Consider the following 92,821-nt stretch of genomic DNA (forward strand, 5'->3'; position numbering starts at 1 on the left):
GTTGATGAACTTGATGAAGCTACGGAAAAACGCATGACAAAAGGATTTATTGCCTATGAAACTCAGCATGGTATTGACGTCAATTATCGACGTTTTTCAGTAACCATTTCTTCTGCCCAAGGGGAAGTTTTTGGTGTGATTAATGCCTTTACAGCCTTTTCAGAAATTTATGTGGATGATATTTGGGTAGACAGTACTCAACGTGGTAAAGGGTATGGCAAGCAGTTATTGCATGCTCTAGAACATCATTTCAAAGGCCAGGGCTTTAATAATATCAATTTAGTGACCAGTGCTTTTCAGGCCCCAGAGTTTTATAAGAAATGCGGCTTCATAGCCGAATTTACGAGAATCAATAAAAAAAATCCCAAGTTAAGCAAAACCTTTTTTGTTAAATTTTTTAATGAAGAGTCAGAGACACAAGGAATTCTTAAGGCGGCTCATAGTGAATAGAAGTCAACTAGAAACAATCTGTAAAAAATTAAAGATGAACCAATCTTGTGACTTGCCTCAAAGAGTCTATGGCGGTCTTTTACATAAAATGTGGTATCTGAAGTGCAATGGCTCACAATTTGCTGTAAAACAACTCAATAGCAGCATCCAATTGACTGAAGAAGTTAAATCCCAATATGAATTGACAGAAGAGATCGCCTTCCAATTTTCCCAGCGTACTATTCCCGCAGTTCATGCTTTAAAATTAGAAAATAATTACTTAATCCTTTCAGAAGATGAGGCTTTTCTTGTTTACCCTTGGATAACAGCAAAAGCATTGGATAAAGACGCTACCTCTGAGCCGCATGCACTTAAAATAGCCACTTTCTTGGCTAAAATTCATCACATTAATCTTAATGTTCCCCAGCTGAGCGCTCAAGAATTTGATATTCATCCTAATGAAAAAATTAGTGTGTTAATAGACCAGTCAGCAGGCAAAAACTTGGTGTTTAAGGAGCAATTAAAAAGTAATCACCGAGTAATCATTGAGCTTAACAATCTCTATCAAAAAGCAATACCTATTCTACAAAGTAGCAGTGTAGTAAGCCATGGTGATCTCGATCAGAAGAATGTTCTATGGGATAAAAATGATGCTCCGTTTCTCATCGATTGGGAATCTGCGCGAAAACTTAATCCCACTTATGAAATAATCAATTGTGCTTTTGATTGGAGTGGAATTACTACCCCATTGTTTCATAAATCTTTATTTATAAAAATGCTAAAAATATATGCATCATCTGGATTAACAATAAATCAGGATCATTTAGAATCTGCCTTTTATGGTGTTCTTGGTAATTGGATCAATTGGCTGGTGTATAATATAGAGCGTTCTTTTTGCTCTGATAAAGAGCAACAGGATATTGGTATTGAACAAGTTATTCAAGTTTTGCCTACTATTATTCAAGTCAAAGAGAGTATTAGAGAATTAACTCAATTAGTAACACATGAATTAAGAATAAGCTGTTAACTTTATTCAACTTTGATTACCATATCGCTCGAAATTCACTTAAGTTTCAAGGAATGCTTCATGATGAACATCAACAATAATAAAGCGGCATTAGTGACCGGAGCCAGCCATGGAATTGGTCTTGAACTCGCTAAAATTCTTTTAGGTGACGGCTGGGTTGTCTATGGAACAGGAAGAAATGTGAGCAGCTTAGAGGATACTAAAGCGCTATTTCCTCGTTTTGTTCCAATTCAATCGGATTTTACCCGCAATAGTGATATTGAACAGGTTGCAAAAATTATTAATGAATCTGGAATACCACTTCATCTTTTAGTTCAAAATGCCGGAATGAAAAGCCCTCCACGTCCATTAACTGAATATGATTGTGACAGTATTGATGAAGTGTTTCAGGTTAATTTATTAGCTCCAATGAAACTAACAGCACTTCTTGCGGTACGGATGCCTGAGAAGTCTCGGATTTTATTTGTTACATCAAGAGCAGCCACTTTGAAACTTAAAGAAAGTTCAACATACTGTGCCAGTAAAGCGGGTTTGGATGAAGTAACTGCTATTGTGAGAAAAGAGTTAGCCGAGAAAAATATCGGTGTGTCTTGTGTTATTCCAGGGGAAGTGGATACAAGAATTCAAAAAATTTTAAGAGAAACGACTTCATTTCATTTACATAAAATGTTTGATGAGGCTTATCAGTCCGGTCAATTAATAAGTCCAGAAACTTGCGCGGAATTCCTTAAATGGTTTCTTTGCGACTTATCTTTTGATGAATTTAAGCAAAGCAATATGCCCATTTCCATCTATGAAGAATGGCATCATCCATTCTGGCTTAGAGATAGGAATCAGCTACCTCCTTTTCCTTTCTAATTCATTTATGAATTTTTACGATCAGTGCCAATAAAAATTCAACTTTGCAGAATAGATGCTTCGTTTGTTCTGTTATATTTCAAGGCATAATTCTCTTATGGAGGATATGCCTTCGCTCTTTCTACAATTGTTTCCTCAAATAGATCCGATCATGCCCTTCTAAATAATTGTTAATTGTTCCTAAATGCTGATAGCCTTGTTTTAAATAAAATCCTTCTGCCTGAAAAGAAAAAGTATCTAATGTTGATGCTGGAATTCCTCGTTTAATTGCTTCGGCTTCAACGTTGCGTAATAGCTCAGCACCGATACCAAGACCACGGTATTCGTCATTAACCCAGAGGACGTCAACGTATATTGAACTTTTATGAGCATACACAATAGCTCCGCCAATAATAGTACCTTCGTTATCTTTCACATAGATTGAGTAACGCTCTGGTTTGGTTCCCGTAAAAGGAGCATTAAAATTTACTATCCCATCACGAATAATTTTATCTTGCTGTTCTAGTACCTTGGGGTCTATAACAAGCTCTAGTTGGTAATTCATTTGCGATTGATTCATGAGTTATATCTTTTAAATTAGTTTGAATACAATAAATCATTGACAACTTCCATAGTAATTTCGGGTAGTTTTTGCGTTTGATCAATACTCTCTTGAATGGTTATAACCGCTTTTCTAATTTCATTGGGTAACATCTCAGATGGTGCATTGTCGCCTGGCCAAGAAGCATCTCGAGTCGCTTTATCAGGCCAACGAGAATAAGCAAGCCACATACCATCGTTAGTTTTATGCAGACAAGAACCTAACGCACCGCGATATGTCACAAAATAGGAAGCGACCTGATGCCAAGCCTTTTGGTACTCTATCTCAAGCCCAGGTTTAATAAATGCTCGGTAAATAACAGCAAAACATTTTTTGGAAAGCAGCTTAAATTGTTCAAGCGCTTCTTCAGGTGTTATATCCTGGGTTCCCAAAACCTCTTCTGCTTTGAATATGTTTATCCCTTTGGGAATCGAAAATTGAGAAGTAAAATACATTTGATCAAGGCCTATTCCAAAAGCACAATGCTCATAGCCTAGAACACGAAAGTAATTAATTGGTTGTTGGTTTTCATTAGTTAAGACATAGTTTTTGAATTTGGGATTATAAAATCCATAAGTCATGTAATAATGAATACCTTGGCTTTCAAAATGTTGAATGATGTGAACCAAATTTTGATGCAGTTTTTCAGGCGAATAAAGTTCAATATACATCCCAGCTTTTTTAAACGTTGAGTGTTCATTCTCTGGATAAGGAGGATTCAGCGCCACAAAATCACCAGGTGCCGCACTAGAAATTACCTCCATAAAATCGCCACTTCTGAATGAAACCTGATTCGCATTAAGTAGATTAGATACTCGATCAATTTCACTCAAGAACATTTCCAACGACAAATTCGCATGTTCAAGAAATCGATTGGCGTTTTTTCCTTCAAATAATTCACCTTCGCGATAGATAATATTCAATTCCTTATCATAAAAAAGGATTCCGCCCCATGAATGATTGATGATAAAAGGAAGTATCAAAGATTTTTCTTCATGCTCAGTTGTTTGATTGTAATTCTCAATCACCTCAAGAAAAAAATCTTTCTTTGATATGGAAACATTATATTTTTCTATTAAAGCAGCATAAGAAGCTTTGATAAGAGCAGGATTGTCTCTAATTAATTGCAGTGTATGAATCAGAATTTTATTGCTGTCGTTGATAATATATTTTTCTGCAAGGCCAACTTCCATTGCAGCCATGCTCCAGGAAGCAGAACCTGCAAAAGGCTCAATGGCTTTCTTGTATTTTTGGCCCTTATTATTTGCCAATAATACAGAGAAATGTTCATTCAACCAGCTAGTATCAGGGGACATATGCCCTGTCAAATCAGGCAGAGTAAGGTACCTATTTCCGAGATAATGGAGCGGCCCTCCATGATTTTGAGTTAATTGAATAGCACTTGGATTCATAATGATCTCTATGTGGTAAATCTACTTATAAAGCTACACATCTTAACATGAAATAATAAATTTTTTATTCTATTGAGCAAGCATATCTTATTTTTTAATAATTGATGTGGCTCATTATTATGATATTAAAACATACTATTTGAATTAGCTGATTTTACCGGAATATCTTGTATCGCGTCCCAATGTTCTATGATTTTCCCGTTTTCTAATTTGAATAAATCAAAAATAGCTCTACCCCGAGTGCCAGGTTCACGAATAGAATGTACATGAAGAATAACATAGTCCCCATCAGTAAAAATTTTTTTAATTTCACTATGAGAATTAGGATAATATTCAATTAAATATTGAATAAACGCTTTTAAACCTTCAGGTCCATCAGCGGCAGCAGGATTATGTTGTTTATAATTTGTTCCCAGGTACTTTGATGCTGCTTCAAAATTTTTTTGATTAATTGCTTTATTATAAAACTCAGTAACTATTTGTTTATTCATTTTTTGTTGCTCATCAATAAATGCATAGCTATTGTTAATAATTGATAGAAGCAAACTTATAGCAAAGATTTTTAATTTATTAATAATCATAAAAACACCATTGGTTCATTTATTCTCAGGGTTTAGCTTGAGATAGCCATCAAAAAACTCGGGTAAATCGTTCAATGCTTGTGCTCTTGCTGCTTCATTAAAACCAATATGATAATGTTCTCCTTTTTCGTCAATGACTTCTTTTGAGACAGGAAACTCAAAGTTATCAAATCCATGCATTGCATTTGCATAAATTTGGATGGAAACATTTTGATTGCTACCAGTACTTTGCTCGACTAACTGAACGCAATCTTGGGTAGTTGCACGATCATCATTTTCCCCAATAAATAGTTTGGTGATTGCCCTTAGTTTTGTTCCTTCTTCAAGTCGATGACATACGCCATAAAAAGAAACCGCTGCTTTAAAAGAGAGCTTTTGGTAAGGTTTCGGATCTTGTTGTGATAACGCCATGATTTTCAATACATCAAAGCCTCCCATAGAGAATCCCAAAAGTCCTATTCGGTCAGGATCAACAGAAGGAAGCTGCTTAAGATATTCATAGGCAGGAACGATATCATCAAGTTGTGCTTGTGTTGCTCTTTCCCAGCCTACTGAGCGACGATCTTCCCAACCTCTGGGTTTAAAACTGTCTATCATATAGACTACGTATCCATGCTCTTTTAATCGGGTGGCCCAATCATAATTAACTTTTTCGATACCGGTACTCGCGTGCAATAATAAAATAGCAGGAGATCTCATCGTTGCATCAGGAATATAAAGACTGTGATGTGGATCATTGGGATCAAAGACATAATCTTCATTATGTGCTAGTACTTCAGTACACACGAATAAAATAAATAACATAAAAAGCATCTTGGGATGGAAAAACATAATTTTAATTCCTTAGTTTTAAACAGTTAGTTTTAGACTGGATGCCTCATTATTTTCTAGCTTTTCCATGTGTTCTTTTAGATTACAAATTTCATCAAAACGAGCACCTTCATGAATTCGAGTGAGGGCAGCCGCTTCTTTTTTCTTAATTTCTTCTGCTTTATTAATAGCATTAACTGCTTCTTCTTTATTCATGACAATAATGCCGTCTTCATCAGCAAATATCAGCTCACCAGGATTTACTTCAACCGAACCACAATTGATTGGTTTTCTTATACTGCCAATTTTATTTTTACTTCCTGATTTGGCGCATTGTCCCTTAGCAAAAAAAGGGATATTTGTTGTTCTGATTTCAGAAATATCTCGACAATTTCCATCAGTAATAATGCCACCAAAACCCTTCGTTTTCGCCACATCTGCACACATGCCACCTGCTACAGCAAGCTTGGTGCCGCAAGAAGCGATAACCAATAAAATGGGAACTCGGTCATCAGAACAACCAAGAGCAAGCATAAAATTAGGCAAGTCATCCAAAGCCTGCATGGTAGATAAAGAATCTTGAGCTGAGTTAACTGTATAAGCTCTTCCTACAATTCTTGTTTGTGGCGATGTGTTAAAAGAATGGATATCTGAATCCATGAGACGCACACTAGGTAAGGCATCACAGATTAAGGACGTTGACAGTTGAGATAACCGCTTACATATTTCAACATAGCCATGTTCAATCTTTAGTTTCATAAATAATCCTTAATATATGGATTCAGTTCTATCCAATTTGTATGAGGTTTTAGGGATAAAATAGGTGAAAATCTCCCTCATTTAATACAATTGTTATTTGTTGATAATCTAAAGTATTTGCTGTTTGAGAAGCATTTTGGAATTTCAATCCGATGACGGATGCCATTGCTGACCAGGAGGTTGGTTTAAAATTGTACTGTGTAACATAGCCTTTCTCATAAAGGTTTGTTGTTACAAAATAATCATAACCCCGAGCAATAGTATCAGGTTTCCAAAGTATTTCTTCACCAGGTGCTGGGGTAAGGATAATTTGGTTTGCTTCTGCTATCTCTTTTTCAAGATTGTAATTATCAATACCATAGGTAGATAACAATATTTTTATTTGATATTGATTGAGCAATTCCTGAGTCAGGCTTTTGAGTTTATCTTTCTGGGATTCAGTGTCTAGATAAACAATATCGGGATCATAAACTTGATTGTCAATTAAAAGTCCGCCGCTTTTGATAACTGTACTTTTCCAATATTCATATCCTCTTAGCATTTCACGCCCTTTAGGGCCATCACTCCCTGTCAATGGCAAAGCAACCCCCATGCGTAGTTTTTTTTGTGTCCTTGGGGTAAACTCAGGGACGAATGCTAAACCATTTGGTCCAGCATGGGTTGGAATAGAGATGAGTTCAAAACTATGCAGATCTATTTTAGATAAATGCTTGTCTGTTGCATTAGACACATACGCATATTGACCCTCTGGATCAATTAAAACGTTAATTGGATTTAATCCGGTGACTAATCGTTTTATCACTTGGCCTGAATTAACATCAATCACTGCAACTTGGTGATCAAAGGGCGCGGGTGCTAATACATAGTTTTGATTAGGCGTAATATCTGAGTAAAGAATCGGCCCTAGATTCAAATTAGTTAATTGTTTTTTAATGGCGAGGGTATCGGGATCAATAAAGACGATCTGATTGACAGCCGATACCATCAAGGAACGATTATCTGGCGTATATTTTAAACCCCGTACAGCTGAGGGCAATGTGAGGCTTCCAGTAATTACTCCTGAATCAGGATCGATTCGAATGACGCCATCTTTACCCGCCATTAACCACAAGGTTTTTCCATCATTAGAAAAAAACAGATTATGTGTATTAGGACTAACCGCAATTTTTTTGACGATGGTTTTGGTATCAACATCGAAGACGAGAATCTTTCCACCCTTTTCCACATTAACATAAAGTTGTTTTTCAAAAGGAGGTCTTAACTTAACACCATGAGGCGCGCTATCGATGTCTGAATAGTCGTTGTTTTCTAGTGATTCAAAAGTAAATAGTCGATATTTCTCGACTTGATTTAATAAATCGATAACGGAAATGGAAACACCGGGTACACCAGAGCCACTGTCGTAGTCTCTAATACCAAAATTGCTGACATAAGCCGTCTTTCCATCTTTTGTAACAGCAATCTCATGAGGAAGGAAGGCAAGTTTCAGACTACCTTTTCTTGTACCTGTATCGGGATTATAGAAACTGATACGATCGGCATTTTCTTCAACAACAGCTAACGTAGTGTTGATAGAAGAGGAATAAGTGAGGCCATTGAAAATCGATAGAGCAATGAATAGGCTGTAGCTTTTTTTGAACATCATTAAATCCCTTTATAAACACAAAAAGTGCAGCCATGATAGTAAGGGAATACGATATTGTCAATATATATAGTTGCCTATATAATAGCGAAAAAAGGAATTACCCATGACATTTAACTTGAATGAACATACTGGCGTCTTGATTAAAAAAGCAGCTCGCTTATTTGAACGTGTTTCAAATCTCAACCTTGAAGAACTTGGTGTGACCTATAGTCAGACTATTTTTCTGGTTCGCTTGTGGGAACGGGACGGCCAAACGCAAATGGAGCTCACAAAAAGCGCGGGACTGAAACAACCTACCGTAGCAGGTATACTTGATAAGATGGAAAGAGACCAGCTTATCATACGTGTTCGAAGTGAACAGGACAAACGCTGCTATCATTTTTTTCTTACTGAAAAAGCGAAACATGCTTGTCGTGAATTAGAAAAGCAAGGGATTTTGATGCAGAATTTGTCTGCTGGTAATTTACCCGATAAAGAAGTTAGCCAGTTAAATGAGAATCTATTATCAATTATAGAAAACCTAGAGCGTTTTATTGAAAACATTCAGGGGTAGACTTGATGGACCTATTTTCAGTCACATGAAATGTAGAAGCAAATTGATCCATGACCAAATCTACATCACGATAAACCATAAATGAAGAATGGGGCGTAGGAACAGGATGATTGTAATTTGCTACAGGCCCTATACAAACTAGATTTTCATGTACCTTTCCGTGTGTATCGATCACTTGATAATGATCCGTTAAATGGATGCCACCATAAGGCTTAGTGCTTATTAATCCGGTTTGTGCCAGCTTGTCTAATAACATGGGCTTGACACTATTGGGATCTGGTTTGTAACGATATCCAGTTGCATCAATAAGAGTTGCAGCATACAAGACTTCGCCTGATGTAAATAATAATTGGAACCTGTGATTTACTTCATCATAGCTTACAGAAGCCAAACCATGATGCTCAATAATTCTATTTTTCTCATAGAGATGGAGCATGATTCTAGCATTCACTGGTGTGATGCCAGTCAAATAAGCCATTAAAAGAGAATAGAAGTATTTTAGAAATTGTTCTTTGCCTTCAACATTCAAACTTTGCCACATGTGAGTATAACAACCACTAAAATAAAAAGTTTTAATAAATGCTCGTAGCTCATCAATATTACCCGGTATGGGATTATTTTCTGGCAGATGATCAAATTTATTCATTTGATAACGTAAAGTCTCAAGAGCACCACGGGGATGGGTAGGATCGACAGGATTTTTAGCATCATTTTGATAAGCATTCCAAAATAATGTTTTTGCTTCGGAAAAGGTTAAACTGTCAGGAAAGCGTTTTTGTAGACTATTTGATAATTCCTGTTGTTTCGTAGTGTCACAACTATCTATATTGCCTTTGGTTGTTAATATATTAGGATTTCGGGTGACACTGTGTATTTTTCCTGAGTACTGCTTTTTCATAGTTAACCAAAGTGCGGCATCAACAAATGCTGCCTGACCACCAATGATATAAACATCATCTGCTAAATCCCATGCATCTGGATTTCCTGTTGTGTTTTCAAAACGGAGAAAACCTGGTTGATTCTCGACAGTATGAAAAAAAGGATTTGTTAAATGTCCAGTTGTTATAAAAAGTCTATCAGCGATATAATTTTGATCCGTGCATGCTATCTGATAATTCCCTTCTTTTAGCGGACAAATATCAGAGATTGGCAAAAAAATTTCTTTGACTGTTATTCCTAGTGATTTAGCCAGTGTTTTATGCTTTTCATATTGAGCGCATAAATAATGACCCACTACCGCACGAGGAATATATTGTTTGTCGCTATGCGGATAATGATCTTGGAGCAAGTCTGGATTGGCATCTATCCATTCTGTTAGGATATCTGTAGTAGAAGTAAATTTGAAACCATCAGCTGGATTATTTAAAGTCCAGAATTCTGGGCTATCAATAGAATAAGCAAAGCCTGTAGCAAGGTATTGTGGATTTTGTTCAAAGACTAATAGGGTAATATCATTACCAGGATATTTTATTGTCGAAAACAAATGAATTAACCGACAGAAAATAGCGTTTCCACAAAGTCCCATTCCTGCAATGGCAATTATTTTTGGCATTATATCAAGACGATTGTTAAAGCAGGGAAAATTCTAGAACCTAACTTTAATACTGTCAATCAGCCAACCCCAGACTCCTATTAGTTACGTAGTTCTACGTATTGAGCTATTTTCAAACAATGCCATATAATTAATATATTCCGTTAATGCTGGAGTTAGTTATGAGCAATATTCACCGTGTTTTTATTATTGGTCATCATGGTGCTGGTAAAGGATTATTAGCAAAGTCTGTGGCTCAATCATTGGGATGGCAATTTGTCGATGCGGATTTGGGGTTAGAGTCTCATATTGGACGGCATTTATCTGAGATACTCGGAAAACAAGGAAGTGATTCTTTTTATGATTGTCAGTTCGATATATTAAAGTCCCTTTGCACCCAAGAGCACATTGTTGTGACAACCGATTCTTCTGTTGTTTTGTCTTTAAAAAATCGTCAATTATTACAAGATGAAATGACTGTCTTTTTGGATGTAAGTACCGAGGTTCAAATCGATCGTACTGCACGCAATACAGCAAATTTATTACCTATTCCCAGTTTGAGAGACTTTTTTGACCAATTACATGACGAACGCGATAATCTATATAAAGAAGTAGCTACACTGATTATTCATGGTGATGATGGCCAATTAGAAGATCATACCCGTTGTATTGTTCAGGCTATTATGGGAAATGATAAAATACCGCTCATAAAAAATCTAAAGTTGGCCTTGGAAATAAAAGATTTCATCCTATACCATAAAGAATTCCATACAAAAGTCGAGTTAACTGAACAACAAGCCATATACCTAAAATTGTTGGCGGAAGGAAAAACAGCTAAAGAAATTGCACGTGAAACTGATGTCTCTTATAGAACCGTTGAAGGTACTATAGCAAAAATAATGGAGTTGTTAGGGTGCTCTTCGAGTAAAGAGCTTATCACTTTATATCATAATCAACCTTAGGGTTATGCATGTTCTTAGAGAATATATCAACATCTTGTTTTGTTACTGATAGAGACTCCAACATCACCGTTACTGGATAACAGTTATGAGTCCTTTTCTAAAAATGCATTCCTTATTGCCTGATTCCATTGATCTGACTGCTCCAAATTAGATAAATGTCCAGCATTGGCTAAAACAACCAGTTGACTGTTTTTAGCGAACCTAAGCATCTCTTCACTTTGTTGTGGTGAAATAACTTTATCCTGTTCACTGGTGATAATTAGAACAGGTAATAGAGTACTTGCTAATAAATCTTGAGTTTGAAAACGTAGTGCCATCCCACGCAATGCAGAAGCTATGGCTTTTGGCTTTTGCTTGTTTAAAATATGAGACAGAAATGCTTTAATCTCTTCAGATGCATTAGTAGATACTGCTTTTTCCATAAAGGTATTTACAAATTTCTCAGAACCATTCTCCAATACATCAAGAGCAGTTTTTTCACGATTGACTTTTGCTTCATTGCTATCAGCGTTTGCTTGTGTATTGGATAATACTAATCCTTCTATACTGTTGGGATAACGCTCTAGAAAAGCAAGTGCAATATAACCTCCCATTGACTCACCACCAATAATTGCTTTCTTAATTTGCAAGTGGTCTAATAACTGTTTCACCTCTTCCGCATACTCAGACATGGTTACCGCGGTACCATCAACGTCAGAAGATTCACCAAATCCCCACAAATCCAAACTAATCACTCGAAACTGAGATTTAAGTCCTTCATGCTGTGGTTCCCATAAACGCTGATCCGTGGGAAATGCATGAATTAATACCAAAGGCCTGCCATGTCCTGTTTCAGTATAGGAAATAAATCGGTTATTTATACTAATAGTTGTAGCTAATGTAGCGCTATTTAGAAAAGCGCTTAAAATAAATAAAAGGATGGGGGCACTGATTTTTCTCATCATTAATTATCCTTAAAAATAGTCACTGCACTAATAAATTCTTTCAACCTACCACTAAGCTTTCCATGCCTCTGAACTAGCTTAAATCGTGTTGGCTCACAAGCTAGCCTCAACCTATATTGTGCTAGTGCCTCATAAATACACCACAACACCTGCGCCAATTTAAGTGCGTCTAATAAGCGTTCTTTGAAATCAAAGTTGATATAATTTCCAAGATAAGCATCTATAAGTTGTAAATACGCCTTATCTTTATCTGTTAGACCATGGTGAGTTGCCATCTGCCGTAACCAACCCACTAGCGAAAAGAATGGGTGGGAAATAACTATCTCGCCTAAATCAATAAATGTAATGTTTTGTGATTGCTCTTCTATCAGGGTGTTGTTGTCATGGAAGTCACATTGAACCAATGTTTCCTGAATAGCATAGTCAGATAATTGTTCACATAAACTGGAAACCTTTGGGAGTAGTTTCACTAATTCATCAATATCTGCTTCTAACAATCCATCAGCTAACAAGATCTCTTTTTGTGAAAGTAATTGCATGTATAAATTCGGTAATTTATCCAATCGCCAATCAGGAACTCCTATCTTCAGAAAAGTATCAACATGCTCTGCAACTACTATTTGAAGTAATGAAAATAGCCCCACAGCATGGCATAGCAAGTTGCCATCAAATGCTTTTTTTAATATTTCTCTTAGAGGCCTACCTACATCCTGCATCAAAAAGCAATGGAGTTGAGGATTATGTGCAATAACCTCTGGAACAGGGGCTTTAAACTGGGTATACAAAACCTGAGTAATAGGAGCCTCTAATGCAAGCTGTTCTGGTGTTTGCTTCAGATAAATAATGCCTTGATCTGTTATAAAGCGCGTGACACAAGACCAAGGGGTATCTTGTACCTTTTCTGGTACGCTACTTTTTAAAGTAAACCCAAGAGATACAAGGGTATTATAAGCCCATTTAATACTCTCTATATTTGGATGATGCTTGTTCAATTCAGCTGTCCTTTGTCTTGGGTTTCTGTTCTTGATGATCCTTCATAACCTCACTAATAACCCTTAACCATGCTTGTTTGTCTGTATTACTAGAAATCGCAATTCCTGAAACCAAAATTAATGCTTTCCATAATGCCCAAGCACGTCCTCTAGCTACTGTAGCTTCATCAAGATTTAAGGTTTTAAAAAATACTTCACGGCTTTTTCCCTCAAAAAACATCCAAGCAATAGCAAGATCGCAAGCTGGATCACCCACAGCCAATTGCCCAAAATCAATAACTGCGCTTAATTGACCGTTATTTACCAGGAGATTTCCTACACTAATATCACCATGTACCCATACTGGCTCAGCTTGCCACTTACTAGACAGAGCTATCTCCCATATTTCTGTCGCTAAAAAGGCATCAATATCATTTTTTAATAGTTCTATTGCTTGTCGTGTTTCAGCATCATAAACAGCAATATCACCGCCGCGATAAAAGCTTTGAGGGCCAGCAACTGGACCATTTGCTGCATCAACACCCTGTAACGCTTTAAGGAACTCTGCCAGTTGAACAGCAAATTGAAATAAATCATCAATTTCAGCAGTTGCAGCAGGATTTCCTGGAAGCCAAAGATTAATAGACCATTTCCATGGATAAGCATCCTCTGACTTTCCCAACGCAATTGGTGTAGGTATGGAGAGAGGAAGGTGCGGTGCAAGTTTAGGCAACCACATTTGTTCTTTTTCAGCTTGACCTTCATACTCCGCAGCACTTGGCATTCGAATAAGCATTTCAGTACCTAAATGAAATGTTCTATTATCCCAGCCACTGTTTTTTACCGGTTCAATAGGTAAATGGCTCCACTCAGGAAACTGCTTATCAATTAAATGGCGCGCTAATGCTTTATTGATAATGATTTTACTTGTCATTAATCCTTCCTTATTTCATAGGATTGGGATGCTCTCTCCATTGCGCCATTGAGCAAAAAAATGGATTGCACATATTCAAATGACTGCGTCCTATCTTCTGTATCCTCATCGGACAAAAAGATGTGTTCACAATATTCACCTATGTCCTCAATAATACGTACAAACCGATAGTAGGCAATGGCATCCTGATTGATAGCCACTGGACCATAGCCCTGGTAAAACAATGCTTGTTCTTCAAATGGTGTACGGCCAGTGTCTCCTATGCCTGCTCCAATGAACATCAAATCACGTTCCTTAGGGGCAAACAATAGCGTATCCCAGTCCACTATATACAAAGCTCCCTCTTCACTAGTTAACAAGTTCCATCCATGAATGTCTGCATGACATAAGACATAATCAAGTGGTTGGTTCTGTAGCTCGCAGGCAAGATGCTCAGTGCGCCTCAGCAGTTCAAGAATATCTTCTCTTTTGGATTTCAAGAACAATGCCATTTTAGCTGCAATAGGCTCATCAAAAGCCTCCTGCTCAATACGATTAAGGAAAGCCTTAACTATTTGTCGCCATTTAGAAGGAAAAGTTTCCTGTGGTATACCTTTTGTTATTGTGCTGGGAATAGTGGCGCTATGAAACTTTTTCATGGTTGCACCAAACTCAATCCACTGCTGATCTGATAAATTCACATCAATACCATTATTCCCATCCACATAATGATATAGAATTACATTGAAGGACGCCAATCTTGTCCAGAGTTCCCCTGACTTGTTTGTGAGAGGCGGAATCACTTGTTTGATGCCCAGATCGAACAGAAACTTTGGAACTAACACCGAAGCTTCATTAAACTTCCCGCGCCTTAACTTTAAGAAATAATCTGCAGCATTGTTTGTTGTAACGCGGTAAACAGCCGTATTAAAATCAGCACCAAGTGGAAGGAAAGTAATTCTTTCCACATGCAACCCATACGCATTCTGTAAACATTTAACGATTTCTTCGTCTTTAAGATCGGGTTTTATTAGCATCAGTGGACGCCTTTTTGGTAAACCATAAAATTAAATCATCATCTAAAGGATAAGATTGACCTGGCACAGTTGGCTTATAATCATAAGTTATTCCTAGCCCATCGGGAATGTAACCTCGATTAACATAAAGTCGCTGAGCTTGTCCATATCCTCCATCAGGACCGCCATATAACCCAACACCAATACCTACCTGCTCATGCTGGCTGAATGCTTTTTCTTCAGCAGCTGTCAGTAAAGCACTCCCTATCCCAAGCTTGCGAAAAGAAGGCAATACATTTAAGTCCATAATTTCTGAAATTCCTTGATTAGCAAAAGGTTCATAGTGCGATGTCCATTTTAAAGTAACATAACCCGCAATCTGGTCTTGAATATAAGCTACCCATATCACTCGCTCAGACTGCTGTTGTTCTTGGTGATATGCTTCAAACAGTGATTCAGGTTTTTGCCAATTTGCTTTTTGAAAAGCATCTACCAAAACGGGGATATCAGATAATTCCAATGCCTTAATTACAATTGAGTGTTGGTTTACTACTTGAGCCTCAAGAGGTTTCACCATATACACCATATTCCATTCATATCCTGCAGGTTTTAAATCTAAAAGAGGATTAAATCCTACTGATTGATAGAATAAATAGGTTTTAAGATAATTCTCTTCTGACTCAGAAGGACTTAGTGTTTCAACGGTTATTGTTTTAGCCCCTTGTGTTTCAGCAAAATGACAAGTTGCATCAATTAATTGCTTTCCTACGCCTTGACGATGGAAATTACGTTTTACAGCCATCCAATAAATATTGGCATTATTAGGATAAGGAAAATCAATTGAAACAAGGCCGATATAGTCATCCCCAGATTTCGCTGCAAAATTAGTGCGTGTTTTCACACCTATTGCGTAGTGCTCATTTGCCTCTGGTAAACCAAAGTATTCAGGTAAATCCTTTGTAATTATTCGGCACAATGATTGGGCCAGTTCACTCGTTATTTTTTCGATTTTAATCATGTGTTATTCCTACAACATCATTTGATGTTTTTAAAACTACTTTAATCAGTTGTTCTAATTGTTCAATATCGCTCATATTGTTCAGCACACTCTCATAGAGTTTTAATACATTTCCATCGTATTCTCTCAGGTATTCTAATGATTTTTTAGGTCCAAGATAACGTAAATGACGAAATGGAAAGTAGTCTTCAATCAATGTATGTACTATCCATACACGCCGGTACATGCCATCTACATCGCTTATTTTTGCTCTCATCAACATTTTTTCATACCAAACTTGTCTCACCTGAAGCTCATACTCCGCTAACTGAGGTGGAATAAGAACCATAGCGTTGATTTGTTTTAATAAAGAAGTACCAAATTGTTCTTTTTCTTTAAGAACAATACCATCATGCATAATCAAATGCTCTTCTTGAATAGAATGAAATGTTGATTCGGGATAAATAAATAGATCAATAAACACTTGGTGCGTAGGATCAAATCTTGATATACGCGACATCTCACCTTCTTTACAAATTCCAGCAAGATCATAATCACTGGTTGAAGTAGCTTTCCCAATAGCTCGGGATCCGTACAGGATGATTGTATGACAGCTGTACTGGTTTGAGAGTTCATCATAAAGTACTTTGATTACTGGATCATCCAATTTAGTGTATTCATTTTGGCTCATCAAATGACTCCAATAATTTCTATTAATTGAGGTAATATATTAATATATTATAAACGCTGAGTGCATATCCTATCCAAGTGGCTCTGAATTAAAAACTGCAATTTATCCTTATCAAAATTAGGGCAATATCGTGGATAAACTCGGTCCAATCCATAAGACCATTTTTCTAGCAAAGCATGATCGTACTCAATCATTTCTTCCATATAATAGTTTTCTCCGTAATCACTGTCTCGATGAATACCAATACCTCCATCATAGAGTTCACCAGTAGGTAAACGCAGTGCAATATGCCAACACTCTTCATGCGACTTCATTAAGATAAATACAATATGAACCTTATCTGTAAAACGCTTATTCCAGGCATTAAAAAATAATTTAGCAAAAACTCCACACGGACCATAATTAATCCTTGGAGTGTTTTCATAAACACCTAACCATTGGTTGATCTCATTTTTTAAATCAGCCAATACGATTTGAGTTAGTATTTTTAAGATAAAATTGACCCGCCCCTCAACGGGCAAAAGGGGCACTTCGATTAAAGTATAACCACAGTGCTGATAGCCCTCTTTAAGAGCCATGTAGGTTTGCATGGCCTCCCTAAAGTCCTGTTGTCGTTCCCTATCATTGGTGTAAATTTCTTCCCAGGGCGGAAATAGAAAGACTGTTTGACAATATCTGTACTGCTCCACGGCATGATTCACTTGGTTATTCTCTTTATGACAAAAGGCTTTTGCATAACTGTACAAATCCGGTATTCCTCTATCAAAAAACACGCTGGTTCGTTCTTGCTGCATCTGCTGATAATCTTCAAGAGAATAACGCAACATCAACTCTAAAAATGCATCTCTATCCCCTATATGGATTGCATTCCCAGCTATGAGTTGCTGTTCTTTAATAATCTTTCGCCCAACTTCTGGTACTGTTAAAAATCCTTTTTGAGCCAAAGCAGTTAAAACAGAAGTTTTTCCGGAACCAGGGCCGCCTGTTAAAATAAAAAAATTAGGTTTAATCGTCACATTACTCATAGATTAATGTCCATGACGTTCACATCATGACCTTTAAATTTATCCATCCCGATTTTGTTCCATCCTAGCTTTGAATAATAATTAGGTAAGGTAGGATCAAAAGCAAATAGATATAAATGGCTAAAACCTAACTGTTTCGCTTTTAGCTTAATAGCATTGATAAGCTTGATCGCAATCCCTTCCCTCTGGTAATCAGGATGAACAACAAGAGAACCTAGCCATGGTGCTAAATCAGGACGAATACCATCATTGTCTCGTAAACTACACATCCCTACAGGCTTACCATCACAAAATGCCACAAACGTTAATGGTAATTTGTTTTCATTTAAGTGTTCTTGAAAACGCGCTACAACACGCTCAACAGGAATATCAGGAACCCATATACTACCTAATATCTGATGCCAAATTGCGGCCAATTCTGGAATGGTATTAGGATGATTTTTAAGTAAGTCTATTTTTATCGGTCGGCTATCTAAACGTTTTTCCATAAGAAAGTTAGTTAATTTAACGCCACCAGGGCGTGGCTTATTTTGTTCTTTAACAACAAGGTATCCCATGCGTTCAAAAAAAGGTTTGGCCGTAATACTCGCTTCTGTAGTTATTTTCTTTACTCCTTGCAAGAACAGGTGTGACTCCAGTTTTTTAACAAGCTGAGAGGCAATACCTTGGCGTTGATAATCCTTGTGAACAAATAACCTATCCAGATAGCCTTCTATAGTGATATCTGCAAATCCAACAATCACATCATCAATCTCCACCAAATAGGCGATATTATCTAACAAACTTTTCCATCGATTATCGCTATGGTGTATGTGATGTGGAGCCCAAACCAATAATTGTTCTGAGGTATAGTCTTTAGCATTGACGTGATGAACTGTTTCTTTGAACAGATTAACAATAACCTCTAAATCTTCAGCCTTAATTTCTCTAATACGTATATGAGCCTCTTTATACATTTAAAAATCCTCTCTTCAAGGCGATAATCGTCTTTGTATGGTTGTATTATTATCAATTAAATACTCCCAAACATCAGATAACTCATCCAAGCGGTAGCTATAAAAAACAAATCGTTTAGGCTTAATTGCAATACCGCAATAATCAGACGAACAAGGTAAAACAGTATCTTTAGAGGACTGTTCCAAATTTCGCCTCTTATCTTCTAATAGTTGCTTATTATCAATCGGCTCCCCTGATGTTGGGGCATAACTGCAAAAGCGTATTTGAGCCCATTGGGGATAGGAATCCCAATAATGCGCATTTTGCTCTTCTGATAGAAGGTTTGCTTCCCCTTCCACAATGACTTCTCGTGCATAACGCTCAAACCAAAAGGTAAGGGCTACCTGATTATTATTCTTTATCTCAAGTACTTTTCTCGTTCTTTTTTGGGTAAAAAATAAAACCCAGTCGTTTGTTATTTCACGGATGGCTACGATGCGGCCATGAGGTGCACCATCTAATCCATGTGATGACAATACGGCATGTTGTGCGTATTGAGCACCCATGGATTTTTCTTCTTCAATCCAAGTGTTTAATAATTCAATCGGACTTAGCTGCATTATTAAACTCCTTAATTAAAAAATATAACGTTGAATGATGTTCATACCCATCACGTTGAAACTCAACTTGATATCCTAGTTTTTGATAAAAACCTAAAGCCTCCCATCCATAGTGTTAATGGTAGAAAAACGACATTTTTTTTCTTTTCCCAAACACTCACTCGCTTCAATCAATTGCTTTCCTATTCCTTGTTTCCTGTAACGTTCATCCACCCATAATTGATCAATGTAGAGACAGCCATAATACATACTGCCATTACATCCACCAATAATAAGCTCATCTGTATCGCGCATAAAAAAAGCAAAGGCTTCTATAGGCTGCTGCCCTTTTTTTAAATAAGCGTACTCAGAAATACCTTGACTTAAAAAATCGATATCTTCTGGTCTTGGCTCAGATTCATAGGTTAACTTCATCTTATCTCTCGTAAGTCACTTGAGTTAAATCATCATTTATTCTGTGAAACGTACAAAAATCCAATCATCCGAAGGTTTTCCAGATAAAGAATCCACACAATAATTTTTAAGTGTCGCCTCTAAAATAAATCCACATTTTTCAGCAACTCGCCGACTGGCCTCATTACCTACCTGTGTCACAATTTGAACACGAGCCGCTTTGAACGATTCAAATGCAAAACGGGTCAATGCGTGTACCATTTCTGTAGCAAGTCCTTGACCTGTAAACGCAGTCTCTAACCAATAACCAATTTCAAATAGAGGTACTTCTGGTTTAGAGCGATCATTAAAACCACTGGCTCCAATAATGTGTTGTGATTCTTTATGAATAATCACCATTGGAAAATCACGAGGAACATCCAATCCCCAGCTGGTAATACCCTCCTTAACATAACGAATAGTTGGCTGCATACTTGGATCGTTTGCCCATGGCATCCACCGCTGTAGTTCAGGTAATGAGCGATTAATTGCTTGGTTAAGTGGCTTTTCATCTCCAAGCTTTGGAGCTCTTAAAATCAACCGTTCTGTTTCTATTTCTGGTAACATCTGTTTTCCAAATTAAATTAATGTATACAATCTTTCGGCATAAGCCGTGAGCTGACCCGCTTTTTCAAGCATAGTATCCTCAACATACCAACAAACACATAAAATGGCTTGAATAATACACCAGCTTAAGACTCGTTCCCGATTAAATGCGGTCAAATCAATTACCCAATCCAGGTTGCGTGCTAGTTCTTTGGTTTCAAGCGGATCTTCAACTACGCAGAACGGATTTCTTAAAAAAGCACCTATCTCAAACTCCCTTTCGCCAATAATCCCTTTAGGATCGATAGCCAACCATTCTGATTGGTGCTGTAAAATGTTGTAGTGATGCAGATCACCATGCAACAGAACTGGCTCACCTGGATTTGATAAAAGTTCTTTTGCACGACTGATCACAAAATCCCTGAGTTTCTTGCTGACCAATTGTTGTAATGATGCTTGGGTATTAAGTTGCTTCAAACTTCGGAGCCATTCTTCTAACGGAATAAAGAGCTGTGGTTCTGTAACTGGTGACCACAAGCGCTGCATGACACCGACTGCAATGGGGATGGATTGTTTTTCATCCAGAACATCAACTAATCGTGTTCCAGGCAAAAAGCGCTCAATAAGCATCCAACCTTCTTCAGGATTTGCAGCAATTAAGCGAGCGGAACCTCTACCATTAAAATGCTTTAATGCGTGAATTTCTCTCGAAAATTCATCATGGGGAACGCTGACTTTTAATACCCATTCTTCACCTTTTGAACCTAAAACTGGAAGCACGTAGTTGAAACTTAAATGCTCAAACGGGCTCAATAAAGTAAGCCCCTGTATATGAGCAAGGTTTTCAAGAAATTGAGGTAATCTCTGCCACCATTGTTTTCCCACATTACCATGCACTAACGATATAGTATTTTTAAGTTCATTGAGTTGATTAGTGGACATGAGATACTTCCTTTTTTGCGATTAACCATAGCTCATGGGCTTCTTCTTTTGTTAAGCAAGGCATAAATCCTGCCTTTTGATAACAGGCGATTGCACTGTGATTCTTAATATCTGGTGTGACTAGCGCTGTATCAAATTGCTGAAAAACAATATTCTGCACAAATTGCTTTAATGCCACACTGCCAAGCCCTTGTCCCAAAATTGATTTTTCACCAAGATAGAAATCAATAGCTGCACTTTTTTGGAAATCAAAAGCCTTATCAGCAGGTAGGTTAAGAAAATCACAGACATCATAATACTGAATGTATCCTATAGGCTGTTCATCCAGCAGGATAATAAAAGCAAAGATGGATTTTTTCTTTCCATTCTCTATCTTATATTGATTTAAATAGCTGCCGTATTTTCGGGTGATTTTGTCCATTGTCCAAACCACATCACTATCCCACCAGGTTTTAACATGAGGAGTTTCTAACCACTTTAAAAGAAGTGGAAAATCCTGCTCTGATAAGCTGCGAAAAAAAATCGTCATGAACCACCCCAAGAGACACCGCCATCAATGACTAGACAGCTGCCTGTAACATATCTTGAAGCATCATTAGAGGCTAAATAAAGAATCGTACCATCAAGATCAGCAGGAGATCCTACAAACTGTAATGGAATCATTTGAGCCATCTCTTCTTTTGTCTCAACAGTATTTAACTTGTAATTGGTCAAAGGAGTATGAAATAGTCCAGGAGCAATGCAATTGATACGAATATTGACCTTTGATAGTTCTCCCACTAGTGCCTTGGTCATTTGAATAACTGCCGCTTTTGAAACGGCATAACCAGTCAATTCTTCTCGGAGTTTATTAGCCCCATTGACGCTAGATACATTAATAATTGACCCTGCAATAGAGTGTTTTTTCATATGTGCTGCAATAGATTGGGTGACATACCAAGTACCTATCAGATTGGTTTCTACTATGCGCTCAAAATCTTCGTGATCTGATGTTTCAAATAGGGGTGTTAGTTTGGCAATACCTGCATTATTGATACAAATATCAATTCGATGTTGATCTTCTTCAATCTGTTGGAAGGTAGCGCGTACTGACTTCTTGTCTGCAACATCCATAATATAAAATGAGCTATTGGGAATTTGCTTCTTAATAGCGTCTAATGCTTCCTGCCTTCTGGCAATCAAAATCACCTTGACTCCATGCTCAGCTAATACAAAAGCCATACGTTCACCTAAACCACTAGAAGCGCCAGTAATTAAGGCCGTTTTTCCTTTTAAATTATAATACATCAAATGAGTTCTCTATTCTTGAAAGCTCTACCAAAAATCACCGCAGATACTTTCTAATTTCTACAACGACCCCTATTATCTGAGCCTCTTGAGCATCCTTGATACTGACTGTTGCCCATAAGTCACTACATGCTAATAACTGAAAGTGACAACCATCTGCTTCTCCATATCGGCGTAATACCGTCTGTTTTTTCTGAGTTAAATAAACTAAAACATAGTGGCCTGGATTAGGTTGTAAATCTCCATCAATAACTACCATATCTCCTGGATTAAGCTCCGGTTGCATGCTGCTATCGTCCACTGAGGTGGCAAATAAGGTCGAGCTTTTAATCGAGGGATTCAGTGAATCAACCAAAATTGTTTTTTCAAAAATAAAGGGTTCTTGTTGCCCTAAAATTTCTCTGGCATGGGGGGCTTCTTTCATACTCAATATAGGGATATGCCGAAACTTATTTTCAGGATTCTGAATCAAATCACCTTGCGGATTATCCGTTAAGCATAACAAGTAAGAAGCAGACACATTTAACTGATTAGCAAGCAATTTAGCCTCCAATGGCCCAGGGCTTCGTGTTCCTTGCTCCCAATTACTGATTCTTGCAGGAGATAGTTCTATTGTTCTTTCTGCTAATTCTTTAATCGTAATACCCAGTTCTTTACGAGCTTTGGTAATACGATTACCTATTTGTTCTCTAATATCCATTGTGATCCTTCAAAAAAATGAGACATACCCATTGACAAAAACACGTTTCGTTTTATATTATGAATTTATAAAAACATTTTGTGTTTTATAAATTAGTGATACTTATCATATTTAATCATAAATTTATTTAAAAATCACATCCTGTTTTATTTTTTCTTTTTTATTCATTGATAATAGGTCATGCTATGGAATTTTTTATTATCACCCATCAGGAGCTTTCCGCACTCAGTGGTTTACCTTATCTACAACAATTAACTTATCTTCAAGGCATTAAACCCTACGTTGATTACAAAACAGGGTTAGTCGGTATTCGTCGTGGTATTAGTTATCAATCATTGAGTGAAGCACTTTACATAGAACCTCACTCTGGTATTAAAAGCGGTAGTCCAAGTAAAGATCAATTGCGACGTGCTTTGAAAGGGCTTGAGAAGGCTGGATTAATTCAAATTCAGTCTTGGGAAAGGAAGCTTGTTTTACGTTGTTTATTACTGGACAGGCATGATTCTGCTTATAATAAAGCCGCCATAAAAGCACATGACTATAGCGCACCTCAAAAACCACAAAAAAGTCTATTAGATTCAACAAAATCCGATACGAATAGACTAGATCCCGACACAACCCCAAAGGATGAACCCGCCACTCCTCAAGATAATAATAATTATTTTTTTATTTCTTTCTCACAAGCCTTTAATACCTTCTGGGATCTGTACCCTCTGAAAAAAGAAAAAGAAAACGCTTTTGAGGTATTTAAAAAACTAAAGCCCTCTCAGAGCTTAGTCCAGCAAATCATAGCCCGCTTAACCGAACAAATTCAACTTGAGACAAAAAAACGCGCCGAAGGCGTTTGGGTTCCGTCCTGGAAGTATCCAGCAAATTGGTTAACACAGCGATGCTGGGAAACAACATCAACAAACCTTGAAGCCAAGGAGAATGACTATGCAATCCATGAAACAAATCGTAAATACGCATCATCTACAAACAGCATCAGGACTACAGAGTTGCGTGAAAGCCCAAGTTTCAGTGACTCCGAGTTCCAAAACCTCTGGAAATTGCATTGAGCAAGTCAACAAACTGTTTCTGAAATTTTCAACCTTTTATGGACACATATGGCGTAGCCAATTCAAGAATGAAGCTTATTCAAATTTTGCACGTCAAGAATGGTCAAAAGCACTAGAAGGATTCGATGTGCAGTTAATTGATCAAGCAATTGATGAGTGTCTTAAAAACCGCGAAATGCCGCCTGCGCTGGCGCAATTTATTGAGTGTTGCAAGCAACTATCAGCCAGAAAAAAACAGTGTTTTCACAGAGAACCTTATAAACCTTGTGACCCTGTTGTTGCCAACGCACATCTAAAAAAAATAAAAGCAATCTTAAACATGAAATAAAAATAACCGGAGAAAAATAATGTTGGTACTGACAAGAAAAAAAGGTGAGCAAATAGTGATCGATAAAGGACAGATTGAAATACATGTCATTTATCAACGTAGAGGCGTGGTCGCTTTGGGCATTAAAGCTCCAGCTCATATTGATGTTGATAGAAAAGAAATTTTTTTAAGAAAACAAAGCAATCCTCAAAACATCGATATAGAGGAACCAAAATGAAAATAAATGCTCAACTCTCTATAATTGGCGTACTTAGCATGGCAGCCTTTTATTCTATGGCAGCTAATGTTACTCAAGTAAACCGCTACGCGACTGTTGCTAATAAACCATTAGCAGCCCAGATCAATCCACTCATTGCCATTCAACAAGTCCATTTTCCTCAAGAAGTACAAACCATAGGTCAGGCAGTTGAATGGTGGTTGAAGTTTTCAGGGTTTTCTCTGGTATTGAAAGAAAAGCAACCTGTAAGCCTACAAACCGTCATGCACCAAGCCTTACCTCAGATTGATAGAAACCTCGGCCCATTGACTGTTAAAGACGGACTTGAAGTCCTTGTTGGCCAACAGTCCTTTGCCTTGATCGAAGATCCCTTATTAAGGCAGGTAAATTTCAAATTAAAAGCTGGAGTGCGAAATGGGGGTAAATCATGATCAATCGCGCAACAACCTTAAAGTATTTATTGTCAGCAGGTTTAGGTTTGGCGGTTGTCATTGTTGGCATTAACTGTTTTCCAACAAATAAGGTGAATGATTCAGATGTTATTTCACATCGTCTTGATACGTTACAAGCACAGCTTGGTGCTTTGCACGAGGAAGTTAAAAAGCCCGTTGAGACAGTAGATTTAACCGCGATTAACCAGGATTTTCATAAACTGACCTCCTTGATTGAACAGCTCAAAAATCATAACGAAACAGATATTAATCGCCTGATCAATGATAATCGTACTGAATTAACACAAAAGTTGGATGTCTTGCGTGAAATGGTGAGGTCTTTGGATAAAAAGCAGCATCCCATTAAATACCTGCCCATTAACACCTTACCGTTTAAAGTCATCAGTATAGACAGCATTCAGCAAGTCAGTGTGGCTACAGTGGCTTATAACTTTAAGACAGTGCCTTTGGAAAAAAGCGACCAATTAGCTGGCTGGACAGTATTAAGTATTGACTTCGGTCTACAACGCATGGAATTGGAAAATGGTAATAAAGAGCATGTTGTGGTGAAGATGGATGTATTGCAGGGGGAATCTGATGCTTAAGTATTCTGCTTTCCTGATTCCAATATTAGCCTGTCATGCAGTACATGCTGATCTGACTATTCCAGGATTAAATCAACAGCCCTTAAATCACTTTGCCATTGAAGATAAAACATTGGCAAAAACAGGGTTAACGGTTAATGAAGACGAGCTGACCTCAGAGCAAGACATCAATAAAATTACACTGACCGATACCCAATTGCATGAAGCTAAAGTGTGGGGATTAACAGCTGAGGAAGAAAAACGTTATGTCCTGCTCATGCAAAATAAAAGTAAATTCTACTACAAAGGCTTAAGACAAACTCCTATTGATATTCTGGGTATTAACGCCAGAAATGAAACTGAACGCAACCATTTTGCAGAATTAGCAGCAAGACAGGAAGCCCAGAAAGTAGCTAAGAATATTGCCTGGAACAATGCTTTTTACAAGACCTATAACGAGTTGTTTGTTAATGTCCCTGTGGTTGGTGATTTTGACCCATCTCCTTATTCACCCTATGCCCACAAACCGGTGCAATTAAGCCAGGGGGATACACTGTATTTCTTTATCAAAGAACAAGATGCTGTAAAAACCATTTTGCTGATGCTCTTTGATGCCATAGAGCAAACACCAAATGCACGGTTGCATCTGATGTTACTGGACATGAATGATACGACCATCCAAATCTGGGCAAATCAACATCAAATACCACAACATCTTGTAAATGGTGGCCGTATTACCCTTAACCACGGCGAACTAAGCTACCAATCCCTCAAGATCAAAAAGCCACTACCGATGTTGCTACTCTCCCAAAACGGTCATTCCAGTATTGTGGATTTGGGGAGGTTTTAATATGAAAAAGTCTGCCATACTCTTTGGATTGTTGATGATTACCTCCTGCTATGCCTGGCAAGCCATTAACATGGAGCAATTCATTAAAGAAAGCCAAGCTCAGATCACCGAAGAATCTTTAAAACTACAAGAAAAGTTGGATGCAAGACTGCCCGTATCAAGTAAAGCCACTACTGGCAAAGTAGAAAAGCGAACACTCACACTCGTTAAATTCTCAAACCCTGTGTTCATCATTGGGGATGATACGGACTCTTACCAATGGTTGCAAAAAAACGCGAAAAGGCTGGAAGAAGCACAAGCCTTGGGCTTTGTCGCCAACATTAATACCAGTGAACAACTTCAAGCGTTACAACACCTCACCAAAGCGCCTCTATTACCGGCGAACGTTGATGACTTAATGGAGCTTTTTCAAGAAACCCATTACCCGCTCGCTTTCTTTGGGGAAGAATTATGGCAATAAGGACTGCAACGCCCAAACCCTCCAAAAAAACGGTCATGAGTTTTATGCTGCTTGTTTTATTAGGCTGGTTAATCCTTATGGGTTGGGTATCCAGTCTTTGGTGCTGTTTAGGATTTGAAAAAGCGTTTAGTTCAGTTACCACACTTTCTCAAAAACAAACGCAAGCAATTACCGCATTTAACGGAGTGATGGTTGCTAACACTATTAAATCCTGGTTAAAAACCATTCCTACTCAAGGTGTTGCCAGCAAAGCGGCGCAAACAGGCTCCCTGATTAAAAAAGGGCTGGATGAGGTGATGCCTGATGAAACCAACGATTTAAATGAAATAGCACAAGATTTTATCCTAATTGCCAATCAAGTTTGGTTACTGATGGGATTAACTACTCAAGTAATGTTCATCAAACTGGTTATTCTGATTTCGGCTATCCCTCTGTTTTTATTAATGGTCGTGGTTGGACTGGTTGATGGGTTAAATCAACGCGCTATCCGCACCGCATCATTAGGCCGTGAATCATCCTATGTCTTTCACCAACTCAATCGCCACGCCAAGCGAGGCCTTTTACTGTTATTAAGCTTATGGCTTGCGCTGCCCATAAGCATCACGCCTGCCTTTGTTTTTGTACCTGCAAGCCTATTGTTAGGCATCATGGTTTCAATCACCGCAAGTCGATTTAAAAAATATTTGTAGGAGAAAAACATGAAACGATTATTGTTATTACTCATATTAAGTCTGCCAATGGCCTCTCATGCGAGTGACGATGCACTCAACCAAACGCTGGTCAGAATAATTAATCAGATTAATGCCATCATGCCTTTGCTTGATGAAGCAAAAACTGAAATTGAGCCTAATACCCGCATCCAATTGCATATAGAACATTTTGAAGGATCTGATGGAAAGACACACCCAGGCCTTCGTACCGATTTACTATCCATTCGTAATGCGCTGATTGATTACATCAATAAACCAGCCATTGAACCTAAAACCATCAAGCCGTTAGCGTTGGATTTTATAGGAAAGTGACTATGAGCAAAGTAGATATTGCCAAAACTTTTGCTTCCAGTTTTAAACAAGCTGCGGGCGATACATCTGCAAGCGCCTACTCAAGCAGCATCCGATTTGTCGCCATCATGCTAGTCATTATTGGCCTTATTTGGTGCATTAATCAATTCATGGGCAATACAGAAAAAGAACAAGAAGGATTTCTTATCATTCTAGGTTCCCGCTTAATCCGCATTGTTCTTGGGTTTTGTTTATTCATTCTAATTTTAATCGTTAAGGGGAATTAATCATGAAAAAGTCAATTGCAGGTGTCAAAAAATGGGGGCAACGAATGGGTGCAGGACTCATTACTTTAAATTATGCGCCTGCATTGTTTGCCGACAACTGGTTTCCAAAAATCTCTAATGCCGATGACATCAGTGATGGTAATAAAAGCATGATGACAGTTACAGGTAACTATGTTCGCCAAGGCCTGGGATTATTGCTTTTTATTGCTGCTGTCATGAGTTTTATTAAATTCATCACCACCATTCAGCATGGCATTGAAGAATCCAAGAAAAATGATGGTTCTATGGTGGCCTTTGGTACGTTTGCGGTGATGGGGATTACTTATCTTGCCATCAGTATTGTAGCAGGTTATGTCGGCTACAGCATGATTACCAAATTCAAGATTTAGGGGGATTCATGAATCAACCCTCCTCACGTCATCTGTCGTTTGATTATGAAGCCTATAAAGGGCTAAGCCTAAGAGAGCTTTTCTGGATAGTGGTGGTAACAACACCACTAATTAGCATGGGATGTGCTTTGGCAGGACTTTTTATTGGCTATCCGTTGGCCTTCGGATGTATTGGTTTCATTGTTGGTTTTATTGTATCCATTACTTTTTGCCCTAAACGAGCAGCTGCCATTAAAGCGGGTAAACCGCATGGCTATTTAATGAAAAAAACCGTGTTGTTGATGGCAAAGTGGGGGTTAAGACACTCGCCCTACATTCACCATCAAGGTGTCTGGCAAAAATCAAGACTGGTGAGGTAATTTTATGTTTCATTACTGGAAAAAAGTGGACAGTTTAAATCATATCAATCGGTTGTTATTAGCCTTTGTATTCGTACTCATTTTGATTGTATTTGGCCTGATCATTACGCTAGCTAAAATACCCAATCGTTTTGAATTTTGGCTAACACCTTCTATGAGTAGTAATGGTGGATTAGTCAAGGAAAACGCCATACCCAAAGAGTACGTTCAGGGTTTTGTTGCCACACTGCTACCCACCTTAAACACCTGGTCACAAGGTGGTAAAAAAGAATTTGCTACTAATCTTTCAGGCTTTCATTACTACTTCACTCCACGACATCAGGCATTAATGGATAAAACCTTGATAGCTTATAAAGATGCTCAACTTTTTAATCGCATACAAGTAGCAAGTCTTTATCGGTTTATGGAAAACGAAGATGTCAAAGTAATCGCTCATAACACATGGGAAGTTCATCTGGTTTTACGCATTACCCAACGCTTAAAAGACGATAGCCCCATGGTCATTGCAGACAAGATTGTGGACTACCATGTGCGTGTGGTCAAGGTCAATCTCTCACGCTTACAAAATCCTTTTCAACTGGCATTGGATGGTTATACCCAACCAGAAAAACTAATCACCGATTTATTGGCAACCAATAGAAGAGGTACACAACATGACAACAACTAAATGGTTACTCACCATAATTGCCTTAATTAGCTGCCAATACGCGATAGCTCGGGATGCAGAACATGTCTTGTGGGATAAAACACCCATCCCTGTCGAACTATCCTTGAATGAGGAAAGGCTCATCCATTTTCCTCAAGCCATTAGTATTGTAGATAATGAAGCAGCTTCCCAAATCGCGCTTTTGAAAATTCAGGATGCTTTATATCTGAAAGGCAAGGACGTTTTTAAAAACAAAAGGCTCTTGGTGCAGCTCATGCCTCAAGGTGAAGTCATTATCTTAAACTTAAGCGTTAATGATAAAACCCATGATGTAAAACCAATAGAAGTGCTTTTGGAATCAAAAGAAAGTACCAGCTCCCCTCAAGAGGTGGCCAATCCTCTGGATTTAAATGCAGTAACACTGACGCGCTTTGCCATCCAATCCTTGTATGCCCCACAAAGACTGTTGGTGATCCCTGATGGCGTGGGGCGTGTGCCTATGCAAACCCGAAAACAAGTAAGCCTTTTTTACGGTGCCAGTATTGAAGCAAGACCATTGATTTCATGGCATGGAGGAGCTTTTTATGTGACTGCGGTAGAGTTGAAAAATCTGTTGAGCAAGGAAATAGTTATTGATCCTCGCCAAATGATGGGTAACTGGCAAACCGCTACCTTTTACCCAACCAACACTTTATCACCTCGTAGCAAGAAAGAGTCCACCACGGTATTTCTGGTATCAGACAGACCCTTTGGTATAGCTCTTTCTGCAAGTCAGGAGTATGTGCGATGAAAAAGAATACTGGACTTAAAGTATTGACTGGCACGGTGATCGCGGTTGTTGCACTCATTATGATGAACAGCAAACATCATGACCGTGAACCCGAAGTCACTCACCACGATCCCAATAATCTGAATGAAGCTATTGCCAGCCAATTTAATGACAACATCCGTGATGTTGCTGCAAGACTACAGGAAACCGAAAAGAAACTTTCCAGTCTTGAATCGGAAAACAAGCAACTCAGAGGCAAAAAAGAAAATGTGCAGGATTCTTATAATCCTGAGATGATTAAAGAAATAGAACAACTAAAATCCGAATTGGCCAATGTCAAAACCAGTCAGGAATCCCAACAAAACTTTCAATCCTACACCATCAATGAAGAATCGACTCTTACAAAAGAACAAAGAGTTAAGGACATCGATGCTTTATTAATGAAACGTGAAAACAATCCTAATGAACAAGCCTATTGGGAGGGATTAAAGAAAAAAAAGCAAGCATTAACCCAAAAAGTTAAAACAGCGGCTTTAAACAGTAAAGATAAAAAAAGTATTCCCTATTACACCATTCCAGCAGGCTCTGATTTAGGCAGAACTACCTTGTTATCGGCACTGATTGGTGAGGTGCCAGTTGAAGGCAAACTCATGCAGCCTTTATTTCCCTTCTCAGCCATTATTAATCGTGGTGATTTAATGGCTGCTAATGGTATCCCTTTACCTCCCAATATTTCAGGTATGAAAGTTAATGGTTATGCAATCGGTGTTGGTTCTTTTCTAGATAACATCAGCTGTGTTCGAGCCTATGTAACCTCTGCATTGTTTGTTTTTGATGACGGCCATTTTGTGACCATGGGTAAAGAGCAAATGACTGGAACAGCTGAAATGGTCAATAACGAAAGTTTAGGTTATCTCACCACCGCTTTTGGTAATCCCTGCATTAAAGGCCAGTATTTTACTAATGCTCCAAGAGTACTTGCGGCACTTGTGGCTTCCGATGGGATTAAAGGGTTTAGTAATGCACTTTCCCAGTGGCAAATGACCTATACCGCCAATGCCAATGGTGCGACAGGCACACCTACCGGCTCTATGGGCAATTATGCATTGGGTGGTGCGCTTTCCCAGGGAACAGTCAAAGCTGCTGATTGGCTGGAAAAACGCATTCAAGGCAGCTTCGATATGGTTTTTGTTCCAGCATCTCAAGGATACAGACCGACACAGCTTTCATTTCACGTCACACAAACCATCAACCTTGATAAAGAAACCAATGGGAGAGTATTAGATTATGGCCATTTACAACAAACTGCACATGATTTTAGCCTTAGGTAGCGTCTTGGTGCTTAGTGCTTGCGCCTCAAAGACAGTTGGTTCCACGGCTATTCCCGAAGGAGGATTGACTGTTAACCAACTTTATCAGCAAAGCCTTGGCGAAGCCATGCCTGGCTGGTCTGTACCTAAAAGGCAGACCAAGCCGGTTAAATATTCAGGGTATACACGAGATGCGTCCAACGAGATTCAACATTTGTTCAAGCCTTTGGATAACCCACAAGTTCCGATTTATGTGTTTCCTCATGTGGCTGTCATTGGTGATGAGCAATTGTTAAAACCAGGCTATACCACAGCCTTTTTTCTCTACAAACAAAATCAATTTGCACTAGCTTCCGAGCACTATTAAGAGGTAAATAATGAAATTATTCAGCCAAGTAAGTGACTGGCTGTTAGGACAACCCAATAAACCAGTATTAACGCAACAAAACATAAAAAAAAGATTTGAGAATCACAACCCTTCCTTTGCCAATCAATTGTCTATGGTGGATTTCAATGATGAGCTCAATCTCTTTTTACTCAATGATGGAGTCAGCATTGGTTCAGGTTTTGAATTAGCGTCCATTCCAGCGGAGGCCGCCTCTACTGAACATTTACACGCTGTGTTTAACAAAATTCGAGATACTTTTGCTACGGTAGTCCCTTTGCACAAAGAAGATCCCTGGGTGATGCAAATGTATGTCAATGACGAATACAGTTTAAAACCTGTTCTCACTCATATTCAACAAAGCATTGCACCAGACATTGCTGAAACGTCCTTTACTCGTGACTATTTGGCAAGGTTGGATGATCTGTTTTGCAAGATGACAAGACCTGAAGGATTGTTTGTTGATCCCAAAACCGATGCACCTTATCGTGGCAGACGAAGACGAATCAGGGTTTTATTTTATCGCCTCTATCAAAAAACGCAAACCACCAGAGAGCAGTCACTTGCTGAGCATCAGGAAGTCATGGCTCAGATTGAAAGCAAATTACTATCACCTGGTCTTCAACTAAAACAACTAACCGGTAAAGATTATTATCAGTGGTTGGTGCGTTGGTTTGCAGCCAACCCCGAAGAACTATTAGCTCGCTTTCCTTATCCTAAAGACAAAAAACCGGCAGGTTATACCCTAAGCCAGAATGTTTTGTTTCATGAACCACAAAGTGACGAGCAAGGTTTTATGTTCGATGAGATGGTCCATCGTATTCTTTATATTGATGGACTGAAAGAAGCGCCTGAAATTGGTCTTTTATCTCGTGAAAAACCACAAGCCAATCCCAAACATCGGTATTCGCTTTTAGATAAGTTGCCTGAAGGCGCTACCTATACCATTCAGGTTATCTTTGAAAATGATGAAGCCTTAGACGCGCATCTCATGCGTCTTGAAAAAGGCATAGTAGGGACAAGCCTTAAACCCACACAAGTCAGAGAAGACATTAAAGTCGCACGAGATGAATTGTCTATAGGAAACCGTCTCTTTTGGGTTAATCAATCCATTTTTTATCGTGCCAGCACAAAAGACCTGGCAGTACTCATAGAAAAAGAACTAAAAGAATTATTCATTGAAGCCAAAATGCCTTTGATTTCTTCTTGTTTCGACATTCATCCCATTAACAGTTATCTCAATGCCTTACCTTTTAATTTCATCCCACAATATGCTCGCCAATACTTGCGCTTTGACCGATTGATGTATGCATCCGAATTAGCCTCTTTATTGCCTGTGTATGGACGTAATCAAGGGGCAAGGCACCTTCCCTGTTTCACCTTTTTTAATCGTTTGGGAGAACCAGTGCTTTTTGATGTATTGCATCATGATTTTATCAGCCAAAACTCCCACATGGCCTTGTTCGCCAATTCCGGTGGCGGCAAATCAGTGGCTACTGGCTGGATGATTAATTCGCTGATGGCCACTAAAAATGCCCGCATCATTCTATTTGAAATGGGAAATTCTTTTGATCGTATACTTCTACATGCCAAAACACACGGCAAAAAAACCAAGCAGTTATTACTGAGTAATAAAAAAGATGAAGCCGTTCCATTAAATCCATTTTGTGAAGCTTATAAAGCCATTCCTGAAATCACGGACAATCTGAGTGCAGAACAAGCAACCTTAATTGCGCAAAAAATTAGAACAATCAAAGAAAATCTCGAACAGCCAGCCAGCTCAGAAGAGTTGGCCTGTAATGATGGATCTCGCTCGTATCTAGCAGAGCTGGCCTTAGCGTTGCGTACCATGATTACTGAAGCCAATGCACTGGAAGAAGAGCAATTTACTCTGGCCGATGAAACACTGTTAATCGAAGTCTTAAGTGATGCCATCTTAACGTCTGTTAACCATGATATCCCGCAAATGTTAACTGAGCACATTGTAAGTAGCTTTAAACGGCGACTGGATAAAGAAACAGTTCCTCGCAAAAAAGACCGTATTTTGGATATGCACGACCGATTAAACAGTTATGTCATTAACAGCGCCAAATCACGCTTTTTTAATGTTCCAACTGAACCTTTAGGAGATTTTGATATCTTTCATGTTGATATCTCCGCGATTAAAGATGATACCGGGAAGCTCGCTTTAGTGATGGTGTCTTTATTACCAAGAATATTGGCTATGGCAGAAGCCACTCAAAACGACAACAGACCAACCTTTCTTTTTATTGATGAATCTCATTTGCAATTTCAAATTCCTTCAGTGGTGACCGTGTGTTTACTTGTTGCCAAAGTAGCCAGAAAGTTAGGTCTTTGGCTGGTTGCTATTACCCAAAACGTCACCGACATGAATTCGGAAAAAGCCACCAAGATTTTATCGCTAATTGAAACCTGGATTTTATTAGGCCTTGATGAAAAGGAAATTAGCGATGTCAAACGCTTTAAATCATTAACTCCACAACAAGAAGCCTTAATTAGAGATATTGATTCTCAAAAAGGCTTATATGCAGAAGCGGTTTTATTAGGCTCACGTTATCAAGGATTATTTCGTGTCATTCCACCTCGCTACTTGCTTGCTCTTTTAATGACTGAAAAATCAGAAAAAGCACAACGCCATACCCTGGAGAAACAACATGATGTACTTAAAGCCGCTGAACTGCTTGCCGACCTTCTCGAAAATAAAAAACAAAGCAAAAATCATGATGCTTATTTCTATGATGATTAGCTCATCCATCCATGCAAGAGAAAGCATAGAGCCACCTAGTCCTATTAGCAGTTTTGGTATTGCCAACAAGGTATTAGGCAGGATCTTTACCAACAGTCACTACAAGGTAATTGGTTCCTGTACTTGGGCAGTAGGAAAACTTCCGCCTAAGCTGGTAGCTGTTCCTGCAATCGAACAGTTTTTACCTGACTTAATTGTCACAGTGGCCAATCGCCCCGAAACCAATCCATGGATTGAAGCACGTGCACTTTATGAAAATCCGGCAAGCCAAGCCTTGTATCAAAAGACCTATCTACTAGCGACTGGTTCAGCGCTAGGTTTTGGCGATGATGCAGGACAAACCTCGGCCATGCACATCAATGAAGAACGCACACGGGTTGTTGATGTAATTGGCAGCCCCGCAGGTCTTTATCGTTTCCCTTATTTGTCACATAAACCTGAAACACGTTTTGGTTCCCCTTACTACATCAGTGAGGCTGATGCCGTGTCAGACCGCACAGAGCTTGCTGAAATTGCTTATATGGCAACTCATCCTCATCTATTATTCAACCATGACATAGGATCCACAACACAGTCGTGGGGACATGAAATCCCAAGGATTATGCGAGTCACGCAGCCCTCACGCTTTAGAGCATCTGTTGTTGCAGCCCTTCATGCAGCAGACATCGTGACCAATAAAAACAGTCTTCATGTAACCCAGAGCACCAGTAATTCTTGTGGTGCTAATTGCGTGGTAGCCAATGTGATATTTGATGGCCACAACAAAAACATCATCTGGCAGGAAGTGTACCCAAGAAACCGCAACATCAATTTTAATGATGCTAGCGATATGGGTGTAGAGGATGACAAAGCAGGAAATGGAAATTATGTCTTTGTAGTTTGGCGAAAATATCGAGGCTGTATTGCCCATGAAGGGAAATTAGTGCGCGCACTTTCATTCCCCAAAGTGGGACATCCTCAAAAACGATAGGAGTTAATCATGCACAAACTGTCTATGTCTTTACTTGCATTGATGCTATCAAAAATGCTCTTTGCCAGTTCTTTTATGCCTAATGAATCGGATTATTATTACAAGTTGGGTGGCTCATCCAATCTATATGTACCCCCTGTTAATAATGACCAAACCATCACTATTGGTGGTAATGTCGATGGGCGGCTTGGCTTTACCTGTAATGGATTTAATCCTGTAGTATCCATTACCAATACCTTTCAGGATATGAAGTCTTCTGCCATGAATATTCCTGGCGGCATTATTGATAACCTCAAAGGATCTGTTGCAGGCTTCCCACTGTATAAGCTACAACAATCCATGCCTGCGCTTTATAACGTACTGCAAAATACGGCCAGTTACGCGCAGAATGAATTTAGTGTCAAAGTCAAAGATTGCCAGGATGTGAAGAAGACTCTGGAAGAGGGTCAATCACCTATGGAAAGTATGCTTTCGGTGTCTGATAGTCAGGGCTGGCTTGAAGCAGCAAAACGCGCAAAAACAGAAAATGTAGACGTGACGGCAACAGCCAAGAGCATTGCCAAAAAACGTGACGAATATGGACTGCCCTGGATAGGTCGGGAAAGCGGAAATGCTGGTGGAGCATACCAACGGCCTATCAAAGTCATCAACGATGTGGTAATTGCCGGTTACAACATTTTATTGAATCGAAAACCACTTAATAATGAAAAGAAGCCCGATACCAAAACACCCATGACGCATGCTTGGCCAACACCGGATGATGCCAGTCAATGGGCGGTTAAAGTATTAGGTGATATTCATGTAAGCACCGCTACAGATACAGATAAAACCAAACACGATGCCAAGGCTGGCATTGGGTTATCCGCGTTATTACAAAATTGTGACAGCTCCAACACCTGTACTGCCAATGTGTCTAAAGCACTGTGGAATCTAGTAGACAAGCAATGGCCGTTGACTGAAGAAAAACTCAAAATGGTTAGTGCATCCAACTTGATGATTACAGATGAAATCATCATCACCATACAACGTATGCCACGTGAAGAACAAATCTTGACTGTCTCCAAATTGGCCGAGGAAATTGCTGTACAAAACATGCTCGATAAGGCCTTGATGATGCGCCGTATTTTACAAGCTGGTCTTCAAGTACAAGAAGTACAAAACTTAAAGCCCGCGCTTGATATGGTGAAATTTGCCTTAAAGAAACTCGATGATGACATTCATTCTTTAGCTTTTGAAAGCGAAGTTCGTAAAAAAATGATGACTGAAACCTTAGGTCTTTTGATGGATATGCGAAGTAGCGATATAGCCAAGGGCTTGCCTGGTGATGATCATGAACAATCGCAAGTTAAAAATGGCGCAGTCTATGCGAAACCTGATTTCAAAGGAGCATAAGATGGTCGTATTTAGCCCGTTATCCTTGTACACCACCTATTTAGGCTGGCAACAATATGAGGTTATTTTTAATGCCCTGTGGCAAACGGGTTTGTTATACCTTGGTTTTCTTATGGTAGGGTATCGATTCTTAAAAAATGTGCTGGCACCTTCTGGTGCTACACATCACGCGGCAGAATATGCCTTGAATCATTTTCTTTATGAATTGGCAATTACTTTTTTGATTTGCGGCATGTTTATCTACCCCTGTGTGCCATTGGAAGAAAAAGCCATGAGTTTTAAGCCGATGTGCGGTATAAAAAAAGGAACAGATGCAAAAACCTCTACATTAAAAGATACAGGTACTACTTATGATGAAGCATTTGCAGACGTACTGACACCCAATGTCAAAATGCCTATTGGTTTTGCACTCTTGCAAAATTACATGTCAGGGATTACCTACGGCTTGATGAAAGTGACCGGTTGCACCGACAGCTTACAAGCGATTGAAGGCGATTTAATATCCACCTATTTACCTGCTGATGTACGTGAACAAGCATTGAATTTTCACAGACAATGCTTCCTTGAGGCCCGAAGCCAATACCACAATGAACCGCACGATAAAACCAAAGTCAATGACATTTTAAAAAAATACGGTGGTGAGGAAGATTTAAAATGGGTGGGTTCCAAAGTCTATCAAACACTATACTATGATAAAATTTACGCAAGACAACCCGTACCTGGCTTTACCTTTAACGAAGCCCCGAACAAAAATCTCGAAAAAGCAGCAGAACGTGGTGATATTGATGCCAAACATCTGCCAGAGCAAGGTTATCCCACCTGCAATCAATGGTGGAAAAAGCTCAAAACAGATTTGGTGCAAGTAGCCAATAACGCCAGTGTCTTTGACAGTCACCTGAATTACTACGCGGTTTTAGACCGGGTACGCACGTTCAAAAATAACCATCCTAAAGCTTGGGGTTCGCAGTTAAGCTCAGAAGACTACATTGCCAAGATGTTGCTTAATGACAGTCGTGACATGCAGGCTAACAGTATGAAAAACCTAATGGGAAATACCAATGGGGCTTTTGGTGGTGCCATTTCACATGGGTTAGTAAATATTGGGCAACTAACAAAATCATGGACATCAACGCCGTTAAAGCGTGAGGCCATTATGCAAACACTACCTGTCATGCAGGCCTTTTTGTATTTCTTCCTGATTATCTTGACTCCTGTGATTTTGGCTTTAAGTGGTTATAACCCTAAGGCGTTAGGCAGTATTTGCGGTCTGTTTATAATGGCGATTTTCCTGCAATACCTGTGGCAACTGGTGGGTTTTGTCGAGCGCAGTGTGCTTGATCCTTTAGGACAAAACGATGCCATTGCAGCCATGCGCAATATGGCGGTTTTATTCTATTTTATTGCACCCATGTTGCTATTAAAACTGTCTAGTCATTTTGGTGGGGAAGCAGGGGCAGCACTTGGTGCATTGGTTAATGACGCAGCGCAGCACAGTAACAAAGTTGCCAACTCAGGTGTGGATACCATCAAGCAAGGGGCAAAAATAGCCAGCATGGGGAAAGTAAAATGAAGCTAGTCTCCATGAATATGTCTGGCGTATTCAGAGCCACTGATTGCACCATCTTCATAAAGTTCGGTTGCCTTCCCCGCAACATAGTGTGGTTTATCTTTTTCATCGGAAGCAAAGACAACAATCGCTTGCAAAGCAAGAAGACTTATCTTGCCAAATATTTTCAATCCCTTCAAAACCACCGACTTTTTGTGGTTGTTCTTCCTAATCATAAGGAGTTTTTTCCGTGTTAAATAAACGATTCTATAAGTCCATTATAGGCATAAGCAAATTCATTCTGCCAGTAGTATTGCTTTTGTTATTAGCACCTCAATTGATGCGATTCAGTACTGAATTTAGCAGCATGAATGACTTTTTCAAAACCCATCAAATAGGTTTTTTACTCTGTCATGTGCTGTTTTATCTAGCTCTGTATTGGGCTTGGCCAAAACTGATTGCAAGCATGGTAAACCGACGCCCACATGAACTTGATGAGGTTCAAATTAAATTGGCTTTGCAAGCAAAATACTACCTGCTTGCGGCGCTAATCTTTTTTGAATTACTGGTTTGGTGGAGATAAATCATGAGCCAATATCCCGTTGAAAACCTTTTGCGTGAACCCACTGAATTCTATACCTTTCTGACCTGCACTTCACTGGCATGGCTGACTGTCGCCAAACCACACCTGTTTTTACTCACTCAAGACATGGGAGTCTATGCAGCACTTAGCCTTATGACATTGGGTCTAGTTAGAGGATACCAGGCCTTCCGCATCAAGCATTATCACCGCAGACTTATTGCTATGCCTTATTATGCTTTGTCCACCACGGAAGTGCCATTATCCAAGAAATGGTTGTTTCTTGGGAAAGGGTTTCGTTGGTTGCCTCATCATACGCAGCGATTACATCAAATTAAACAAATTAGAAATGAATTATTTATGCAACGAAATACGTGCTATCGCAAAGTACGTGATTATTGCAAAAACCACGAAAGTTCATTATTGACCCAACTGTTTAATACCCCATCAAGATTCAATCCATTCAAACCTGATCCACCTGTAGGTGGCAGCTCATACCTACATGGGTTAGGTGAAAAAGATAGTTCTGTCTATATCCCGCAAGAAGTTCGAGTTGGTCATACTTTTGTAGTGGGCACAACCCGAGTTGGCAAAACACGTCTAGCAAGCATCCTAATCAATCAGGATATTAGAAATGGTGATGCAGTGATTGTCGTTGACCCCAAAGGAGATTTAGATTTAGTTCGTGATATGTACTCAGCCTGCAAGGCTAGTGGCAAATTACATGATTTTAGAGTGGTGCATTTAGGTTTTCCCGAATTGTCTGCTCACTACAATCCGCTCAAAAACTATGATCAAGTCAGTGAGGTTGCTACACGTGTTACCGATGCCATTCAAGCTGAGGGCGAAGGAAAACAGTTTGCAGCCTTTGCCTGGAAATACGTGAACATTGTAGCGATCTGCCTTGAAGAAATGAAACAACTTATTTCTTATACTTCTATAGGATTTTACATCAATCGATTGGATCAACTACTAATGACCTACTCTGATGCCATACTCCCCACACATGATTCAAATTATCATGAAAAAATAGAAGAAATCATCGCTAATAATGATTGCCGTGTAGATAAATACGGCAATACACCACCGCCTATGAGCCGCTCAAAAGCGGTGGTGAAATATTTACAAGAGCATATCAGTAAAACCATCACTTCAGGCAACGTTGAAAGCCTTCATGATCAAGTACTCATTGATCTGTTTGATGCAGCCATCATGGATAAAAATTATTACGATAAAATCACGGCCAGTGTTGGCCCTGTATTATCAGAGATTAATAAGAGTAATGCCTCAAGGATCTTTTCATTTCATAAAAGCAATTGTGAAATCGAGTTGATGAGTGCAATAAAAAACAAACAAGTCATCTATATCGGGCTGGATAGCTTAACAAACCCTAATATCGCCCAAGCAGTCGGTAAAGCCTTTTTGTCAGATTTAGTATCCACTGCTGGAAAAATATATAAGGAAAGTAACGCAAATTACCGTCTCAATCTCCATTGCGATGAACTTTCAGAAATTATCCAAGACTCGTTTGTCAAAATTTTAAATAAAGCAGGTGGGGCTGGTTTTCAGGTCACCGCTTATGCTCAGACCAAACAAGATATGGAGGTGGCACTAGGCTCAAAAGCGAAAGCAGAAGTGACTGAAGGAAATCTAAACACCCTCATCATGTTACGTGTAAAAAATGAAGAAACAGCCAATTTATTAGTTAAAGTGTTACCAAAAATTGGAGTGGTCGAGCACACTCAAGTCTCCATGGTCAACGACACACCTCATGGCGAAGATGGCGTTTATTTTAACACCACCAATGAAGATCGAGTACAAACTACCGCAGTACCTATGATTGATGTGAATGACATTATCTCATTGCCCAAAGGACAGGCCTTTGTTTTAGTGAATGGCGGAGAGCTGTACAAAGTAAGAATACCCTTACCTGTAAACGATGGATTAGCCCCCAAGGATATCAAAAGCGCTATTCGTGCAATTAACCAATTGGATGATAACCTTGGAGATTAATATGAAAGCAAAAATTACTTTAAACCTTCGTACCCGTGAAGTGTATAAATTATTTGAGAGGAAAATTAGTGGGGATAGGCTTTTTATTGAGGCTATTTTGCATAAGATTAATATTGTTATTGGTAGATGTAGAAAAAAAGATCCGGTAGCTCTTAAAGTGTTTTACGAAATGGAAAAACAACTGAATGCATTGACTAAGACGTTTTCCTCTGAAATTAAAAGCTTTGAAGATCTTCTTACTAAGAAAAAAGAGTTCAAAGACAAACAAATTAATTTTGTCGTGCAGTTTTATCCAAAGATCATCGTATGCAATCCCATGAGTATAAAATTAGCTGAGTTGATTGAAGTTTATGACCAGCTAATCGCGACTTTGAAATTACTGCGACTTGCAGGTTGCTTTGATTCAGATGATATTTATTTCAGTAATATCAAGCAACATCAACAATCCACTAATCAAGCACTAAGCAAAATTTTGCTATATAATTTTAAGCAACCAATTGCATCCTTTTGTGCAAAAGATAAAAACGAGTTACCTACCCCACCATTAATCAGTTTTTAATCCCCTGAAATTTGGGGACAGCCTATGAATTGTGCTATTATTTGCTTCTATTAATTGAATAAAATTATAAATTGGTAGGTGGGGTAATTTTCCATGGCGCAACAGATATTGTATTTAGAATCATTGCCAGTTCATGCCTACCAAGATTTAAATTTCGCAATTTTCGTAAAAAATTTGAACGGATGTTATCTCTGGGGAAATGGTTTTTTTATTAGCAAATCAGCAGGATTTCAATCGCTTAGCGAAATTTATCATAAGCAAGACCATCATTTTGTATGGCACCATTATGCAGATCAACTTAGAAAGAATGATCAAATGTTATTTGAAAATGGGGAGGATTTAAGTGCTTATGAACAAATATTACGTCATGATGGAACTATTGTTAATATAATCAGTAAGAAGAGTCCTCTATTTGATAAAGGACTCAATATAATTGGCCTTGTTGGCTTTAGTATTGAATTACCTCAATCGAACATTATAAAGGCCTTAACTCCCAGGGAGTACGAAATATTATCGGTACTATCTGATGGTTATACTGATAAACAAATAGCAAAGAAATTAAGTATTTCTCCAAGAACTGTTGAAGCCCATATTAATAATTCGAAACAAAAATTAAGTGTTAAAACGCGTGCGGAATTAATAGCTCAATTTTCACGTGTGTATCCGTGATTTCACGAAGTTAAAATTATTTCACCACTCCTTAAAATAACTCTGCCTACAACACTAGGTTATAAATTTATTAATAAACAAATGGGAGTTAAAGAATATGAAATTAAACATTAGAACTTGTGTAGTCATGATGAGTTTATCATTAGCAAGTCATATAGCATTTGCAGAAAACACTATAACTTATCAAAATACGCGTGGTTCAACGCTAGAACTGAATTTTAATAAACAAAATTCTCTAACAGGGACCTTTACAACTTCTGTTGCCTCCAAGGAATGTCAGGATGTAATTGGCTTAGCAAGACCAATCATTGGTTATATTGATGGGACTGCCATAACTTTCAGTGTTAACTACCCAACATGTGGTTCCGTGGTTACACTGACAGGGCATATTAATTCAAATAAAGAGAAAATTGATACAATTGCAATTATTGCACATCAAATGTCTAGCTTTACTGAAGGCCCAGGATCTCAATTCATATCTCACGATACATTTATCAAAAGCAAAGGCTAAATATCAATATTTGCTGTACTTCCCTGTGTCACTGAGAATTAGTTTCAGTGACGCAAACAATTTATCTCCGTACAACTGTATATATAAATGATAAGGATAATAGATTTTATCGCCCAATTTCTCTCCTCTATACTAATTACCAACATTGGTGGTGCTTCAATTCAGATAGAAGTTGAGAAGGTATGGCAACAGATCATCTTAAATAAGGCTATGACCACTTTGAGCATCCCATAGGTTTTTATAAAAACCATTCAGAATAATTAACTCACTGTGGCTACCTAGCTCAATGATTTTACCTTGATCCATAACCACAATTTTGTCCATTGACAGGAGGGTTGAAAGCCTATGAGCAATGACTATAACTGTTCTATTTTTCATTGCGGAATTCAGAGACTGTTTGATTAGTTCTTCTGTAATGGAGTCTAGCGAACTGGTAGCCTCATCTAAGATTAAAATGGGCGCATTTTTTAAAATGGCTCTTGCAATCGCTATTCTCTGCCTTTGCCCGCCAGATAATTTAACACCTTTTTCTCCAACCAAGGTTTCATATCCGTGTGGCAGTTGGCTTATAAACTCATGAGCATGGGCTTGCTTGGCAGCTCTAATGATTTGGTCAAGATTGGCTTCTGTGCAACCATATTGAATATTTTCAAAGATAGAACGATGAAATAGAGAGGGATCTTGGGGTATGAAAGCAATATGTTCTCGCAGGCTTTGTCTATGAGTATCTTTAATACTTTGACCATCAATTAAGATATCACCTTTATCGATATCATATAATTTAGTCATAAGCTGTACGATGGTACTTTTTCCTGCGCCACTAAAGCCAACTAACCCAATTTTATTGCCGCCTTTTATCGTTAGACTAAAATCGGTAATAGTTTTTTTATCTTCAATATAGTTAAAATTTACATCCTTGAATTCAATTTTCCCCTCTTGAATTCTTAGTTTACTATCTATCGAGCTTAAAGGTTGTAAATGAGGAGTGAAAATGGTGTCGAGAGCGTTCTGACAAATACCTGCTTGTTCTCCAACTACCAATAAACTTTCAGTTAAATACCAAATTTGATCAATAACCGTTATGGATAAGATAAATACAAAAGCAAAATCACCAGCTGTAATTTGGCCTTTTGCACCAAGATAAACCAATAATAATATAGATGTGCTTTGTAAAACCCAGGCAAAAAAACCAAGCAATGAAGCATTAAGCATATTTTTAACCTGCATTTTAGTTTCTTTTTCTAAAGCCAGATTTGTATTGTGGGCTAAATATTTTGCTTCGTGATTTTCCCTTGCAAATAGCAGCACATTTAAAATATTGCTAAAACAATCAACGATGGCGCCAGAATATTTAGTTTTTGCCTCTGCATAATCTTTTGCATAGGGTCTAATGCTGGATGCACAATAATACGATAAATAGATAAAAACAGCTGATACAACAAGAAAAGTAGCGCTAAAGTACCAACTAACCGTTCCTACTATAAAAATTGATAATAAGATAGTTAAAGCTTGTCTTGAGATATTGAACCATGAATTGACAACATTTTGGATGTTATTGGTTAAATCTGAAATTTTAGCGCTGATCTCGCCACTCATTCTATCTTGAAAAAATGCATAGGATTGGTTTCTTAAGTGCTCCGTGGCAATAGTTACAATATCAGCTTTTATCCTTGGTAATGATTTGAGTACCAAATAGTTGTAAAATCTCCATAAAAGAGTGATTAAAAAACCGAGAATAATTAGTAATAAAGCGGGTGGTAGGCACTTCGAAACAAAGGAGTTTGCTCCAGATGTAGTTACCCGGTCTAGGATAACCTTAAGTACATAAGGTTGAATAACACTGTGTATAGCTGAATAGATACCTACCATACTCATTGCTAGAAACCACCACCGATATGGTGTGGAGACTTTCAGAAAAAAACTGAAAAATTTGTTGTTGTTTGCAATAGTAGGCAAAATGATTTCCTTAAATTTATAAATTTCTAAACTTTGAATGTATCTTACTGTAATTATTCAACATACCTCAATCTTGCAATGTCAATCTAGGGTATACTCTATTCTGTGAAGCAACGGGTAACAGCATATGTTTCTCTAACAAAGGTAATAAATGAAAAAACTTATATTTTTTAAGGGCTATCAACAAGACGATAAAAAACGCACTGCATTTAATGCGCTTGCAGTCAAAACCTTTGATTTATCTTTTGAAGAGTGGTACCAATCAGGCTATTGGCGCGACAAATACATTCCTTATACCTTATTTGATGGGGAACAAGCCGTTGCCAATGTTTCAGTAAATATAATAGATTTTAGCATCTTTGGCCATAAACAAAGAACCATCCAGCTTGGCACTGTAATGACAGATGACGCCTACAGAAATCAAGGCTTAAGTAGAATGCTCATGGAAAAAGTCTTTGAAGATTGGAAAGCAGATAATCATCTGATTTATCTTTTTGCTAATTCAACGGTATGGGGCTTCTATCCTAAACTCGGATTTAAATCAGTTAAAGAGTATCAATACCAGCGAACAACAACACCCTCAACGCAAGCTAGCTTTGTCAAATTGAATATGAATAAAAAAGAAAATAGGGAACAACTTTATGATTATGCCCAAAACACCGATCCATATGGCAAGATCTCCATGCAAGAAAACGCCGATCTGGTAATGTTTTATTGTATCACTGTATATAAAGACAATGTGTTCTACTTGCCTGAATTGGATGCCATTGCGATTGCTGAAATAAAAGGACGACAACTGCACCTATTGGACGTATATAGCAAAAAAGAGCACAATTTAGACGATATTATCCATGCATTGAGTGATGAAACCACAGATACTGTAAGACTTGGTTTTGTTCCAAAAGATTGTTCATCCTATGAGATAATACCTGTCGATGAACAAGCAAAGGATGAAATGCTTTTTGTTGAGGAAGACAAGACATCTTTATTCGATGAAAATCAGTTGATGTTTCCGCTGTTATCCCACGCATAAGTTAAAAAGGTTTGTTAATAAAACACACCTGACTAAGCACGAGTAACAAGGACCTTGAAGTTAAGCAATGATTCATTTTTTTATAGTGAGCTTTGAATTGGAATAATAGAATGAAACAAACCATTTTTGATGACATTGAACATCTAGAGAAAGAAGCCATTCTTTTGGGCCTGCGATGGGAAACCAATGCCCAAATTATGGCGCAAATTCGCAGTGAATGTTTGGAAATTGAAGAGCATCTGGAGGCGAAAGACAACAGAGAAGCCTTGCAGGATGAAATAGGTGATCTACTGCATGCGGTATTTTCGCTATGTACCTATTGTAACTTTGATACCGAGCTTACCTTGCGCAAAAGCCTTGATAAATTTGAACATCGTTTAAATGCAGTAAGGGCTATTGCTAAAGAACAGGGGTTGGAAAATCTACAGGGCAAATCATTTGATGAGTTAATGCGCTACTGGGAAATGGCAAAACAAAGAACCATGATCCCGGAAAGCGCAGGTGTTCGTGGCACAAAAAAAGCGCTCCAACTATGGGAAAAAGTAACGCAGAAAGAATTAATTTTAAATAATGTCTGGTGTGGTCAATGCAGTGGCGTATGCAGAATGATATCCCCCGTTGCTATAGAAAATAGTAGGACAATTACTCTTGAAGGCGAATGTGCAACATGTGGTGTCAAGGTTGCACGATACCTGGATGAAGCATGAAAAATAATGATGCAGCTATTCAATGGGCAGTGGATTATCTGGAATCTAATGATTGTAGGCTGGTTTCCGTTCAAAAAATAGTCGAACCAGCCCATTCAATAGTTGTACCGCGAGCTTATTCAAGAAACGGAGCTATTAGTTGCTGATGGCTTATCTCAAAAAGAAATAACTACGCTAAATGAAGCTTATGATTTCTGTGTAGAATTATGTGAACGACTGTCACAGTACAAGATCCCTGAAACCATCAATCATTGCGATTTTCAGGATAACAATATCCTAGTTTCCAAAAAAACAGGGGAGCTAAGCATTATTGACTGGGGAGAAACAGTGATTGGCCATCCATTTTTCTCTCTAAATACTTGTTTATGGAACCTGACTTATTTCTATAATATGAAGCCAGATGACTTTCAGTATCAAACATTACAGCGGCTCTGTGTTTCCTCTTGGTTAGATAGTTATGAAGAAAGCGATTTAATAACGGCCTTCAACATTACCAACGAACTTTTGGGTATTTTCGCAGCCATGAATTACAAATGCATGTATGATGCAACTACAAACCAATCAAATACCGTCCAAGAAGAGCATCCAGGTTCGATTGCGGGTTGTTTAAGAAGCTTCATCTGTGTCTCAAAGATGCAGCACAACCACTGAGGATCCATGCTGTTATAAAGTCAAAAATGTCGCGTTATTATACCCGCTATCCGGCTAGTAGTATGAAGGACATTCACCTTGTTCAAACCTCCGTAAAAAATTACGTGCGAAAAAGAAATGCAGATAGGTGTCATCACGTATATGGTCCGAGCAGTAGAAACAGACGATCTAGATCAGTAGCTCGGCATCAACAAATAAATTGGCAAATTAAGGTATATCGTATGACGAAGATTCAAAATTTGATTGGTGATTATCAGGCTTGGAGATGCTAGAACTAAACCTTCAAAGTTAATTGCAAAAATACGGCTGGACTTCTTCCGAAACTTCAATATTGCATTTTCTTTTCCATAATTTTAACATGTTTTTCTGCCTGCATTGGAAACTCAGTAATGTATTGAAAAAATGGTGTGCTCTTAATAATCATCAACCTTTCTGTAACTTTTGATAATATAATTTGTTAAATATACGTAAAAAAACAAAAATATTGTTATATAACGCAACCCATTGGGTTAAAATTTAAACAAAAATTTACGATATTTTGGAGTGAAAAATGCCAGCTGAACCGAAAAGTAAAAAAGAAAATAAAAGGGATGAACGATCAAAGGCTCTTGATAGTAATCCCTGCGGTATGTGCCGTGCGGCTGGTTTGCCTATTTGCAGAGGTCATGGCAGAGGAGCTGGTGGTGGTAATGAAGTCAAAGGTGAAAACTCCCCACAAGATAATGCCCCTGCTCCAAAATATGTACCTACAAATATAGAAGTTAAAGCATTATCCTCTTATTTAGAAGATAGTGCGGTTTGGAGCTCTGATGAAGATTTCCTTTATAATTTTAATAATGACTTAGCTGTATTTTCGATTAAATTGGATTCAGCTATGGGATTAATCTATTTTCAAGGTAATGAATCTCTCAGTGCTAACGATAAAAAGGATCTAAATGAGCTTTATGATAAGATTGAAGATGAGCTCAAAATGTTTACTGATGAAGTCAATGCACAAAATATAAGCATCTCAAGAAAAGGAAATGATCTGAAAATTAGTATTCCTGATCCAAATTTATATGATCAATTTGTTACTAGACTTCTTAATAAGAACCTAATTCCCAATAACAACTATAAGGCAGATCTTGACTTTAAGACTAATCCTGATGCTAAACAAAAGGTTGTTGCTGAGAACGAAGCTGTTGCTTCTTATAAATCACCAAATCCATTTGATATATCAAAAGGACCCAGGCCTACAAGCGAATTTAAAGAGTAACTAAACTAGACCAAATATCATTGGTAATTTTTACAATAACTATTTGTCACTTCTAATTTTATGGAAGTAAGTAAGATATACTTTATCTCTAAGGTTGGTTTGCACTTGTAAGAGGTAAAAACTAAAACGATCCTGTACAGAGATTTGTTTCATAATAAATATATCACGAGGTTCTTTTAAGTACACTATGACTAAACCTTCTATTCATGCTTTACAAAAAATATCAGAGCCTGCCCATATTCCGGCTACAGGGTATGCTTATGTTGAACCCAAAGAAGAAAGCGAACATGAATTTGTAAGAACCTCACTCTCTGTTGGCAAAAAGGACACACAATCTACCGATTCAGTAAATAATGATACCCAGTTTCCAGCATCCTCTCTGAGCAAAATTGTATTTACTTATTTAGTGTTACAATTGGTCAAGGAAAAACATATCGATTTGGATGAACCATTACATGATATTCTGCAATATGAACGATTTATGGAAAGGGGTACGTATCCTGAGAAGGTTAAACAATTAACAGCCAGACATGTATTGTCCCACACCACAGGCTTACCCAATTTTGGATCAGGATCAGATTTATCTTCTTCACTATCCTTTGATGATAAATCAGACCTAGGCAAGGGATACTCCTATTCAGGTGAAGCTATCCTTTACTTACAAAAAGTTATTGAGACCAGAATGAGTAAAGTTTTAGGTGAAAAAGTAGATTTAGAAGAGTTAGCTAAAAGGTATGTGTTTAAGCCTTTAGAATTGGATCACTCTACATTTTTACCGCAACCAGATAGTAGGGCCAATATTGTAGCCGTTCATACTGAGCTGGGAAAACCGACATCAATCTATGAGAGCATCCCAAACCTTAAGTATGATCTGGCATTGATGTCATCGTTGTCAAATCTCAACCAATCTGAAAACGGTACAATTTATTTATCTGAAAATCCCCGTGAGTACTATGTAAAAGGAATGAGTGAACCAGCACCCATTCCTCCAGAGATTGATCTAACAAACTTAGCAACGAAACTTAATAATCTATCATTCAAAAGCGATGTCTTGGCAATGACATCAAAAGCAGGTCATACCCCTCATCTTAATGCCGCAGGTACACTACTTACGACAGCCGATGATTTTTCAAAATTCATGGCCGCCTGGTTAAAGAATATGGACGATCCTACCTTCCAAGAAGCATTTGAGTTTGAAACGAGTTTCGCACTTTCAGATTTGACACCAGAAGAGTTCAAACTTCTAAGCAAAGCGGGTAACACCGCCAAATACCTAAAAAATGCAACAGATGATAATTATAAGCGTGTAAGTTTCAGCAAAGTGGAATTTGATGATTTAAAAGGCGCATTAGATGAGTCTACACAACCAGAAATCAAGGCCCTAAGTGAGAAACTTGTGCCAACAAGAACTTACAGCATCACGAATACTTGTGGGTTAGGTTGGCATATATATATAGATTCAGGTAAGGTAATCGCATATCAATATGGTGAAAACCTTAATACGAGATCTTTTATTGCGATCAATGTAACAGATAAAAAAGGTGCAGCATTTTTTACAAATTCTGAACATGGGATGAGTATTGCTACCCAAATATTGAGTTCTCCTGATTTAGCGCCAATTGGCGATATGCAAGAGCTTTTTGAACACATGCCTCAATATCCTCAAAGTGATGAAGGATACCAAAAAACAATTGAGGGGATGATTGCCGAAGATCAGGGCGAGATTGAAGAAGCCAGAAGGTGTTTCGTCGCAGCAACTAAGTCATCACCCAATGACAAATCCAAAAAACTGCGTTTAGAATGGTTTGATGAAGCACAGAAATACAAGAAAGAAAAGAAAGAATTCACCCCATCATTGGAAACATTTGAGGGAATATATAAGAACCCATTCAGCGAGAAACGAGAAATTTACATCAAAGAAGGCGGTTTAATATGCAAAGAATTCGATCGTGAAATAAAATTGGTGCGAGTCTCAGAGACTGACTTTTTACCTGAAAAGAATCAAGATTTCAAAATAAGCATTAAGGGAGATCAAGTGACCATTCATTTTCTTCATGGCCCTCCGAAATACTTATTTGAACAGTCTTTGCCAGAGTGCCATGAACACGCTTCATTTTTTGATGCTCTTTCAAAATTGCCAGGCCATCAGCCCACTCATGAAGTACAGACACAACATGCGTATGGAGTTGATGTGCCTGTTCATGAAACACAGGAAGGGGCTAAGTTAGAGTCTGCTCGGGATGTAACTCAACGATATCGAAGTGCTATAACCGAAGTTCGATCTGATAAGGTACAACCCTCTGAAACGGTTGAAGAAACAGTCAACAAAGATAGCTCACCTTCCCCCTTTCAATAAGTAGTATGATTATGTTATTTGCTTAACCATTATGTTAATTTCCAAACAATAATTGACCTTTGTGATAATAAACAATCCAATGCCGACTGTTTATTGAGCTTTTAAAAGTTGATGATGGGATTGACTCAGCAATGTATAGGTAAAGCCTTACTTCTCGCTCGTGAAAATAGAGCCAAATATAAATCATACAATCTAAATAGCTGCGTCACTGAGGATTTATCCGCAGTGACGCAGCCTAAGGGCTGCGAAATTTTTCAATAAATTCAACCCACTATTCATCATTGAGCAAGCGCGTGCAACGCGATTGCTCAAAATAATCATTCAAAAGCCCTTGTCCAACACAAATCGTTTTGCTAATGTAATATTAAGCATAACTGACGAGACCGGTGCGATTCCGGCGAAACCTTACAGGTCTTATGCAATAGCCACTCTCATTCTCTAATCTTGTGGTAGAACGATAAGTCGAGAACAAAACACCATCTGCACTTCGCAGAATCTATTGTAATGAAAAGCAATACAATTCTTTAAGAATTGAACCTCACAATACCCTCTCTGTATTGCCCGTGCGCAACAATAGTTCGTAGAGACTTTGTTGTATTTAAAACCATTAAACCTAAGGAGATCACCACCATAAAAAAGTAGTACCTATGTAATCAGGTCAATAGAAGTTTGTAGTTTAAAACTGATTTGCCCCTGAACTGAGCCTTGAGGCACTACGCCTGGTACTGCAATCTTGCAGGCCGCTCTACCAACACTAAACAAAATACCCGGGCAAAAAGTTCTAGAGGGTTACAGATGAGAAAAAGTCAGCTTAGACAACAAGTAGATCAGTATTGTAAACACAATCACACAGGGTCATTCCGCACGAAAAAACACCGTCATTTTGTATTATACAAAATGATTCGTGATTTATATCATATTGGCCATGTTCCCCCCAAATGGCATGCAGTTACTCATGATCATATGGTGCAACTTGTTGCTCATTGGCAAAAAGAGGGGATCAAACCCAAAACCATCATGAAATACATGACCCTCATTCGTAGATTTTTTCAAAGTATTGACCATACAATTGATAATATTAGTAACCAGCATTTGGGAATTAAAAGCGTTCAAATTCGCTCCAAGACAACTGTATTTCCAAATAATTATTCGGAAATACTAACAAATCCTATTGCAAAAATAGTGCTCGAATTTCAAATTTATTTTGGATTAACGCTTAGTGAAGCAATGCGTCTAAATCCTGCTATCCATATTCAGGAAAATTCACTTTGGATTACAAGAGATATTGCCACAAACAGCCATGACAGAAGGATTCCTGTTAGAAATGATAGGCAAGCTCAAGCCAATACCGTACTTCAAACACTATGCAAAGAAGAAAGTTTGATTTTAACTTTTGGATATCATTCTGTACGCGACGCGTACAGCCATGCAATAAAAAAAATAGGCCTGTCATCATCAAAGAGCTACCGCTGTTTTTATGCCAAGAGTATGTATCCAGAACTGTGTCAAATCTTGTCCCCTTACCTGGCGAAACAAACAATCATGCGTGAAATGGGGCTGCAATCCAGACGCACGCTTTGGAGTTATCTGCATGAGTAATACAAAATTGCGTTCGGCAAAATTTTCAATCAATGAATTGGTTAAAAAAGCATATGGCCATTCCTATGCCAGCCAATCAGACATGCGTCATATGCTCTTTCGATGTGTGAAAGATTTACATGAGCTTGGCTATAAAATTGGCCATATAAAAGGATTAAAAGCAAAACATATCTATGTACTCGTAGATCACTGGAAATCTGAAGGAAAAAACCCAGGAACAATTAAAAACTACATGGCCAAACTACGCAAAGCAGCCTGTCTGTTGGATAATCCCAAACTTATTAAGCCAGAAAATAGTGCATACAACATCAGCCAACGCTCTTATGTATCCTCAATCAACAAGGCGATTCATCATATTGATTTAAATAAGTGCACCGATCCTTACATTAGATTATCCCTTGAAGGCCAAATGCTCTTTGGCTTAAGGCGTGAAGAATCCATGAAATTCACACTAAGCGAAGCACACCATGGAGATAGCTTGATCATTAAACCCAGTTGGACAAAAGGAGGTATAGGCCGAACATTAAACATCACAAATGAAGCACAACGTCAATGGTTAACGAAGGTTTCTCAGTTAGTTCGTACAGGAGAATCTCTCATCCCATCAAATAGGACCTATAAGCAGCACTTAAGTCAGTATGAAGAGCAAGCTAAATCTATGGGAGTTAGTAAATTGCATGGATTAAGACATGCCTACGCCCAGAAACGATATAGAGAACTCACTAAATTATTTGATCCACAAAGCCAAGGAATGCCATGTCCATTTGAAGGTGGAATAAAATTCAACGCCATGAATCCAATAGAAAAAGCCATAGATAGAAAAGCACGTCAAATGATTAGCCTCGAATTAGGGCACTCTCGCCTGTCGATCACAAGAATTTATTGCGGCTGAAAATCAATCAAAACGTTTTTTAAATTTAAAAATAAAACACGTTTTGATTGATTTGCTTGTTATAATAGTTTAGAGTACTAAGTATAACACAACTGAAGAGCCAGTGAGAGTCTGGCGAAACCCAATTGGTCTTGTGAAAAGCCACTATCATTCCCTAATCTTGTGGCAGAACGTTAAGTCGGGAACCTCAGTTTCGATCACTGATCACCCACCAGGGTGAAACCACATTAAAATCTCTTGTTTTAAACCTTTTTATCCATTCGCAATTATTCTTTGCGAACGGCTGCTCTTTAAAAATTAGGCGAATCAACCAGACTTGTTGTAATCAAATATGGATAACTCATTTTTTAATCATCTGGGAAATACTTCCCTGATGGGATGGTTTTCCCAATTTTTGGAGGAAACCATGAAAAATGTGAATTTTACCATCTCAAGAAAGGAATACGTATTTTTTGATTTAGCTTGTTGCATCAATGAACTTAATACCTTGCGTCATGAGTTTTCGGCACAAGATATAGAGGAAATGAAACAGCTAAGCAAGAAATTGCATTCTCTTTTAGAGGATAAACATCCTCACCTTAATTTAGTTTAACCCTAAGTAGGAGTGCTTATTTCTGCTTAGGGAGTAGCACTCCTTTTGCAAGGAGTCTTAAAAATGGATACACCTCAAATTTATGTTGCATGTCTTGCAGCTTATAACAATGGCATACTACACGGAGAATGGATTGATGCAACTCAGGATGTAAACACCATTTATGATGAAATTCATAAAATGTTGGCTAACAGCCCCATTGAGGATGCAGAGGAATTTGCAATCCATGATTTTGAAGGATTTGGTGGTGCTCAAATTGGCGAGTATGACAGCATCAATGATGTTGCTGAGCTTGCCTCCTTCATTATGAAGCAAGGGGAATTAGGTGCTGAACTCTTTAGCTACTACTCAATTGAGGATGCTGAGAGGATGTTAGAGGAGAATTACCACGGTGCTTATGATAGTGAAGTTGATTTTGCCCGTGCGCTTTTTGATGACTGCTACAGCAGTGCAATACCGGAAGATTTGCTGTTTTATTTTGATTATGAGGCTTTTGCACGTGATCTATTTATAAACGATTATTTTTCGGTAGAAGCAGATAGTCAAACGCATATTTTTTCTAGCTACTAAGCCCCTTCTTTGGGGCTTAAATTTTACAATCATCTACCTGTTGTATACACATACATTACGGCCTAGTGGACTACAAGAATCTTATTTCATTGATAATCCAGAATTCTTTAATGCGGAAGGGGACATTTTCATTTTGGTTTGATAGGGGCTTTTTTTATAACTTGCGCTTAAATCATGGTTTAATTAAAATGCTTCATGCCCATTTATGGCTCAACAGGATAGCTAATGCTGACTAAACTAGAAAAGAAAATAGTATTTATCTTATTAAGTAACCTTGATAAGGATGACTTGTTCAAACTTTCTTTAGTAAGTAAAGATTATGAAAAGCTAGTACTAGATTATATTAATTATCAATGGCTTATTGGTTTAATAAAACAATATATTGAAATTGACCCCAAAGAACTTGTTAATATGTTAGTAGAACATCTACATGACCCGAAACTCATAGATAGTCTTATCGTTCGTTTAATGGATACTTATCCCACGACTAAGTCCCCTGGATTAACCTATCATGGTCTAACTTTAGTCGACAACTTAACTCCGATCGCACTAACAGGTCAGCATCGCTCCTCTGTCATGGTTTATCCATTCCCTGCTCCAAAAGTTGCTGCATTAATGCTTTATTTTGCCAAGGTTAAAGAGGAAGAATATATTGTTTTGGTTGAGAGTAAGCGTCGCACAGATAGTGTAACAAAAGGCCTATCAATACCAGGTGGAAACCTTAACGTTATTGCGCCACAAGGAGCGGAACACGGTGTTACCCGCCTGGACGATAAGATTCGTGATGAGGCCGAAGAACGAGTTATGAAAGGTAATGTGAGAGGCTATCAAGTTCTTCAAAAACAACAAAAACTTCTCCCACTAAAAAAAGAAAAATATCATCAAAGCCTAAAAGACTGCGCGCAAACTGAAGGTATCGAGGAAACTGGCATACAACTGCCAGAATCATTAAAAGATAAGGCTATGTTCGTCTGCCAGAAGGAATACCTTAGCCGCAGCCGCCGCATGCATCTTATCCTTCACTACTACGTTACCAACTGTGGGGAATATAGCTGCGAGAATGAATTACCCGCTTTACACCCTATGGATGACTTCGAAATCGAATCAGCACAGTGGATCAAAGTCAGCGATATTAATAGGTCTGCCCACGACGAAGATTTCGCCGGAATCTCATACCAATTACACTATCACGAAAAGCCCATAGCGAGGCCGCATCTTGATGGGCTAAATCAAATCCTGCGTTTTATGAGAGATAAAGACATACAACAATCATCGGATGGCCGCTTTTGCAATCTGGAGGCACTACGTCAAGCTGAAAAATCAGGAGAGTTCGATTATTTAAGTCAATTTCTAAAAACTCCGGATTGTGAGTTTACACCAGAAAATACCGCCAATCATCATGAACTATGCCTGGCTCTAAAAAAATCTGTAATCAGTAAACAAAATACTTCTGACAGTATAATCAAACAAGGGTTAACAGGATTTGGCCTTTTTGCCTTAGGTGCTGGAGCCGTCTTGTTGACACAATATCTGGCACCCCGAACAACACAAATAAATGGGCCATCATGACTACCATAAATCAAGACTATCTATCTATTATCAAACAAAGTCTGAGGGGATTGTTAGATACAAAATGTGATCCTGATTGGCAATTTTTCTTTCAATCAAATGCTGACTTCAAACGACTTATGACCAATGGCAATATCAGAACCTTATTAAGTTCCAAGAGACTGGATAATATTGAGTTTGCCATTCAACATATTTGCAAACATCAGGTTAAAGGCGACGTATTTGAAGCAGGATGTTGGCGGGGTGGCGCCCTTCTCTATGCTAAAGCATGCTTAAACATCTATGACAAGGAACGCGAGCGTACAGTTTATGGCGCGGATTTGTTTCCCCAATCCAAATCCTATGTCAGTAACCGTTTTCAATTACTGACTTTAAAACTATTGATGCGCTGCCTACCCATTTTCCCCCAATCCTTACAAAAGAAGCTGGTTAACTATATTCTTGAAGCATTCCCAAATGAAGAGTACAGTGAAACAACAAAATCCAAAATTCGTTATTTTTGTAAACAGTTAAGTTACATTCCACAAAAAGAAATAAATCCCACCAGTTATGACGATGTCATAGAGGCCTTCAAACGATACCATCTCTATGATCAAAGGGTAAAGCTGGTTCAAGGCTGGTTTGACCAGACATTTCCTGACCTGGAAAAACAAATTAAGGAATTATCATTGTTAAGAGTAGATGCAGACTTCTATCAATCTACCTTACATGCGCTAACTACCTTTTATCCAAAATTGGGTGAAGGCGGTATTTGTATCATCGATGACTATGGTGGTTTTGATGACTGTAAACGTGCCGTAGATGAATATCGCTCACAACACAACATCACCTCTACTATGCATTCGGTGGATGGCATCTGTTACTATTGGTTTCAATCAAACGACGGGAAAGAGTATGTTCTTAATCAACCCCGATAGCCGCTTTCCTGGCTCCACTTCAATAAAATCTATAAAACCCAATGATAGACAGTATTGAATGCTTTGGTTCCAATAAACCGGATTAACTAATTGCGAACTCAATACTGTTGTCCAGGGATTTGGACAATCAACGTGGCAACGGGCAGTAGCATTAAGAATGATAGGTAGTTTTGCGGGTGCAAAGGTATAGGCATCTAATACGGATTTAAACTTTTGGCTCACATCACTCATCAATGGGGAGTGAAAAGCACCAGAAACAGCAAGGGGTATCCATTTAGCCTCTTTGAAAAATTGTGAACAACCTGAAATTGCATCCTGAGTTCCCGCGACGACTGTTTGGTCTGGACTATTATAGTTAGCAACATACAGTGGCAATTGATTATTTTTAATTATATCTGCAACATCAGCAGCCTTTATTCCAATCACTGCAGCCATCGCGCCACCCTTCACGGATTGCATCAGCTCGCCTCTTTTTTTGACAATTTCCAAACCCGTTTCAAAGTCAAAGACTTGAGCTGCATACAATGCTGCGTACTCACCGAGACTATGTCCTAGAACCATCTCAGGCTGATAGTGCTCACGTAATATCAGCCAGGATAAGCAAGAAACACAATAAATCAATGGTTGCGTGACCTCTGTTTGATGAATATCATCACTGTCTACTCGCTTACGAATATCATATCCAAGTATGTCATTAGCAAGTTCCACTTTTTCTGGGAACTGTGCAAATAAGGACTTTCCCATCCCTTTGAATTGGGCACCTTGTCCAGGAAAAATAAATACACTCATAATCACCTAAACTTCAAAACACCAGATTTTTTCTGCATGCGAAATGCAATAAAATCTTGTTTGTTATCTATATTCAAATAAATATTACGCTGCTTCACTTGAGCAAATGTCAATCCAAGTTCACTATGATATTGATGACCTGGATACACTTTAATGGAGTCGTCAATGACCCGTTTTAAATGGGACAATGATTCATACATCATGCCAGGGCATCCACCACGAGTGTGACAAAAACCGCAACCTTCATTAAACAAAGTGTCCCCGGTAAATAGGTTATCTTCAATTTGATAACAAACACCACCCATGGTATGGCCAGGAGTATGGTGCACTAAAACCGTCATATGAGTACCTAAAGTAATGATTTGTTGCTGAGGTAAAATGCCTTGTAATCGATAGCAGTCAAAATCATAGTAATCAATTTCGCGCTGACTCATGTAAACTGGCACATCATATTCTTTTGCCAAAGTATTGGCTAAATGACTATGATCAAGGTGGTGATGGGTCAACAATATAGCAGACAATTGAACCCCCAACTCATCGAGTCGTTGTTTAAAGGATGTTTGTTCCCACGCTGGATCGATAAGTATTGCGCTATTACTATTTTGATCAACTATCAGCGGGCAATAGTTGATAAAACTAAAGCGTTTTGTTTTTAACAACTCAACCTGCAAAGCTCTCTCCTATCCATTGTAGCCCTGGAAAATAGTGAATCTGATAAAGATATTTATCAAAATGAATACTTTGCCCTTTTTTGATAGCAATGGTCTTAGGCTCTACATTGGCCATTTCAGCCAATGAAGCAGACAATTCCAGTTCTGGATGCTGCTTGGCGTATAGAAAGGGAGGCAGACTTAACTCACCTGTCATAGGATGGCGACTAAAGGCATCATAATATGCATACAGTTGGATATACTTTTTCGATATCTTATGGATGAGAAAATTATCAAAACACCACTGGTTAAATTGCATCTCATTGTCAAAATAGTGTGATAAGAGTTCACTCTTTTTAAATAATGAACTCACTACAAAGGACTTGGGTTCTTTCAGTTGTTTGATGATCTCACTATTTTTATAAAGCAACAAAGTACCATCTTGTTCAGCTAAAAAATCAAAAGTAAGTTTCTGCCAATTAAAATAAGATAAGCAATCCATTCTACTTTTAACAGAATGACTGTCACATAGGACTATCTTTTGCTTAAAGTGAAGATCGTTCACAAACTCGGGATAGGAATAGTGATTCACTTGAGTCACATCAGCTATCACTGTTATGCACTCCAATGGCGATTTCCATATTTTGGCTGCGCATTTGCACATTCCATTTTCCACCAGTCACCATATTATAATGATTGCCTAGCTTGTTTTTCAGCAGGTCATGTGCCTTTTCGAGTTCGTGCCACGGCAGTGCTGGAAACAGATGGTGTTCGATATGGTAACCAAAATTCAAAAAAAGATAACGCTGTAATAAGGTGGGAAACCAGGTACTGCGCGTGGTATTTATATGATCTTTCAGTTGTGGCCTATGGCTGGTTGGTTCCAGGCCAAGGTGTTGTGGTGTGGAGAGAGTCTCCCACATCAGTGCATAAAGAACTAGCGCGGGCAACAAGGAATAGAAATGAATATTGGCTGGCATTAACCAATAAACTAGTGCATAAGCGACAACTAATACACCCATGGAAAACAAGCAATGTTTCAGGATAAATAGGTTTAGTTTATTTTCACGCTTTAAAGTCAAAGGATATCGCCAATAAACAACATAGAGAAAAAACACATTCAATGGGATAAACGTCCGCCAACCAAAATGAAATATCCAGGGAAGCTTTTTCTTTTTCTTAGCATCCTTAAGCAAGGCAAACACCGGATCTTTATCAATATGACCAGTCCATTTATGGTGTTCTTCATGTATGAATTTCCAGGTATAAAACGGCATAAAACAAAAAATACTGTAAAAATGGCCAACCAGTGCGTTAATCATTTTACTTTTCGATAAGGTATTATGCCCACACTCATGTACCCATAAAAAGGCATGCAGCATTACTATAGCTAGTGCGAGTTGAGACACTACATACAAGGTCACTGAAGCACTTTGAATCCAATGCAAAGCAAGAAACAACAGTATGCCATCGACTATTAAAAATCCAAAGGCACTACCCAACCCTCTTGTAAAATTCAGCTGTTGACGAATTTCCTTGTACTCTTGGTTACCCATCATAATGAACACTCCAAATCAAATTCCTTAAGAAATAACGCTATGGGTTCATCCTGTAATAAACGCGTAGGCGGTATATCCAGGCCATAGATTTGTTTTATGGTTTGGGTTAAATGAATAGCGGATATTGAATCCAGACCATAACTTTGCAGCGAACGATTCTTTTGTAAAGACTCCGGTGAAATGTTTAAAGCTTCAGCAAGGATGTCAGTCAAAGAAGATGAAAAATGCTTTGATTCCCTTATCAGTGGTTTGGGACTTTCAGTTAATTTTACTCTTCTAACTGGTGCTTCTTTCAGGTAAGCTTTTTTCTGGGTTACGCATGCGATGATGACCACTTGTTCAACCCATTCAGGAGTGTCGCAAAACGAAACGCTAAATCCTGCTTTTTCCAAACAAGCCACCCATTGTTCTTTACCTAGCAGCGGACTGCCATTAATTCTACCATCTTGCTTTTGTTTGTTCCACTGCGGTAATAATCCAAAAGTTGCATCTAAAAATAAACTCGATGCAACGGCTTCATTAATGATCAAATGACCGCCAAGAGATAAGCTCTGATTAAGTCGAATAAGTGTCTGTGGCAAATCCTCACAAGTATGAAGAACATTGCTGGCAATGATAAGTTCATAAGCATTTTGTGCCTGGTCCGTATTGATATCAAATTGTTGCAAATGCAGATTGGCTGCTTCAGCAAATCGTTGTTTTGCCTGTTCGAGAAAATCAAGGTTAATATCGGTGAAGGTATAATCTAAATCCAGATAACCTTCTACTAGAATTTCTGCTGTAGTAGCACCTGTTCCAGCGCCAACTTCTAAAATAGGTAATCTGTGATTATTATCACAGATCTCATGCACAACCTTCGCAACCACTCGATTATAATATTGTGCCAAGGGATTAAATTGATAGACCCCTCTAACTAAATCCTCGCAACCATTTGGAAAAAGAACTTGTTGAGGACTTATTTGTCCAGAAAGGACTTTTGGTAATAACGATACACAACGCTCAAGTAAATTTAGGAAAGGCTGCAAATCAGGAGTATCTTTAAACTGTCGCCAGCGCCTGGTTAAGAGCTGATTATCATTCAATGCGGTTAAATCATAATTATGATTGTTTGCCACTTTCAGCAGATGCTCGACTAAATTCTGCAAATACTGGTGATATGATTGCACCACATGATGATGATTAAGACATGGTTGTCTATCTTGCGTAAAAATAACACCACAGCTTATCAAAGTTGACCAGATTAAATCTGCCGCATAGATTTCAAGTTGTTGTAATAGTTGATGAAAATAAATCACTTGCAGTAAAGGCTGCTGCGACTGTTCAGTGATAGGCATAAATGCTTTCATGCCTGCATCAACTAAAAAACAACTTACATTTGCTCTAGCGCCTGTCATTACTGATAGCAATGCCTCACATCCTTGTTGGCCATTAATGGGATGAATGCCAACTGAGCACATCGATTGATTCATCGCTTCATCTTTTTGCTGCCAAAATCCCCAATGGAGCAAGTTGACTTTGTCGGAGTCAAATTGCTGCACCAAGGCATCACTATAATAACAAGCAGCGCTGTAAGCTCCACGCTTTTCATTTTGACTATAGACTTGCGCCGATGAACTAATCAAAATCGATTGTACTTGTGGTAGCTTAGCAGCCTCTAAACAGTATTGTGTCCCCCAGACCTTGGCTCGTATTTGATCCAGGTAGTCCTCATACTTTAAGGCGGCGATGTCAGTTTCAAGATACGTTGATCCCAAATGAATAAGGTAATCTATTCGATGGTAGCGTTCGATAATTTTCTCAATCGTTTCTAGAAAAACAAACCTATCGGTGCAATCAGCAGCATAATGTATTACTCCCTCTCCTAAATCAGTAAAGGTTCTGCTGATACATATACATTGGGCAGGTTTTTGGGCTAACAAGTGTGGCAGTAACTGCTGCCCCACTTGTCCGCTACCCCCTACTAAAACAACAATTCTATTTTCAAGATTTACTTTCTGAGGTGAGAGGTTAACCGGAACCAATCGCCGTGTATATAATAGATAACCATCAAAATAATAGAGGCTAGCATCCTGACAATTTATCTTCATCGCATCTGCCAGTAAATCAAGATCAGCAACCGCTATACAGTGGCATCGACAGTTATTTATTTCTTTACTGAATGACTGTACTAAACCATACATGGCTGCCGCTGGAGCATTATCAATAGGTTTAGATCTTATTTGCATAACCCTGCTGGCAATGACATGTAAATCAATCGCCATATCCTTTAAATGAGTTTGAATGGATTGCAACAAATGCAGCAATGGTTTTTGTAATTGATTGTCTTGAGACTCTAATAAATTATCGCTCATTCGACTTAAACTACCAAAATAATAGATTCTCTGTGGTTTTTCTTGCAATGCATGGACTAAACGTATTGGATAGTCTTCATCTATCAGAATGAGGCTGACTTGGCTTAATGGAAGTTGATTTACTAACGCCGTCATTAATGCATGATGCGTCTCATATCCTATGATTAATATCGTTTCATGATCAGTGAACCTAAATGTCTGTAAGGTGCAAGTCTGCCATTCTTCCTTATAACATTCCAAAGGTTGATTGAATTCCGATTTAGAATAGGAGGCCATCTCATTGCCAATCCAATGGCGGTATTTCGCAAAAGGATATTCGGATAATATGAGCGGAAAGCATTCAATACCCTGATATAATGTAGACCATGGAATATCCTTGCCATTCATATAAGAAGAAGCAATCTTCCCTAAATAATTTCCAAGCTCGTTGGTTTCTACATTGAGAAAAGGCTGATAACTCACATTATCGGAGTCCGTTGTCGACAAACAGGTCTGAGTTTGCAGTTGCTGTAGGAGAGCCTTATTTGGATCCAGGATCCAGCAGGCTCGGTAGGGTAAATGATCACGTCCTAGAGACATCGTTTTACAAAGTGCTGTTCGATCAATGTCTGGATGTTTTATGACAAAGGTTAACCAGCGTTGATGTAACTCGTCCAATGCCTGTTGATTGTGTGCAGACAATACAAATAAGTAATATGGCAAAAAGTAAGTTGGCTGTTGTTGCTGAACATGGCTCAAAACACAATGGCCATTACTGCCACCAAATCCAAAACAATTCACCCCAATGTGCCGTAGTTCTTTGGATACCGTGTTGGATTCAATATAAAAAGGAGCTTGTAATTCAATATAAGGATTAATCTCAGTAAAATTAATTTGTTGCGGGATACATTGATGAGCAAACATTTGTAGGGCTTTGATAATGCCGGCGAGGCCAGAAACCGGTTCTGTATGACCAATATTGGCTTTAACTGATCCCAACCCAATCCTGTTTCCTTGCCCAAATACTGCAGTAATCGCTTGATATTCGACGGGATCCCCCAATTTTGTCGCTGTTGCATGCGCTTCCAAATAATCAATCTCGGAAGGAGAAACTGAGGACTTCACATAGGCTCGACGCATCACCTCTTGCTCTGCTTTACCATTTGGCGCAGTGATTGACTGAGCACGGCCTCCATGATTGACCGCGATGCCTGAAACGATTGCTTCAGTACGTAATGTTCTTTTCTCAGCAATAGACCTTTTGGTTAATAAAATGCCAGCAACCCCCTCCCCTTTGACATAACCATCGGCATCTTTATCAAAAGGCCGACACTGTCCTTTTGGCGAAATAATGTGAAGTTGTTCTGTTAACTCAACCGTTTTGAAATCACATAATAGGCTTACCCCCATAACCAGGGCATAGTCACATTCCTCATTTCTTAAAGCCTGAACTGCTCTGGCAATTGCCGACATACTACTAGAACAAGCCGTGTCGATGGTTTCACTGGGGCCATGGAAATCGTAGTAGTAAGACAGTCGATTGGCAGCAAACGTTTTCGCACAGCCAGTGATTTGATAAATATCCAAGCTTTGTTCTCTATCAGAGAGACGGGCATAATCATCAAACTGAATGGCAACAAACACCCCTACCGCTTCGCCTTTCAATGAAGAAGGCGCGATACCTGCATTCTCAAACAAATGCCAACTTAACTGTAAGAGTAATCGCTGTTGCGGATCTAGCCATTTGGCTTCTTGGGGTGAGATTGCAAAAAATGGATGATCAAAGAGGTCAATACCTTCCAAGAGCCCTATTCTTGTCTCAGGAACACCAGGGCCAAAGCGCTGTTGTAATGTAGATTGAGTGCACTCCTTCCCTGACACTAGATTCTGCCAGAATATAGTGGCGTTTTCGCTATCGGCAAATTGACAGGCATGTCCACATACAACGATGGGATCGTCATCACTTTTAGAAAAATCCTTAGAGGAAGTTATTTCTGCAACTGGTGAAACATTCAGTAAGTCTCTTAGATCATTTAGATTTTGAATTTCAAAAAATCGGCTGGGATTAAAGTTCTTATTGAAACATGTGGATATTTTTTCAGCAAAACTAGCAAGAGTCAGAGAATTAAAACCCAGTTCCTGAAAGGATTTTGTTGCATCAATTTTATCTGATGGAATCCCTAAAATAGCCTCAATCATTGCCAACAAAGGATCGGTCTGTGTTTGTTTATCTGATTGAAAATTTATTTCCTTTGGCAACTGTAAGCGACCTTGCAGGTAACTTTTCAGGGTTTGTTCATTGCCAACAAAGGGTAAATATTCGCCCCCACTTAATGATAATATATGAGAACAAGCACCTTTAAATGAGTCCAGTGAAAACAAAGCCAATCCTTGATTTTGCTGGCTCCAGTTGAACCATTCTCGACTTGTTTTTGCTTCCAAAGCGGCGGTGAGTATTAATGGACAATAGACTATAACATGTTCACAATTGGAGTTAGAAAATTCTAACACCGACGCGTTATCTACGGCATAAGCAGGCTCATCGCCAAAGCCAACCCAGGCAGATAAAGAAGAAATGGTGATGATTTTTTTGGGTTGCGCCAACTCCACAAATCGCTTGTAATTCTCTTTTAATTTTATTCGTGCTGCAGTGTTATCCGCTTGCCCTGGCATTAAGCCAATACAATTAATAATGACATCATAGCCCCCGGTTTGATAAGTCGATGATAAAAAGTCGTGCTCGACGTAGCGTACATGCGGATAAAGACTGGCAAGTTGTGATTGCTTTTGCGATGCGGGACTGCGGCCATAGACATCATATTGAGAAATACCTAATGCATTTAGGGTCAAGCAAAATTGCATTCCTAATTCACCCAATCCTCCCAAAACAGCAATTTTTTGTTGCGCTAAATGACTTGGCGTTCCACTTAGTAGTAAAGAATCAAACACTGGAGTCAGACGTTGCATGTGTTGATCATAATACACCAAGCGATAGTCAAAATTTTCAAATTCCAACTCCATCAATGTCTTCATGTAGTGTGAAGGCAAGGATAAGGCTTGGGGTAGATAAATACATTTTATCTGCGATTGCGTTAACCTGACATTAGACACAATTGAAGCATGAGCCATCATCCAGGTATGCTGTTCTTGGGTCAACAAGATAATTCGCAAAGAAGGATGACGAGAGAGTAGTTCTGTTAAGATTGATTCAATCTGATTATTTCGGCATTGCATTGCAGTAACCGTCAATAAACAGGCTGTTGGGTTTTCGGATGCTTCACTGAAATATTGTGGTAGTACAGAACTTATGGGCTGAAGAACGGTAAATGCTTGCTTAGGCTCGTGTAATGCCGGTATAGGTTTTAGTGTTTTATGGAGCCATTGCACGGACGAAAATTGATGCTCCTCTTCCAGCCAATAGGATTGCAAATCATAGTTTGTTTTCTCGAGCTGATTTAAATTATGTTGGACATTTCCTACAATACAATGAGTATTACTACCACCTGCCCCAAAACAGCTGATCCCAGCATGGTTAAACGTAACATTTTCCTGATACCGCGAAGCCACACTCAAAACACCAAGAGATGGCATGAGCTTAGGATTCAATGGCTCTGCATGAATAGAGGGATAAATGACCCGATAATGAAATTGGGCGATCACCTTCATCAAACTGGCAAAGCCTGCAACGGGCTCTAAATGCCCCATATTACTTTTAACACTACCAACAGGAAGATTCCGCTGACGCCCAGAAAAGACTTGATGCAAACCTTCCATTTCAATGGGGTCACCTAAGGCAGTGCTGGTACCATGTGCCTCGACATAATCAATATCTTCTTCAGTTAGCTTGGCAAGAGTAAGCGCTTGGCGAATGGTACTGGCTTGGGCATTAGCACTAGGTACCGTAAAACCTTGGCCATGCCCTCCATGAGTACTTGCAATGGATTTTATCACTGCATAAATAGAATCCCCATCAGACAATGCTTGCTTCGCTTTCTTCACCATTAAAACGACAACCCCTTCTCCTGGTACATACCCATTGGCATGCATAGAGAAAGGCTTGCTTTCACCAGTTGGGGATAAAAATTTATTTTCTACTAAAGCAGACAACTTAAAGGGATGAGAACAAATATTCACTGCACCAACAAGCATGGCATCAATAGGTTTAGTTTTGAGGGTTTGGCAAGCCAAATCCAACGCATTTAAAGCAGAGGAACACATCGAATCGATGGTAAAGCTTGGTCCAGTGAGATTACAAACATAGGATACCCGGTTCGCAATAGCGGCCAAAATGGATTGTGGTTTAGGTGATTGTAATTCTTTGTTAATAGCAATATTTTGGTAACTGTTAAACATCGCGCTAGCAATGACACCGATAGCTTGACCTTGTTTATTGGCATATCCCGCATCTTCCAGACAATGCCAGGCATGACTTAAAAAAAGTCGTTCCTGTGGATCCATCAGCTTTGCTTCATTAGGAGAGATATTAAAAAATAGTGGGTCAAATTGGTCTATGCCCTCCAAATATCCGCCCCAAGAATAGGGTTGTTCAGACCATGGTCGTTTTACTTTCTTGATTGACGATTTTCCTGCTGCCAGATTGTGATGTAATTGGAGAAGTGTATTAGCGTCTGGAAGTTGAAAAGAGAGGCCAATAATAGCCATATCATCGTCACTTAACTCAGAAAGCCTCGTTTCTTCTCTTTTTCCCTTCTCCGTAGACATGGGGAGAAGGTGCCCCTTGGGCGGATGAGGGGATTCAAGATGTACATCTGAACTGATAGCAACTGGATTAGTCTTCACGCCTAACAACATCTCATTGGCAACAGTCACACAAGCATGATTCTGCTGGATGATTTGCGCCAATAACTCCATACCCTGCTTGGTTTCCAATGGTGAAGTGCTATATTGTTGACTAAAATAAGCCACCAAATCCGGAGCTAACTGCATTCCCCCCTCTTGCCAGTAAGGCCAGCTGACGCTAAAAACACGTGAACCTTTAGCGGTACTTAATCGTCGCCGTTCTGCCTGCTGGGCAATATGATTTAATAAACTATTTGCAGCTGCATAGAGAGTTTGCCCAGGCTGACCAATTTCAGCGGATAAAGAAGAAAAGGCGCAAACAAATTGGACTTGCTCATCAGAGATAGCTTTGAGCAAACGTTCAAAGGCCAGTGGTTTAACCGAAAATACTTTTTGGATATCTTCCTTTTTTGCCTTAATTAATAAACCGTCATTTTTATAAGCCGCTAGAAAAAAGATACCATCAAAGGATTTTCCTTGTAGATAATGTTGTAATGCTTGTTCATCACACACATCCACTTGTTGGTATGGAATGTTTTGTACCTGGCAAGATTGACAAGACGAGCGATGACCTATTACCCAGATTTTTGCCTGATAGGTATTTTTTAAATAAGCTCGCAGATGTTTACTCAAACCATCACCACCACCTACGATTAAATAACTCCCTCCTGTTCGTAAGCCAGGACTATTAACTGATGACTCTATAACTTGCTGAGTTGGGATGTAACTTTGTCCATTATGATATTGAAAGACACTTTCTTTGCTTAAAACATGGCGAGCTGCAATAGATTGATCAAAGTCATCACACATCAACAATTTAAGTTTGAGCGCCTTAGACTCTTTGTTAAAACTTAAAATTAAAGCTTTTAATGCAGCAAATAAAGCTTGCTGTGCGCTAGAAATCTGGATTATTACACAAAATGGTTCATTTTTTATCAGGTTTAGCCATTGAGACAAATCAGCAATCACCTCCTCAATGGAAGCTGTGGTATTAAAATAACTGGTATCCAGAATAGATCCAGATATTTTTATGTTTTGTTCCCTGTTCGTTCGTTTTAACAACGGGATTGGTTGGTCTATTGATTCTTCACTGGAAAAAAGTACCAGGCTCGGGTGATATAGTGCATACTGTTTTTCTTGTAGTAAGGTAGACGAAGACGTTGAATGATTCTGAGCTGAATGAGCCAGATAATCTAACAACTTGTCAACGGTGTTGTATTCAAACAATAATGTTGGGTATACAGAAATCGCCAGTATTTTCTCTAATTTCGCCGAACAGGCCATCAACTGACCAGAATCAAAACCTAAATCAAAGAAAGAAACTTTTCGGGATAATGCCAGAACAGGCTGCTCAATGAACTCTGATAGTACCGATAATACTTTTTGTTCAAGAGACTGATTGTTATTGGACACCATTATCTCTGATTGGTAAACATGGTTATCAAATAACTGTCGAATATGAAAACATTTATTAGACAGCCCACTAACTCGTAAATAAGGCTTTCCATTGGCATCACACAACAGTAAATCACAGCTTATCAACCCCGCTGGAGCTGGTTTTTTTTCAGCAATCACCCAAAGTTCCGCTTGATCAATACGCCGAAAGACCTCAACACGTTCTATGGCGAGGGGCAAATAGAGGTGATCTTTTTCCAATTGGGATACTTGGCTAAAATGCAATGCTGCAATGCTAAATGTTGCACCATCCAAGAGTGCTGGATGCAAATAGAAACGATTTAGATAGGAAGATCCTTGTTGGCCGAGGCGTATCTGCATCATTATCTTTGAATTATCCACTGAAGTATTGCCGGTCACCTGCATAAATGGACCATGTTGGATACCCGCCTTAGATGCTGATAGATAAATCGTTTGCATTGATACTGATTGACTGTCTGAATCTGGGTCAATAAAAACGGGGGCAGCCCTTAATGGCGTTGAGTGATAATGGGCGCTAAAATGGATAATTTTTTCCTGATCCTGCCAATGGTAGATACTAATGGTTGACTGCGACTCGTCATAGTCAAGATAGACTTCGACGAGAGCATCAACCGGAACTATTAACGCATTGGGATAACGAATATGGCTAAGCGAAAAGGTCTCTTGCCCTAAACAACGGGCACACATATCCAAATAGGTCACACCAGGGAGCACATAACAACCATCGATACGATGGTCACGGACCAGGGGATTATCACTATTTATCTTATGTTTGAATTGTTTCATAAAGCCTCTACCGCAAAAAAGACCTGCATTGCATCGTTACCTTTATCAACTTCAGAAGTTACTTTCTCAATACTGGTATTGTAAGCATCCGTTATAATGACGTGAGCATTAGTTCCACCAAATCCAAAGGCACTGATACCGAAGTGATGAACTCCTGTTGCTAAGTCCTGGTTATGGCTTAGTGGTGATAGTGGAGAATCATGGAAACGATACCGTTTGGCAAGCTGAAGGTCCCCTGGTTGTGCTACCAAGTATTGGTGATAACTACATAAAACCGTTTTGATCATTCCGGCCATGCCTGCAGCACTTAAACAGTGGCCAATGTTGGCTTTGACACTACCAACATAACAGATCTGCTGCCCATACCGATTAGCAAAGACATCATTTAATGACTGCAGTTCAATCGGATCGCCCAATTCAGTTCCAGTCGCATGCATTTCGACATAAGTTAAATCGCTGGCCTGCAAACTTGCTTTTTGCAAAGCCTTGGCAATCACTTGACTCTGCATGACAGGATTGGGGGTAGTATATCCCATGGTAAAACCATCATTATTGATAGCGACAGCTTCAATGGTTGAGTATATTTTGTTTTTATCCGACAATGCCTGTGTGAGCGGTTTCAGTAAGAGAATCCCACCCCCTTCACCTAGAACAATACCATTTGCACGAGCATCAAATGGCTTACATTGAAAATCGGGCGACAAAGCACCTGCTTCATTCATGTAGGCAAATGGTTTGGTATTTTCAATGAAATCACAGCCAAGCACAAAGGCCATATCAATATCACCGTCTTGCAGTGCAGAAACAGCATGTTGAATAGCAACCAAGGATGAGGAGCAAGCCGTATCCACTAACTCGGATGGTCCCTTCAAGTCATAAAAATGGTTAATATGTGCCGCCACAAAGTTTTGCCCTCTGCCTATCAGGCTAAATGCATCCATGGATGCATTGGCATTATTATCAGGAACACGGCTACCCACATAAACGCCAATATGTTTACCCTTGATATCCGTTTGACTTAATCCAGCATCCTTAAGAGCCTTTTCAGTTAAGCTCAAAGCTAATTTGACCAAAGGATGTAACTTAACCCATTGAACCTCGTTGAAATGGAAACGATGATCAGCACTAATATGATCATCAATAAATCCGCCACGGAAATGGGCAAAATTTGGATTATCCAAACGTGATTCTGGTATACGGTTTATCGCTCGTCTCCCGTTTGCCAGGAGTTGCCAGTAGGCTTGTAAATCAGGGCTACCAGGGAATTGGCAAGCCATACCAACAATTGCTATCTGCTCGCTCTTTTTTTCAGTTAACTGAATTGGAGCTTGTTTTGACACTAGAGTAGGTAAGGAAATATCTGACAATGCAGCATCCAATTTTTCCAAGGAGTTATGTTTCAATAAGATTTCCGGCGCTAAATCTTTTTGTAATAAAGCTTCTATTCTTTTTAGAATGCTCACCACAAGCACTGAATCAATCCCGTAACTCTCGAAAGGAAGCGATGGGTCAAGATCTTCTTCAGTCAAACCAACTACTTCAATAAAAATTTGTTTCAGTGCTGGCATGAGTGCCGAATGATTCACTAACAATGGTTCTGGTAGTGATTTATAAACTAGTTTTTCCTTACTTGGTAATACCAAAGCAGGAACATTTGGATTAGCCAAAACGGTTGTCAGAACTGAAAACCACTGTTCATTACTTAATATCCCAAGACCTAAACGCTGATAGTGTTTGTTTTGGTTAATGTTTGCTGCACTTTTTTCCCATGCTGGCCAAATAACCGAGATGACTTTTCCATCCTGGTATTGTTCAGCCAGTGCATTTAATGCCCTATTTCCCAAGCTGTATTCTAATACCCCACTAGCTAAAGTTGGATAAACACTTGATACTGAAGAAAACAGCACGCACTTATCATAATCAAGTTTACTCAGGGTAGAGAGCAAGCGTTTACCCGCATGCAACTTAGTCATGAGCATATCCGAAAGAGATGAGATATCTAGACAGTCATTATCCGACAAGCCCTTTGGTGTTATTCCCGCACAATGTAAAACGTAGCCAATGGAATGCCCATTTTGCAGTACTACATCCAACCAGTGTTCAAACTGATCAGAATTGTCCAGTGGGCTTAGGTAATAATAGACGGTACAACCTTTTGATCTTAATCTGGTAATTAATTTTATGATATCAGCCGTTTTATCAGTACTATGATTCGCCAAATAATGAGACCACAAATGTTCCTGTGGTACGTTGGTGCGACCACAAAGTACCAGAAATTTAGCCCCCTGAGTAACTAACCATTCTGCACATGCGGCTCCTAGACCACTGGTTCCACCAGTAACAACATGTAATTTTTCAGAAGCTATGGGTAGAGATTGGAAATCCCGATGCTCTAAGTCCTGAAGCATCCATACCATACGCTCCCCATTTTGATAACGTATGCGTTGATAATCTATTAACGCAGAGATTTCATTATTTAAGTGCCTGCGTGCCTGGTCTCCATGTAGATCCATTGAGACACTAACCGCTTTAAATCCATGCCGTAAATTACTTTGACATTGTAAATAATAAGCTATCATTTGGGCATCAATGCCCTCTTCAAAGACAGTTAACTGCACCAGTTTTTTAACTTTCTTAGTCACAATCAAATATTGCAGCAAGCTTAAATGATCCTGCAAAGAGCATAAATCGGTTAAGCAATCGACAACACACTCAACCTCATTTACCTTTAAATCATCGGTGTTTACAAACTCACCTTGATAATTTTGCCAACTATTATTGCCTTTCCAGAGATAGATAGATTGAGGTGATATTCCCCATGACAAACAGTTTTTTTGAGTATTGCTATCTGTAAACACCAAAAGAGAAGGTTGTTTAGAAGTACTATGGAGTAAAGGTTCTGGTTCAAAGTTAAAACTGCTATACGCTAAATCTTGAACTAATTTCGTTTTACCCTTTGATAATTGGAATGATCTGGCGGCAAATTGATAGCCAGGCAAATCAGCAATCATCGGAACTTTTGTGCTAAAAATAGGGTTAAAATCACCATGTTTTCCCTCTAGAAACGCTCGAGATAAGCCAATCATTTCAGGGGTTGCTGCTGGATGTGAAGAGGCACTAAGCTGCCCATTTTCCAATGCCTGTATTAGTTGTTGGGTATTGGAAGCAAACACCGCTACTCTTTCTTTAAGATGCGTACGCCCTAGTGCAAGAGTATAAGCAAGCTGATAAAGGTTAAAGTGATTTTCATTACTTAACCACTGGGTGATAACCGCAATATTCCTCTGAAGTGCCTCTTTACTTTTGGCACTAAAAAGAAATAAATAGGGGCCTTGGGGAACCTCTACAATGGGTTGAGACGGATAGTTGGTGAGAATCACATGGGCATTACTTCCCCCTGCCCCAAAACTGGATATTCCAGCATAGGCATTTCCGGTTTCAGCCTCTTTCCATGATTGCAAACAATCGCTCACTTGCATGCCAACTGGCAATTTAATTTCCGGATTCAATGGCTGCGCATGTAGTGAAGGAAATAGTTGTCTCCTCTGCATTTGCAAAACAACTTTTGCTATACCCGCCAAACCAGCGGCTGCTTCGAGATGGCCATAATTTGACTTCAATGAACCGATGAACACAGAGGTGTTGGTATCGAATAGTTGGCCAAGACCATTAATTTCAACAGGGTCACCTAATCGAGTACCCGTCCCATGACATTCCACATAGCTTATTTGATGTGCCTGGATTGAAGCATCCTTAAGAGCATCCTCAATCACTTTTGCTTGCATAGAGGCATGAGGGACTGTGTAACCTGAGGTTCGACCATTATGGTTAATAGCCGATCCTTTAATGACGGCAAATATAGTATTACTGTCCCGCTTGGCCGCAGATAATGGTTTCAATAAAATACAGACAACTCCTTCACTAGGAACATAGCCATCAGCCTTGTCACCAAATGCAGCACAATACCCCGCTTGTGACAGCATATTCCGATGCAACAATTCCTGATATTTATAGTCATGCGTAATAAGGTTTACCCCACCAACTAAAGCCAAATCTACTTGCCCTTGCCGTAGAGATTGGCAGGCCAAATAAACAGCAGTCAGTGATGAAGAACACATGGTGTCCAGACATAAACTCGGTCCTGTCAAATTAAAAACACTGGATATACGATTCGCAATACTGGCATTGGTTGAGTTGGCAAGAACTGGCTTAGATTGTTCCAGACTTAGCTCAAGGCCATTTAACTGATATTCATTATTCATTGCACCGATGTAAACGGATACCGCTTTGGGCTTACCATCAACAGCAATACCTGCACTCTCAAAACAATGCCAGGCATTTTGCAGCATCAGGCGTTCTTGGGGGCTCATAATAAATGCGTCGTTAGGAGCAATATTAAAAAATAAGGCATCAAACTGATTCGCATCCTTTAGTCTTGCAGCGTAGGGATATACCCAATTGTCATCATAAGTTACACAATCTTTACCGGAACTTAGAGTGTCAGCCAGCATCCGAAGGTTGCTAGCTTCGGGTAAGTGAACTGCCATACCTATGATGGCGATGTCTTCGTGCATTTCCTTATGATCAGGGAGGGTTTCTCCGGTTTTTTCAATAGGGATGTCTTTGGGAACATCAATACCGGAGAGATAAACCGCTAAATCTTGAAAATTGGTATAGTCTATTAACAGGGTCTTTGCCAGATTACCGAAGTGGACTTCTAAATCCATGATAAGGTCCAGCCCCATCAATGAGTCAATGCCCAACTCACCAAAAGTCTCAATTGATTTTAATCGCTCAATAGTCGTTTCCAGGCGATGAGCGAATACCGAGTAAATGAGTGCCAAGTTATCATTTTCAAACTCTTGCTTAGGGGTTGATTGCACTTCCTTAGCCATTGAAGACTCAATAATCGTAGCATGCAAACCTTCAATGACTATGCAAAGTTGCTGGTAGTCATTCCATACCGCAATATCAAAAAGCAGCTCTCCGCGTTGATGACTAACTACAAAAAACTTCCCAGTTGTAATTGGCTGATAAAAAGAAATGGCATCCGCATGACTTGGTACCGATAAGTCATCACTGCGCATCAATGTAAAACAGGCTATGGTTTGTAAAGCACAATCTAATACATAGGGATTGATATCCCAGGATTCAACATGTTCAGTGGTATGAATTTCTGCCACTGCGAATTGCTCATTACAACTTAAATGCACCATATTTTGCAAAGAACGCTCATAGCAAATGCCGCATTCCTTGAAACGTTGATATAACTTAGCGGTTGATATTTCGTTTTCAAGAGGATGACGTGGGAAATGACTTAATTCAGGAAATCCCTCTGATATCTGTTCAATCCTGGCGCGGAAAAAAATGTCCTGATTATCAGATTCCAGGAATATCATTCCCTCTGAGATACGGATGTGAACTGTTTGTTTAGCATCCGTCGTTTTAATCAGCGGCTTAGACCATTTAATCTGGCTTAGATAGCACGGTACCGAAGAGACTGCTTGCTGGGCTACCGCTAAACTGGCTACTGCCGGAAGAATAGCTTGTCCATTCACTTGATGTCCTGCAAAATAACCGGCGTTATTATCCAGGTTAATCGTATGGGACTGTTTCCAGTAGCAATAATGTTTTTGTTGTGAGTTTGGCTGCTTCGCCAATAGTTGCGGTTCGTTATGGATTTTTTTAATCACCACATGCGCATTGGTGCCAGAAAAACCAAAGGAGCTGATGCCGGCATAAGGTTTATTCTCAGGCCAATACATTAGTTCATCTACTGGCTTAAATGGTATCTGATGAAAGTCAATATGAGTATTGGACTGTTTACAATTCAAGGTAGGTGGAATTTTATGAGTATACGCCGCCAGAACCATTTTAATAAAACCTGCCATACCTGCTGCATGAATAGCATGCCCGATATTTGATTTCACACTGCCAATGGCTATCGCGCCTACTGGCAAGTTTGCATCGCGGAATGACTCCGTTAAGGCATACACCTCTATGGGATCACCTAAGTGTGTTCCAGTACCATGTGCCTCAATGGCTGCGACTTTGGATAAATCGATGTGCTCTGATCTATAAAGCTGTTTAATTAATTGTGTTTGTGCATCACCATTTGGTGCAGTAATTCCATTTGACAATCCATCTTGATTCAGGGCACTGGCCGAAATACAGGCATAAATCCTATCTCCATCCGCTTGAGCTTGCGAATAGGATTTTAACAAGACACAAGCCACCCCTTCTCCAGGAACAAAACCATTCGCTTGATCAGAAAAAGCATTGCAAGCATGGTCTGGAGATAACATGGAAGCATTGTCGGCACCCTCGATAAAACTCTCATCCAGCATCAAAAAGACCCCACCAGCAATCGCCAGCGAACACGATCCATTCCGAATACTTTCTGCAGCATGATGCAAAGCAACCAATGAGGATGAACAAGCGGTATCAAATACAATGGCGGGACCATGTAAATCATAGTGATAAGCTACTCGACCAGCAATCACCGACGGCGCATTGCCCCAAAAACTTTGTGGGGGTATTTTATCTTTTGCATGTTGGCGATAGCTACTTTGGCATGCACCGACATACACACCACATTGTTCCTGACTTAATCGCTCCCGATCATAATTAGCATCTAGTAAACAATCATCCACTACTGTCAAAAACAATCGCTGCTGTGGATCCATAGCATTGGCTTCGGTTTGAGAGAGATGGAAATAAGCGGGATCAAACTCAAATATATCGTTTAACCAACCAGCCCACCGCTCTTTTTTAAAAGACAAGTTCCCTCTATGGTTTCTTGCCTCTATCGCATTGACACCATCGCATAAATTTTGCCAAAACTGCGCAACATTTTCAGCTTTAGGAAACATTCCTGCCATACCAATGATTGCGATGTCTTGAGGATGACTTTTTGCTTTTTCTTGATTGGCATTAAATCCTGTTAAATGCGCCAAACATCTCCCTTTTTCATCCCATAGACTTGCACTTGTAGCATCCGCGCAAAGCATATGAGCACTATCAAGATTCAACACGTTCAAACCAATGCGTTCAATGTATTGAGGTAAAGCAGGTTGGTTATTGTTGCCTATGCCAGCATCCTGACAATGCATGGGACCATGTAGTAACCCTGCTATTTTGGCAGTCATATTGGAAGCTGGAGATAAGGCGGCAGTCAATTTACCCTTATCCAGCTGATAGCTATCTGATAAATAATAAATTCTACCTAAATAATGTTTGTCCGAATCCGTAAAATTCCCCTGCTGCATTAGAAGAGAAGGGTCAGGTGAGAATGACGATGCTTTCAATTCCTCTTGCGAAAAATGCAATACACAACTCAGTAATAATTCCTGGCTACTATCGGCATGAATTAAATGAATAGAGCACCGACCTTGCTCATCACAATCCAGTTGTAAACGAACTTCATAATCCTCCCTATCCGCAATCAAAGGACGATGGATACTTAGTTGCTCAAGATGAAGATAGGCCGCTGGATAAGTAGGAAAGGCTTTCAATATCATCATTAAATAGTTATCTAAGGGGAGTATCATACGCCCACTCACCCGATGCTCTCGCCAGAAGATATTCTTTTGTGGAGAAAGTTGATATTGGCGTTTTATCTTATTCATAAACCGACTCTCCAAGGAAGACATCCTCAACCAACTCTAATTCGGATGGCTTATCCTCTTTAATCTTTCCAGAAATCAATTGATGTAAAGCTTGTAAGGTCGGATACGAAAAGATGGTAGACGCTTTTAAAGAAAGGCCATATTGGGCATTCAGTTTTGCGATAAAGCTAACCCCGGTAATCGAGTCTAAACCCAGTTCTGCCAAAGGCCTCGATTCATCAATCGGTTGTGTGGGCAGCATTTGCAAACTGGTACGTAATAACTCTTTTAATGTTTCCATAAAGGCATTGTGGCTTACCTTAGATGAATTAGCTGTTGATGAACGCGCAGCTTGCTTTACTTTTTGAGCAAGCAATACCACCTGATTGCCATGATGATCATACAAGGGATTCGCACTTTCAAATCCCGCCAGTTTGAGGTTACGAAGCCAACTATTTTTCTCCAATAAGGGGCAGTGAGAAAATGATGCATGGGTTTTTCTCTCACGCCATAGTTCAAACATCCCAAAGATGAAGTTTAACGCCAACTGCTGCTTTGTTCCTTCATTAATTATCAACCTGCCGCCGGGTGTTAAAATGCGGTTTATATGATGCAAGCTATCGTTTAAATTATTAGCCAAGTGCAGAACATTCGAAGCTATCACCACATCATAACTATGCGAAGACAAGGCACTCAACTCATTGATGTTTATAAACTGAGTTTGTAATGGGAACGGCAGCTGAGAAGCTAAGGTCTCCCCCTTTGCCAGAAAGTATGGTGACACATCGGAATAACAGTACTGAATGGACAGATCCGCTAAATAGTTGCTAATAGCCTTAGTAGTTGCCCCTAAGCCAGCCCCTAGTTCCAATATTCGTATTGGTCGCTCAATATCCATTAAATTTTCTTGCAGATAAGAACCAATGGCCTCATTACATGCAGTGGATTCCGGTAAGTTGCTGTAAACCTTTTCCAATAAAAGACTGCCTTCCGGACTAAATAGTATCTCATTGGCACTCATACTTCCTTCCATCAATCCAGGGTAATGCTGAAAGCAATAATGACAAAGTTCATATAAAGCCTGATAGGCAGGATCCTCTTGACTATTTTGTTGGTATTGCAGATTTAAATCATGTTTAACGAGTACCTCAGAAGACAACTGCTCCTTTAAATAATCAAAGAGTTTCAGATTGTTATAGGGTTGTTGTTTAAACGAGTGTATATAGCTACTCACTAATGCATTCGCCCTATCATAACCGGTCAATGGTGCAGGAAAGCTTTGGCTTTGAGCAGGTTCACATCGAGGTTGAATAATCACTTGTGTTGCCTTGCCCTCTAATGCCAGCTCCATCCATTTTAACCCCATATCGGTCGGGATAGGTTCATAGCCCAGTGCTCTCGCCTGATTCAGATGATAGGGGTTGCTCACCGCCCCCACGTCCTGCCAAATACTCCAATTTAACAAGCGAAGGTCATACTCTGGAGCCTGAAAATTCAAGTGGGCATAGGCATCAAAAAACTTACTGGCTGCAGCATAATTCGCTTGTCCAGCAAGACAAGCGAAACTCTGCACTGATGAAAACAACACGACCTTTCGACATTGCAATTTTTCACAACATTGTTTAACTGTTGAGATAGAGGCTTGTTTTGTAACAAATACCCGTTTAAAAGATGATAAAGACATATTAGCAACCGATGCATCCTCTAGTTGCATAACACAGTTGAAGATAGCATCTAAACGATTATATTTTTCTTCGATGTAACGTATCGCCAAAGTTACTTCATTGGGACTCGTCACATCCACAGGCAAATAATCGATGGCATCAGGATATTTTTTTAAGAGTGGATGATCATTCTCTGCAAATGACTTTCTACCAATGACTATTAATTTCGCGGCATATCGCTGTACTAAATAATCACACAAGCAGCTACCAATCCCGCCAAAGCCTCCCATTACCATTATCGTGGAAGCTGGCTGTATAAAAGGTCCATTGGACTGATATGTACTTTTCGCTAAGACATATTGATAACATTGGCCATCCTGAACATATAGGGTTTGATAGGAACGATGGAAATTAACTATTAAGGATGGAATGTCACTATTGTCGTGACAATAAATTTGGCATTTCCAAGTTGGATGTTCTTTACTTAAGGATTCAAATAAACCGACTACGGCAGATCCCATGGGTGTTATATTACCTATCTCTTTACAAGCAATAAAAACCTGGATAGTCAAAGGCTTGGTTTGAAAATTGATTGCCAGCTTCTGTGCCAACAAAAATATTTCATCAATTGCTTCACAAGCAACCTCATTCAATATGAGAATGACACGGTCTAGAGTACTATTCATAAAGGATGGATTAAGTTCTTCACCCAACCTAACTACCGACATGGTATTAGCTATGTCTAATTCTCTCATTGGCATAACAGAATCAGCCTGTATGACTAATAGCTGTTCGCCCTCAATTCGATGATAAACGATTGACGTATCGCAAGATTGTCGTTGTTGTTGATAAAAGACTTCGATTTGTTGCTCTGCAAACCAATAGCAAGTCTTAGCAAATGGATAAAATGGTCGCTTGACAGCTCCGCTAGTATTTAAGCTAGTCTGAGGAGCTTGCAAGATTGCATGCACGTTCACTCCACCAAAACCAAAGGAGTTAATACCCGCAGTCAATGGAGCATCAGGATGATGACGCCATTCCTGATTTTCAGTGTTTATTTTAAGACATGAATTGTCTAATGAAATTTGTGGGTTTAACTTGTTAAAGCCCGCCTGACCTGGAATCAATTGCTTCTGCATCATAAGTAAAACTTTGATTACCGAAGCTAATCCAGACGCGGGTTCTAAATGACCAATATTAGCCTTTAATGATCCAAAATGAATAACCTGCTCTGCCCCTTTAAAGAAGGATTGCATCCCATTGATTTCGATGGGATCACCAATTGGTGTACCTGTACCATGGGTTTCAATATAGGATATTTGACTTTTATCAATATTCGCGTAGACCCTCTCATAGAGCTGCCTATGTGCTTTTGAACTGGGAGAGGTCAAGGTATTGGCTTTTCCTCCATGATTCACTGCACTCTGCAACATCAAGGCGTGAATGGTATTATTCTCAGCTAATGCAGTGGCTGCTGCTTGCAGAATAACAACAACCACTCCCTCACCTCGTACATAACCATCCGCTTGCTCATCAAAAGGAGTGCACCGCTTTTTCTCAGATAACATGCCTGAATCAGTAAATGATTCAAAAAAAGTATCGGCAAGGAGTAAGTTCACTCCACAAACAATGGCCGTCTCACATTCCCCGTTTAATATAGATTGCGATGCTTTATGAAGCGCATATAATCCGCTGGAACAAGCCGTATCAATGGATTCGCTTGGCCCGTGCAGATCAAAAAAATAGGAAATTCGATTGGCAAACAAACAATGTACTGACCCCAATGGAATATAAGGATTATCACAGTGATGCTTTACTAACTGGCTGTAATAATCAAATGTCGAAGCACCGACAAACACGCCTGTATTGCTTCCTTTTAGTGTGGAGGGTTCAATCCCACTATGTTCAAGCGCATGCCATACGGTTTGTAATAGCAAACGTTGCTGGGGATCCATCACCTTTGCCTCTATTGGAGAAAGGTTAAAAAATGCTGCATCAAAACATTCTACACTATCAATAAAAGCTGCATCATGTGTTTTCATCCATGCTTTTCTAAACGCAGGTGTCTTTGTTACTATCTGTTTCTTATCGATCAGAATTTGCCAAAAATCGTTTAAATCCTCACAACCTGGCAACAAGGCATGGTAACCAACAATGGCTATCTGCGACCGGGATTGAGGTTCATTTTGTGAAATGGGTAATTTTTCTAATGGATGAATTTGAAAAGTATCCAAAAACTCACCAACCGTCTGGTAATCATAGAATGAAGCCGCAGTAAGTGATTCATTGACTACCCCATTCAAACGCACAGCCAGTTCCGATAAGGTAATGGAGTTGTAGCCTAAATCACCAAAACTTTTACTGCGGTCAATAGGAAGGGTTTGCTCAATAATCTCAGCTATTATTTGTTCAATCATATTACTATCAGCTATCCTGGAATTGAAAGGAGACACCGTGTCAGCTGGCAGCGCCAAATCGGTGCTTGATGGAGTTTCTGGTTTGTTTACTAATGATGCTATTAAACGATCCTTGCTTCCTTTAACACCAACAACTTGAGAGGCGTCACAAGAAAGTGTCTGCGATAATAGGTTTATTCCTTCTTGTGCACTCAATCCTTCCATACCCCATTCCTGCATCATACGGACTTGTATGTTCTTCGGAATACTCATACCTGCCGTTGTCCAGAACGGACTATTCAAGGCAATGGTTTTACCATAACGTTTTCCTGAAAGACGTGCATATTCCCGTTGATGAGCGAAGGAATCAAGGTAAGCATTTGCTGCTGCATAATGAGCTTGTCCCGGGTTAGACAGAATAGAAGCATAAGAAGACAATAAGAGAAAGAAATCCAGCTTTTCCGAGGACAATAAATTATCAAGGTGAATCAGTCCCTCGATTTTTACTCGCATCACTGCATCAATATCTGAAGCATCTAAATTGCAAAGCAGCTTGTCCTGCTGCCATCCTGCAGCATGAATGATCCCATGAATAGCACCATATTGTTGTTTAAACCAACTAATCGCCTTCGCCAGCTGTTCTTGATCACAGACATCCACTTGTTGATAATCGATAGCATGGGCAGCAAGCCATGAGGATTGATCCTTAGCCTCCCTACGTCCCAGTAGTAATATTTTTGCCTGGTAGTGTTCTGCAAGATAGGCAGCAATGTGCTTCGCTATTCCCCCTACTCCGCCAGTTATGATGTAATGTCCCTCGGTTTTAAAGAGGCAGGATGATTTATCTGGCTTTATGGTCTGATAGTGACGAGACAATAGCTGGTCTGATGAATTAACCATGACCATGCCCGATAAATGAGGAGAATATGGTAAGTTCCCAATATCATTCCCATTATCAAGATCCAGTACATAAAGCAAATAATTAAACCAGCTATATTCAGCAGTTAAGGTCTGTAAAAATCCATTCCAGGCATGAGCGAAGGCTTGATTACTCTTATTTATCATAAAGACAGCAATGTATTTATGACGCCTATAGATATCAATATCGCGTTTCATCTGTAGCATGCAATGCTTCAGCTGCTTATAATCCAGGATCTCCATTTGGGAATAAGGAACGCTGCTTTGGGAGAGCGTACTCGCATTGGGAATGACTAACCCTTGCCATGTTGGTTGTAAATAACTTAATTGACTTCTTGAAACAACCTGTTGAAGATGAATAGGTACCATGCGAAAGGCATGAATTGCCGTGATGACTCTCTGATTTTCATCAAACAAAGTGATATGGTATTGCACTTGGTTAACACTTTTTTCAATGGTTTCACAAAATACTTGAAACGATTTAGGCCACGGTCGATACAACCTGAGTTGCTGAATAGACTGAGGGATATACACTTGATTGGCGGGCAGTTCTCTTTGCAGTACTGAAACACACTGTAAAACCGAGTCAAACAATCTTGGGTCAAGGGTATAATTTTCATCCACTTCATCACTATTAAGCTGGATGCTTGCTAGACAACATTGCTTGTTTTGATCGAGCAATAGGCTTTTAATACCTTGGAATGCCGGTCCATGAAACCATCCCTTTTCACGAAAGGTTTGATAAATTGACGCAACCGGGTAAGCGTGAACACAGTCCTTCATTTTATCATTGAGAGTTAATTCCATTAGCTCTATTCGCTGAGCAATAAGCCTGGAATGAGGTTTTATATTATCTAAACTGATTTTAAGCTGATTACCTCTGGTTTCATGATTCAGCTTGATTTCAACTGTATCCTCTTCCTGTTCGCAGAAAATAGGCGATAACCACTGTATATCATCCAACTGCAAAACCTGGCTGTTCAATTTACTAAAGGCAAACTGTGCCATATGATAGACATGAGCTACCCCAGGAAGTATGGGGGTTCCAAATAATTGGTGCTGACTAAAATAATACTCTTGCCTATTAAGGAAAATTGATTGCGTCTTTGGCTCAGCATACCAATAACGGGTTTTGGCGAAGGGATAAAGAGTAGTTACCCCTTTTGGTTGATTGACATAATCGCTAAGGATTACATGGCCATTACTTCCACCAGCACCAAAAGAATTCAAACCACATAAACGAGAGCCAGGTGCAACTGACCACTGTTCTTTGCTCTGTAAGACGCGTAATTTATTTTGATCAAAGTTACAATAAGGATTCAACGGTAAAGAATGCGCATTGCCATAAAGGCAATTATTTCGATATTGCAAAATAACTTTAACAAGCCCCGCAAATCCAGCGCATGCCTCACTATGTCCCATATTACTTTTGACAGATGAAATACTAAGTGAATGAGTAAACACTGAGGACAAGGCTTTCGTTTCAATCGGATCGCCTAATTTTGTTGCGGTGCCATGGGTTTCAACAAAACACACTTGTTCATGCTTGATATTGGCTTTCGTTAAAGCCTTTTGAATAACCTCTTCTTGCAAATGAACATTGGGTACTGTATATCCATGCGTTTTACCACCAGAATTAAGCGCCGTCGCTTTAATCACCGCATGAATATAATCACCCTCTTCTATCGCCTGTGACAGCCTTTTTAGACAAAGCACCACTATCCCTTCAGCATAAACAAAACCATCTCCATTCTCAGCAAAACTATTGTTTTGATCAGTGGGTGAAAGCATTCTAAGATCACTTAACTCCACCATTTGACGAGGATGTACAATGAGATTAGCGGCACCCGCCAAAGCAATATCCGTTTCACCAGATAATAATGATTGGCAAGCCAGGTGTAGCGCCGTTAAAGAAGATGAACATGCAGTGTCTACTGTCAGGCTGGGTCCATGTAAATTTAATGCATAAGAAATTCTATTTGCAGCAGACCAATAACTGCAGGCTGAATTGGCATGAGATTGATTTTGCCACTCGTAACACCAGCTATAATAGTTGCCGCTTAAGCCAACAAAAACACCAATTTGATTCTTATCATAGATAGGTAAGCATCCTCCCTCCTCTAAAGCATGATAAGCATTTTGTAGTAGCAATCGCTCTTGGGGATCAATTAACCGAGCCTCACGTGGAGAAATAGTAAAGAAAGCTGCATCAAAACAATCAATGTTTTCCAGAAAGCTTCCCTTGCTTGCATAGTTATGCCCTGGCATAGGCTCTTTATGGAAATAGTCCTTTTGCGCCCAACGACTAACAGGCACTTCGGAAAAAGCAGTCCCTCCTGCTTCCAGCATGGCTTCAAAAGTCTCATAACCACTATGAGGTAACTGATAGCTTAAGCCAATAATCGCGATATCCTGTTCCGCAACTGGCGCCCCAACCTTTTCACCAGTTCTTTCCACTTGTTGATGCTGTGACAGACCCAAGTAACTAGCAAGCGTGGCTACACTGTGATCAGCAAATAAATCGGCAATACTCAGACTATTAAAATGAGGACGTAACTTTTGGTATAAATCGCTTAAACTTAAAGAATCAAATCCCAGTTCAGACAGTTTTGCTGATGCAGAAATCCCATTTGAATCAATATGCAGGGTGGCAGCAATCCTGCTCTTTAGATCCTCCATGGTGAATCCATTAGGTGATGAGCAAGAAGGATCGAGTTCTTTCCTGCCGTTTTCCTGAAGCATTGTAGCCACAAAAACTTGTTGTTGGGGATTAATACTATGAAGAGAGCTAGCTATAGTTTTTATTTGGGTGAGTCCAACCTCTTTAAGAAGTTCCAACCAGGAAAATGAGCATAATAAAGGCGAACCTTGGATACGATATTGACTGTCTTGCGTTTTCCACCACCCTTCAAAAAGACCAAAAATGGCCGTGGTATAAGGTGTCTTTTCAATTAATTCATTAACTAACAAAGTCCCTTGATCGTTTAGACAGCGCTTTAATTTTTGTAATGTTTCGACGATAGATGGCGTGGCATGAATAACATTAGTAGCGATAATTACATCGAATTGTTTTTCAAAGGGATGCCCACTTTTTATATCATCAATATTTAGCGCACAAAAGTTCATATTGGCGTAGGGAGAAGATAATCTGCTTCGTGCTTTATTAACCAGTGCCTGTGAAATATCGGTAAAAGTATATTCAATCTGATCCTGGGGCTTTAGCCGAGACAATAGCTCTACAGTAGTCGCCCCACTTCCTGCCCCAACCTCTAAAATACGTAACTTTCTATTCTGATCAATAAGGATTCTTAACTCTCTTGCCAAAGCAACATTGGCAAAATCTGCACTGCTATGTCCTTTATAAAACGATTCTACCAACTCGGTCTGGCCAGATGGAAAAATAACTTGATGGGCAGGAATACTTCGATTCATTATCTGCCTATATTGGTTGATTACCGTATCAAATAAACTGAGTCTTCCGCGATAGTCACTTGCCAATAACAGTTGCCTCAACCTCAATATTTCCTTTTGGTAATACTCAACATCATGTAATGACAACTCTCTTTCTTGCCATAATTTCTTTAACTCAACGTACAATAATTGGAAATGGCCCTGAAAGGATTCCGTAGCATGGCATAATTGGCAAAACACACTTAAGATGACGTAATCTGCGAGATGATTATCGAGATTATCACTAATCTTACTCACCAATAGGTCATCACGGTCAATTTTTGCGATAATGGATTCAGGGACATGATGAGCTATCTGACATGCAAGTTGACTCATTAGGTCATCAAAGCCAATCGGCCGCATATGATATTGGCTTAAGTATTGGCTGTAATCATTTCTAGCGGCCAAGCCAATTCCATCAATAACTCCCAAATAACTAAGCGTTTTTCTGGGATGGGGGCTTTGACGTAATAAGGTCGACTTGATTAATGACTCGTAACAATAGATGCTCCCTCCCAGATTAGGAAAGTACGCTTGAATCGAAGCAAAAACATGTATCGCTTTAACAGAATTTGTTAATTGATCAGAGGCAAGCCAGGCATTAGCATCCCAACGTTCTTTCAGTACACGTTGTAACTCATCAGCAGTCATTTGCACAAATAGTTGGTCATTGGTGGAAATCGCAAGATGAAATAAAGCATCAATCGAGTGTTTTTCAGATAAAGAGTGCAATTGGCGGAGCCATTGATGAGTATTGCTGATATCACATTGAACATAATTTATTTGTGGCGACTCAATACGCTCTTTTACCGTAGTTGATAATTCCGACCATGCTTTTCTGCCAACCAAGGTAACAGTTGCCTCGTAATTCTCACAAAGAAAATGACATAGCTCCAAACCCAAGCCACCAGTGCCACCAGTAATGACATAGTGGCCTTTTGTCTCGAAGGCTTCTGACTTAGTATTTGGCTTAAGTTCTACTAAAGAATGATGATACTGATGCCCATAAGTATCAAAACAGCAGATTGCTGAATCACCATACTCTAAAGAAATTGCCTTACCCAGTAACTCGGCATGTTGTAAAAAGAGTTTATCGGAATGAGCGATGGATAAAACTGGTTTGTTATTTTCATTTATCAGCTGGTGTAAATTTGATAACAACTGTTGATAATGGGTTAATCCTACCTTCTCCTCGAATTGAATTTGCTTAATATTCTTGGCCAAGGAATTGGTTTTATAATGATGACAGACGGTATAGAGCGATGCTTCGGATTGTTTCATAGGAATAATTCCCTTACGATAGAAAGGAATGTCTTGATAATCTCTATCCCAACGTGCATCAATACCGCGCAGCCAGCAAAATTGCAACAAACGGGTATGGTCAATTGTTGGGGAACTGTTCTGATTAGTCGACACTAATTTGATGGTACAGGATTCATTAAGGTGGATAAGACAATGACCATTCTCATCATTACCATCCTGATTATTCATATGCTGAACTTTTAGTTCAGCCAGTCTGGACAACTGGTTATAGTCTATGGATTTAATCCGACTTACCAATCGACTCGATAAAAATGCCTGAATCCCTTCATCACCATTTAAAATAGAAAGTGCATCCGTCAAAGAACAAATATCTTGTTTAAACAAGGCTATCCACTCTCGGTATTGCCATGGGAATGCTTGTAAACTCTCCTCTTCCGCAGCTTGTAAGGACCATTTCTGCGTTAACTGGACTCGCAACCACAGCAACTGCAATACCAAGCTTTTTGTTTGCACTGGCATAATGGAGTGCTGAAGGCAATCTAGCATTGAAGGGTTATTCGATGCATGAGCAAATGCTTTAAACGTATGCTGGTATTCATAAATAGACTGACATTGTTTAATAAATTGTGAAAACTGATCGTCAGGTAATTGTGGCAGATCAGACAATTCCTTAATGTATTTATCCAATGCTCGGAAAGACCAATGATCCTGATTATTCAAACGAATCACTGTTCCTTCATTTTGGGAAAATATTAAAGCGAACTGGCAAGCTGTACCATAGGCCTCGATTAAAATAGGTTCGGGTAAATAGTTTAGGCAAATAGTATATAATTCTAAACAGATAGCTTCGTTAGCAAAATCTAATTCAATACAGTACTCTTTTTCATGTGTGTCTTGCCATTCGCTTAAATCACCATTTGGCATTAGCCAAAGCATCGTCCTCTCTTCTGGTAAATGTCGTTGTTGTAATTGGGAAAGAGCAAAATGCGTTATGAAATTTTCATGATGCTGATAGTGTTGCTTCAACTGGGTTTTAAGAAGCAGCAACTGATCTTTATCTTTTGCAGCAAGTAACAGTGGTAATTTTCTATCAAGAGGTATATTAATGTCTGGTGAAGTAACACTCTCCAGAATAGCATGACCATTACTGCCTCCAAAACCAAAAGAACTCACTGCGACATGTCGATGCGGATAGTCCAACATCGTCTCATTAATCTGCAGATTGGCAGGCATAAGGAGGTTAGCTTGACCGGTCATATGATGTGGAGGAATTTGTTGATGCTGTAAAACAAGAATGCCCTTAAGCATCCCTAACAAACCTGCCCCGGCCTCCAAATGACCTAAATTGGCCTTGATACTACCGATGAAAACATTTGGATAGTGTCGTTGAATCGCCTCTAATTCGATAGGATCACCCAAACTTGTACCCGTACCGTGCGTTTCAACATAGTTCAGATCAAGTGACGCAACCATTTCCTTTGTTCTAGCTAGTAAATCAGATTGGAGCTCAACACTGGGAGCAGTCATACTGGGTGTTGTACCATTATGGTTACTACAAATACCAATAATTTTTGCCATTGGTGTAAGATGCAGTTGATTGGCCAGACTTTGTCGTGTCAGTAAAAGACATACCGCACCTTCCAAAGGAATGTAACCATCTGCGTTCATCGCAAAAGTATGGCAGCTGCCAGAACGTGATATCATTCCGGCTTGCTTAAAACTGTGATAACGATGCTTGCTGCCAATATGATTTACACCTACCACAAACACCCAGTCACATACTCCCGCTTCGAGGCTAAGGCAGGCATCCTGGACAGCAATTAAGGAAGAAGCACAAGCCGCATTAACCGTTTTACTCGATCCTGTAAAATTGAAAAAATGGGAGGCTTTATTAGCAATGGAGGCTTCGCAATGATTTAAAAAAAAACGACTATCCACCTGGACACCATCTTCGATCATACGATGTAAGTGATCAACAGACATTACCCCGGCAAATACTCCCGTGTTAAAAGATTGTAAGATTTCTGCTGAAAGATTGACAGACTTTATTGCTTTATCAATCACATGAATCGCAAGATATTGCTGTGGATCAACTTGCGATAGTTCTGATGAAGAAATTCCATATTGATTGACAAATCCCCAATCATTTAACAAATTAGCATTGGTTAACGATAATTCTTCACAGCGTTGGCGATGCTGGTTGGGGGTTAAATGCATTCCTCGTTTTTGACACAATGCTTCCCAAAGAGCGTCCAGTGTATGAATCGAAGGCAATTCAACACTGGCTGCAACTACAACACAAGGGTCTGTAACATCAACTACTTCAGAATGGGGTGCTGTTTTGTCCATTACTACTTACATCCTCAAGGAGGGGCACTTGAGGGATATCCAATATTTCCTGAGTACCGGTGCCACGAAAAATTCTTAATTGTTCGACAAAGTTAACTTCCTTGAGCAATGTGTCAGCAGATTTTAAAAACATCTTAGCGATATAGTAACGCCCTTCCGCCGTGTTTTTATCAATCTTAAGCAATTTAGGATTAAATTCACTAAACCGCGGTAAACTTTCTACAATACTTGGATCTATGGTGTACGATGTATCCCCATTAATAGCCACTGAACAAATAGCATAGCGAAGATACGCATAGAGTTTAGCCAATTGATAGGTTGCCTCATCACGTAGACTGACACCTTGATTGATATACGCCATTAAGAAAAATGCTTCTTCAATGGGATTCAGGCGAAGAAAATTGGCTATAGTGGCCACATCAATCAGCGGCTGACCTACTCGAGTAAACTCCCAATCAATCAATTTAAACTGATGACGCTTAGCACTATAAAGGATATTCCACGGATTAATATCAAAATGACAAATAACCTGTTTAATATCTTTTCTCAACACTGGATCAATCTGACGAATGAGGGAGATAGCCCATTTAAACTCCGCTAAGAAAGGCATAGTTTCAGACTGTCTCAGGACAGTATCAACCATTTCATCGAATTTATCTTTTTTGAAGAAACGGGTGATTCTAGGTTGTGCGCTATGAAATGTTCTTAATACTGCCGCCAGTTCAGCTAAATGAGACGGTTTACGCTGGATTAACCAGCTCATGTCATTCTCAACAAACTCGCTAATTTGAACTCTATTGGCAAAATCAATGCGCTCTACAAGGGGTCCCACACCTTGTTGGCTGGCAAGACTGTTAACTACACACTCTGGAATGAATGAAACATCACCATTTGCCACCACTTTAATCACAAACTTGTGTAAGCCTGTATCAAGGAAAAAATTCTGACAAAATGGAGATAATCCGCCTGATAGTAACCCCAACGTCCCTCTTGGCTTAGGCATAAAGCATACTAAAGCATTCCATAATCTTCGACCTATATCCTCGGATTTAGCTAAAGCCATGACACTGCTTTGAGTAAATGTTTGCTCCTGACTTTGGAGGGAACGAACCATCGCTGCCCAATCTCGACTCACTAATTTTAGTTTAGCGAGTTCAATAGGAGATAGCTGGTTGAAAATCTTATTCCAAACAATATGAGGTAAAGGTAAATAATGCAGCTGTGCTCGAGGTGCATGTTCCAACAAAACGATCTGTCTGAAATGGTATTCATTTATCGTAAGCATGGCTTGCTTGATTAACATAATGCTAATGAAATAACGACCAGCGTCACTTCCTCTGTCAACAACACCATGCTGGTCAGGACGATACTGATTAAATGCTGGAATGGATTTGATTTCCATCATTCGTACTTGTTCAGGATTCTTGATATTTGCTGCAAAACTAATCGCAAAACGTAGAAGAGCAAGCTGTTTCATTAGATGAAAATGCTTCATTTGTTCTTCAGATGGTTTTTGTCCAATATATTTCTCTAGCAAAAAGTCACTTTGGCTAGAACTCAAACGCAAAGTCGATACAATGGTGGCCAAATCTAATAAAGCGTCATTAACACCGGCACATTCCCAATCGATAAAGAAAATATTATCCTGTTGCACTAACAAATTATTAGGATTGATATCATTATGGCAGAGGTCATCCTCTCTAGTCAGAGTAGCAAAATAATCAAGCTGCTCAAGGGCATAAGCTAACAAATAAAACTCTGAATACTTCTGAATCATGGCTTCAAGCTGACTACGCCTTAAAAATATCAGAGTGGAGCTTTCAACCTCGGTGGGTCGTTTTAATTTTGGCCCGTTATGAATCTTTCTGAGTTTGGCGGCTAAATCCTCTAACTGGTTTGTATTGAGACTTCTCAATAAATTTGGATCATTGTCAACAAACCGCATGATAAAGATGCCAGAAGCAAAATCAAAATATTCTATTTTTGGAGCAACACCTGCTTCAGAAAAAAATAATGAAGCAAGAATCTCATGATGCCTTTCACTGCCATGATTAATTTGACGAATAACAAAACATTCTTTCCCAGTGTTTACCTTATAACTTGCCGCCCATGGAGAGCATCCTGCAGTTAGACGAACAATCGATACTGAATCTGTTTTTTTTGATAACACCTTCAACAAATGTGGCATCAGCTGGTCAACAGGAACCTCATCGTCACAATTTACTCTAAGATTTTGAGACTCAAAGGGAAAATTGTTCCATGCTCGATTAACTTTACTAAGTTGTGCCTTGCTGTCTTTATCGAGAAATCTAGTAATATTATTGACAACGCTTAAGGGGAGTTGATAAGAAAAGAACATCTTGGACCTTTTTTAAAATTCTTTTTAGTATACATTGCCCATTATTTTGATTCAATGATTTTATCTTGATCGATATTTGTTTTTATTTTATCCAATAAGGATGTCTCATACATATACGTAAAATCTAATACTATTTTCAGCCCGATTCTCGCTATTTTTTCTCCGATCAGGTGATTTTTGATTAGAATTTTATTAAATTACAAACTGATCCTAAGGCTATGCATTATTGGAGATAGAACAAGAACCTCTCTATCTCAGAATAGAATAAACTATTTTCAGTGGGATATATTTCCTCTTTGATAATAACAATTTTATATATTGAATATTTACTACTATATTTGACTGTGGGGATTTTGTGGGGATCAGTACAGCGCTGTTATGCACTGTACTGCAATTGTAGTGGGTGGCGACATTTAATTATATAATAAATTCAATAAGTTAATTTACAATTACCGGGCTTCGAACCAAGGTGTCGGGGGTTCGAGTCCCTCCGAGCGCGCCATTTATATCGTTTTAAAATCAATAAGTTACTTCAATTTTCTCCACCTTAGGGCACTTGGTTATTTCGTAAATTGTGACCAAAACGTGTCTAAATATTTCTTATCTCTTGGTAATAACTCAAATCAGGCAAGCTTTTCAAGGAGAAGAGAGCACTTGGTTTTTGTGTCCTTATTAATGCTCATTTCTTCATACACGAGAACAAATGGGGACGGCCCCCTTTGAGCAATATTCAATTTGCATAATTTTACGTCCCGGACCGTCCTCTCTACTGCTGAATCCTCTTATTCTATTTTAAATAAAACTATGCCCGCTTTGAGCGTTCCGTAGTGTGTTATAAAAACCGCCGGCATCGATTAGCTGTTTATGGTTGCCCATTTCGATAATTTTACCATTGTCCATGACCAAGATATTATCCATAGATAAAATGGTTGATAATCTATGGGCAATCACGAGAACTGTTCGGTTACTCATTGCAATGAGTAATGATTCTTGGATCAGTTTTTCAGTTAAAGAATCCAGCGAACTTGTGGCTTCATCTAAGATCAAAATAGGCGCATCTTTTATCAAAGGAAGAAATTATTACATTTTACAGGTTATTTGCCGAAAGCAATTTTTTTT

Annotated in this window: 74 protein-coding genes and 2 pseudogenes (1 of these 76 running past the window's edge); 41 read left to right on the forward strand and 35 right to left on the reverse strand. The window is 39.1% G+C overall.

Annotated elements, in window-relative coordinates; translation table 11 throughout:
• The 3 genes in view from Lste_RS10615 to Lste_RS10625 are tightly spaced (at most 60 nt apart) and all read left to right on the forward strand, a layout consistent with a single transcriptional unit that may run on beyond the window.
• Positions 1-450, forward strand: partial view of a GNAT family N-acetyltransferase gene (locus Lste_RS10615; protein ID WP_019349575.1) — the final stretch only. The gene continues 588 nt to the left of window position 1, outside the view; 450 of the gene's 1,038 nt are visible here — the last part of the coding sequence; its start codon lies beyond the left edge, outside the window; its stop codon occupies positions 448-450.
• Positions 443-1,456 carry an aminoglycoside phosphotransferase family protein gene (locus Lste_RS10620; protein WP_019349574.1) on the forward strand — a complete coding sequence of 338 codons (1,014 nt, stop codon included), beginning with the start codon at positions 443-445 and terminating at the stop codon, positions 1,454-1,456. Before Lste_RS10615 ends, Lste_RS10620 begins: the two co-directional genes overlap by 8 nt.
• 60 nt (positions 1,457-1,516) lie before the next feature.
• Positions 1,517-2,314, forward strand: coding sequence for an SDR family oxidoreductase (locus Lste_RS10625; protein WP_080445556.1), 798 nt, complete (start codon positions 1,517-1,519; stop codon positions 2,312-2,314).
• Positions 2,315-2,435: 121 nt separating this feature from the next.
• On the opposite strand, the gene Lste_RS10630 is transcribed toward Lste_RS10625, so the two are convergent.
• From Lste_RS10630 to Lste_RS10655, 6 genes are all read right to left on the reverse strand, one after another.
• Positions 2,436-2,873 carry a GNAT family N-acetyltransferase gene (locus Lste_RS10630; protein WP_019349572.1) on the reverse strand — a complete coding sequence of 146 codons (438 nt, stop codon included), beginning with the start codon at positions 2,871-2,873 and terminating at the stop codon, positions 2,436-2,438.
• A gap of 17 nt (positions 2,874-2,890) precedes the next feature.
• Positions 2,891-4,306, reverse strand: coding sequence for a DNA adenine methylase (locus tag Lste_RS18790; RefSeq protein ID WP_019349571.1), 1,416 nt, complete (start codon positions 4,304-4,306; stop codon positions 2,891-2,893).
• Between the two features lie 125 nt (positions 4,307-4,431).
• Positions 4,432-4,887, reverse strand: coding sequence for a nuclear transport factor 2 family protein (locus tag Lste_RS10640; protein ID WP_019349570.1), 456 nt, complete (start codon positions 4,885-4,887; stop codon positions 4,432-4,434).
• 15 nt (positions 4,888-4,902) lie between these two features.
• Positions 4,903-5,718, reverse strand: a complete 816-nt coding sequence (locus Lste_RS10645) for a dienelactone hydrolase family protein (RefSeq protein WP_019349569.1) — start codon at positions 5,716-5,718, stop codon at positions 4,903-4,905.
• A gap of 18 nt (positions 5,719-5,736) precedes the next feature.
• A complete protein-coding gene (locus Lste_RS10650) occupies positions 5,737-6,456 on the reverse strand; it encodes an RraA family protein (RefSeq protein ID WP_019349568.1) in 720 nt (239 codons plus the stop codon).
• Between the two features lie 49 nt (positions 6,457-6,505).
• Positions 6,506-8,101: a hypothetical protein gene (locus Lste_RS10655; protein WP_147285893.1), complete on the reverse strand. Its 1,596-nt coding sequence runs from the start codon at positions 8,099-8,101 to the stop codon at positions 6,506-6,508.
• Positions 8,102-8,204: 103 nt separating this feature from the next.
• Between Lste_RS10655 and Lste_RS10660 the strand changes: the two genes are divergently transcribed.
• Entirely contained in the window at positions 8,205-8,654 is a 450-nt protein-coding gene (locus Lste_RS10660; protein ID WP_019349566.1) for a MarR family winged helix-turn-helix transcriptional regulator, read from the forward strand.
• Here Lste_RS10660 and Lste_RS10665 read toward each other — a convergent pair.
• The gene (locus tag Lste_RS10665; RefSeq protein WP_019349565.1) at positions 8,632-10,206 is read right to left on the reverse strand and encodes an FAD/NAD(P)-binding protein; all 1,575 of its coding nucleotides are present in this window, start codon (positions 10,204-10,206) and stop codon (positions 8,632-8,634) included. The two genes, Lste_RS10660 and Lste_RS10665, sit on opposite strands and share 23 nt — an antisense overlap.
• Positions 10,207-10,367: 161 nt before the next feature.
• On the opposite strand from Lste_RS10665, the gene Lste_RS10670 reads away from it, so the two are divergent.
• Positions 10,368-11,147, forward strand: a complete 780-nt coding sequence (locus Lste_RS10670; protein ID WP_019349564.1) for a shikimate kinase — start codon at positions 10,368-10,370, stop codon at positions 11,145-11,147.
• An 83-nt stretch (positions 11,148-11,230) separates the two neighbouring features.
• Here Lste_RS10670 and Lste_RS10675 read toward each other — a convergent pair whose 3' ends face one another.
• The 17 genes and pseudogenes from Lste_RS10675 to Lste_RS10745 form a co-directional block, all read right to left on the reverse strand.
• Positions 11,231-12,091 (reverse strand): alpha/beta fold hydrolase, encoded by an 861-nt coding sequence (locus Lste_RS10675; protein WP_019349563.1) that lies wholly within the window; start codon positions 12,089-12,091, stop codon positions 11,231-11,233.
• Complete coding sequence (locus tag Lste_RS10680; RefSeq protein WP_019349562.1) at positions 12,091-13,083, reverse strand: aminoglycoside phosphotransferase family protein; 993 nt, start codon at positions 13,081-13,083, stop codon at positions 12,091-12,093. Before Lste_RS10680 ends, Lste_RS10675 begins: the two co-directional genes overlap by 1 nt.
• A gap of 1 nt (position 13,084) precedes the next feature.
• Positions 13,085-13,996: an aminoglycoside phosphotransferase family protein gene (locus tag Lste_RS10685; protein WP_019349561.1), complete on the reverse strand. Its 912-nt coding sequence runs from the start codon at positions 13,994-13,996 to the stop codon at positions 13,085-13,087.
• On the reverse strand, positions 13,996-15,012 hold the full coding sequence (locus tag Lste_RS10690; RefSeq protein WP_019349560.1) for an aminoglycoside phosphotransferase family protein: 1,017 nt from the start codon (positions 15,010-15,012) through the stop codon (positions 13,996-13,998). The genes Lste_RS10685 and Lste_RS10690 overlap by 1 nt, the downstream gene beginning before the upstream one ends.
• Entirely contained in the window at positions 14,990-15,568 is a 579-nt protein-coding gene (locus Lste_RS19820) for a GNAT family N-acetyltransferase (protein WP_409365727.1), read from the reverse strand. The genes Lste_RS10690 and Lste_RS19820 overlap by 23 nt, the downstream gene beginning before the upstream one ends.
• Positions 15,569-15,628: 60 nt before the next feature.
• Positions 15,629-16,009: pseudogene (locus Lste_RS19825) on the reverse strand (GNAT family N-acetyltransferase); the annotation flags it as partial.
• Positions 16,002-16,679 (reverse strand): nucleotidyltransferase domain-containing protein, encoded by a 678-nt coding sequence (locus tag Lste_RS10700; protein ID WP_019349558.1) that lies wholly within the window; start codon positions 16,677-16,679, stop codon positions 16,002-16,004. The gene Lste_RS10700 and the pseudogene Lste_RS19825, both read right to left, overlap by 8 nt.
• Positions 16,680-16,726: 47 nt before the next feature.
• A complete protein-coding gene (locus Lste_RS10705) occupies positions 16,727-17,704 on the reverse strand; it encodes an AAA family ATPase (RefSeq protein WP_019349557.1) in 978 nt (325 codons plus the stop codon).
• Positions 17,701-18,192 carry a GNAT family N-acetyltransferase gene (locus Lste_RS19595; protein WP_050799694.1) on the reverse strand — a complete coding sequence of 164 codons (492 nt, stop codon included), beginning with the start codon at positions 18,190-18,192 and terminating at the stop codon, positions 17,701-17,703. The genes Lste_RS10705 and Lste_RS19595 overlap by 4 nt, the downstream gene beginning before the upstream one ends.
• Before the next feature lie 54 nt (positions 18,193-18,246).
• Positions 18,247-18,660: pseudogene (locus Lste_RS19600) on the reverse strand (GNAT family N-acetyltransferase); the annotation flags it as partial.
• Between the two features lie 15 nt (positions 18,661-18,675).
• Positions 18,676-19,260 (reverse strand): pyridoxamine 5'-phosphate oxidase family protein, encoded by a 585-nt coding sequence (locus Lste_RS10715; protein WP_019349555.1) that lies wholly within the window; start codon positions 19,258-19,260, stop codon positions 18,676-18,678.
• A 93-nt stretch (positions 19,261-19,353) separates the two neighbouring features.
• Positions 19,354-19,674 (reverse strand): GNAT family N-acetyltransferase, encoded by a 321-nt coding sequence (locus tag Lste_RS10720; protein ID WP_019349554.1) that lies wholly within the window; start codon positions 19,672-19,674, stop codon positions 19,354-19,356.
• Positions 19,675-19,710: 36 nt separating this feature from the next.
• Positions 19,711-20,259 (reverse strand): GNAT family N-acetyltransferase, encoded by a 549-nt coding sequence (locus tag Lste_RS10725; RefSeq protein ID WP_019349553.1) that lies wholly within the window; start codon positions 20,257-20,259, stop codon positions 19,711-19,713.
• A gap of 12 nt (positions 20,260-20,271) precedes the next feature.
• Positions 20,272-21,180, reverse strand: coding sequence for an aminoglycoside phosphotransferase family protein (locus Lste_RS10730; protein WP_019349552.1), 909 nt, complete (start codon positions 21,178-21,180; stop codon positions 20,272-20,274).
• Positions 21,170-21,709, reverse strand: coding sequence for a GNAT family N-acetyltransferase (locus Lste_RS10735; RefSeq protein ID WP_019349551.1), 540 nt, complete (start codon positions 21,707-21,709; stop codon positions 21,170-21,172). The genes Lste_RS10730 and Lste_RS10735 overlap by 11 nt, the downstream gene beginning before the upstream one ends.
• The gene (locus Lste_RS10740) at positions 21,706-22,467 is read right to left on the reverse strand and encodes an SDR family NAD(P)-dependent oxidoreductase (protein ID WP_019349550.1); all 762 of its coding nucleotides are present in this window, start codon (positions 22,465-22,467) and stop codon (positions 21,706-21,708) included. The genes Lste_RS10735 and Lste_RS10740 overlap by 4 nt, the downstream gene beginning before the upstream one ends.
• Positions 22,468-22,504: 37 nt before the next feature.
• Complete coding sequence (locus tag Lste_RS10745; protein ID WP_019349549.1) at positions 22,505-23,167, reverse strand: LexA family transcriptional regulator; 663 nt, start codon at positions 23,165-23,167, stop codon at positions 22,505-22,507.
• Between the two features lie 185 nt (positions 23,168-23,352).
• Between Lste_RS10745 and Lste_RS10750 the strand changes: the two genes are divergently transcribed.
• From Lste_RS10750 to Lste_RS10845, 20 genes are all read left to right on the forward strand, one after another.
• A complete protein-coding gene (locus Lste_RS10750; protein ID WP_019349548.1) occupies positions 23,353-24,225 on the forward strand; it encodes a hypothetical protein in 873 nt (290 codons plus the stop codon).
• Between the two features lie 127 nt (positions 24,226-24,352).
• Entirely contained in the window at positions 24,353-24,553 is a 201-nt protein-coding gene (locus Lste_RS19605; protein ID WP_231294590.1) for a hypothetical protein, read from the forward strand.
• A gap of 19 nt (positions 24,554-24,572) precedes the next feature.
• Positions 24,573-24,770 (forward strand): carbon storage regulator, encoded by a 198-nt coding sequence (locus Lste_RS10760; RefSeq protein WP_019349546.1) that lies wholly within the window; start codon positions 24,573-24,575, stop codon positions 24,768-24,770.
• A complete protein-coding gene (gene pilL2 / locus Lste_RS10765; RefSeq protein WP_019349545.1) occupies positions 24,767-25,201 on the forward strand; it encodes a PFGI-1 class ICE element type IV pilus protein PilL2 in 435 nt (144 codons plus the stop codon). The genes Lste_RS10760 and pilL2 overlap by 4 nt, the downstream gene beginning before the upstream one ends.
• On the forward strand, positions 25,198-25,806 hold the full coding sequence (locus Lste_RS10770) for a hypothetical protein (protein ID WP_019349544.1): 609 nt from the start codon (positions 25,198-25,200) through the stop codon (positions 25,804-25,806). The genes pilL2 and Lste_RS10770 overlap by 4 nt, the downstream gene beginning before the upstream one ends.
• Positions 25,799-26,635 (forward strand): TIGR03759 family integrating conjugative element protein, encoded by an 837-nt coding sequence (locus tag Lste_RS10775; protein ID WP_019349543.1) that lies wholly within the window; start codon positions 25,799-25,801, stop codon positions 26,633-26,635. Before Lste_RS10770 ends, Lste_RS10775 begins: the two co-directional genes overlap by 8 nt.
• A 1-nt stretch (position 26,636) precedes the next feature.
• On the forward strand, positions 26,637-27,095 hold the full coding sequence (locus Lste_RS10780; RefSeq protein WP_019349542.1) for an integrating conjugative element protein: 459 nt from the start codon (positions 26,637-26,639) through the stop codon (positions 27,093-27,095).
• Positions 27,086-27,784: a TIGR03747 family integrating conjugative element membrane protein gene (locus Lste_RS10785; protein WP_019349541.1), complete on the forward strand. Its 699-nt coding sequence runs from the start codon at positions 27,086-27,088 to the stop codon at positions 27,782-27,784. The genes Lste_RS10780 and Lste_RS10785 overlap by 10 nt, the downstream gene beginning before the upstream one ends.
• Before the next feature lie 9 nt (positions 27,785-27,793).
• On the forward strand, positions 27,794-28,117 hold the full coding sequence (locus Lste_RS10790; protein ID WP_019349540.1) for a hypothetical protein: 324 nt from the start codon (positions 27,794-27,796) through the stop codon (positions 28,115-28,117).
• A 2-nt stretch (positions 28,118-28,119) separates the two neighbouring features.
• Entirely contained in the window at positions 28,120-28,383 is a 264-nt protein-coding gene (locus Lste_RS10795) for a hypothetical protein (RefSeq protein WP_019349539.1), read from the forward strand.
• A gap of 2 nt (positions 28,384-28,385) precedes the next feature.
• Positions 28,386-28,772 (forward strand): hypothetical protein, encoded by a 387-nt coding sequence (locus tag Lste_RS10800; RefSeq protein WP_019349538.1) that lies wholly within the window; start codon positions 28,386-28,388, stop codon positions 28,770-28,772.
• Between the two features lie 8 nt (positions 28,773-28,780).
• Complete coding sequence (locus Lste_RS10805; protein WP_011947241.1) at positions 28,781-29,131, forward strand: TIGR03750 family conjugal transfer protein; 351 nt, start codon at positions 28,781-28,783, stop codon at positions 29,129-29,131.
• A 4-nt stretch (positions 29,132-29,135) separates the two neighbouring features.
• On the forward strand, positions 29,136-29,798 hold the full coding sequence (locus tag Lste_RS10810; RefSeq protein WP_019349537.1) for a DUF2895 family protein: 663 nt from the start codon (positions 29,136-29,138) through the stop codon (positions 29,796-29,798).
• On the forward strand, positions 29,785-30,567 hold the full coding sequence (locus Lste_RS10815; RefSeq protein WP_019349536.1) for a TIGR03749 family integrating conjugative element protein: 783 nt from the start codon (positions 29,785-29,787) through the stop codon (positions 30,565-30,567). Before Lste_RS10810 ends, Lste_RS10815 begins: the two co-directional genes overlap by 14 nt.
• Entirely contained in the window at positions 30,564-31,877 is a 1,314-nt protein-coding gene (locus tag Lste_RS10820) for a TIGR03752 family integrating conjugative element protein (protein ID WP_019349535.1), read from the forward strand. The genes Lste_RS10815 and Lste_RS10820 overlap by 4 nt, the downstream gene beginning before the upstream one ends.
• Positions 31,834-32,223, forward strand: a complete 390-nt coding sequence (locus Lste_RS10825; RefSeq protein ID WP_019349534.1) for a TIGR03751 family conjugal transfer lipoprotein — start codon at positions 31,834-31,836, stop codon at positions 32,221-32,223. Before Lste_RS10820 ends, Lste_RS10825 begins: the two co-directional genes overlap by 44 nt.
• Positions 32,224-32,233: 10 nt before the next feature.
• Positions 32,234-35,008: a conjugative transfer ATPase gene (locus Lste_RS10830; RefSeq protein ID WP_019349533.1), complete on the forward strand. Its 2,775-nt coding sequence runs from the start codon at positions 32,234-32,236 to the stop codon at positions 35,006-35,008.
• Positions 34,983-35,978, forward strand: a complete 996-nt coding sequence (locus tag Lste_RS10835; protein ID WP_019349532.1) for a TIGR03756 family integrating conjugative element protein — start codon at positions 34,983-34,985, stop codon at positions 35,976-35,978. The genes Lste_RS10830 and Lste_RS10835 overlap by 26 nt, the downstream gene beginning before the upstream one ends.
• 9 nt (positions 35,979-35,987) lie before the next feature.
• A complete protein-coding gene (locus Lste_RS10840; RefSeq protein ID WP_019349531.1) occupies positions 35,988-37,370 on the forward strand; it encodes an integrating conjugative element protein in 1,383 nt (460 codons plus the stop codon).
• Between the two features lies 1 nt (position 37,371).
• Positions 37,372-38,940: a conjugal transfer protein TraG N-terminal domain-containing protein gene (locus Lste_RS10845; RefSeq protein WP_019349530.1), complete on the forward strand. Its 1,569-nt coding sequence runs from the start codon at positions 37,372-37,374 to the stop codon at positions 38,938-38,940.
• 2 nt (positions 38,941-38,942) lie between these two features.
• Here the strand turns inward: Lste_RS10845 and Lste_RS10850 are convergent, their stop codons facing one another.
• Positions 38,943-39,152, reverse strand: a complete 210-nt coding sequence (locus tag Lste_RS10850; protein WP_019349529.1) for a hypothetical protein — start codon at positions 39,150-39,152, stop codon at positions 38,943-38,945.
• A 14-nt stretch (positions 39,153-39,166) separates the two neighbouring features.
• On the opposite strand from Lste_RS10850, the gene Lste_RS10855 reads away from it, so the two are divergent.
• The 5 genes from Lste_RS10855 (at position 39,167) to Lste_RS18800 (ending at position 43,248) form a co-directional block, all read left to right on the forward strand.
• The gene (locus Lste_RS10855; protein WP_019349528.1) at positions 39,167-39,499 is read left to right on the forward strand and encodes a hypothetical protein; all 333 of its coding nucleotides are present in this window, start codon (positions 39,167-39,169) and stop codon (positions 39,497-39,499) included.
• Between the two features lie 3 nt (positions 39,500-39,502).
• Positions 39,503-41,509: a type IV conjugative transfer system coupling protein TraD gene (gene traD, locus Lste_RS10860; protein WP_019349527.1), complete on the forward strand. Its 2,007-nt coding sequence runs from the start codon at positions 39,503-39,505 to the stop codon at positions 41,507-41,509.
• 1 nt (position 41,510) lies between these two features.
• The gene (locus Lste_RS10865) at positions 41,511-42,068 is read left to right on the forward strand and encodes an AcaB family transcriptional regulator (protein WP_080445555.1); all 558 of its coding nucleotides are present in this window, start codon (positions 41,511-41,513) and stop codon (positions 42,066-42,068) included.
• Positions 42,069-42,161: 93 nt separating this feature from the next.
• Positions 42,162-42,737, forward strand: a complete 576-nt coding sequence (locus Lste_RS10870; protein ID WP_019349525.1) for a helix-turn-helix domain-containing protein — start codon at positions 42,162-42,164, stop codon at positions 42,735-42,737.
• A gap of 97 nt (positions 42,738-42,834) precedes the next feature.
• On the forward strand, positions 42,835-43,248 hold the full coding sequence (locus Lste_RS18800; RefSeq protein ID WP_019349524.1) for an avidin/streptavidin family protein: 414 nt from the start codon (positions 42,835-42,837) through the stop codon (positions 43,246-43,248).
• Between the two features lie 198 nt (positions 43,249-43,446).
• Here the strand turns inward: Lste_RS18800 and Lste_RS10880 are convergent, their stop codons facing one another.
• Positions 43,447-45,117, reverse strand: coding sequence for an ABC transporter ATP-binding protein (locus Lste_RS10880; RefSeq protein ID WP_237760466.1), 1,671 nt, complete (start codon positions 45,115-45,117; stop codon positions 43,447-43,449).
• A 238-nt stretch (positions 45,118-45,355) separates the two neighbouring features.
• On the opposite strand from Lste_RS10880, the gene Lste_RS10885 reads away from it, so the two are divergent.
• The 11 genes from Lste_RS10885 (at position 45,356) to Lste_RS10935 (ending at position 57,345) form a co-directional block, all read left to right on the forward strand.
• On the forward strand, positions 45,356-46,237 hold the full coding sequence (locus tag Lste_RS10885; RefSeq protein WP_019349522.1) for a GNAT family N-acetyltransferase: 882 nt from the start codon (positions 45,356-45,358) through the stop codon (positions 46,235-46,237).
• 110 nt (positions 46,238-46,347) lie between these two features.
• Complete coding sequence (locus Lste_RS10890; RefSeq protein ID WP_019349521.1) at positions 46,348-46,944, forward strand: MazG nucleotide pyrophosphohydrolase domain-containing protein; 597 nt, start codon at positions 46,348-46,350, stop codon at positions 46,942-46,944.
• Between the two features lie 102 nt (positions 46,945-47,046).
• Complete coding sequence (locus tag Lste_RS10895) at positions 47,047-47,595, forward strand: phosphotransferase (protein ID WP_019349520.1); 549 nt, start codon at positions 47,047-47,049, stop codon at positions 47,593-47,595.
• Between the two features lie 550 nt (positions 47,596-48,145).
• Positions 48,146-48,850 (forward strand): hypothetical protein, encoded by a 705-nt coding sequence (locus tag Lste_RS10900; RefSeq protein WP_019349519.1) that lies wholly within the window; start codon positions 48,146-48,148, stop codon positions 48,848-48,850.
• 187 nt (positions 48,851-49,037) lie between these two features.
• A complete protein-coding gene (locus Lste_RS10905; protein ID WP_019349518.1) occupies positions 49,038-51,206 on the forward strand; it encodes a serine hydrolase domain-containing protein in 2,169 nt (722 codons plus the stop codon).
• A gap of 795 nt (positions 51,207-52,001) precedes the next feature.
• Positions 52,002-52,805 carry a phage integrase N-terminal domain-containing protein gene (locus Lste_RS10910; protein WP_019349517.1) on the forward strand — a complete coding sequence of 268 codons (804 nt, stop codon included), beginning with the start codon at positions 52,002-52,004 and terminating at the stop codon, positions 52,803-52,805.
• Positions 52,798-53,697, forward strand: a complete 900-nt coding sequence (locus Lste_RS10915; RefSeq protein ID WP_019349516.1) for a phage integrase N-terminal domain-containing protein — start codon at positions 52,798-52,800, stop codon at positions 53,695-53,697. The genes Lste_RS10910 and Lste_RS10915 overlap by 8 nt, the downstream gene beginning before the upstream one ends.
• Positions 53,698-54,103: 406 nt before the next feature.
• Positions 54,104-54,289: a hypothetical protein gene (locus Lste_RS10920; protein ID WP_230305679.1), complete on the forward strand. Its 186-nt coding sequence runs from the start codon at positions 54,104-54,106 to the stop codon at positions 54,287-54,289.
• A 63-nt stretch (positions 54,290-54,352) separates the two neighbouring features.
• A complete protein-coding gene (locus tag Lste_RS10925; protein ID WP_019349514.1) occupies positions 54,353-54,859 on the forward strand; it encodes an antirestriction protein ArdA in 507 nt (168 codons plus the stop codon).
• Between the two features lie 225 nt (positions 54,860-55,084).
• The gene (locus Lste_RS10930; RefSeq protein WP_019349513.1) at positions 55,085-56,428 is read left to right on the forward strand and encodes an NUDIX hydrolase; all 1,344 of its coding nucleotides are present in this window, start codon (positions 55,085-55,087) and stop codon (positions 56,426-56,428) included.
• Positions 56,425-57,345: a TylF/MycF/NovP-related O-methyltransferase gene (locus tag Lste_RS10935; protein ID WP_019349512.1), complete on the forward strand. Its 921-nt coding sequence runs from the start codon at positions 56,425-56,427 to the stop codon at positions 57,343-57,345. The genes Lste_RS10930 and Lste_RS10935 overlap by 4 nt, the downstream gene beginning before the upstream one ends.
• On the opposite strand, the gene fabD is transcribed toward Lste_RS10935, so the two are convergent.
• The 9 genes from fabD to Lste_RS10980 form a co-directional block, all read right to left on the reverse strand.
• Complete coding sequence (gene fabD, locus Lste_RS10940; protein WP_019349511.1) at positions 57,304-58,134, reverse strand: ACP S-malonyltransferase; 831 nt, start codon at positions 58,132-58,134, stop codon at positions 57,304-57,306. The genes Lste_RS10935 and fabD overlap by 42 nt on opposite strands.
• Positions 58,135-58,136: 2 nt before the next feature.
• Positions 58,137-58,805, reverse strand: a complete 669-nt coding sequence (locus tag Lste_RS10945; protein WP_019349510.1) for an MBL fold metallo-hydrolase — start codon at positions 58,803-58,805, stop codon at positions 58,137-58,139.
• Entirely contained in the window at positions 58,795-59,412 is a 618-nt protein-coding gene (locus Lste_RS10950) for a hypothetical protein (protein WP_147285894.1), read from the reverse strand. The genes Lste_RS10945 and Lste_RS10950 overlap by 11 nt, the downstream gene beginning before the upstream one ends.
• The gene (locus tag Lste_RS10955) at positions 59,387-60,343 is read right to left on the reverse strand and encodes a fatty acid desaturase family protein (protein WP_019349508.1); all 957 of its coding nucleotides are present in this window, start codon (positions 60,341-60,343) and stop codon (positions 59,387-59,389) included. Before Lste_RS10955 ends, Lste_RS10950 begins: the two co-directional genes overlap by 26 nt.
• A complete protein-coding gene (locus tag Lste_RS10960) occupies positions 60,340-69,696 on the reverse strand; it encodes a beta-ketoacyl synthase N-terminal-like domain-containing protein (RefSeq protein WP_019349507.1) in 9,357 nt (3,118 codons plus the stop codon). Before Lste_RS10960 ends, Lste_RS10955 begins: the two co-directional genes overlap by 4 nt.
• The gene (locus Lste_RS10965; RefSeq protein ID WP_058393290.1) at positions 69,693-77,324 is read right to left on the reverse strand and encodes a beta-ketoacyl synthase N-terminal-like domain-containing protein; all 7,632 of its coding nucleotides are present in this window, start codon (positions 77,322-77,324) and stop codon (positions 69,693-69,695) included. The genes Lste_RS10960 and Lste_RS10965 overlap by 4 nt, the downstream gene beginning before the upstream one ends.
• Positions 77,317-89,343 carry an SDR family NAD(P)-dependent oxidoreductase gene (locus Lste_RS19155; protein WP_019349505.1) on the reverse strand — a complete coding sequence of 4,009 codons (12,027 nt, stop codon included), beginning with the start codon at positions 89,341-89,343 and terminating at the stop codon, positions 77,317-77,319. The genes Lste_RS10965 and Lste_RS19155 overlap by 8 nt, the downstream gene beginning before the upstream one ends.
• A complete protein-coding gene (locus tag Lste_RS10975; RefSeq protein WP_019349504.1) occupies positions 89,318-91,702 on the reverse strand; it encodes a phosphotransferase in 2,385 nt (794 codons plus the stop codon). Before Lste_RS10975 ends, Lste_RS19155 begins: the two co-directional genes overlap by 26 nt.
• 792 nt (positions 91,703-92,494) lie before the next feature.
• Positions 92,495-92,770 carry a hypothetical protein gene (locus tag Lste_RS10980; RefSeq protein ID WP_420324186.1) on the reverse strand — a complete coding sequence of 92 codons (276 nt, stop codon included), beginning with the start codon at positions 92,768-92,770 and terminating at the stop codon, positions 92,495-92,497.
• Positions 92,771-92,821: the final 51 nt, after the last annotated feature.

Origin of the sequence: Legionella steelei, from assembly GCF_001468005.1 — a bacterium.
GTDB classification, from domain to species: domain Bacteria; phylum Pseudomonadota; class Gammaproteobacteria; order Legionellales; family Legionellaceae; genus Legionella; species Legionella steelei.

What these genes read in the sequence shown, in the direction of transcription:
- Lste_RS10655 (WP_147285893.1), bottom strand. Translation starts at nt 8,101, where the DNA reads ATGATGTTCAAAAAAAGCTACAGCCTATTCATTGCTCTATCGATTTTC.
- Lste_RS10625 (WP_080445556.1), top strand. Translation starts at nt 1,517, where the DNA reads ATGATGAACATCAACAATAATAAAGCGGCATTAGTGACCGGAGCCAGC.
- pilL2 (WP_019349545.1), top strand. Translation starts at nt 24,767, where the DNA reads ATGAAAATAAATGCTCAACTCTCTATAATTGGCGTACTTAGCATGGCA.
- Lste_RS10795 (WP_019349539.1), top strand. Translation starts at nt 28,120, where the DNA reads ATGAGCAAAGTAGATATTGCCAAAACTTTTGCTTCCAGTTTTAAACAA.
- Lste_RS10670 (WP_019349564.1), top strand. Translation starts at nt 10,368, where the DNA reads ATGAGCAATATTCACCGTGTTTTTATTATTGGTCATCATGGTGCTGGT.
- Lste_RS10975 (WP_019349504.1), bottom strand. Translation starts at nt 91,702, where the DNA reads ATGTTCTTTTCTTATCAACTCCCCTTAAGCGTTGTCAATAATATTACT.
- Lste_RS10955 (WP_019349508.1), bottom strand. Translation starts at nt 60,343, where the DNA reads ATGATGGGTAACCAAGAGTACAAGGAAATTCGTCAACAGCTGAATTTT.
- Lste_RS10845 (WP_019349530.1), top strand. Translation starts at nt 37,372, where the DNA reads ATGGTCGTATTTAGCCCGTTATCCTTGTACACCACCTATTTAGGCTGG.
- Lste_RS10890 (WP_019349521.1), top strand. Translation starts at nt 46,348, where the DNA reads ATGAAACAAACCATTTTTGATGACATTGAACATCTAGAGAAAGAAGCC.
- Lste_RS10790 (WP_019349540.1), top strand. Translation starts at nt 27,794, where the DNA reads ATGAAACGATTATTGTTATTACTCATATTAAGTCTGCCAATGGCCTCT.
- Lste_RS10850 (WP_019349529.1), bottom strand. Translation starts at nt 39,152, where the DNA reads ATGATTAGGAAGAACAACCACAAAAAGTCGGTGGTTTTGAAGGGATTG.
- Lste_RS18800 (WP_019349524.1), top strand. Translation starts at nt 42,835, where the DNA reads ATGAAATTAAACATTAGAACTTGTGTAGTCATGATGAGTTTATCATTA.
- Lste_RS10925 (WP_019349514.1), top strand. Translation starts at nt 54,353, where the DNA reads ATGGATACACCTCAAATTTATGTTGCATGTCTTGCAGCTTATAACAAT.
- Lste_RS10930 (WP_019349513.1), top strand. Translation starts at nt 55,085, where the DNA reads ATGCTGACTAAACTAGAAAAGAAAATAGTATTTATCTTATTAAGTAAC.
- Lste_RS10675 (WP_019349563.1), bottom strand. Translation starts at nt 12,091, where the DNA reads ATGATGAGAAAAATCAGTGCCCCCATCCTTTTATTTATTTTAAGCGCT.
- Lste_RS10815 (WP_019349536.1), top strand. Translation starts at nt 29,785, where the DNA reads ATGACAACAACTAAATGGTTACTCACCATAATTGCCTTAATTAGCTGC.
- Lste_RS10870 (WP_019349525.1), top strand. Translation starts at nt 42,162, where the DNA reads ATGGCGCAACAGATATTGTATTTAGAATCATTGCCAGTTCATGCCTAC.
- Lste_RS10690 (WP_019349560.1), bottom strand. Translation starts at nt 15,012, where the DNA reads ATGCTAATAAAACCCGATCTTAAAGACGAAGAAATCGTTAAATGTTTA.
- Lste_RS10910 (WP_019349517.1), top strand. Translation starts at nt 52,002, where the DNA reads ATGAGAAAAAGTCAGCTTAGACAACAAGTAGATCAGTATTGTAAACAC.
- Lste_RS10735 (WP_019349551.1), bottom strand. Translation starts at nt 21,709, where the DNA reads ATGACGATTTTTTTTCGCAGCTTATCAGAGCAGGATTTTCCACTTCTT.
- Lste_RS10630 (WP_019349572.1), bottom strand. Translation starts at nt 2,873, where the DNA reads ATGAATCAATCGCAAATGAATTACCAACTAGAGCTTGTTATAGACCCC.
- Lste_RS10810 (WP_019349537.1), top strand. Translation starts at nt 29,136, where the DNA reads ATGTTTCATTACTGGAAAAAAGTGGACAGTTTAAATCATATCAATCGG.
- Lste_RS10800 (WP_019349538.1), top strand. Translation starts at nt 28,386, where the DNA reads ATGAAAAAGTCAATTGCAGGTGTCAAAAAATGGGGGCAACGAATGGGT.
- Lste_RS10835 (WP_019349532.1), top strand. Translation starts at nt 34,983, where the DNA reads ATGATGCTTATTTCTATGATGATTAGCTCATCCATCCATGCAAGAGAA.
- Lste_RS10640 (WP_019349570.1), bottom strand. Translation starts at nt 4,887, where the DNA reads ATGATTATTAATAAATTAAAAATCTTTGCTATAAGTTTGCTTCTATCA.
- Lste_RS10730 (WP_019349552.1), bottom strand. Translation starts at nt 21,180, where the DNA reads ATGTCCACTAATCAACTCAATGAACTTAAAAATACTATATCGTTAGTG.
- Lste_RS10960 (WP_019349507.1), bottom strand. Translation starts at nt 69,696, where the DNA reads ATGAAACAATTCAAACATAAGATAAATAGTGATAATCCCCTGGTCCGT.
- Lste_RS10650 (WP_019349568.1), bottom strand. Translation starts at nt 6,456, where the DNA reads ATGAAACTAAAGATTGAACATGGCTATGTTGAAATATGTAAGCGGTTA.
- Lste_RS10745 (WP_019349549.1), bottom strand. Translation starts at nt 23,167, where the DNA reads ATGGATATTAGAGAACAAATAGGTAATCGTATTACCAAAGCTCGTAAA.
- Lste_RS10935 (WP_019349512.1), top strand. Translation starts at nt 56,425, where the DNA reads ATGACTACCATAAATCAAGACTATCTATCTATTATCAAACAAAGTCTG.
- Lste_RS10915 (WP_019349516.1), top strand. Translation starts at nt 52,798, where the DNA reads ATGAGTAATACAAAATTGCGTTCGGCAAAATTTTCAATCAATGAATTG.
- Lste_RS19155 (WP_019349505.1), bottom strand. Translation starts at nt 89,343, where the DNA reads ATGGACAAAACAGCACCCCATTCTGAAGTAGTTGATGTTACAGACCCT.
- Lste_RS10720 (WP_019349554.1), bottom strand. Translation starts at nt 19,674, where the DNA reads ATGAAGTTAACCTATGAATCTGAGCCAAGACCAGAAGATATCGATTTT.
- Lste_RS10785 (WP_019349541.1), top strand. Translation starts at nt 27,086, where the DNA reads ATGGCAATAAGGACTGCAACGCCCAAACCCTCCAAAAAAACGGTCATG.
- Lste_RS10840 (WP_019349531.1), top strand. Translation starts at nt 35,988, where the DNA reads ATGCACAAACTGTCTATGTCTTTACTTGCATTGATGCTATCAAAAATG.
- traD (WP_019349527.1), top strand. Translation starts at nt 39,503, where the DNA reads ATGAGCCAATATCCCGTTGAAAACCTTTTGCGTGAACCCACTGAATTC.
- Lste_RS10830 (WP_019349533.1), top strand. Translation starts at nt 32,234, where the DNA reads ATGAAATTATTCAGCCAAGTAAGTGACTGGCTGTTAGGACAACCCAAT.
- Lste_RS10660 (WP_019349566.1), top strand. Translation starts at nt 8,205, where the DNA reads ATGACATTTAACTTGAATGAACATACTGGCGTCTTGATTAAAAAAGCA.
- Lste_RS10905 (WP_019349518.1), top strand. Translation starts at nt 49,038, where the DNA reads ATGACTAAACCTTCTATTCATGCTTTACAAAAAATATCAGAGCCTGCC.
- Lste_RS10665 (WP_019349565.1), bottom strand. Translation starts at nt 10,206, where the DNA reads ATGCCAAAAATAATTGCCATTGCAGGAATGGGACTTTGTGGAAACGCT.
- Lste_RS10965 (WP_058393290.1), bottom strand. Translation starts at nt 77,324, where the DNA reads ATGAATAAGATAAAACGCCAATATCAACTTTCTCCACAAAAGAATATC.
- Lste_RS10750 (WP_019349548.1), top strand. Translation starts at nt 23,353, where the DNA reads ATGGAATTTTTTATTATCACCCATCAGGAGCTTTCCGCACTCAGTGGT.
- Lste_RS10900 (WP_019349519.1), top strand. Translation starts at nt 48,146, where the DNA reads ATGCCAGCTGAACCGAAAAGTAAAAAAGAAAATAAAAGGGATGAACGA.
- Lste_RS10700 (WP_019349558.1), bottom strand. Translation starts at nt 16,679, where the DNA reads ATGAGCCAAAATGAATACACTAAATTGGATGATCCAGTAATCAAAGTA.
- Lste_RS10775 (WP_019349543.1), top strand. Translation starts at nt 25,799, where the DNA reads ATGCTTAAGTATTCTGCTTTCCTGATTCCAATATTAGCCTGTCATGCA.
- Lste_RS10780 (WP_019349542.1), top strand. Translation starts at nt 26,637, where the DNA reads ATGAAAAAGTCTGCCATACTCTTTGGATTGTTGATGATTACCTCCTGC.
- Lste_RS10880 (WP_237760466.1), bottom strand. Translation starts at nt 45,117, where the DNA reads ATGGTAGGTATCTATTCAGCTATACACAGTGTTATTCAACCTTATGTA.
- Lste_RS10770 (WP_019349544.1), top strand. Translation starts at nt 25,198, where the DNA reads ATGATCAATCGCGCAACAACCTTAAAGTATTTATTGTCAGCAGGTTTA.
- Lste_RS10865 (WP_080445555.1), top strand. Translation starts at nt 41,511, where the DNA reads ATGAAAGCAAAAATTACTTTAAACCTTCGTACCCGTGAAGTGTATAAA.
- Lste_RS10685 (WP_019349561.1), bottom strand. Translation starts at nt 13,996, where the DNA reads ATGACAAGTAAAATCATTATCAATAAAGCATTAGCGCGCCATTTAATT.
- Lste_RS18790 (WP_019349571.1), bottom strand. Translation starts at nt 4,306, where the DNA reads ATGAATCCAAGTGCTATTCAATTAACTCAAAATCATGGAGGGCCGCTC.
- Lste_RS10725 (WP_019349553.1), bottom strand. Translation starts at nt 20,259, where the DNA reads ATGTTACCAGAAATAGAAACAGAACGGTTGATTTTAAGAGCTCCAAAG.
- Lste_RS10740 (WP_019349550.1), bottom strand. Translation starts at nt 22,467, where the DNA reads ATGTATTATAATTTAAAAGGAAAAACGGCCTTAATTACTGGCGCTTCT.
- Lste_RS10705 (WP_019349557.1), bottom strand. Translation starts at nt 17,704, where the DNA reads ATGAGTAATGTGACGATTAAACCTAATTTTTTTATTTTAACAGGCGGC.
- Lste_RS10805 (WP_011947241.1), top strand. Translation starts at nt 28,781, where the DNA reads ATGAATCAACCCTCCTCACGTCATCTGTCGTTTGATTATGAAGCCTAT.
- Lste_RS19820 (WP_409365727.1), bottom strand. Translation starts at nt 15,568, where the DNA reads ATGGTGAAACCTCTTGAGGCTCAAGTAGTAAACCAACACTCAATTGTA.
- Lste_RS10825 (WP_019349534.1), top strand. Translation starts at nt 31,834, where the DNA reads ATGGCCATTTACAACAAACTGCACATGATTTTAGCCTTAGGTAGCGTC.
- Lste_RS10645 (WP_019349569.1), bottom strand. Translation starts at nt 5,718, where the DNA reads ATGTTTTTCCATCCCAAGATGCTTTTTATGTTATTTATTTTATTCGTG.
- Lste_RS10760 (WP_019349546.1), top strand. Translation starts at nt 24,573, where the DNA reads ATGTTGGTACTGACAAGAAAAAAAGGTGAGCAAATAGTGATCGATAAA.
- Lste_RS10920 (WP_230305679.1), top strand. Translation starts at nt 54,104, where the DNA reads ATGAAAAATGTGAATTTTACCATCTCAAGAAAGGAATACGTATTTTTT.
- Lste_RS19595 (WP_050799694.1), bottom strand. Translation starts at nt 18,192, where the DNA reads ATGGAAAAACGTTTAGATAGCCGACCGATAAAAATAGACTTACTTAAA.
- Lste_RS10715 (WP_019349555.1), bottom strand. Translation starts at nt 19,260, where the DNA reads ATGCAGCTAAGTCCGATTGAATTATTAAACACTTGGATTGAAGAAGAA.
- Lste_RS10820 (WP_019349535.1), top strand. Translation starts at nt 30,564, where the DNA reads ATGAAAAAGAATACTGGACTTAAAGTATTGACTGGCACGGTGATCGCG.
- fabD (WP_019349511.1), bottom strand. Translation starts at nt 58,134, where the DNA reads ATGAGTGTATTTATTTTTCCTGGACAAGGTGCCCAATTCAAAGGGATG.
- Lste_RS10885 (WP_019349522.1), top strand. Translation starts at nt 45,356, where the DNA reads ATGAAAAAACTTATATTTTTTAAGGGCTATCAACAAGACGATAAAAAA.